The sequence below is a fragment of the Rhodococcus sp. 11-3 genome, assembly GCF_023704055.1.
Lineage (GTDB): Bacteria > Actinomycetota > Actinomycetes > Mycobacteriales > Mycobacteriaceae > Rhodococcus > Rhodococcus aetherivorans.
In genome coordinates, this window is the sequence record NZ_CP080406.1 from 401569 (window position 1) to 516911 (window position 115343).

92 protein-coding genes, 1 tRNA gene, 1 other RNA gene and 3 pseudogenes are annotated in these 115343 nt (G+C 68.7%); 49 read left to right on the plus strand and 48 right to left on the minus strand.

Annotation, left to right across the window (positions count from 1 at the left end; genetic code table 11):
• Positions 1–13: 13 nt before the first annotated feature.
• From KZJ41_RS01825 to KZJ41_RS01845, 5 genes are all read right to left on the minus strand, one after another.
• Entirely contained in the window at positions 14–13843 is a 13830-nt protein-coding gene (locus KZJ41_RS01825) for an amino acid adenylation domain-containing protein (protein WP_373566460.1), read from the minus strand.
• Positions 13844–14663: 820 nt separating this feature from the next.
• Positions 14664–16976: a glycoside hydrolase family 3 C-terminal domain-containing protein gene (locus KZJ41_RS01830; protein WP_251550056.1), complete on the minus strand. Its 2313-nt coding sequence runs from the start codon at positions 16974–16976 to the stop codon at positions 14664–14666.
• Entirely contained in the window at positions 16973–18205 is a 1233-nt protein-coding gene (locus KZJ41_RS01835) for an MFS transporter (RefSeq protein WP_065923167.1), read from the minus strand. The genes KZJ41_RS01830 and KZJ41_RS01835 overlap by 4 nt, the downstream gene beginning before the upstream one ends.
• Before the next feature lie 232 nt (positions 18206–18437).
• Positions 18438–19355, minus strand: coding sequence for an alpha/beta hydrolase (locus KZJ41_RS01840; protein ID WP_168578934.1), 918 nt, complete (start codon positions 19353–19355; stop codon positions 18438–18440).
• Between the two features lie 16 nt (positions 19356–19371).
• On the minus strand, positions 19372–20889 hold the full coding sequence (locus tag KZJ41_RS01845; protein ID WP_251550058.1) for an NAD(P)/FAD-dependent oxidoreductase: 1518 nt from the start codon (positions 20887–20889) through the stop codon (positions 19372–19374).
• A 185-nt stretch (positions 20890–21074) separates the two neighbouring features.
• Between KZJ41_RS01845 and KZJ41_RS01850 the strand changes: the two genes are divergently transcribed.
• Positions 21075–22262 (plus strand): CdaR family transcriptional regulator, encoded by a 1188-nt coding sequence (locus tag KZJ41_RS01850; protein ID WP_051359284.1) that lies wholly within the window; start codon positions 21075–21077, stop codon positions 22260–22262.
• A 163-nt stretch (positions 22263–22425) separates the two neighbouring features.
• Here the strand turns inward: KZJ41_RS01850 and KZJ41_RS01855 are convergent, their stop codons facing one another.
• The gene (locus tag KZJ41_RS01855) at positions 22426–23307 is read right to left on the minus strand and encodes a LysR family transcriptional regulator ArgP (protein WP_185713997.1); all 882 of its coding nucleotides are present in this window, start codon (positions 23305–23307) and stop codon (positions 22426–22428) included.
• A 72-nt stretch (positions 23308–23379) separates the two neighbouring features.
• Between KZJ41_RS01855 and KZJ41_RS01860 the strand changes: the two genes are divergently transcribed.
• A complete protein-coding gene (locus tag KZJ41_RS01860) occupies positions 23380–23979 on the plus strand; it encodes a LysE/ArgO family amino acid transporter (protein ID WP_029547076.1) in 600 nt (199 codons plus the stop codon).
• Positions 23980–23992: 13 nt separating this feature from the next.
• Here KZJ41_RS01860 and KZJ41_RS01865 read toward each other — a convergent pair whose 3' ends face one another.
• Complete coding sequence (locus KZJ41_RS01865; RefSeq protein ID WP_006946406.1) at positions 23993–24409, minus strand: pyridoxamine 5'-phosphate oxidase family protein; 417 nt, start codon at positions 24407–24409, stop codon at positions 23993–23995.
• A gap of 158 nt (positions 24410–24567) precedes the next feature.
• On the opposite strand from KZJ41_RS01865, the gene KZJ41_RS01870 reads away from it, so the two are divergent.
• The gene (locus KZJ41_RS01870) at positions 24568–27291 is read left to right on the plus strand and encodes a cation-translocating P-type ATPase (RefSeq protein WP_185713996.1); all 2724 of its coding nucleotides are present in this window, start codon (positions 24568–24570) and stop codon (positions 27289–27291) included.
• Between the two features lie 215 nt (positions 27292–27506).
• On the opposite strand, the gene KZJ41_RS01875 is transcribed toward KZJ41_RS01870, so the two are convergent.
• Both KZJ41_RS01875 and KZJ41_RS01880 read right to left on the minus strand, forming a co-directional pair.
• Complete coding sequence (locus KZJ41_RS01875) at positions 27507–28031, minus strand: DUF6448 family protein (RefSeq protein ID WP_006946403.1); 525 nt, start codon at positions 28029–28031, stop codon at positions 27507–27509.
• 160 nt (positions 28032–28191) lie between these two features.
• Entirely contained in the window at positions 28192–29421 is a 1230-nt protein-coding gene (locus KZJ41_RS01880; protein WP_251549569.1) for a transposase family protein, read from the minus strand.
• 164 nt (positions 29422–29585) lie between these two features.
• Here KZJ41_RS01880 and KZJ41_RS01885 point away from each other — a divergent pair, with 164 nt between their 5' ends.
• The 4 genes from KZJ41_RS01885 to tgt all read left to right on the plus strand — a co-directional run bounded on the left by KZJ41_RS01885 (position 29586) and on the right by tgt (position 33984).
• Positions 29586–30488, plus strand: coding sequence for an amidohydrolase family protein (locus KZJ41_RS01885; protein WP_251550060.1), 903 nt, complete (start codon positions 29586–29588; stop codon positions 30486–30488).
• Positions 30489–30667: 179 nt separating this feature from the next.
• Complete coding sequence (locus tag KZJ41_RS01890; RefSeq protein ID WP_102799324.1) at positions 30668–31165, plus strand: cysteine dioxygenase family protein; 498 nt, start codon at positions 30668–30670, stop codon at positions 31163–31165.
• A 295-nt stretch (positions 31166–31460) separates the two neighbouring features.
• Positions 31461–32693, plus strand: coding sequence for an MFS transporter (locus KZJ41_RS01895; protein WP_044476513.1), 1233 nt, complete (start codon positions 31461–31463; stop codon positions 32691–32693).
• A 25-nt stretch (positions 32694–32718) separates the two neighbouring features.
• Positions 32719–33984 carry a tRNA guanosine(34) transglycosylase Tgt gene (gene tgt / locus KZJ41_RS01900; protein WP_006946397.1) on the plus strand — a complete coding sequence of 422 codons (1266 nt, stop codon included), beginning with the start codon at positions 32719–32721 and terminating at the stop codon, positions 33982–33984.
• 67 nt (positions 33985–34051) lie between these two features.
• On the opposite strand, the gene KZJ41_RS01905 is transcribed toward tgt, so the two are convergent.
• The 5 genes from KZJ41_RS01905 to KZJ41_RS01925 form a co-directional block, all read right to left on the minus strand.
• Positions 34052–34777 (minus strand): queuosine precursor transporter, encoded by a 726-nt coding sequence (locus KZJ41_RS01905; protein ID WP_006946396.1) that lies wholly within the window; start codon positions 34775–34777, stop codon positions 34052–34054.
• 117 nt (positions 34778–34894) lie between these two features.
• A complete protein-coding gene (locus KZJ41_RS01910; protein WP_065923164.1) occupies positions 34895–35929 on the minus strand; it encodes a hypothetical protein in 1035 nt (344 codons plus the stop codon).
• A gap of 49 nt (positions 35930–35978) precedes the next feature.
• Positions 35979–36893 carry a membrane protein gene (locus KZJ41_RS01915; protein ID WP_029547082.1) on the minus strand — a complete coding sequence of 305 codons (915 nt, stop codon included), beginning with the start codon at positions 36891–36893 and terminating at the stop codon, positions 35979–35981.
• A 181-nt stretch (positions 36894–37074) separates the two neighbouring features.
• A complete protein-coding gene (gluQRS, locus tag KZJ41_RS01920) occupies positions 37075–37998 on the minus strand; it encodes a tRNA glutamyl-Q(34) synthetase GluQRS (protein WP_065923163.1) in 924 nt (307 codons plus the stop codon).
• A 53-nt stretch (positions 37999–38051) separates the two neighbouring features.
• Positions 38052–38954, minus strand: a complete 903-nt coding sequence (locus KZJ41_RS01925) for a LysR family transcriptional regulator (RefSeq protein WP_006943063.1) — start codon at positions 38952–38954, stop codon at positions 38052–38054.
• A 123-nt stretch (positions 38955–39077) separates the two neighbouring features.
• On the opposite strand from KZJ41_RS01925, the gene KZJ41_RS01930 reads away from it, so the two are divergent.
• Together KZJ41_RS01930 and KZJ41_RS01935 are read left to right on the plus strand one after the other, a co-directional pair.
• On the plus strand, positions 39078–40463 hold the full coding sequence (locus KZJ41_RS01930; RefSeq protein ID WP_006943064.1) for an MFS transporter: 1386 nt from the start codon (positions 39078–39080) through the stop codon (positions 40461–40463).
• The gene (locus KZJ41_RS01935; protein ID WP_065923162.1) at positions 40460–41197 is read left to right on the plus strand and encodes a 3-hydroxybutyrate dehydrogenase; all 738 of its coding nucleotides are present in this window, start codon (positions 40460–40462) and stop codon (positions 41195–41197) included. Before KZJ41_RS01930 ends, KZJ41_RS01935 begins: the two co-directional genes overlap by 4 nt.
• An 89-nt stretch (positions 41198–41286) precedes the next feature.
• On the opposite strand, the gene KZJ41_RS01940 is transcribed toward KZJ41_RS01935, so the two are convergent.
• The 3 genes from KZJ41_RS01940 to KZJ41_RS01950 all read right to left on the minus strand — a co-directional run bounded on the left by KZJ41_RS01940 (position 41287) and on the right by KZJ41_RS01950 (position 43184).
• Positions 41287–41871 carry a TetR/AcrR family transcriptional regulator gene (locus KZJ41_RS01940; protein WP_006943066.1) on the minus strand — a complete coding sequence of 195 codons (585 nt, stop codon included), beginning with the start codon at positions 41869–41871 and terminating at the stop codon, positions 41287–41289.
• Between the two features lie 138 nt (positions 41872–42009).
• Positions 42010–42663 carry a superoxide dismutase family protein gene (locus KZJ41_RS01945; protein WP_006943067.1) on the minus strand — a complete coding sequence of 218 codons (654 nt, stop codon included), beginning with the start codon at positions 42661–42663 and terminating at the stop codon, positions 42010–42012.
• A gap of 113 nt (positions 42664–42776) precedes the next feature.
• Complete coding sequence (locus KZJ41_RS01950) at positions 42777–43184, minus strand: hypothetical protein (RefSeq protein ID WP_006943069.1); 408 nt, start codon at positions 43182–43184, stop codon at positions 42777–42779.
• A 124-nt stretch (positions 43185–43308) separates the two neighbouring features.
• On the opposite strand from KZJ41_RS01950, the gene KZJ41_RS01955 reads away from it, so the two are divergent.
• The gene (locus tag KZJ41_RS01955) at positions 43309–44196 is read left to right on the plus strand and encodes an LLM class flavin-dependent oxidoreductase (protein ID WP_065923565.1); all 888 of its coding nucleotides are present in this window, start codon (positions 43309–43311) and stop codon (positions 44194–44196) included.
• 7 nt (positions 44197–44203) lie between these two features.
• Here KZJ41_RS01955 and KZJ41_RS01960 read toward each other — a convergent pair whose 3' ends face one another.
• From KZJ41_RS01960 to KZJ41_RS01975, 4 genes are all read right to left on the minus strand, one after another.
• Complete coding sequence (locus KZJ41_RS01960; protein ID WP_251550062.1) at positions 44204–45736, minus strand: metallophosphoesterase; 1533 nt, start codon at positions 45734–45736, stop codon at positions 44204–44206.
• A gap of 107 nt (positions 45737–45843) precedes the next feature.
• Positions 45844–46401, minus strand: a complete 558-nt coding sequence (locus tag KZJ41_RS01965; RefSeq protein ID WP_065923161.1) for a TIGR03086 family metal-binding protein — start codon at positions 46399–46401, stop codon at positions 45844–45846.
• Positions 46398–47210: a helix-turn-helix domain-containing protein gene (locus KZJ41_RS01970; protein WP_174824754.1), complete on the minus strand. Its 813-nt coding sequence runs from the start codon at positions 47208–47210 to the stop codon at positions 46398–46400. The genes KZJ41_RS01965 and KZJ41_RS01970 overlap by 4 nt, the downstream gene beginning before the upstream one ends.
• A gap of 60 nt (positions 47211–47270) precedes the next feature.
• A complete protein-coding gene (locus KZJ41_RS01975; protein ID WP_029547091.1) occupies positions 47271–47921 on the minus strand; it encodes a YoaK family protein in 651 nt (216 codons plus the stop codon).
• Between the two features lie 134 nt (positions 47922–48055).
• On the opposite strand from KZJ41_RS01975, the gene KZJ41_RS01980 reads away from it, so the two are divergent.
• Positions 48056–49048: a DUF1524 domain-containing protein gene (locus KZJ41_RS01980; RefSeq protein ID WP_065923160.1), complete on the plus strand. Its 993-nt coding sequence runs from the start codon at positions 48056–48058 to the stop codon at positions 49046–49048.
• Between the two features lie 13 nt (positions 49049–49061).
• On the opposite strand, the gene KZJ41_RS01985 is transcribed toward KZJ41_RS01980, so the two are convergent.
• Together KZJ41_RS01985 and KZJ41_RS01990 are read right to left on the minus strand one after the other, a co-directional pair.
• A complete protein-coding gene (locus KZJ41_RS01985; RefSeq protein ID WP_065923159.1) occupies positions 49062–49328 on the minus strand; it encodes a DUF1905 domain-containing protein in 267 nt (88 codons plus the stop codon).
• Positions 49329–49417: 89 nt separating this feature from the next.
• Positions 49418–49505: transfer RNA gene (locus tag KZJ41_RS01990), tRNA-Ser, on the minus strand.
• 117 nt (positions 49506–49622) lie between these two features.
• Here KZJ41_RS01990 and ffs point away from each other — a divergent pair.
• Positions 49623–49717, plus strand: an RNA gene (gene ffs, locus KZJ41_RS01995) — signal recognition particle sRNA small type.
• 49 nt (positions 49718–49766) lie between these two features.
• Positions 49767–51056 (plus strand): aminotransferase class I/II-fold pyridoxal phosphate-dependent enzyme, encoded by a 1290-nt coding sequence (locus KZJ41_RS02000; protein WP_006943089.1) that lies wholly within the window; start codon positions 49767–49769, stop codon positions 51054–51056.
• Between the two features lie 196 nt (positions 51057–51252).
• Here KZJ41_RS02000 and KZJ41_RS02005 read toward each other — a convergent pair whose 3' ends face one another.
• On the minus strand, positions 51253–51411 hold the full coding sequence (locus tag KZJ41_RS02005; RefSeq protein ID WP_157127600.1) for a hypothetical protein: 159 nt from the start codon (positions 51409–51411) through the stop codon (positions 51253–51255).
• A 408-nt stretch (positions 51412–51819) separates the two neighbouring features.
• Here KZJ41_RS02005 and KZJ41_RS02010 point away from each other — a divergent pair, with 408 nt between their 5' ends.
• On the plus strand, positions 51820–52275 hold the full coding sequence (locus tag KZJ41_RS02010) for a DUF6098 family protein (protein WP_065923158.1): 456 nt from the start codon (positions 51820–51822) through the stop codon (positions 52273–52275).
• Positions 52276–52320: 45 nt separating this feature from the next.
• Here KZJ41_RS02010 and KZJ41_RS02015 read toward each other — a convergent pair whose 3' ends face one another.
• Together KZJ41_RS02015 and KZJ41_RS02020 are read right to left on the minus strand one after the other, a co-directional pair.
• On the minus strand, positions 52321–53199 hold the full coding sequence (locus KZJ41_RS02015) for a M48 family metalloprotease (RefSeq protein ID WP_084648682.1): 879 nt from the start codon (positions 53197–53199) through the stop codon (positions 52321–52323).
• Between the two features lie 2 nt (positions 53200–53201).
• Positions 53202–53594: a BlaI/MecI/CopY family transcriptional regulator gene (locus KZJ41_RS02020; RefSeq protein WP_029547104.1), complete on the minus strand. Its 393-nt coding sequence runs from the start codon at positions 53592–53594 to the stop codon at positions 53202–53204.
• A gap of 80 nt (positions 53595–53674) precedes the next feature.
• Between KZJ41_RS02020 and KZJ41_RS02025 the strand changes: the two genes are divergently transcribed.
• The 4 genes from KZJ41_RS02025 to KZJ41_RS02040 all read left to right on the plus strand — a co-directional run bounded on the left by KZJ41_RS02025 (position 53675) and on the right by KZJ41_RS02040 (position 57218).
• Positions 53675–54166, plus strand: a complete 492-nt coding sequence (locus KZJ41_RS02025) for a DUF2231 domain-containing protein (protein WP_029547105.1) — start codon at positions 53675–53677, stop codon at positions 54164–54166.
• 420 nt (positions 54167–54586) lie between these two features.
• On the plus strand, positions 54587–56203 hold the full coding sequence (locus tag KZJ41_RS02030) for an MFS transporter (RefSeq protein ID WP_065923157.1): 1617 nt from the start codon (positions 54587–54589) through the stop codon (positions 56201–56203).
• Positions 56204–56315: 112 nt separating this feature from the next.
• On the plus strand, positions 56316–57005 hold the full coding sequence (locus KZJ41_RS02035) for a ZIP family metal transporter (protein ID WP_065923156.1): 690 nt from the start codon (positions 56316–56318) through the stop codon (positions 57003–57005).
• 60 nt (positions 57006–57065) lie between these two features.
• Complete coding sequence (locus KZJ41_RS02040; RefSeq protein WP_157127598.1) at positions 57066–57218, plus strand: hypothetical protein; 153 nt, start codon at positions 57066–57068, stop codon at positions 57216–57218.
• A 24-nt stretch (positions 57219–57242) separates the two neighbouring features.
• Here the strand turns inward: KZJ41_RS02040 and KZJ41_RS02045 are convergent, their stop codons facing one another.
• On the minus strand, positions 57243–58469 hold the full coding sequence (locus KZJ41_RS02045) for a carboxymuconolactone decarboxylase family protein (protein ID WP_157127597.1): 1227 nt from the start codon (positions 58467–58469) through the stop codon (positions 57243–57245).
• A gap of 192 nt (positions 58470–58661) precedes the next feature.
• On the opposite strand from KZJ41_RS02045, the gene KZJ41_RS02050 reads away from it, so the two are divergent.
• The 6 genes from KZJ41_RS02050 (at position 58662) to KZJ41_RS02075 (ending at position 67310) form a co-directional block, all read left to right on the plus strand.
• Positions 58662–59237, plus strand: a complete 576-nt coding sequence (locus KZJ41_RS02050) for an HhH-GPD-type base excision DNA repair protein (protein WP_050036244.1) — start codon at positions 58662–58664, stop codon at positions 59235–59237.
• Between the two features lie 379 nt (positions 59238–59616).
• Positions 59617–59799: a hypothetical protein gene (locus KZJ41_RS02055; protein WP_065923154.1), complete on the plus strand. Its 183-nt coding sequence runs from the start codon at positions 59617–59619 to the stop codon at positions 59797–59799.
• A gap of 201 nt (positions 59800–60000) precedes the next feature.
• The gene (locus KZJ41_RS02060; protein ID WP_065923153.1) at positions 60001–63285 is read left to right on the plus strand and encodes a protein kinase; all 3285 of its coding nucleotides are present in this window, start codon (positions 60001–60003) and stop codon (positions 63283–63285) included.
• 758 nt (positions 63286–64043) lie between these two features.
• A complete protein-coding gene (locus tag KZJ41_RS02065; protein ID WP_251550064.1) occupies positions 64044–64883 on the plus strand; it encodes an alpha/beta fold hydrolase in 840 nt (279 codons plus the stop codon).
• A 199-nt stretch (positions 64884–65082) separates the two neighbouring features.
• The gene (locus KZJ41_RS02070; protein WP_251550940.1) at positions 65083–65262 is read left to right on the plus strand and encodes an OB-fold domain-containing protein; all 180 of its coding nucleotides are present in this window, start codon (positions 65083–65085) and stop codon (positions 65260–65262) included.
• A gap of 851 nt (positions 65263–66113) precedes the next feature.
• A complete protein-coding gene (locus KZJ41_RS02075; RefSeq protein WP_065923151.1) occupies positions 66114–67310 on the plus strand; it encodes a TetR/AcrR family transcriptional regulator in 1197 nt (398 codons plus the stop codon).
• A 358-nt stretch (positions 67311–67668) separates the two neighbouring features.
• On the opposite strand, the gene KZJ41_RS02080 is transcribed toward KZJ41_RS02075, so the two are convergent.
• The 4 genes from KZJ41_RS02080 to KZJ41_RS02095 all read right to left on the minus strand — a co-directional run bounded on the left by KZJ41_RS02080 (position 67669) and on the right by KZJ41_RS02095 (position 72338).
• On the minus strand, positions 67669–69309 hold the full coding sequence (locus tag KZJ41_RS02080; RefSeq protein ID WP_065923150.1) for a thiamine pyrophosphate-binding protein: 1641 nt from the start codon (positions 69307–69309) through the stop codon (positions 67669–67671).
• A gap of 470 nt (positions 69310–69779) precedes the next feature.
• On the minus strand, positions 69780–70748 hold the full coding sequence (locus KZJ41_RS02085) for an ABC transporter substrate-binding protein (RefSeq protein WP_050034423.1): 969 nt from the start codon (positions 70746–70748) through the stop codon (positions 69780–69782).
• Between the two features lie 41 nt (positions 70749–70789).
• Entirely contained in the window at positions 70790–71587 is a 798-nt protein-coding gene (locus KZJ41_RS02090; RefSeq protein WP_065923564.1) for an ABC transporter ATP-binding protein, read from the minus strand.
• A 19-nt stretch (positions 71588–71606) separates the two neighbouring features.
• Positions 71607–72338, minus strand: coding sequence for an ABC transporter permease (locus tag KZJ41_RS02095; protein ID WP_232334128.1), 732 nt, complete (start codon positions 72336–72338; stop codon positions 71607–71609).
• A gap of 525 nt (positions 72339–72863) precedes the next feature.
• Here KZJ41_RS02095 and KZJ41_RS28560 point away from each other — a divergent pair.
• Positions 72864–73019, plus strand: a pseudogene (locus KZJ41_RS28560) (TetR/AcrR family transcriptional regulator); the annotation flags it as partial.
• A 32-nt stretch (positions 73020–73051) separates the two neighbouring features.
• Positions 73052–73633, plus strand: coding sequence for a hypothetical protein (locus KZJ41_RS02100; RefSeq protein WP_065923148.1), 582 nt, complete (start codon positions 73052–73054; stop codon positions 73631–73633).
• 148 nt (positions 73634–73781) lie between these two features.
• On the opposite strand, the gene KZJ41_RS02105 is transcribed toward KZJ41_RS02100, so the two are convergent.
• The 6 genes from KZJ41_RS02105 to KZJ41_RS02130 are packed head-to-tail and all read right to left on the minus strand — an operon-like array spanning position 73782 to position 78658.
• Positions 73782–74579, minus strand: a complete 798-nt coding sequence (locus KZJ41_RS02105; RefSeq protein WP_050034426.1) for an enoyl-CoA hydratase/isomerase family protein — start codon at positions 74577–74579, stop codon at positions 73782–73784.
• A 26-nt stretch (positions 74580–74605) separates the two neighbouring features.
• Complete coding sequence (locus KZJ41_RS02110) at positions 74606–75772, minus strand: thiolase family protein (protein ID WP_050036245.1); 1167 nt, start codon at positions 75770–75772, stop codon at positions 74606–74608.
• The gene (locus KZJ41_RS02115; protein ID WP_050034427.1) at positions 75772–76575 is read right to left on the minus strand and encodes an SDR family NAD(P)-dependent oxidoreductase; all 804 of its coding nucleotides are present in this window, start codon (positions 76573–76575) and stop codon (positions 75772–75774) included. Before KZJ41_RS02115 ends, KZJ41_RS02110 begins: the two co-directional genes overlap by 1 nt.
• A 37-nt stretch (positions 76576–76612) precedes the next feature.
• Positions 76613–77014: a MaoC/PaaZ C-terminal domain-containing protein gene (locus KZJ41_RS02120; protein WP_050034428.1), complete on the minus strand. Its 402-nt coding sequence runs from the start codon at positions 77012–77014 to the stop codon at positions 76613–76615.
• A complete protein-coding gene (locus KZJ41_RS02125) occupies positions 77011–77469 on the minus strand; it encodes a MaoC family dehydratase N-terminal domain-containing protein (protein ID WP_050034429.1) in 459 nt (152 codons plus the stop codon). The genes KZJ41_RS02120 and KZJ41_RS02125 overlap by 4 nt, the downstream gene beginning before the upstream one ends.
• A gap of 1 nt (position 77470) precedes the next feature.
• Entirely contained in the window at positions 77471–78658 is a 1188-nt protein-coding gene (locus KZJ41_RS02130; protein WP_065923147.1) for a lipid-transfer protein, read from the minus strand.
• Between the two features lie 216 nt (positions 78659–78874).
• On the opposite strand from KZJ41_RS02130, the gene KZJ41_RS02135 reads away from it, so the two are divergent.
• The 8 genes from KZJ41_RS02135 to KZJ41_RS02170 all read left to right on the plus strand — a co-directional run bounded on the left by KZJ41_RS02135 (position 78875) and on the right by KZJ41_RS02170 (position 86460).
• Positions 78875–79828 (plus strand): acyl-CoA thioesterase II, encoded by a 954-nt coding sequence (locus tag KZJ41_RS02135; protein ID WP_198163329.1) that lies wholly within the window; start codon positions 78875–78877, stop codon positions 79826–79828.
• An 8-nt stretch (positions 79829–79836) separates the two neighbouring features.
• Positions 79837–80721: an SDR family NAD(P)-dependent oxidoreductase gene (locus KZJ41_RS02140; protein ID WP_050034432.1), complete on the plus strand. Its 885-nt coding sequence runs from the start codon at positions 79837–79839 to the stop codon at positions 80719–80721.
• Positions 80722–80734: 13 nt separating this feature from the next.
• Positions 80735–82261, plus strand: coding sequence for a long-chain fatty acid--CoA ligase (locus KZJ41_RS02145; protein ID WP_050034433.1), 1527 nt, complete (start codon positions 80735–80737; stop codon positions 82259–82261).
• A 25-nt stretch (positions 82262–82286) separates the two neighbouring features.
• Entirely contained in the window at positions 82287–83444 is a 1158-nt protein-coding gene (locus KZJ41_RS02150) for an acyl-CoA dehydrogenase family protein (RefSeq protein WP_050034434.1), read from the plus strand.
• Positions 83445–83460: 16 nt separating this feature from the next.
• Positions 83461–84249 carry an enoyl-CoA hydratase/isomerase family protein gene (locus KZJ41_RS02155; protein WP_050034435.1) on the plus strand — a complete coding sequence of 263 codons (789 nt, stop codon included), beginning with the start codon at positions 83461–83463 and terminating at the stop codon, positions 84247–84249.
• Positions 84250–84253: 4 nt separating this feature from the next.
• Positions 84254–85408 carry a CaiB/BaiF CoA-transferase family protein gene (locus tag KZJ41_RS02160; RefSeq protein ID WP_050034436.1) on the plus strand — a complete coding sequence of 385 codons (1155 nt, stop codon included), beginning with the start codon at positions 84254–84256 and terminating at the stop codon, positions 85406–85408.
• The gene (locus KZJ41_RS02165; protein WP_065923146.1) at positions 85395–85853 is read left to right on the plus strand and encodes a thioesterase family protein; all 459 of its coding nucleotides are present in this window, start codon (positions 85395–85397) and stop codon (positions 85851–85853) included. The genes KZJ41_RS02160 and KZJ41_RS02165 overlap by 14 nt, the downstream gene beginning before the upstream one ends.
• A 394-nt stretch (positions 85854–86247) precedes the next feature.
• Positions 86248–86460 (plus strand): hypothetical protein, encoded by a 213-nt coding sequence (locus KZJ41_RS02170; protein ID WP_168578952.1) that lies wholly within the window; start codon positions 86248–86250, stop codon positions 86458–86460.
• On the opposite strand, the gene KZJ41_RS02175 is transcribed toward KZJ41_RS02170, so the two are convergent.
• Genes KZJ41_RS02175 through KZJ41_RS02185 form a run of 3 tightly spaced genes read right to left on the minus strand, consistent with a single transcriptional unit; the run spans position 86410 to position 89023 of the window.
• Positions 86410–87582: an NAD(P)/FAD-dependent oxidoreductase gene (locus KZJ41_RS02175; RefSeq protein WP_065923145.1), complete on the minus strand. Its 1173-nt coding sequence runs from the start codon at positions 87580–87582 to the stop codon at positions 86410–86412. The two genes, KZJ41_RS02170 and KZJ41_RS02175, sit on opposite strands and share 51 nt — an antisense overlap.
• Positions 87579–87773, minus strand: coding sequence for a ferredoxin (locus KZJ41_RS02180; RefSeq protein WP_050034438.1), 195 nt, complete (start codon positions 87771–87773; stop codon positions 87579–87581). The genes KZJ41_RS02175 and KZJ41_RS02180 overlap by 4 nt, the downstream gene beginning before the upstream one ends.
• 17 nt (positions 87774–87790) lie before the next feature.
• Positions 87791–89023, minus strand: coding sequence for a cytochrome P450 (locus tag KZJ41_RS02185; RefSeq protein WP_065923144.1), 1233 nt, complete (start codon positions 89021–89023; stop codon positions 87791–87793).
• A gap of 194 nt (positions 89024–89217) precedes the next feature.
• On the opposite strand from KZJ41_RS02185, the gene KZJ41_RS02190 reads away from it, so the two are divergent.
• The 6 genes and pseudogenes from KZJ41_RS02190 to KZJ41_RS28565 form a co-directional block, all read left to right on the plus strand.
• Positions 89218–89982 carry an SDR family NAD(P)-dependent oxidoreductase gene (locus KZJ41_RS02190; RefSeq protein ID WP_050034440.1) on the plus strand — a complete coding sequence of 255 codons (765 nt, stop codon included), beginning with the start codon at positions 89218–89220 and terminating at the stop codon, positions 89980–89982.
• A 31-nt stretch (positions 89983–90013) separates the two neighbouring features.
• Positions 90014–91816 carry a long-chain fatty acid--CoA ligase gene (locus KZJ41_RS02195; protein WP_306430607.1) on the plus strand — a complete coding sequence of 601 codons (1803 nt, stop codon included), beginning with the start codon at positions 90014–90016 and terminating at the stop codon, positions 91814–91816.
• A 63-nt stretch (positions 91817–91879) separates the two neighbouring features.
• The gene (locus KZJ41_RS02200; protein WP_050034441.1) at positions 91880–92074 is read left to right on the plus strand and encodes a hypothetical protein; all 195 of its coding nucleotides are present in this window, start codon (positions 91880–91882) and stop codon (positions 92072–92074) included.
• A gap of 85 nt (positions 92075–92159) precedes the next feature.
• Positions 92160–92330, plus strand: coding sequence for a hypothetical protein (locus tag KZJ41_RS02205; RefSeq protein ID WP_157127596.1), 171 nt, complete (start codon positions 92160–92162; stop codon positions 92328–92330).
• A 1022-nt stretch (positions 92331–93352) separates the two neighbouring features.
• Entirely contained in the window at positions 93353–94714 is a 1362-nt protein-coding gene (locus KZJ41_RS02210; RefSeq protein WP_231772096.1) for an MFS transporter, read from the plus strand.
• Positions 94715–94997: 283 nt separating this feature from the next.
• Positions 94998–95423, plus strand: a pseudogene (locus KZJ41_RS28565) (enoyl-CoA hydratase-related protein); the annotation flags it as partial.
• A 359-nt stretch (positions 95424–95782) separates the two neighbouring features.
• On the opposite strand, the gene KZJ41_RS02220 reads toward KZJ41_RS28565, so the two are convergent.
• The gene (locus KZJ41_RS02220; protein ID WP_231772095.1) at positions 95783–96064 is read right to left on the minus strand and encodes a hypothetical protein; all 282 of its coding nucleotides are present in this window, start codon (positions 96062–96064) and stop codon (positions 95783–95785) included.
• 772 nt (positions 96065–96836) lie between these two features.
• Positions 96837–97970: an acetyl-CoA C-acyltransferase gene (locus tag KZJ41_RS02225; protein WP_050034446.1), complete on the minus strand. Its 1134-nt coding sequence runs from the start codon at positions 97968–97970 to the stop codon at positions 96837–96839.
• A 590-nt stretch (positions 97971–98560) separates the two neighbouring features.
• On the opposite strand from KZJ41_RS02225, the gene KZJ41_RS02230 reads away from it, so the two are divergent.
• The 7 genes from KZJ41_RS02230 to KZJ41_RS02260 all read left to right on the plus strand — a co-directional run bounded on the left by KZJ41_RS02230 (position 98561) and on the right by KZJ41_RS02260 (position 106660).
• The gene (locus tag KZJ41_RS02230; protein ID WP_050034447.1) at positions 98561–99424 is read left to right on the plus strand and encodes an acyl-CoA thioesterase II; all 864 of its coding nucleotides are present in this window, start codon (positions 98561–98563) and stop codon (positions 99422–99424) included.
• 861 nt (positions 99425–100285) lie between these two features.
• Entirely contained in the window at positions 100286–101026 is a 741-nt protein-coding gene (locus KZJ41_RS02235) for an SDR family NAD(P)-dependent oxidoreductase (RefSeq protein WP_065923143.1), read from the plus strand.
• A 239-nt stretch (positions 101027–101265) separates the two neighbouring features.
• Positions 101266–102420: an acyl-CoA dehydrogenase family protein gene (locus KZJ41_RS02240; protein WP_231772094.1), complete on the plus strand. Its 1155-nt coding sequence runs from the start codon at positions 101266–101268 to the stop codon at positions 102418–102420.
• Positions 102421–102550: 130 nt separating this feature from the next.
• Positions 102551–103726, plus strand: coding sequence for an acyl-CoA dehydrogenase family protein (locus KZJ41_RS02245; RefSeq protein ID WP_050034450.1), 1176 nt, complete (start codon positions 102551–102553; stop codon positions 103724–103726).
• A complete protein-coding gene (locus tag KZJ41_RS02250; protein ID WP_065923142.1) occupies positions 103726–104574 on the plus strand; it encodes a crotonase/enoyl-CoA hydratase family protein in 849 nt (282 codons plus the stop codon). Before KZJ41_RS02245 ends, KZJ41_RS02250 begins: the two co-directional genes overlap by 1 nt.
• Before the next feature lie 72 nt (positions 104575–104646).
• Positions 104647–105645 (plus strand): nitronate monooxygenase family protein, encoded by a 999-nt coding sequence (locus tag KZJ41_RS02255; protein WP_065923141.1) that lies wholly within the window; start codon positions 104647–104649, stop codon positions 105643–105645.
• Positions 105646–106252: 607 nt separating this feature from the next.
• Positions 106253–106660, plus strand: coding sequence for a hypothetical protein (locus tag KZJ41_RS02260; protein ID WP_232334127.1), 408 nt, complete (start codon positions 106253–106255; stop codon positions 106658–106660).
• Positions 106661–106830: 170 nt separating this feature from the next.
• Here KZJ41_RS02260 and KZJ41_RS02265 read toward each other — a convergent pair whose 3' ends face one another.
• Positions 106831–107745: a LysR family transcriptional regulator gene (locus KZJ41_RS02265; RefSeq protein ID WP_050034452.1), complete on the minus strand. Its 915-nt coding sequence runs from the start codon at positions 107743–107745 to the stop codon at positions 106831–106833.
• A 132-nt stretch (positions 107746–107877) separates the two neighbouring features.
• On the opposite strand from KZJ41_RS02265, the gene KZJ41_RS02270 reads away from it, so the two are divergent.
• Positions 107878–108765 (plus strand): LysR family transcriptional regulator, encoded by an 888-nt coding sequence (locus KZJ41_RS02270; protein ID WP_065923140.1) that lies wholly within the window; start codon positions 107878–107880, stop codon positions 108763–108765.
• 738 nt (positions 108766–109503) lie between these two features.
• Here KZJ41_RS02270 and KZJ41_RS02275 read toward each other — a convergent pair.
• From KZJ41_RS02275 to KZJ41_RS02285, 3 genes are all read right to left on the minus strand, one after another.
• Entirely contained in the window at positions 109504–110106 is a 603-nt protein-coding gene (locus KZJ41_RS02275; protein WP_168578956.1) for a C40 family peptidase, read from the minus strand.
• Between the two features lie 279 nt (positions 110107–110385).
• The gene (locus KZJ41_RS02280; protein WP_251550066.1) at positions 110386–111471 is read right to left on the minus strand and encodes an alpha/beta hydrolase; all 1086 of its coding nucleotides are present in this window, start codon (positions 111469–111471) and stop codon (positions 110386–110388) included.
• Between the two features lie 330 nt (positions 111472–111801).
• Entirely contained in the window at positions 111802–112134 is a 333-nt protein-coding gene (locus KZJ41_RS02285; RefSeq protein ID WP_006943112.1) for a hypothetical protein, read from the minus strand.
• Positions 112135–112609: 475 nt separating this feature from the next.
• Here KZJ41_RS02285 and KZJ41_RS02290 point away from each other — a divergent pair.
• Positions 112610–113543, plus strand: a pseudogene (locus tag KZJ41_RS02290) (IS5 family transposase).
• Between the two features lie 8 nt (positions 113544–113551).
• On the opposite strand, the gene KZJ41_RS02295 reads toward KZJ41_RS02290, so the two are convergent.
• Positions 113552–114877, minus strand: coding sequence for an ammonium transporter (locus tag KZJ41_RS02295; protein ID WP_006943115.1), 1326 nt, complete (start codon positions 114875–114877; stop codon positions 113552–113554).
• A gap of 222 nt (positions 114878–115099) precedes the next feature.
• A complete protein-coding gene (locus tag KZJ41_RS02300) occupies positions 115100–115282 on the minus strand; it encodes a hypothetical protein (RefSeq protein ID WP_006943116.1) in 183 nt (60 codons plus the stop codon).
• Positions 115283–115343 lie beyond the last annotated feature (61 nt).

Genomic DNA, 115343 nt, shown 5'->3' on the forward strand with positions numbered 1-115343 from the left:
CAGTATCGACCCGTCACCGGGGAGATCGGCGGCGCTCATCGATTCGACCGAGATGGTCCGCCAGAATCGGGCCGATGACCGAGGTCGCTTCGGGATTCATCATATGCAGGTGATCACCCGCGACGACGTGCTCGACGATCGAGCCCGTCACGGTCTTCCGCCACAGCCCCGGTGATGTCTCGCCCGAGTCGTCCAACGAGTTCGCGGCAGCGAAGAACAGCATGTCGCCGTCGAATACCTCCACCCCGAGTTCCGGTCCGGTGCGGTGCACCTCGGCGTACGCCCCCAGTATGCGCTCGAGATCGCTTGGTGTGAGACCTGTTTCGTGCCCGAGCATACGGTTCACCTGAGTGAGCGCGGTGTCGAACGAAATGTCCGTAGGCTCGGCGCTGTCGGCGTCGATACCCAAGCTGACGAGAACCTCCGCGAGAGTCAGCTCTTTTCGAGCGCGCTCGATCGGGTAGTAGTCGAGCATCACGAGATCGACGGCCTCTCCCGCGCTTCGCAGTTGGACCGCCATGTGGTGCGCGATCAGGCCGCCCTGCGACCAGCCGAGCAGGTGGTAGGGGCCGTGCGGTCGCACCGCCCGCAGCTCCTCGACGTAGCGATGGGCGAGGGCGTGGTGGGACGCATAGGCCGGCCCGCCGGAGAGGAGGGGGAGCTGAAGGCCGTACACGGCACGGTCGGGAAGGTACCGCAACAGTCCGGCGTACACCCAGGAGATGCCGATCGCGGGGTGCACGCAGAACAGTGGAGTACGGCTGCCCCCCGCCCGGAGCGGGATCAGCACTTCGAGCGCCTCGATCGTCGACGGCGTGCCCCCACCGGGACGGGTATCCAGGCGATGTGCCAGGCCTGCCGGTGTGGGTGCGAGGAAGATCAGCGGTAACGGGACGTCCCCGGAGAGTGTCGATTTCAGGATGGCGGCGACACGAACGGCGCTGAGAGAGTTTCCTCCGAGGTCGAAGAAGTTGTCGTCGATCCCGACGCGTTCCAGGTCGAGCCCAGACGCGAAGGCCTCCGCAACGATGCGCTCGGTGTCGGTGCGCGGGGACCGATACTCCGACCGGCTGAACTCCGGGGCCGGTAGCGCCGCCCGATCCACTTTCCCGGTGGGTGTCACCGGCATCGCCGGGAGCACTGTCAATGCCACCGGCACCATGTACGACGGCAGCACGGCTGCCAGGGAACGGAGGATCTCCGCCGGGTCGGCCGGTGCGTGTGCGGGCACGATGTAGGCGACCAATTGCTCGCCCCGCCCACCGTCGCGGACCACGGCCACGGCCTGGGCAACCGCGGGGTGCCGCACCAGCGCCGCCTCTACCTCTTCCAGTTCGATGCGCAATCCCCGCACCTTCACCTGGAAGTCGGAACGCCCCACATATTCCGGTTCGAGTCGCCCGGTCGTGTCCGTCCACCGCACCAGGTCACCGGTGCGGTACATCCGTCGTCCCGGCGCTCCGAACGGGTCGGCCACGAATCGGGTTGCCGTCGTTCCCGGTTGCCGGTGGTATCCGCGGGCCAGTCCCGGACCCGCCACGTACAGTTCCCCGCTCACCCCGACCGGCACCGGCTGTATCCGCCGATCCGTCACCACCTCGGCGAATCCGGGCATCGGTACGCCGAGCGTGATCGGTTCGTCCGCCGCCAATGGGTCGCGGACATTCGACATCACCGTCGTCTCGGTGGGTCCGTACCCGTTGACCATGCGTCTGCCGGTCGCCCATCGCTCGACGAGCCACGGTGGACACGTCTCACCGCCGACGCACACGAATGCGAGTTCGTCCAGCCCCGACGGATCGATGGTGGCCAGCACGGTGGGGGTGATGTACAGATGCGTGATCCGCGCGGTACGCAGAAGTGCCTTCATCTCGGCGCCTCCGTACACCGTGGGTGGCGCCACCACCAGCTGTCCGCCGGCCGCGACGGCCGTGAGGTACTCCAGCAGCGATGCGTCGAAACTGGGTGAGATTGCGTGCAGAACCCGGGATTCGGAGTCGGCGACACCCGCACACCACTGCGCCGGAGTTGTCAGCCCCCGGTGGGTCACCGTCACTCCCTTGGGGGTGCCCGTCGAGCCCGACGTGAAGATCACGTACGCGGTGTTGTCCGGCCGTACCGGCGCGAGCCGGTCGGTATCGGTGACGGGAGACGCAGGAAATCCGGACAGATCGAGGGCGTCCGTGCGTATCACAGGCACTGTTCCCGGCAGCTCGATCCCTTCCGAGGCCAGCACGCACATCGGCTGTGCAGTTTCGAGGACGTGTGCGATACGTTCAGCTGGGTGATCAGGGTCGATCGGCACGTACACGCCTCCGGCTTCGAGGATTGCGAGCGTCGCCACCAGCTGGTCGACGGATCGACGCATCGCCACGATCACGGGCGCCTCGGGACGGACGCCCCGGGAGATCAACCATCGCGCCAGCCGGCTGATCCGGGCTCCGAAGTCTGCATAGGTCAGTTGTTCTCCGTTCCCGACGACTGCGATCGCGTCCCGATGGCGGGCTACCTGTCCTGCGAGCATCTCGGTCCACGTCGCCTCGGATACCGGGACCGCCGGGGAACTCCCGACCGGAGCCAGACGCCGACGTTCGGCTTCGTCGAGCAGGTTCAACCGACCGAGCGTCGTCTCGGGTTCGTCGACGACGGCGTCGAGCACTCGGACGACCCGCCTCAGGGTCTGCTCGGCACTTCCGCGGTCGTACAGGTCGGGTCGGTAGCTGATACGCAGGTGCAGCAGGGGGTCGGTGTGTGCGATCAGTGCAACGGGGTAGTGACCGGAGTCGCGGGCGGTCACATGAGTCACTCGCATGCCGGCGACATCGGTGGCCCGACTCAACGCGGCCCGGTCGACGGGATACGACTCGAACACCGTCAGCGTGTCGAAGACGGCGGCCGGCCCGGCTGCCCGTTGGATGTCCGCCAGCCCGACGTGGTGACTGTCGAGCAACTCGGTCTGTTCGGCGCGGACCCGTTCGAGCAACTCCGTGAGGGTCCTGTTCGGATCGACGCTGATGCGTACCGGCACGGTATTGATGAACAGCCCGACCATCTCCTCGATGCCGGGCACCGTCGCCTGTCGGCCGGAGACGGTGCTGCCGAACACGACGTCGCGAAGCGAGGTGAGCGTGGCCAGCACAATCCCCCACGCGACCTGCACGAGGGTGTTGAGCGTCAGGGAATGCGTGCGTGCGAATGCCTCGAGCTGTCGTGTCCGGTCCTCGCCGAGCGTCCGGGACGTTTCCTCGGAGACGGCACCCACCGGCTCACCTCGCCGGCCCGGGACGAGCAGAGTCGGGCCGTCGACTCCCCTCAGATAGCGGGACCATGCCGAACATGCGGCGTCGGAATCCTGGCGGCCGAGCCAGATCAGATAGTCCCGGTAGGCGTGGGGTGGGGGCAGGACCGATGTGTCACCCGCACCGGCGTAGAGGACGAGCAGTTCCTTCAGTAGCAGCGGCGCAGACCACCCGTCGAGCAGGAGGTGGTGATTGGTGAACAGCAGCCGGAAGTCGTCGGGTCCCATCCGGATCAGGGTCAGTCGCAGCAGTGGCGCGACGGCGGTGTCGAAGCGCGCGAGCCGGTCCTCGGTCAGGATCCGGTCCAGCTCGGTGTCGCGGACGGCGACGTCGACGGCCGTCAGATCGATCTCGCGGAGCGGGAGTTCGATCCCGCGCTGGACGACCTGGACCGGGTTGCCCTCGTCGAGTACGAAGGCGACCCGCAGGTTCGGGTGTCGGACCACGACGGCCGCAGCCGCATCCCGCAGGCGCCGCGGGTCGATCCGCCCCTGCAGATGCAGGGTGAGTTGCACCGTGTAGGCGTCGACGGAGTCCGCCTGGATGGCGTGGAACAGCAGGCCGCTCTGCAGGGGAGTCAACGGCCAGACGTCCTCGAGCCCCGGACAGCGGTGCTCGAGATCGTCGATCGCGCGCTGGGACAGCGGCACCAAGGACAGATCCGACGGTGTGTGGCCGCCGGCGCCGGGCACCGTGGTGTCGAGGGCCAGCGCGATCAGGGCCTGCCGCCACCGTTGTGCCAGATCGGTTACCTCGTCCGTCGCCAGCACGCCGGTCGGGAACGTGAACGATGTGCGCAGCATCGGCCCGGTGTCCGTGTCGACGACGACGGCGTTGACCGCCACCGCGGCGGCCGCCGGCTGAGCCGGATCTGTGCCGGGCCCGAGATCGATGTCGGCGATCGGTATCCATCCGGCCTCTCGGGCGCTTCCCGACGAGGTGGTCGCGACCCGGCCGAGATAGTTGAAGACGATCTGCGGTTCGGGACGGGACTCGAGCGTCGTGCGGTACTCGTCGTCGATCCAGCGCAGCATGCCGTACCCGATGCCGTGGTCGGGAACGGCGAGGAGTTGTTCCTTGACCACTTTGACCGCATCGATACCTCTTCCGGTGCCCGTCGCGAACACCTCGGACGAATCGATTCCGGACAGATCGAGCCGCACCGGGAACATGGTGGTGAACCACCCGACCGTCCGGGACAGGTCGGCGCCGGGTACCACCTGTTCTTCCCGACCGTGGCCTTCGAGCCCGACCAGGACCCGATCGGTGTCCTGTCCGCGAGCGCGGCACCACGTGATCACCGCTGCGCCGAGGGCTGTGAGGAGGCCGTCGTTCACGCCGCCGTGGACGGCGGCCGGCAGTGCGGTGAGGAGGATCTCGGTGGTGACGGTCGGCACGTCGACGGTGATCGTGTCGAGGGTGGCACCGACATCCTTCGCAGTGTCGAGGAACCGCGAGCCCAGGGGAGGCTCCTCGACCGAGAGCATGTCCTGCCACAGATCCATTTCTGCGCGCCGGTTTTCGCTGCGGGATTCCTCGCGCAGCCCGTGGGCCCATCGGCGCATCGAGGTGTGCTCGGCTTCGAGTTCGGGCTCGAGTCCTGCGACGGTCCTTCCCCACGCGGTGGCGAGGTCCGGCACCAGGATGCGCCACGACACGCCGTCGATCACCAGGTGATGGGCCACCAGCAGCAACCTGCCGATCGGTCCCGCATCGAACCACACCGCTTGCAGCACGATCCCGGACGTGGGGTCGAGCCGCCCGGTCGCGGCATCGAGTGCCGCCCCGACGGTGGAGGTGAAGTCCGGGCCGGTGACCGAGTCGACCGGTATCCGAAGGAACCGCTTGTCCGCGTGTACCGTTCCGGCCGGCCGTGTTTCGAGGCCCCATCCGGATGCGGACTCCGAGGGGAGGTGCAGTCGTGCGCGGAGCATGTCGTGCGCATCCACGACCGCCTGCAGAGCGGCCGTCAGATTCGCCTCGTCCGCCTCGGCGGGGAGGGTGAGCAACACGGATTGGGAGAATCGGTCGAAGCCACCGCCGCGTTCGAACAGCCATCGGTGGATCGGGAGCGGGGTGATGTCGCCGATTCCTCCTCCGGGCAGTTCCGGAAGCGCCTCGTGGCCCTGTGCGAGGGAGGTGGCCACGGCGGCCAACGCCGAAACGGTCTTGTGTTCGAACACGTCTCGTGGCGAGATGAGCACACCCGCCGCCTTCGCCCGTGCGACGAGCTGGATCGACATGATCGAGTCCCCGCCGAGCGCGAAGAAGGAATCGTGCGCTCCGACCCGCCCGAGTCCCAGCACTTCGGCGAAGACGGCGGCCAGTGTCTCCTCGGTGGGTGTCGACGGCGCCTGGACGTCAGCGCCCGGGATCGCGAACTCCGGTGCCGGCAGGGCCCGATGGTCGAGCTTTCCGTGCGCGGTCAAGGGGAGAGCGGCCATGTGCACGAGTGCGGACGGAACCATGAAGTCCGGAAGTCGCTCGGAGACGAAGCGGCGGATCTCGTCGATGCGGGTACTCGCGGCGGGGTCGTTGACGTATCGAGCGAGTGGACCGATCGGTCCCGCCGGGAGATACACATCCGTGACGGCGGCGGGATAGGTGTCGCTCGTCTCCCCGGCGATGAAGACGGCGTCCATCCCGCCCGGCGTGGGGGACCAGGTCACCGCGACCGAGTATCCGAGTTCCTTTCCGACGGAATCCAAGTCGTGCGGCATCCAGCCGTCTTGCGTCGGAGCTCCGTCGAGCAGGTTCTGCACCGGCACGTCATCGGGTGCCTCGTCGAGCCGGTCGGCCAGCGCGACGGCACGCACCAGCCCGGCGTGCGGTACCCCGTCGACACGCAACATGTCCGGCCGATGTGCGCGGAGGTGGTTGCACAGGGCCGCCATCGTTCCCCACCGGTGCCACGGTTGCCTCGGGGCGTCTCCGAGGGAGCGGACCGGCGCCGGATCGGTACGCAGGATCACCTGATAGCGGTGGCAGCTGAGTTCGTTGACCGCGTGCATCCGGCCGAGCTGGGTCTCTGTCCCCGTGATGCCGGTCAGGTGCTGCGGCAGTGAGGTGAAGAATTCGGGAGCGAGCAGCAATTCCCGCTCGGTGAGCATCGCTCGGCGGACCCGTTCCCGAACGACCGATGCGGTGTCTGTCACGCCGGCACGCGCGAGTTCCACTCCGGCCGCGAACTGTGGCAACGATGCCGGGTTCCGAACGTCGCCGAGGTACAGCGCCCCGCCGGGCGTGAGCAGTCGCAGTGCCTTTCCGAGTACCTCGAGCAGATACGCGGCGTCGGGGAAGTACTGGACCACCGAGTTGAGCACCACGGTGTCGAAGTGGCCTTCGGGAAGACCGTCGGTCACGTGAGCGGGCTGCGTCCGCAGCCGCACCCGCTGCGCCCACGGTTGTCCGGCCACCTTGACACGCAGCGACGCGATCGCCGATGCGGCGAAGTCCGTCGCCCAGTACTCGCCGCATTCGGGGGCGAGTTCGGCGAGCAGCAATCCCGAGCCCGCGCCGAGTTCGAGCAGCCGGTGCGGTCGCAGCGTCCGGATCGACTGCACGGCCGCGTCCCGCCACTGCCGCATCTCGTCGAGGGGCAGTGGTCGACCGGTGGCGCTGGCGTTCCAGCCGCCGAAGTCCTCGTCGAGCGACAATGCCGGTGAGGCGGGGACGGCCGCCGCCGCGTCCGAGTACACGTCGTCGTACAGAGCCTGCCAGCGCTCGACCGCTTCCGACTCCCGGGCTGCCTCCGCCCGCAGGGTCAGGTCCCGGTCGAGGACGACATATCCGACCAGCTGCGTGCTCGCGATGTCACCCGGTACCGCGCGCGGGACCACCGCCGCCTGTGCGACTGCGGGATGGGAAGTCAGGACCGCCTCGACCTCACCGGGCTCGACCCGGAATCCACGGATCTCGAGCTGGTCGTCGACGCGGCCGACGAATTCGAGGTCTGCGGCTCTCACCCGCCCGGTTTCCGTGCGTTCGCGGGACCGCCACGCCACGAGATCCCCCGACCGGTACATCCGCTGCCCGGGCGCCCCGAACGGGCATGCGACGAACCGGCCCGCCGTCATCGCCGGCCGGCCGTGGTAGCCGCGTCCGACGCCCGCGCCGGCCAGGTACAGCTCCCCGGGCACCCCGACCGGTACCGGTTGCAGGCCGGCATCGAGCACGAACACCTGCACGCCCTCGATGGGTGTTCCGATCGGCACCGAGCTGCTGCCCGGTTCGTGGGTGGTCGGCACCGGATACAGGGTGGCGCAGACGGTGGTCTCCGTCGGTCCGTATGCGTTGACCACGAGGGGGCCGGGATGCGCGGCGCGGAAGCGGTCGACGGCCGCCGGGAACAGCGCCGCACCAGCCGTGACCACCTGGTCCACGTGATCCCATACCCCGTCCGTGGCGATGCCGGGATCGGCAAGCAGATGGAACATCGGAGTCGAGACGAACACGGCTGTGACACCGTGGTCGAGCACCGTCTGCGCGATATCCATCGGATCTGCCGGCCCGGGCGGGGCGAGCACGAGCTCGGCGCCGGTGAGCAGGGCCGGCCAGATTTCGTACACGGACGCATCGAATCCCGGCGAGGACGTCATCGACATCCGCTCCCGCGGCCGGTTCGCGGGCCAGCCGTGCGAGACCAGGTGGACGAGATTGCGGTGGGTGATCGTCACGCCCTTCGGCACGCCGGTCGAGCCCGAGGTGTAGATGAGATATGCCGGATGCTCGGGACGCAGTGGCATTCGCCGATCGGAATCGGTGACGGGACCGACTCGCGTCGTCGGGTCGCCGACCGATGCTCCGCCGGGGTCGAGGAGCAGCACGGGGCATGCCGGGGACCGCAATCGACCGGCGACGACAGCGTCGCTCAGCACCAGGAGCGGGGCGGCGTCCTCGAGGATGAACCTGGTGCGTTCACCGGGATAGCCCGGGTCGATCGGCAGATACGCGCCGCCGGCCGTCGACACCGCCAGCAGGGCCACGATCGATGCCGCCGAACGATCCAGGGCGACCGCCACGACCGACTCCGGGCCCACCCCGAGGTCGATCAACCGGTGGGCCAATCGGGTCGCGCGAGCCGCCAACTCCCGGTACGTCCACTGTTCGGTACCGGACGTGAGCGCCACCGCATCCGGGTCGGCGGACACCTGCCGGGCGAACAGCATCGGTACCGTTGTGTCCGGGACGGTCACCGTCGTGCCGTTCCACTCCTGCAACACCTGCACGCGCTCGTGCGGTTCGAGCAGGTCCACCAGGCCGAAGCGGCGTTGCGGACACGTCACCATCGACGTGAGAACCCGGACGAAGCGCGCCGCGATCTGCTGCACGGTGCTGCGATCGAACAGATCGCTCGCGTACTCGATCGTTCCCCGCATCCCTCCGGGCGAATGCGGTGTCGCCGGCACATCGGACAGGCTGAAGAACAGGTCGAATCGGGCCACGCCGGCCGTCACCGGCTCCATCGCGACCTGGAGCCCGGGATAGTCGAGCACAGGAAGCGGGTTGTTCTGCAACGCCATCGCGACCTGGAACAATGCGTGATGCGCGGTGGACCGGACCGGATTGAGCAGTTCGACGAGGCGTTCGAACGGCGCGTCCTGATTCTCGTACGCGGCCAGCGCCTTTGCCCGCACCTGGTCGAGAACCGCTGTGAAATCGTCGAGTCCGGACAGATCCACGCGCAGCACCCAGGAGTTGACGAAGAACCCCACCAGGTCGGCCAGCAGCTCATCGGTACGGCCCGCTACCGGACCGCCGATGAGGATGTCGGTTCCGGCGCCGAGCTTGTGCAGTAGCACGGCCAGTGCCGACTGCATCACCATCGATGTGGTCGCTCCGCGTGAGCGGGCCAGCTCGTCGACTGCTTCCCGCAGCGACGCATCGACGGTGAACTCGACCGTTCCGCCCTCGAACGACTGCACCGGAGGCCGGATTCGATCCGTCGGCAAGCGGAGCTGCTCCGGCGCATCCGCCAATTCTGCTTGCCAGTACTCGAACTGGCGATAGAGCATACTGTCCGGATCGGTCTCCGTACCGAGCATCTCCCGCTGCCACAGCGCGTAGTCCGCATACTGCACCGGCAGCGGATCCCAGTTCGGCGCCGATCCTGCGGCCCGGGCCGCGTATGCGGTCATGACGTCGCGCACCAGGGGGACCATGGAGGCGCCGTCGCCGGCGATGTGGTGGAGCACGAGCACCAGAACGTGCTCGTCGGGAGATTGCCGAAGCAGCGCCGCGCGTATGGGGATTTCGGTGGAGAGATCGAAGCGGTACGCGACCTCCGCCCCGACCGCGTCGGCCATGAGTTCGCCGGACACCGTTGTCACGGGGAGCGACAGCGTGACCTCGTCGACCGGCAGGATCTGTTGGAAGGGAATGCCCTCTTCCTCCCCGAACACCGTGCGCAGGCTCTCGTGGCGGGTGACCACATCGGTGAAGGCCGCCACCATGGCCGCGACGTCCACTTCCCCGCGGAGCCGCGCCGCCATCGGAAGGTTGTACGTCGTCGACGGCCCCTCGTATCGGTGGATGAACCACAGTCGACTCTGGGCGTAGGACAACGGAATCCGCTTCGGCCGCCGCTGCGGGACGAGCGGCGGCCGCGCAACACCGCACTCCGCGAGCCGCGGTACCAGTCCGGCGACGGTCGGGGCCTCGAAGACGGTCCTGATCGGTACCTCGGCCCGTAGGGTCGCGCGGATCCGGGCGACGAGTCCCGTGGCCAGCAGCGAGTCCCCGCCGAGGTCGAAGAAGCCGTCGTCGAGGCCTACCCGGTCGGGAGCGACGCCGAGTACCTGGGCGAAGGCCCCAACCAGGGTCCGTTCCAGCGCCGTGCGCGGCGGCCGGTACGCCGATCCTCCGAACGTCGGGACCGGCAGTGCATTCCGGTCGATCTTGCCGTTGGCGGTGACGGGCATCGCGGCCAGCACCACCACTACCGCGGGCACCAGGAAGTCGGGCAGCGCGGTCGCCACCGACTTCTGTACCTCTGCCCCGTCGACGACCTCGCCCGGGCGGGGCACCACGTAGCCCACGAGATGCTCGATTCCACCGTCGACCCGGAGCACCGCCACTGCCTGACCCACCCGGTCGTGGCGGAGCAACGCCGCCTCCACCTCGCCGAGCTCGATTCGCCGGCCTCGCAGCTTCACCTGAAGATCCGCGCGTCCGACGTACTCGAGCCGCAGCAGCGAGGTTCCGCCGACCGGTGCGCTCGTCCCGGTCGACCAGCGCATCAGGTCTCCGGTGCGGTACATCCGCAGCCCCGGTGCCCCGAACGGATCCGCCACGAACCGCGTCGCGGTGGTCCCGGACCGGCGGTGGTACCCCCGCGCCAGAGCCGGTCCCGACAGGTAGAGTTCCCCGACGACGCCGACGGGTACGGGATGCAGGCGTGCGTCGAGCACGATCGCTTCGAATCCCGGCCCCGGATTCCCGAGTCCGACGCCGTCGCCGGGCAGAAGATCGTCGGTCGTCGCCTGCACCGTGGCCTCGCTGGGACCGTACCCGTTGACCATGCGCCGGCCCGGTGCCCACCGCTCCACGAGGCCCGGGGGACACGATTCGCCGCCGACGATCACGAAGACCAGGTCGTCCAGACTTCTCGGGTCGAGGGTGGACAGGACCGCCGGGGTGGTACACCAGTGCGTGACGTGCTCGGCGGCGAGCAGTCGTGCGAGTTCGGTGCCGCCGTACACCCCGGAGGGTGCTACGACCAGCTGAGCCCCGACACCGAACGCGAGGAGCATCTCGAGCACTGCCAGATCGAAACTGGGCGACGCGCCGTGCCATACGCGCGCCCCCGGCTCGGCCGATGCCGCCGCAAAGGCCACGAGGTTCGCCAGTCCGCGATGCGTGATCACGACACCTTTCGGCGTCCCCGTCGACCCCGAGGTGTAGATCAGGTACGCCGGATGATCCGCCCTCAGCGGCATCACGCGGTCCGTATCGGCCACCGTCGTCCCGCGCCGGGCCGGCGGGTCGGCCATCCGGGGATCGTCGAGCACCACCCACCGCACGCGTTCCGGCATCCGAGCACGCTGGGAGACCGTCGTCAGTCCCAGGACCGCGCCGCAGTCGTCCAGCATGAACTCGATCCGCTCGGCCGGGTAGGTCGGATCCACCGGCACGAACGCCGCGCCCGTCTTGGTTACCGCCCATACCGCCACCACCGAGTCGGCCGACCGCTCGATCCCGATCGCGACGAAGCGTTCCGGACCCGCACCGAGGTCGATCAGGCGCCGTGCCAGTCGGTTCGTCTGCTCGTCGAGTGTTCGGTAGGAGATCCGGACCGTCCCACACGACACCGCAACGGCCTCCGGGTCCGCGGACGCCGCAGCCGCGAGGATGTCCGGCAGACGTCGCACCGGGACTCCGGCCGGACCGCGCGCCGGTACCAGAGTCTCCCGTTCCTCCGGGCCGAGCAGATCGATGTCGCCGATCCGCACGGACGCATCCGCCGCGATCGCCGTCAGAATCCGCGTGAACCGGCTCGCGAACCCGCAGACGGTCCCCTCGGCGATCGGCTCGGTCGCATACCGCATGCTCACGCTCATGCCGGTGGTGATGCGGTTCCGCCGCTCGGTCACGGAGATCTGCAGGTCCGCCGTGCCGAAGCACATGCTGTCGTAGGTCGTTGCCGTGCCCGTAACCGGCTCGCCGGCGGAAGACTGTGCCTTGACGTGATGTTCGAGCGTCACCCGATACAACGGTGACCGAGTCCCGTCCTGACTCGGACCCAGTGCCTCGGCCAGGCGTCGCGGGGACACGTCGGCATGTTCGAAGGCATCCCGGTCGGTTCGGCCGAGCTGCGCAACCAGGTCGTCGAATCTCGTCGCGGAACCGGCACGAGCACGCAGGACGAGGATGCCGATGGCATCGTCCACCTCGGCGTCGGATACTCCGGTGCGCGGAACCGGAGTGCCGATCGCGACGTCGTCGACACCGCCGAGGCGTGCCAACAGTACCGACACCGCGGCATGCAGCACGACGAACGAATCGACGTGCTGCTCGGCGGCCAGCGCGACCACGGCGCGGCACGAGTCGTCGTCGATCGGGAACCGAACTGTCGCAGGATCTTTCGTGCGGCGGATCGGCGAGGGGCCGATCGGCAGCTCCGGCGGCGTGGGCAGCCCCGCCAGCGTCGATGCCCAGTAGTCCACGAGCGATGCGTCCCGGAAGCGGCGTTCCGCCTCACGCGCGCTCGTGCGATGGATGGAGCCGAGGGGGGTCCCCGGATCCGCAGCGACGAATTCTTCGAGAAGTTCCGCGATCTGGGTGCACTGCCGGCGTATCTCGTCTTCTCGATACCGATTCGGATTGGCGCGGAATTCGATCGTGGTCGCCGCCGGTGAACCGGCGGGACAGACACTGATCATTCGATCGCCGACCGGTCCCCGGGACAGGACATGGACGGTACCGGGGACCGCGCCCAGTCCCAGCTCCTGCTCGAAGAGCATCACATTGACGAGGGGCACCGAGAAGCGGGACACCGCGTTCCCCGTGGAGCGCCGGATGTCCTCGATCCCGCAGCCCTGATGGCGTAACGCTCCCAGCAGTTCGAGCTGCATCCGCCCGACCAGCTCACCGAGCGTGTCCTCGGCGTGAACCGCGATCCGCAGCGGGACGACGTTGACCAACATGCCGGCCGAATGTCGTAGCTGTGCGGTTGTGCGAGCGGAGACAGGGATGTTGACGAGTACGTCGCCGCTGCCGGACAGCCGCGAGAAGAAGCATGCGAAAGCCGCGAGAACGACCGCCGTCGGCGTTGCGTTCATCGTCTTGGCGGACCCCTGCAGGTGATCGGAGGCGGCTGGGGACAACTCCGCAGTCTCGACGAGGGACGTGACGGCCGGAGGCACTGCGGTGTCTCCGGTTCCGTTGGGCGCGGCCAGCATCCGCTGCGACCAGTAGTCACGATCGGCGGCGAACCTGCGCGATGCTCGATACTTCCGGTCCCGTTCGTACAGGGTGCGGAGGTCTGTCGACGGTCCGGCGTCCGCCGCGCGGCCCTCGAGTGCGGCGGCGTACAACTCCGCGCCCCGATTCATAAGGATCATTGCCCCGTAACCGTCCAGCACGATGTGATGGGCTTTGACGTAGACCAGGAAGTCGGAGTCGTCGATGCACAGGACCGCGATCTTGCACATCCGGTCGGCGAGCAGGTCGACGGGGCGTTCGACGTCTCGCCGGAGCCACTCCTCGGCGGCGGCCCTCGGCTCACGCCGGTCGCGGAAGTCCAGAATCTCCGTCCGGAAGTCGAGCTCCCGATCGACGATCTGGAACGGGCGCCCGTCGATCTCGATCAGGCGCAGGAAGACGGTCTCGAACTCGCGACCGGCGGTTTCGGACACGGCACGCAACAGATCGAGATCCAACGGCCCAGGAAATTCCACGTACTGGGCGATGACGAAGGGGACCTGGGGGGCGAGCTGCTGCGCCAACCAGATCCCGTACTGAGCCGGTGACAAGGGGAACGCTTCGGGGGGGATCCGACCATCGGGGAATGGATGTGCGTGGTGGCGTAGGGATGGGGCGGCCATATCGGTCCCTTGTGTCCTGGAAAAGACGGTGGCGCATCCGATGCGGAACGCTGTGCGCGACGAACGAACGGGCGCACTGTCTCGGCCGGCGCTCGTGGGAGGTTTCAGGAACGGGCACAGCCCTTCACGGAATTGCCACCGACAATCGGTGGCAATTCAGGCGGGCGGGCTGATATCGGTGCAAGAGAAGATGCCGATGCGCAACCTTCTTTCCGCGTGCGCCCCGGTCCGGGCCGTCGCACCGGAAGCGGGGTGGCCCGCTCCCTGCGACGGCCGGGGTGATTCCCGCGGCTGTGTGAGCCGGCGTGCTTGCACAGCATAGGCTCCCGCCTGCTCGCGTCGCAATATTCGGGATTCCATATCGGCAAGGTGGGAAGAGTCCGGACCGTTCTGTCGTGATCGGTGCGCAGCCCGCCCTGCCTCTTTTGATACTCAGGGCACAACGTTGAGGAACGTATGGGAATTGTCGGACCCGGAGTGTGTGATTCCGGAAGTTACGCCAATTCGACTCCGTGATTCCGGGCGTACAACCGTCTTCCGGTCTGCTCTGCGTCGGTGCTCGGGTGCACGGGCGCGGAAAGGATTTTCGACCGAGTGGGGGCACGCGATTTCCTCACCGAATTCGATTCCGGAAGGTGAATGCAGAATTTCGCGAATCGGCGGAACAACTTCGATCGTCTCTTCGATTCGGGTCACACGGTTTCTCGCATTCGATTCCCCGGAAATCGGGGCCGTGAGAAATCGGCGATTCGAGGAATCGGCGCGCACCCCTCGGAATTCGGAGAAAAACGACGAACGACGATCGGCGGGCGGTGACGTCTCACGGTCCGCCCGGCTGCCCGGGCGGCGTCGGAGCCGGGTGGTCCCGGTTGCCCGCGGCCGCGTCGGTGGCCGAGTTCGCGACCGTGCCACCGAGCGCGAGGAGTTCGTCGAGTTTCTCCTGAGGGACCGGGATCGGCAGGAACGTCAGGAACTGGGCCATGCGCATCGATTCGACCATGCGCAGCAGCCCGGCGTGTTCCTGCGGATCCGGGGTGGGAGCGGAACCCGTCGCCCCGGCGAGGACCTCGAGGAACGCCGGTCCCACCGTCGGATGCGAGAACCATTCACCCACCGTCGATTCCATCGAGAGAGGGCGCGAGACCACATCGCCCGCGAGCGTGACGGTGCGCGCCTCGAGCACCGTGGCGGCGTCGGCGCACACCTGGATCGCGTATTCACCGGGCGCCACGACCCAGTCGTCGAGCTCGACGTCCCAGTACGCGAAAGCCCTTCGTTCCAAGGTCAACTCGACGTCGCGCGCCTCGCCGGGCGCCAGCTCGATCTTCTCGAACGCCCGCAGTTCGCGCACCGGGCGTCGCACCGGACCGGCGTCGGTGGCGACGTACATCTGCACCACGTGCTTGCCGGCACGGTCGCCGGCGTTGCGCACGCGCACGCGCACCGCGACGGTGCCGTCGCCCCCCAGCGCGACGTCGAGGGACTCGGTGACGAACGTCGTGTAGCTCAGGCCGTGTCCGAACGGGTAGCGGACGGCGCGGCGCAGGGTTTCGTAGCCGCGGTAGCCCACCATGACGCCCTCGCCGTAGCGGACGTGCCCCTGCTCGCCGGGGAAGTTGAGGTACGAGGGGGTGTCCTCGAGTCGCAGCGGGACGGTCTCGGCGAGGTGTCCGGACGGGGTGGCGACACCGAGCAGCAGATCCGCGATCGCCGACCCGCCGGCCTGCCCGAGCAGCCAGCCGTCGAGGATCGCATCGACCTCGTCGTGCCAGCCCTCGAGCGAGACCACGCCGCCGTGGGCGAGGACGACGACCGTGCGCGGTGCCGCCTGCGCGACGGCCCGCACGAGGGCGACCTGCACCGGCGGCAGGTCGAGCGTGTCGCGGTCGAAGCCCTCGGATTCCTCACGTTCGGTGAGGCCGGCGAACACGACGGCCACGTCGGCGGCGGCCGCCACGCGCACCGCCTCGTCGAGCAGGGCCCGGGCATCGCCGTCCGCTCCGAGCGGGAAGCCGTCGGCCGCGGACACCGTCAGGCCGTGGGCCGCGGCGAGCGCGCGGACGGCGTCGAGCGCCGGATCGACCCGGGTCGGCGCGATGTGCGAGCTTCCGCCGCCCTGGAATCGGGGGGTGGTGGCGAACGATCCCAGCACCGCGACGTGCTGCCCGCGGCGCAGCGGGAGGACGCCGTCGTCGTTCTTCAGCAACACCGCGCAGTCGGCGGCGAGCCGGCGCACAAGCGCGTGCTGGCCGTCGAGGTCGAGGTCGCCGGTGGCGGGCCGCACGAGGTCCGACAGGGCCAGGACCCGGTGGGCGCTCGCCTCGACGAGGCGCGGGTCGAGGCGGCCGTTGCGCACGGCGTCGACCACCTGCCGGTCGGTGCCGCCGCCGCTGCCCGGCATCTCGAGGTCGAGCCCGGCCGTGACCCCGGCTACCCGGTCGGCGACGGCGCCCCAGTCGGAGACGACGACCCCGGCGAATCCCCACTGCTCGCGGAGCACCTCGGTGAGCAGCCATCGGTTCTCGGCCGCAGATACGCCGTTGACCTTGTTGTAGGAGCACATGACCGCCGCGGGCCGGGCCTCGGCGACGACTCGTTCGAAGGCGGGCAGGTAGATCTCCCGCAGGGTCCGGTCGTCGACGTCCGCGCTGACCCGCATCCGGTCCGTTTCCTGGTTGTTGGCGGCGAAGTGCTTGACGCACGCCCCGACCCCCACGGACTGGAGACCCCGCACGTGCGCCGCACCGAGGACGCCGGAGAGCAGCGGGTCCTCCGAGTAGTACTCGAAGTTGCGTCCGCACAGCGGTGAGCGCTTGATGTTGACGCCCGGCCCGAGGACCACGTGCACGCCGAGGGCGCGCGCCTCCCGTCCCACGGCGCGGCCCACCTCCTCGGCGACGCTCCGGTCCCAGCTCGAGCCGACGGCGACGGCGAGCGGGAAGCACGTCGCGGGCAGGCTGGCGTGCAGGCCGAGGTGGTCGCTGTCGCCGGACTGATAGCGCACGCCGTGCGGGCCGTCGGTCAGGACGACACTCGGAATCCCGGCCTCCTCGATGGCCTCGGTGCTCCAGAAGTCGTGGCCGGACAGCAGGGCGGCCTGCTGTTCGAGGGTCAGGTCGGGGCGCGTGGTCATCGCCGGTGTCCTTCCGTCCGCGACGATTCGCCGGGGCTGCGCGGCGCGTCGACGGCGCGGGGGTGCTCGGCGACGGCCAGCCGGCGGGCCCGTACCAGCGCGACCGCGAACGCCGGGACGGCGAGCACGAACAGCGGCAGGCTCGCGCCGGTGGTGGGCTCGAACAGCACGAGCAGCAGCGGCAGCGCGAAGCCCAGGTAGGTGCCGACGTAGAAGACGCCGGTCAGCGTCCCGCGCGAGGTCTTCGGCGCGAGCGACTCCAGGTCGAGCAGGCCCTCGCGCAGGCACAGCCCGTAGGCCACCCCGAGCACGGGTGCCGCGACGGGCAGCAGCCACAGCGGCGGGTGCGCCCCGCCGGCGCCGACGAGGAGGAACCCGAGTCCGGCGAGGACGGCGCCGGCCGTCCCGGCCTGCGGGCCCCACTCCCGCCGACGGGCCACGGCCTGCACGACGATCCCGGAGCCCAGGGCGAGCAGCGCCGCGGCCCCGGTCAGCGCCGGTCCCGCGTACGCGCTCGCGACCCGGGCCGGAAACGTCACGAAAGCGACTGTGACGCAGGCGAACACCCAGGGTGCCAGCGGCAGCGACCAGGACAGCGCACCGGCCACCGACCGGCCGTGTCCCGGCACGACCGGCTGCAGGTCCGCCGCCGCGTAGTGGGCCGGCCGGCTCCACACCGTCGCGGCGGTGACGGCCGCGGCCGACAACGCGGCCGAGAGCACGAACGGCAGGGACAGCGGCCGGGGGCCGAACTCGGCGAGCAGACCGGACACGAAAGGCCCCAGGGCGAATCCGGAGCTGAGCGCGACGCCGGCGAGCACCGTGCCGACCTTCCCGCGCAGGTCGGTGGCCCAGGCCGTGCCCGCACCGATGGCCAGGCCCGCGCCGATGCCCACGACGAGGCGGCCCGCGACGAGTCCGGCGGCGTCGTGCCGGACGAGCAGCAGCACGGTGCCGACGAGGGCGATCGTCGCACCGGGGAGGACGACCGCCGCACGGCCGGTCCGGTCCGAGAGTGCGCCGCCGCCGACGAGACCGGGCAGCAGCCCGAGCGCATAGATGCCGAACACCCCGTCGAGCAGCGCGCGCGAGAGGCCTTCGTGCTCGCGCAGGACGGGGATCATCGCGGCGAAGTGGTTCGCCGCCCACCCGGTGGTGACGAGGACGGCCAGCACGCCGGCCAGGGCCCGGCTCAGCTGTCGTGCCGGTGCAGGTGCTGCTGTGGTCATCGTTCGTCCTCTCGCCGGGGCCGGACCCGTCACGCTAACCGACCGGCCGCTCGGGACGCACCGGCGGATGCTCCGAGGGATGTCGAGCGGCTGCGGTCGGGGCCCGATGCTCGAACGTGTGAACGTGTGCACTGCACAGGACGTGGTAGATCTCGACTCTCCGCCGAGCGAGTCGCGCACCATCGGAATGTCATGGGCGTCGAGCGCGAGCAGCTCGGGGGAACGGTGACGATCAGCAGGGCCGCGCCGGATCGAGGGCGCGGATCAGGAAGCTGAGCTGGTCACGCAGCATCCGTTGTTGCCAAGGACCGTCGTAGACGTCGAAGTGATCGACGGGGTACTCGCACAACAGTGCAGTGGCCCCTGCCCTCTTCGCGGTCCTGCGCGCGGCGACGGGCGGTGCGACACGGTCGTGTGTGCCCACCTGCACAAGGATTGGGCAGCCAAGGCGGCCGGCAGCGGTGATGGGCCGGTTCACGGCCACCTCCAGTGCTGTGCGCGCGCAGATTTCGTTGCGCCACGTCGGTCCGGCGATCGAGGTGTAGGCCTCCTCGGCGCCGGAGGCGCTGATGATCGCCACCTTTCCCGGCCGCGCCACCACCGGGATGTGGTGCGGCCGGCGTCCGGTAATCCGGCGAGCGAGGTCGCGCAACCCGTGGCCGGTGGTGCGCACCAGTTGACCGGCTCCGGCGTAGCGCGCGATCTGCATCGCGGCTGCCAGTCCGTCGGTCGCGGGGGTCATCGATACGATTGCCGCGACGCGCCTGTCCTGCGCGGCGACTGCGACGACATGACCACCGGAGTACGACGTTCCCCACAACGCGATTCGATCGGCGTCCACGCCGGGCAGGTGACGGGCGGCGGCGATCGCCGCGTGATAGTCCTGGCGCTGACGCCGGAAGGAAACATCCTGGCGCGGTGTTCCTTCCGAGTCGCCGAAGCCGCGGTAGTCGAAGACCAATACGTCGATGCCGTTGTCGGCGAACCCGTCGGCATAGCCGATCAGGCCGGTGTCTCGGGTGCCGCCGAAGCCGTGTGCCATCACCACACACGGCCGGCCGGCCGTGCCGGCCAGCACGTCGGAGGTAGCCGGAACATGCCAGGCGGCGCAGGCGACGCCGTGGCTGGGGAAGGTCAGGTCCTTCTTCATCTCGGTCGCTCCGTTCCTACGACGCGACGGCAGCCGTGCGGCTGGGCGCGAACTCGAGCGCCGGATCCTCGACCGGCCCGCGACGCAGCCGCTCGACGTCCTTCTCGTAGGCCATCTGTACCGTCCACGGGCCGCTGGTGCCGCCGCGCGGGAACTTCGCAACGGCCCGCTGGACATATCCCGAGCTCATCTCGACCACGGGGACACGGTCCATGTGCGGATCGTCGAGCACTGGTTCGACGGTGCCGTAGCCGTGGCTGTCCATGTAGTCGAGCAGTCGGCAGAAGTGCTCGCACACCAAGTCCACCTTGAGGGTCCAGGAGATGTTCGTGTAGCCCAGCGCGAACACGAGATTCGGCACACCGGACAACATCATCGCCTTGTAGACCGTGGTGTCGGGCAGGTTCACGCGCCGCCCGTCCACGCTCAGTGCGATCTTGCCGAACGGTGTCATGTTGAGTCCGGTCGCCGTGACGACGATGTCGGCGGCCAACTCCTGACCCGATTCCAGCAGAATCCCCTCCTCGGTGAACCGCTTGATCCGGTCGGTCACCACCGAGGCCTGCCCGGCGGATATCGCCTTGAACAGATCCCCGTCGGGGACCATGCACAGGCGCTGGTCCCATGGGTTGTAACGCGGGGTGAAGTGGGTGTCTACGTCGAAGCTCTTGGGCAGCTGCCGGCGCACATCGGCGACCAACAGCTTGCGCATGAGCTTGGGCGCGCGCTGGCAGGCCTTGTAGATCCCGCGGTTGAGCATGATGTTCTTGCGCCGGACGATCCGGTGCGCGCGTGTGGGACCGACCACCTTGTTCAGGGTGTTCGCGATCGCGTCCTCGGCCGGTATCGAGAACACGTAGCTCGGCGAGCGCTGCAGCATCGTGACATGACCGGCCTTGCCGGCCATCGACGGGATCAGCGTCACGGCGGTCGCGCCGGAGCCGATGACCACCACGCGCTTGCCGGCGTAGTCGAGGTCCTCGGGCCAGTGCTGCGGGTGGATCAGCCGGCCCGCGAACTCCTCCACACCCTCGATGTCGGGCGTGAAGCCTTCCTCGTAGTCGTAGTAGCCGGTGCCCAGGAACAGGAATCGCGCGGTGAAGTGCACGTGCTCGGCGCTGCCGGACGATTGCGCGGTGACGGTCCAGTATCCGTCCGCCGAGGAGAACTCTGCGCCGATAACCCGGTAGCCGAAACGAATGTGCTGGTCGAGACGGTTCTCGGTGACGGTCTGCCTCAGGTAATCCATGATGATGTGCCCGTCTGCGATCGACTTCCGATGCGTCCACGGCTTGAACCCGTAGCCGAAACTCGGCATGTCCGAGTCCGAGCGAATGCCCGGGTAGCGGAACAGGCTCCACGTGCCGCCGATCGAATCCCGGCCCTCTAGGACTGCGAACGTCGTACCGGGACGGCGTGTCTGGAGGTGATACGCCGCGCCGATGCCGGAAATGCCGGCGCCGACGATCAAGACGTCGAAATGCGTGCTTGCCGTATGGCGACCGGTCGGCTCGGTGGTCGTCGGGATGCTCATGGTCGGTCTCCTCGAGCGGTGCGCTGGGGCGTGACGGCGTTCACAGTAGGACCGCAACGGCACCCGTTGACATGTATGCCGGCACACCATTCACACCCATATGTGTGCTGTGGCACACTTGGTACGTGCTCCGTGAGCCAGTGGCGCCCGAAGTTGTTTCCCTCGTCGGTGACGTCGCCGAATTGATGCTGCGTGAACTCGATCAGCTCGTCGCCGAGATGGACGCCGCCGAGGTGGCGGTGGCCCCGATGCTGGGCGCAGACGCGGCGATCGTCGCGGAGATGTCGGCGAGCAACCGCGCCAATGCCGCGCGCCTGCTGACCACCCTCGCTCGGCGTGACGTCGGAGGCGCGCCGATCGACGTGCCGCCCGAAGCCCTCGACGTCGTCCGCACCGTCGTGCGCCGCGGCATCGACCTCGAGGTGATCTACCAGGCCTACCGCCGGGGCCAGAACGTCGCCTGGCAGCGGTTTCTGGCTCATGCCGGACGGATCGTCCCGCCGGGGCCACAGTTCGTGGAGTTGTTGGAGGTCACCTCGCAGCTGATGTTCGATTACGTCGACCATGTCGTGAGCCGTGTCATCGCCGACGCCCAGCGGGAACGCGAGGAGGTGCTCGGCGGCGCGCTGGCCCGCCGCGCCGAGACCGTGCACCTGATCCTCGACGGCGCCCCGATCGACCCCCGCCGAGCCGGCGAACGCCTCGGATACCAGCTCGCTCGCCGCCACACCGCACTCGTCCTGTGGGCCGAACCGGCGGGCGGGACGCAGGGGGCACTGGAGTCTGCCGCGACGCTGCTGGCCCAGGCCGCCGGCGCCCGCACACCCCTCACACTGCCCGCGGGCACCTCGACGCTGTGGGCGTGGTTGGGCACCGAATCCGAACCCGCGCTCGGCACACTGCGCGGAGAAATCACCAAGGCGCAGTCGAACATTCGGGTCGCCGTCGGCCCCACCCGAGCGGGCATCACCGGCTTCCGCCGATCACACGACGCCGCGCTGGCCATTCAGCGCCTGGTCAGCGGGCAACGCGACGGCGACCGCGTCGCGCTCTACCGCGAGCTCGAGGTCGCCACGTTGGCCGCTCGCGACCTGGACCGGGCGGCCGAATTCGTCGCCACAACACTGGGCCCGCTCGCTGCGGACACACCCAGCGCGGCTCGTCTCCGCCAGACATTGCGGGTGTTCCTCGAGGAAGCCGAGAACGCCCCTCGCGCCGCCGCACGCCTGCACACCCACCGCAACACCATCCTGCAGCGTGTCGGCCGCGCAACCGAACTGCTCGGCCACCGCCCCGGCGAGCGCAGGCTTCCCGTCGAGCTCGCGCTGGAGTTGGCTCACCACATCGGGCCGCGAGTCCTGGCCCGTGACTGAGGGACAACGCCCGCGGTCGGTGGGCAGGGACCGGTCTTGACGCCCGGCGGGTTCCCGCCTCCGTCCGCAGTGCTCGCGTCGGGCCGGTAGGGGCGCAGCGTCACGTCGCACTCGCCCGTATCGGGTGCTGGCAGCCAGTTGGATCACTCGCCCATCCTCACTGTCAGCGCAGCACCTCCCGGGCGGTCCGCCGGACGGCGTCGGTGAGCGCGTCGAGCACCGGCGACTCGAGCCGCCACCGCTGCCAGTACAGCGGTACGTCGAGCGGATCGTCCGAGTCGAGGAAGACGAGTCCTTCGGTGTCGGTGAGCATCGGTTCCGGCAGCATGCCCCAGCCGAGGCCGAGCCGTGCGGCCTCGACGAACTCGGCGGCGCCGGGCACGTAGTGCCGGGGCGGGTCGAGCCGGCGTCGGGTGCGGCGCCGCAGGAACCGGTCCTGCAGGTCGTCCTTGCGGTCGAAGCTCAGCATCGGGGCCTGCCGCAGCGACTCGGCGCCCGCGCCGCCGGGAAACCAGCGGTCCGCGAAGTCGACGCTCGCCATCGCGTGATACCGCATGGCGCCGAGCTTTTCGGAGACGCACCCCTGCACCGGCTCGGGCACCGACGTCACGGCGGCCATCGCGGTGCCGTCCCGCAGGCGCGCGGGGGCGTGGTACTCGTCCTCGCGGTGCAGTTCGAACAGCGCGCGATGACGCTCGGGCATGCGGGCCAGGGCGCGCAGCATCCACGTCGACATCGAGTCGGCGTTGACGACGAGGGGAACCGACACGTACTCGTCCCGGCCGGCGGTCAGCCCGAGCGCCTCGGCGGTGTCCTGCTCGAGCCGCGCCACCTGCCGTGCCAGCCGCATCACCGCCTCGCCCGCGGCGGTCGCGGACACCGGACGGGTGCGCCGCACCAGGACCCGGCCGGCCTGCTGCTCGAGGGCCTTGATCCGCTGGCTCACCGCGGAGGGGGTGACGCGCAGGACGGCGGCCGCGCCGTCGAAGGTGCCCTCGTCCAGCACCGCGGCGAAGGTCCGCAGCTGCGCGAAGTCCAGATTCATATGAAGCAACTCTAACGGTACTGAAGAAAAATCAACTGTTCTTCATCGAGGGCGGTTCCTAGCGTGGGTGGCATGCACCTCGTCGCCGTCGGATTCCTCACCGGACTGTCGCTCATCGTCGCGATCGGCGCGCAGAACGCCTTCGTGCTGCGCCTGGCGATCGCGCGACGCCACGTGCTGCCGGTGATCGCGGTGTGCGCGCTCTCCGACGCGGTTCTCATCGCCGCCGGCATCGCCGGCATCGCCACCGTGCTCGACCGGGTGCCCGGCGCGCTCGGGGTGATCCGCTGGGCGGGGGCGGCGTTCCTCGTGGGCTACGGCGTGCTCGCGGCGAGGCGGGCGCTGCGCCCGTCGGCCCTGACCGCCGCGGCGGGCGGCTCCCTCACCGTCGGCGCAGCCCTGGCCACCTGCCTGGCGTTGACCTGGCTCAACCCGCACGTCTACCTCGACACCGTGCTCATGCTCGGCTCCGTCGCCAACCACCACGGTGACCCGGGGCGCTGGTGGTTCGGCGCCGGCGCGGTCCTGGCCAGCGTCGTGTGGTTCCTCGGGCTCGGCTACGGGGCCCGCCTGCTGCGCGGAGTATTCGCGAAACCCGCGTCGTGGCGCGTGCTCGACGGCGGCATCGCCGTGCTCATGGTCGGGCTCGGCGTCGGCATGGTGGCGGGCTGACGCCGAGCCCGCGTCAGCCCTTGACCAGGGCGAACCGGCGGCCGCTGATCTCGCTCGCGGTGACCTCGACGAAGTTGTACTTCGGGGTGGGCACCCAGGCCTGCAGCCCCAGCTCCTCGGCCTCCTGGATCTCGTTGTAGTGCACGAGATTCCGGGCCCGTCCGTGCAGCACCACGCTCCAGGCCCGGTCCTGCTCCACGTGGTCGGCCTCGAAGGCGACCTCCGCGTGCACCGTCAGCTCGACCAGCTTGCTGCCCTCGGCGGTACGGAAGTACAGCTTCCTGTCCCGCACGGCGTAGTTGATCGGGAAGACGTCCGGCCGCCCGCCCGAGACCACCACGAGCCGGCCGATCCGCTCGGTGCCGAGCAGCTCCCAGCTCTCGTCGTCGTTCAGGACGACGACGGGGTTGTCGACGTTCGGCTCACTCATGGTTCCTCCGATCCGGCGGCGTCCGCCTCGATATCACCGCCTCCAGCACATCACGAATCCGCGCCCGGCACAGGCGGATCGTCCATCGAATCGCGCGGTGTCCGTCACATCGATAGCGTGGGAGCCGCCCGACCTCACCCCACCGAGGAGCGTGCGAGATGACGCTGGCCACCACGTGGCACACCCGCGACGCCGACGACGTCGCGGCGGCACTCGACGTCGACCCCGCGGCCGGGCTGCCCTCCGACGTCGTCGAGGAGCGCCGGCGTGAGCACGGGCCCAACGCCCTCGCCGAAACGGCAGCCGTCCCCGGCTGGCGCAAGGTGCTCGCCCTGCTCGCCGACCGGATGACCCTCGTCCTCGTCGTCGCCGCCGTGGTCAGCGCCGTGGTCTCGCGCGAATGGGAGACCCCCGTCGTCATCCTCGCCGTCATCACCCTCAACACCGTCCTGAACTACGTGCAGGAGCGCCGGGCCGAGAACAGCCTGCAGGCGCTGCGACAGATGGCGGTCGACACCGCCCGCGTCCGCCGCGACGGCCGTGAACAGCACCTGCCGCGCACCGAACTCGTGCCCGGCGATGTCGTGCTGCTCGAGGCCGGCGACTCCGTGCCCGCCGACGGCCGGGTCGTCGGGGCGGCGCGGCTGCAGGTCGCCGAGTCCGCGCTCACCGGCGAGTCCCAGCCCGTCGACAAGACCGTCGAACCCGTCGTCGACGAGCAGGCCCCGCTGGGCGACCGTGCCGACATGCTGTTCATGAACACCGACGTCACCCGCGGGCGGGGCACGATGGTGGTCACGGCCACCGGGATGCAGACCGAGATCGGCGCGATCGCCACCCTGCTCGGTGCCGCCGGGGTGGAGAAGACCCCGCTGCAGCGCCGCATCGACCAGCTCGCCAAGACCCTCACCATCGTTGCGCTCACCGTCGTCGCCGTCGTGTTCGTCCTGGGTCTGCTGCGCGGGCAGTCGTGGTCCGACCTGCTGATCACCGCCGTCTCGCTCGCCGTCGCCACCATTCCCGAGGGGCTGACCGCGGTCGTCGCCTTCACCCTCGCGATGGGCGCGTCGCGGCTCGCCGCGCGCGGCGCCATCGTCAAACGGCTCGCCGCCGTCGAGACCCTCGGCAGCACCACCCACATCGCCACCGACAAGACCGGCACCCTCACCCTCAACCAGATGACGGTGCAGCGGCTGCTGGCCCGTGGCCGCAGCTTCCGCGTCACCGGCACCGGATACGAAACGACCGGCAAGATCCTCGTCGGCGACGGGCTGCCGGCCCCGGACCTGACCGTGCCGCTGCTCGGGATGGCCCTGTGCAACGATGCCGTCGTCCGCGACGGGGTGCTCGTCGGCGATCCCACCGAGGGCGCGCTGGTGGTGCTCGCCGAGAAGGGCGGCATCGACGTCGAGGGGGCGCGTCTCGCGGTGCCGCGGCTGGCGGAGGTGCCGTTCGACTCCGCCTACAAGTACATGGCGACCTTCCACGCCCTGCCCGACGGCGGCTACCGGTGCTTCGCCAAGGGCGCGCCCGGTGCGCTGCTCGACCGCGCCACGGCGATGCTCGACGGGGACGGCCCCGTCCCGCTCGACGACCGCCGCCGCGAGCGCCTCCGCTCGGCGGTGCAGTCGCTCGCCGCCGAGGGGCTGCGCACCCTGATGATCGCCGGCCGGGACCTGCACGCGGTGCCGCGGGGCGACGGGGAGGCGCTGCAGCGCGTGGTGTCCGACCTGACCCTCTACGCCGTGGTCGGCATCGTCGATCCGCCGCGGACGGAGGCCAAGCGGGCCATCGAGGTGGCCCACGCCGCCGGCATCGAGGTGCACATGATCACCGGCGACCACCTCGTGACCGCGTCGGCGATCGCCGCGGAACTGGGCATCGGCGGCGCCGCGGCCACCGGCGCCGACCTGGACGCCCTGGACGACGACGAGCTACGTTCCCGGGCGGCAGGTTTCGGTGTGCTGGCCCGCGTCGCGCCGGAGCACAAGATCCGGGTCGTCAAGGCGCTGCAGGCGAACGGCGAGGTGGTCGCCATGACCGGCGACGGCGTCAACGACGCGCCCGCCCTCGAACAGGCCGACATCGGTGTCGCCATGGGCATCACCGGCACCGACGTGTCCAAGAGCGCGGCCGAAATGATCCTCACCGACGATAACTTCGCGACCATCGTCGCCGCGGTCGAGGAAGGCCGCGGCATCTACGCCAACATCGTCAAGTTCGTGAAGTTCCAGCTGACCACGGCGTGGGGGTTTGTGCTGATCTTCCTCGTCGCCGGGGCCCTCGGGCTCGCCGGCGGTGCGCCGTTCACGGCGCTGCAGATCCTGTGGGTCAACATCATCATGGACGGCCCGCCGGCCCTCGCCCTCGGCGTCGACCCCACCGAGCCGGGCACCATGTCCCGGCCGCCGCGGCCGGCCCACGAGCGCCTGCTCAGCCGCGATCGGCTCCGCCGCATCCTCGGCCTGGGCATCGTCATGACCGCCGGAACCGTCGCAGTGCTGCACTACGCGCCGCAGTGGTTCCCCGAGAGCGCCGGCGACCCGCTGTTCGCCACCACCCTCGCGTTCACCACGTTCGTCTTCTTCCAGGTGTTCAATCTGCTCAACGTCCGCTCCGAACTCGGCTCGGTGTTCTCGTTGCAGACCCTCACCAACCACAGCATCTGGATCGCGCTCGTCGTGGTGGTCGTCCTGCAGGTGTGCGTGGTGCAGACGACTTTCCTGCAGGGCTTCTTCGACACCACCGCGCTCACCTCGCAGCAGTGGGCGCTCGCCGTCGGCGTCGGATCCTCGGTGCTGTGGGTGGACGAACTCGTCAAGGCCACCGGACGGAGCGTGCGGCGTCGGCGTGGTGACACGCCTGCTCGGGCGGGCGCATAGTGGAGGTGGTGTCGCCCTCCGACGAACACCGCAGGACGCGGAGGTGGGAACGATGGACATGGGCTTGATGCACATGCTGCACATGTTGATGATGCAGATGCACCACATGCTGATGCCGGGTATGCCGATGCATCACATGATGCCGATGTGACTGCATCACATGATGCCGATGTGACTGCATCACATGATGCCGATGTGACCGTCGGTGCCCCGGATCAGCCGTGCGAGTGCCCGCCCTCGTGCGGGTCCCTGTGCATGCTCTTGTAGAGGTGATGGCTGTACACCTGCAGGCCGAGCATCGCCTCGGTGTACTCCCGCCGTTCGGCGGTCGTCACGGCGTCGGTCAGAGCGACGATCCGATCCAGCCGGGACTGCAGCTGCCGGTGCAGCTCGGCGGACAGGAACGCGTGGAGCTTCTCGACCGAGCCCGTTTCGATCGCGTCCTCGGCGAGCGGGATCACGGGCCCGACGTCGCCGCCGGCCGGCTTCACACCGGTGAACGGGGCGCCCTCGCCCGCGCGGTGCAGCCGGACCACCGTGTCGAAGAAGTAGAGATCGGCCACCTCGTGGGCGATCGGGCCCTCCGCCCGCGCCGCCGTCGCCCGCTCGAACGCCGTGCGCACCTCGTCCTCGGCGTCGGCGGGCACGAACGGCAGGATCAGCTCGACGTTGTCGTCGCCCAGCGCCGCCTCGGCGGCCTTGACGACGGGACCGTCCATGGAATCGCAGTGGGGAGGCACGGGGTGCTCCTTCCGGCGGTCGGCGGACACGCTCGGTCCCAGGCTAGTGCCGGGGTGCGTCCGGCGTCGAGCGAGCGCAGGGCGGATCGGTCGCGCCGGGGCCGCGTCGCTCGACGGCCCGGTTCGTCGCCTGGATGCGAGGACGGCCTATTGCCTCATGTCAAGATGCGCGCGAGGTGCGCTTCGTTGACTCATTCAAGGATGCGCGCGTGGAGGAGGGCTCGACGATGGGGCTACGCCCCGGGCCGGCCTTGGCGGTGGTGAGCGTGAGCAGCTCGGCGGTCAGGGCCTGAATCTGCCGCTGGATCGCTGCCGGGTTGAGCGTGACGTAGGTGCCGGCGAGGATCGCCTTGTCCTCGGCCGCGACGGCATCGTGCCGCTCGACGCGACGATGCGGAGTGGTCGCGGTGTCGTACTTCTTGGTCACCTTCGCCCCGTCACGGACCTTCGAGATCAGCTTCTGCTGCGGGCAGAAGAAGTTCGACAGACTCGACTGCAGAACCCAAATACTGTTGAGCAACAACAACTCTGCCGATGTGTCGTAGCGGTGGTAGCCGACCACGGTCCGTACGATCGCCCAGTTCTTCTGCTCGACGTGCGCGCCGTCGTTGGAGTTGCCGGGCCGGGACCGTGTGAAGGTGATCTGCCGCTGCGCGCACCAGGCGAGCAGGTGATGGTTGATGAACTCACTGCCGTTGTCGGAGTCGACCCCGCGGATCGGGAACGGCAGGATGCCGGCGATCTCCTCGAGGGCGGCGAGCACCCACTTGCGCGCCTTGTTCGGCACGCTCCGGTTCTCCGTCCACCCGGTGGCGATGTCGGTGACCGTCAACGTGTAGGCATGGTCGCCGACCGCGTTGCCGCCCTCGTGCCCGACCAGGTCGATCTCCACGAACCCGGGCACCGCGTCGTCCCACTGCGCCCACGTGCGGATCGGGATCTGCGACTTGAGCAGCGACCCCGGCTTGGTGTGCGCTCTGCCCTTCGGATCGAGCCTGCGCCGGTCCTCGGCCAGCCGACGGTCGATGGTCGCCGCCGACATCGACACCAACAACGCTGCGGTGGCGTCGTCGATGCTCAACTCGCCGAACCGACGCAGGATCGGCACCAGGTCCGGCAGCACCGCCGCGAGGCGTTTACCCGCCGGCGCACCGAGCACCGCCCAGCAGAACCGCAGCGCCGCAACCACCTCCGAGCCGTACTTCGGCGATCTCGGGGTGCGTCCCCTGACCGTCGTGGGGTGCAACGCCTGCGTCAACGCCTTGCGGGCGTGGTTGCGGTGCCAGCCGGTCGTCGCACACAACTCGTCGAGGATCACACCCTTGGTGGCCTTGTCGGCCCGGGCGTACCGCGTCGCAATCGTCTTGGTCACGGCCTTGCGTTGACTCATCGACAGCCCCATCGTCCGGGCCTACAGCCCGGCCCAGGCCGGACACGGCAGGCGCTCCGTACGCGCGCATTCTCATTTGAGGCAACGACTACCTCTACGCGCGCATTTTGGATGAGTCAACGCGGACGGTTGACACGGCGGGCCGCGGCGGCGAACGTGGACGCATGAGGCGACGTCCCCGCGTCGACGTGCATCAACATGTGTGGCCGGCGTCCTTCGTCGACGCCCTCCGGGCGCGCAGCGCCGCGCCCCGGCTCGACGGCTGGACGCTGCACCTGCCCGGGGAACCGCCGTACCGGGTGGACCCCGCCGACCATTCGATCCCCGCGCGGACGGCCCTGGCGGTCCGGGACGGAATCGATCTGGCGCTGGTGTCGCTGTCGAGCCCCCTCGGGATCGAGGAACTGCCCGCCGAGGAGGCCCGGCCGCTGCTCGACGCCTATCACGAGGGGGCGCTGGGCCTGCCCGACCGGTTCGGCGTGTGGGCCGCCGCCGGCGTCACCGAGCCCGATCCGGAGACGCTGCGCGACGTCCTCGCGGCCGGGTGCGTGGGCCTGCAATTGCCGGCGACCGCCCTGGCCGACCCGGCGGGCTTCGACCGGTGTGCGCCGCTGCTGTCGGAACTCAAGCGGGCGCGCAAGCCGCTGTTCGTGCATCCCGGCCCGGCGTCGGCGCCCGGCGCTCCGGCATGGTGGCCGGCGATGGTGTCGTACGTGACCCAGATGCACACCGCCTGGTTCGCCTGGCACGAGTTCGGGGCGCGTCGGTTCCCGGCGTTGCGGGTGTTGTTCGCGATGCTCGCCGGCCTGGCTCCGCTGCACGCCGATCGGATGGCGGTGCGCGGCGGGCCCGGCGATGTTCCCGGGCCGGGGGTCTACGTGGAGACGTCGTCGTACGGGCGGGAGGTCGTCGCGGCGGTGACCGCATGCCTGGGCGAGGACCGGGTGCTGCTCGGCTCCGATCGTCCCTACGCGCGGCCGCTGGTGCTCGGCGGTTCCGCCGGCATGCGCCTGCGGACGGACAATCCGGCCCGCTTCTTCGCGAAAGTGCCTGCGCAGAACCCTTGACACGCGGACCCGGCCGGGGTGGCATGGTCGTCGTGACATTCTCGGTGAGCGCGCGGCAGCGCGGACTGTGCACGGCGTCGGTCCGTGCCGCCGAGTCGTGTCCCGGCTGTCGTCGCTGAATCCGTCTCCGCCCAGCCCGGCCCGGGCACGCCCGTGCCTCCTCATTCCAGGACTCTTCGATGCTCTCCACGTATGCCCTGCCGACGCGCGCCGACCTCACCTCCCTCGCCCTGCGGATCGCGAACGATCCCGGCCGCTGGATGCCGATCGTTCGATTCGACGAGCAGCAGCGCTGGTACACGCGACTGGCCGTTGCCGACAACCACGAAGTGTGGCTACTTTCGTGGCTGCCCGGGCAGCGAACCGAAATCCACGATCACGGCGACAGCGCGGGCGCCTTCGCGGTGGCGCAGGGTGTGCTGACGGAGACCACCGTCTGCACCCCGGCGGTCGGGGGTCTCGATGGAGTCGAAGTAGCGTTGTCACGCAAGAGGATTCGTGCGGGTATGGCCCGCGGCTTCGACGCCGACCACGTCCACGAGGTGACGAACGACACGAATTCTCCGGCCGTCAGCATCCACGTGTACGCACCCGCCCTGACGACGATGAATCGGTACCGGATCGACGACGGGGTGCTCCGGCTGCGCGCATCCGAACGGGCCGGCGCGGACTGGTGAACTCCGCCGCGGCTGCGCCGGTCGTAGCGGTATCCGAAACCTTTGTCGCAGAACGATATTGGATAACGTCGCTGCAGGTGCGGTAGCCGGCCCGCGGCGCGCGATCTGCTCACGCCGTCTCGGGCGCGGCGGGTCGTGGACCGATCCTTCGCAAGGCGCGACTCGTGCCGGGGGTGGCCGAACTCACGTCCGCTCGATTCGAGGTCGGGTCGGCGTGTGCAAGACAATGGAGACTCGGCTGGTTCGCACGCCGACAAGATCCAGCGCATCCCGCACTATTCGAAGGTTCCCGCTCATGACGACGACGGCATCCGCATGCCCACCCGACTCCGCAGTACCGGCGGACGCCCCCGCGGCCGCGCCGGCAGCAGACGCCCGGCCGGGGCGCGCCCGGGCGATGTGGGCGCTCGCCCTCGGCGGGTTCGGCATCGGCACCACCGAGTTCGTGGCGATGGGCCTGCTGCCCGACATCGCGACCGGTCTCGGAGTCTCCGAGCCCACCGCCGGGCACGTGGTGTCGGCGTACGCCGCCGGGGTCGTGGTCGGTGCGCCGCTGATCGCGGCGCTGACGGCCCGGCTCCCGCGCAAGACGTTGCTGATCGCCCTGATGATCGCGTTCACCGTCGGCAACGCGGCGACGGTGCTCGCGCCGAACTACGGACTGCTCGTCGCGTCCCGGTTCGTCGCCGGTCTGCCGCACGGCGCCTACTTCGGGGTCGCCGCGCTGGTGGCCGCGCATCTGGCCGGTCGCGGGCAGCGCGCCCGGGCGGTGGCGCTGGTGATGATGGGCCTGTCCGTCGCGAACGTGGTGGGGGTGCCCGTCGCGTCGTGGCTCGGCATGGCGCTGGGCTGGCGCTCCGCGTTCGCGCTGGTGGCGGTGATCGGCACGGTCACCGTCGCCGCGATCGCCGCCTGGGTGCCCGCCCTGGCGATCCGCACCACCAGCGTGAGCACCGAACTCGGTGCCCTGCGGCGCAAGCAGGTGTGGATGACGCTCGCGGTCGCGATGATCGGCTTCGGCGGCGTGTTCGCCGTGTACACCTACATCAGCACCACCCTGACCGACGTCGCCGGCGTCTCGAAGGGGCTGGTTCCGGTCGCCCTGATGCTCTTCGGCATCGGCATGGTCGTCGGCAACGTGGTCGGCGGCCGCGTCGCCGACCGGGCCCTGGTACCGGGCATCTTCACGACCATGACGACGCTGGCGGTGCTGCTGGCCGTGTTCGTCGCGGCGGCGCACAACCCGTACACGGCCCTGGCGATGGTGTTCCTGCTGGGAGCCGGGTGCGCCGCGGTCGGCCCGGGACTGCAGATCCGGCTCATGGACGTCGCCGAGGACGCACAGACCCTGGCCGCGTCCCTCAACCACGCGGCGTTCAACCTCGCCAACGCGTTCGGCGCCTGGATCGGGGGCGCGGTGATCGCCGCCGGCTTCGGCTACACCGCGCCGGCCGCCGTCGGCACGGTGCTCGCGCTGGCAGGTGTCGCCGTCTTCGCGCTCGCCGTGCGGCTGCCGTCGGCGCCCTGATCGGACATCGTGATTGGATACCGACGTGACCGACCCCAGTGCCACCGCTTCCGCCGTGCCCACCCCGCCCGACCCGTTCTTCACCGTCGGCACCCGGCTCGCCAACGGACTCGGACGCACCGGCACGATCCACACCCCGCACGGCGACATCCACACCCCGGCGTTCGTCGGCGTGGGCACCAAGGCGACGGTCAAGGCGGTCCTGCCCGAGGCGATGAAGGAACTCGGGGTGCAGGCCCTGCTTGCCAACGCGTACCACCTGTACCTGCAGCCCGGGTCGGACATCGTCGACGAGGCGGGCGGGCTCGGTAAGTTCATGAACTGGGACGGGCCCACCTTCACCGACAGCGGCGGATTCCAGGTGATGTCCCTCGGGGTCGGCTTCAAGAAGGTCCTGGCGATGGATGCCGTGGGCGTGCGGTCCGACGACGTCATCGCCGAAGGCAAGGAGCGGCTCGCGCACGTCGACGACGACGGGGTCACCTTCAAATCCCACCTCGACGGCTCCCGGCACCGGTTCACCCCGGAGGTGTCGATGCGCATCCAGCATCAGCTCGGCGCCGACATCATGTTCGCGTTCGACGAGCTGACCACCCTGATGAACACCCGCGGCTACCAGGAACAGTCCGTCGAACGGACTCAGGCGTGGGCGGTGCGGTGCATCGCCGAACACGAGAAGCTCACGGCGCAGCGCGCCCACCGTCCGTACCAGGCGCTGTTCGGGGTGGTGCAGGGCGCGCAGTACGAGGACCTGCGCCGGCAGGCGTGCCGCGGGCTCGAATCGATCGTCGGCGAGTCGGGCCGCGGCTTCGACGGCTACGGCATCGGCGGGGCGCTCGAGAAGCAGAACCTCGGCACCATCGTCCGCTGGTGCACCGAGGAACTGCCCGAGCACAAGCCCCGGCACCTGCTCGGCATCAGCGAGCCCGACGACATGTTCGTCGCGATCGAGCACGGCGTCGACACGTTCGACTGCGTGAACCCGTCGCGGGTGGCGCGCAACGCGGCGATCTACCACCCGGACGGGCGTTTCAACATCAACACCAGCCGGTTCCGCCGCGACTTCACCCCGATCGACGAGGACTGCGACTGCTACACCTGCCGGCACTACACGCGCGCGTACATCCACCACCTGTTCAAGGCGAAGGAGATGCTGGCGTCCACGTTGTGCACCATCCACAACGAGCGGTTCACGGTGCGCCTCGTCGACGAGATCCGCGCCGCCATCGACGGCGGGTACCTCGAGGAACACAAGGCCGAGACCCTGGGCCGGTTCTACGCGCGGCGGTGAGTGAGCGTCCGCGAACTCCACCGTCGTCCACGACGGCTGCCGCGGACGACCGGACCGGTCGCGGCGCTCACTCGGCGTAGGTCGGCTCGCGCCGCTTCACGTGCGCGATGACCGCGTAGGTGACCGGCATGACGGCGACCTCGACCAGCGTCTTCCACAGGAACCCGACCACCACGTAGTTCACGAAGTCCGCCCACGTGGTGATGCCGATGACGCCGGCGGCGATCGCACAGAAGATGAGCGTGTCGGCGAACTCGCCGACGACGGTGGAGCCGATCAGCCGCGCCCACAGGTGCTTCTCCTTGGTGACCTCCTTGATGCGCACCAGCACGTAGGAGTTGAGCAGCTGCCCGACGAGGTAGCCGGCGAGGCCGGCCAGCAGCAGCCGCGGCACCACCCCGAGGACCGCCTCGAATGCGGCCTGATTCTCGTAGAAGTCGGCGGGCGGCAGCTGCTGGGCGATCCAGAAGCACAACGCGGCCAGCGCCACCGCACCGAAGCCGTAGTAGACCGCGCGACGGGTCGCGGCGAAGCCGTACACCTCGCTCAGGACGTCACCGACGATGTAGGCGAGCGGGAACAGGAAGAACGCGCCGTCGGTGATGATCGGCAGGACCTGCAGCGGGCCGAGCGCCCACTCGGCGTCGCCGAAGAAGGCCACGCCCTTGCTGGCGGCGACGTTGGAGATGATGAGCACCGCCGTGAACAGGGCCACCAGCCCGGGGTAGTAGCTGCGGACCACGCGGGCGAAGTGCGCATGGTCGGATTGCTGGGTCTGCACGTGCTCTGTCACCCGGCCATCCAAGCACTCGGACCGGAGGAAGGCGAAGAACGGACGAAAAGGACGCGGGCCCCGACCCGGTTGGATCGGGGCCCGCGACGTGCCGTCAGGGGGCTCCGCGACGTGCCGTCAGGGGGCTACCCGTCCGCCCGTGACGACCCGGTACGCGTATGCGTAGGCGATGGTGGTGACGGGCACCGTGACCAGCAGGCCGACGTAGCACAGCAGCGCGCCGACGAAGTTGATCGCGGACAGCACCAGCCACAGCAGGATCAGCTGCCCCACGTTGGCCGCGGCGGCGGACGCGCTCGACTTGATCGCCGTGACCGCGTCCTGCCGCTGGTCGATGACGAAATGCAGCGCCCACACGGTCAGGAAGGCGACGATGATGCCGCCGACGATGACGAGCGAGCCGAGCAGCGTGCCGACCGCGATGAGCAGGGAGACGAGCAGGATCGGACCGAGGCTGCCGACGCGGAAGAAGTCCTTCAGCGCCGGCTTGTGCCCGTCCAGCTCGTACAGGGCCCCGCGCACCGCGGCGGCCTGGACGACGAGCATGCCGATGACGAACGCGACGATCAGCACGATCATCACGACGATCCCGACGCCCGACATGCCCGTGCTGTAGCCGTAGCGGTCCGTCGTGGTCGAGGCCATCACGACGCCGAACATCAGGGCACCGAACACGAGGGCGGCCACGACGATCACACCGGCCAGGCTCAGCCAGCCGCCGACGTTCTCACTGAACTTGCGCCACCCGTAGTTCAGCGCGTCGCCGATGTTGATCTGCGCGCGGGGAGGGCCGAAGCCGGGTGGAGGCGGGTAGCCGCCGGGGGCGCCGTATCCGGGCGGCGGTCCGTACCCGGCCGGATTCCCGTACTGCGGCGGCCCGTACTGCGGGCCGGGCTGTTGCGGTGCGCCACCGTACTGGGCGCCACCGTACTGCGGAGCGCCGTACTGGGGAGCGCCGTACTGGGGAGCGCCGTACTGCGGCGGCGGGCCCTGCGGCGGGGCATAGCCGGGCGGAGGCCCGCCGTAGTTCGGTCCCTGCGGCGGGTAACCCTGGGGCGGACCGTACCCGGGCGGTGGGCCGTACGGCTGCGCGCCCGGGTACTTGTTCGGATCCTGCGGATCGGGATTGGACTCGTAGCCCCCGGTGGTCATCTTGTTCCTCTTGTTCGTAACGTGCCGCGTCGTGGAACGCCCGGGTCCGTCAGGGCGCGACGCCGCGGCCGGTGGTCACCCGGTAGGCGTAGGTGGAGGCGATGATCGTCAGCGGAATCGTGACGAGCAGACCCAGGCCGCACGGGATGGCGCCGAGGATGTTGATGCCGACCAGAGCCAGCGCCAGCAGCAGCAGCGGTCCCACGTTGGACGAGATGGCCCGGAAGCTGGACTTGATCGCGTCCACCGGCTGCTGGTTCTGGTCGATGACGAACTGCAGCGTCCACCAGGTCAGGAAGATGACGATGAAGCCGGGGATGATCAGCAGGATGAAACCGACCACGGTCATGAGCGAGACGAGCAGGCTCGCGACCACCACGGCGCCGATGTTCTCGAACTGGAAGAACGAGCCGAACGACGGACGATTGCCGTCGGTTTCGTGCAGCGCGCCGCGCACGTAGGCGGCCTGGATCAGGATGCTGACGAACACGCTGACGATCGCGCCGATGATGCTGAGCGCCGTCAGTTCGTTCGTGTCGAAGCCGCCGAAGATCACGTTGATCACGAACTGGATCAGCGCCGCCGCGACGACGAACGCGATCCAGACGCCCGCGTTCTGGCTGAACTTCTTCCAGCCGTAGCCGATCGCGTCACCCACGTTGAGCTGCGTGGGGGCGCCGAATCCGCCGTACTGGCTACCGCCCGAGGGGTAGTTGCCGGGCGGGGGCGGGTAGCTGCCGGGTGGGGGCGGGTAGCCGCCCTGAGGCGGGTAGTTGCCCGGCGGGGGCGGGTAGCCACCCTGAGGCGGGTAGTTGCCGGGCGGGGGCGGATAGTTCCCGGGCGGGGGATAGTTGCCGGGGGGTGGGTAGTTGCCGGGAGGCGGGGGGTAGCCGCCCTGCGGGGGGTTGGGTTCGCCGCCCTGGTTGTTGGGCTCTTTGCTGGGGTCGTAACCGCCGGTCGTCATCGGATCCTTCTCGGTGGGAGGGTGGAGCCAATCGCGTTGTCGACTGCGCACACTACGTCCGACGCGCCCGAATTGCACGATCACCGGAACTTCCGCGAGCCGGACGACCGGCGCGAACCGGACTACGCGGCGGTGCCGGCCGCGCGGACCCCGCAGGGCTGTCGCGCTGCACCGATACCGGTCACCAGCTGCCGTCGTACACCCACGGCTCCCGCGGGAGCCGGGCCGGATTCCATCGTTCGAGCAGCAGCTCCGGCGTGACGGGCTCGTCCTTGTCCGCCAGGTCGAGCGAGACCGCGATCCGGCTCAGGACGTCGGCCGCGGTGTGGCCCAGCGCCGCCTGGTCGGTGAGCGTGACGGCACCGTCGCGCTTGGCGAGGCGTTTGCCGTGCACGTTCAGCGCCAGCGGCACGTGCGCGTAGGTGGGTACCGGAAGCCCGAGCAGCGCCGCGAGATAGGCCTGCCGCGGTGCCGAGGTGAGCAGGTCGTCGCCGCGTACCACCTGGTCGATGCCCTGCGCCGCGTCGTCGACGACGACGGCCAGGTTGTAGGCGGGGATGCCGTCGCCGCGGCGCAGCACGAGGTCGTCGACGACACCGGTGAAGCTGCCGTGCACCACGTCCGCCACGGTGAAGGTGGCGGCGCCGGACCGCAGGCGCAGCGCGGCGGGCCGCCCCGACGCCCGTTTCGCCTCCCGTTCGGCCTCGGTGAGGTTCCGGCACGTTCCCGGATAGGCGCCCTGCGGGGCGTGCGGCGCGGACGCCGCATGCTGGATCTCGCGTCTCGTGCAGAAGCACTCGTAGGTCAGGCCCGCGCGGGTGAGGCGGGCGATCGCGGCGTCGTAGAGGGGCAGCCGCCGCGACTGGTGGACCACCTCGTCGTCCCAGTTCAGGCCCAGCGCGGCGAGGTCGGCGAGCTGACGTTCCTGCGCGCCGGGCCGGACCCGGTCCAGATCCTCGACGCGGATCAGGAACCGCCGCCCGGTGCTCCGGGCGAACAGCCACGCGAGGACCGCCGTGCGCAGGTTTCCGAGGTGCAGGTCGCCCGACGGGCTCGGGGCGAACCGGCCGGCCCCAACCCGCGCGTCCCCGGCCGAATGTGACATTTGGTCAGACTATCGAGCGTGATGTCACATTCGGTCACCTGCACGCCGGTGGGTCACGCGACGGGCCGGCCGAGCAGGACGGAGCGCTGGGCGTGCACGGTCTCGCGGATCGCCGCGACGACGGCGGCGACCTCCGGCCGGCGCAGCGTCTCCGACCGCGCCACCATCCAGTAGTTCAGCCGCGCCTCCACCTCCCCGGGGAGGATCCGCACCAGGTCGGCGTGCCGGTCGGCCATGAAGCACGGCAGCAGCCCGAGCCCGGCCGCGGCGCGGGTCGCCTCGACGTGGACGAACACGTTGGTCGAGCTCACCGACTCGTGCATGTCCGGGGCGATGCGACGGGCCAGGTCCAGGTCGTCGACCTGCAGCATCGAGTCGATGAAGTACACCAGGGGATGACGGCTCAGCTCACGCACCGTCGTCGGGGCACCGTGTTCGGCGACGTAGTCCCGCGCCGCGTACAGGCCGAGGGTGTAGTCGGCCAGCCGGTGCGCCTCGGCGCGGTGCACCTGGGGGCGTCCCACCACCACCTCGAGGTCGAGGCCGGACCGCTGCTGCGACGCGCGACGCGTGGCCGCGACGATCTCCACCGCCACGCCCGGGTGCCGTCGCCGCACCAGCGCACCGGCCGGGGCCGCGATGTAGGCGCTGAAGCCGTCGGTCGCCGAGACCCGGACGACGCCCTCGAGCCCGCGGTCCCCGTCGGGTCCGGCCAGCCCGGCGACGGCGGCCTCGATCCGCTCGGCCGCGGCGAGGGCCGAGCGGCCGAGCTCGGTGAGCTCCCATCCGCCCGACGCGCGGGCCAGCACGCGCCCGCCGAGGCTCTTCTCCAGCGCCGCGATACGACGGGCGATGGTGGTGTGGTTGACGCCGAGGTCGTCGGCGGCGGTCGTGAAGCGGCCCGTGCGGCCGACGGCCAGCAGAACCAGCAGGTCATCGGCCGACGGCGCGCTCATGTGTGCATTCTTGCAGATCTGCTCTGCGGATCGCGTCATTGTGCATGCAGATCTGTGCATCAATACTCGGCACATGCGTTCAGAAGTGTTGCCCGTCACAGTCGAACCGAGGAGGACGAACCCATGAGCGTCGAACAGGCACGGCCCGACGGCCGTACACCGGACGAGACCCCCGCCTCGGGCCTGCGCAAGGTCGTCGGCGCGTCGATGGCCGGCACCGTCGTCGAGTGGTACGAGTTCTTCCTCTACGGCACCGCCGCCACCCTGGTGTTCTCCAAGGTCTTCTTCCCCGACAACGGCAACGAGCTCGACGCCATCATCGCCGCGTTCGTCACCTACGCCGTCGGCTTCGTCGCGCGGCCCCTCGGCGGCGTCGTGTTCGGCCACTTCGGCGACAAGTTCGGCCGCAAGAAGCTGCTGCAGACCAGCCTCGTGCTCGTCGGCGTCGCCACCTTCCTCATGGGCTGTCTGCCCACTTTCGGTGCCATCGGCTACTGGGCGCCCGCGCTGCTCGTCACGCTGCGTTTCGTCCAGGGCTTCGCCGTGGGCGGCGAGTGGGGCGGCGCGGTGCTGCTCGTCGCCGAGCACAGCCCCAACCGTTCGCGCGGCTTCTGGGCGTCGTGGCCGCAGGCCGGCGTGCCGATGGGCAATCTCGTCGCCACCGTCGTCCTGCTGATCCTGACCACCACGCTGTCCGACGCGGCGTTCCTCTCGTGGGGCTGGCGTATCGCGTTCTGGCTGTCGGCCGTCATCGTGCTGGTCGGCTACTACATCCGCACCAAGGTCACCGACGCGCCGATCTTCCTCGAGGCCCAGCGTGAGGCCGAGCAGATCAAGTCCAGCTCGTACAGCGTCGTCGAGGTCGTCAAGCGATACCCGCGCGGCGTGTTCACCGCCATGGGTCTGCGCTTCGCCGAGAACGTCATGTACTACCTCGTCGTCACGTTCTCGATCACCTATCTCAAGGTGGTCGTCGGTGCGAACACCTCCACCATCCTGTGGTGGATGCTCGCCGCGCACGCCGTGCACTTCGCGATCATCCCCGTCGTCGGGCGCCTGTCCGACACCTTCGGCCGCCGCCCGGTGTACATGGTCGGTGCCGTCACCGCCGGCACGTGGGGCTTCTTCGCCTTCCCGATGATGGACAGCGGGCACAACGCCCTCGTCATGTCCGCCATCGTCATCGGACTGGTGTTCCACGCCTTCATGTACGCCGGCCAGCCCGCGATCATGGCCGAGATGTTCCCGACCCGCATGCGCTACGCGGGTGTCTCGCTCGGCTACCAGGTGACCTCCATCGTCGCCGGCTCGCTCGCGCCGATCATCGCGACCGCGCTGCTCAGCCGCTACGGCAGCGCTGTGCCCATCGCGATCTACCTGGCCGTGGCGTCCGTGGTGACGATCATCGCCGTCGTCGCCGCCCGCGAAACCAAGGGCATCAGCCTGCGCGACATCGATGCCGCGGATGCCCGCGCCGTCGGCGCCGAGAAGACGGCGGTGTCCGCATGAGTGCCCGCACCGCGCTGATCACCGGCGGCGCCGGCGGCATCGGGGCGGCGTGCGCCCGGGAACTGGGCGCCCGCGGCGTGCAGGTCACCGTCGCCGACGTCGACGAGGTCGCCGCCAAGACCCTCGCCCACGAGATCGGCGGGCAGGCGTGGGCGGTGGACCTGCTCGACACCGACCAGCTCGACGGGCTCCGGCTCGAGGTCGACATCCTCGTCAACAACGCCGGCATCCAGGTCGTCCGCCCGATCGAGGAGTTCGCCCTCACCGACTTCCGCCGGATCCAGACCCTGATGGTGGAGGTGCCCTTCCTCCTCGTGAAGGCGGCCCTGCCGCACATGTACGACCGGGCATTCGGGCGCATCGTCAACGTGTCGTCGGTGCACGGCCTGCGGGCGTCGGCCTTCAAGTCCGCGTACGTCACCGCCAAGCACGGCCTCGAGGGGCTGTCGAAGGTCACGGCCCTCGAGGGCGGTCCGCACGGCGTCACCAGCAACTGCGTCAACCCGGGCTATGTGCGAACGCCGTTGGTGGAGAAGCAGATCAGCGACCAGGCCCGGCTGCACGGCATCGACGAGGAGCGAGTGCTCGCCGACGTGCTGCTCACCGAGCCGGCGATCAAGCGGCTCGTCGAACCCGGGGAGGTGGCCTCCCTCGTCGCGTGGCTGGCCTCGGACGACGCCGGCATGGTCACCGGCGCCTCCTACACGATGGACGGCGGCTGGACCGCCCGCTGACCCACCCCCTGTGTGTGTGGCCGAATGTCACATCGCGTCGATCAGATCGAACGCGTGTGACATTCGGCCACAGGCATTTTCGAAGGCGATCAGTGGGCGTCGGCGCCGTCGAGCGACAGCTGGATCTGGGTGTGCAGCGCGTGGGTGAGGTACTCCGGCGGATACAGCTCCGGGCTGGCGACGGCGTCGAGGGCCAGGCCGTTGACCGCGGCCAGCAGGAGCGCCGCCCGGGTCTCGGGCTCCGCGGTGCCCATCCGGATCAGGACGGCGGAGACCGCGGTGCGCATCGTGAACAGCGTCGTGTGCCGGATCGTGCTCAACGACGGCGACGTCGCGGCCCGCACGGTGAACGCCGCCATCACGTGCGCCTCGGCGGTGCGCTGGTCGTCGAGCGGCAGCAGCTGGCTCAGCGCCGCGAACAGGGTGCGCGCCGGATCGATGTCGGGGTCGACGGTGCTCAGCCGCGTCAGCACCCGTTCGGCGAGCGCGCGGAACGAGTAGGCGAGCATCTCGTCCTTGGTAGGGAAGTGGTGCTGCACGGCGCCGATCGATACACCTGCATGGCTGGCCACCTCGCGCACGCTGGCGCCGTCGAGCCCGATCCGCGCCGCGACCTCGAGCAGGGCCGCGGCGAGACGCGTGGGGCTGGTGGTGGCATAGGGGCGCGCGCGCATGGATGCACCGTACCTGCGCGCATCTCCATACGTCGGTATGGGGCATCGACCCCGCACCTCGGGGCGGTGTCGGCGACCGTCGCTGCACCACCTGCGGTGCCGCGTGCGGCCGGGCGGTTCCAGGACCGCCGGCGTTCGTCAGAAGTTCTCGTCGATGCAGGCCAGGCGATCACCGGCCATGCCGGCCTCGCCGGGACCGGTCCTGGTGCGCTGCGCGTGGAGTACCACGGATGCGGCCTCACCGTCGCGGACCGCCCAGTCGACCGTCGTCGACGTCTGGGCGTTGCCGTCGCCGTCGGTGGTGATGTCGAGCCAGATCTCGTTCCGGGGGTTCGCGTAGGCCGGATCCGTCGACGGAGATTGCGGGGTGGCCGCGGGGTCCACGTTGTTCTGATAGTGCGGCCCCGCATCCGACGGTTGTGGCCCGCACGGCTGCGTGTGTACGTGCACGCCGAAGTCGCGGGTGGGCGCAAGACCGGTTGCGTTGAGCGTGACCGTCGTGCGGCCGTCTTCCTCTTCGGATTCGACGGTCACGGTCGACCCCACCGGGACGGCGGCTTCGTCGTAGGTGTAGGCGTTGTCGTCGCCACCACCTTCCCCGGGCAGCTGGAAGGCCACTCCATCCGTGCCGGGCAGGGGGGTGGGCATGCCGGTGGTCGTCGTTTCCGAAGACGCGGGAGGCGTCTCGACGGTGGCCTGGTTGTCCGTCGAGGCGTCGTCGCCGCCGCATCCGGCGGCGACGAGTGCGGTCAGGGACACGCCTGCGATCAAGGTTGTACGTCGTGTGTTCATGATTCGGCGTTACCCCCTGGTGCGCCGCGTTGAACCTCCGGCGGAGCGCTCACCCGTGGCACGGTGAGACAGGGGCACACCTGCCGGACCTGCACCGCCGCGGTCCCGCTCGGTCAGGTCCTGCTCACCCCGCTGATGATCAGGGACAGGCCCGCCCCGAGGAGCCAGACGTCCTTGGCGATCGGCGTGCCCTGCTGGGTCGGGCGGAACGATCCGCCCTCGTGCATGCCGGGCATCCGCCAGTACATCGCGAGCAGACCCGAACTGAACGCGGTCAGCGCGGCGCCGGCCACGACGGGGGAGACGACGGGCGCCAGCAGCAGGGTGCCGACGCCGATCTCAGCGGTCGACAGGGCCTGGCCGAACGTCTCCGGCCGCATCTTCCCGAGCCGGGGGAGCGCCTTGCTCGCCATGTCCTGCAGCCCTGCGGCGGCCTCGGGCGGGAGATCGCGCTTGCCCAGCCCGGAATTGAGGATGAAAGCACCGGTGGCCAGCCGGAGCGGAACGTTGCTCAGTCGCACGGGAACCTCCGGAGGATCGAATGTGACCGATTATCCCGCATTCCCCGTGACGGTGGCGGCAAACTTCCCACGGCCGTCCGGATGCAGCACGATGAAGCGGTCGGCTCACCACCGGGAGGACGCCATGCCCGAGTACGGCCGGAAGCTCCTCTTCGGCAGCTTCCTCACGCCGGCCGCCGAGAACCCTGCCGCGGTCGTCGACCTCGCGGTCGCCTCCGAACGCGCCGGCCTGGACCTGGTCACCTTCCAGGACCACCCGTACCAGGCCCGTTTCCTCGACGCCTGGACCCTGCTGACCTGGGTCGCCGCGCGGACGACGCGGGTACTCGTGGCGCCGAACGTGGCGAACCTGCCGCTGCGCGGCCCGGCGATCCTCGCGCGCAGCGCGGCCTCCCTCGACCGCCTCAGCGGCGGACGCGTGGAGCTGGGCCTCGGCGCGGGCGCCTACTGGGACGCGATCGCCGCGAACGGCGGACCGCACCGCACCACGGGCGAAGCCGTCGACGCGCTGGAGGAGGCGATCACCGTCATCCGGGAGCTGTGGGCCGACCGCCGGGGTGGCGCCCGCGTCGACGGCACCCACTACCGTCTCGCCGGCGCCAAGCGCGGCCCGGCGCCCGCCCACGACATCGGAATCTGGCTCGGCGCCTACGGTCCTCGCATGCTCGCCCTCACCGGACGCGCCGCCGACGGGTGGCTGCCCAGCGCGTTCGCCGCTTCGCCGGACCGGCTCGCCGAGATGTCGAGGAGGGTCGACGAGGCGGCTGTGGACGCCGGCCGGGACCCGCGCGAGATCCGCCGGCTCTACAACATCAGCGGCCGATTCGACGGCGGTGCGGACGGCGGGTTCCTCGCCGGGCCGCCCGCCGTGTGGGCGGAGCAGCTCGCGGAGCTGACCCTGCGCCACGGCATCAGCGGCTTCGTGCTCGGCACCGATGCCCGCCCCGACATCGAGCGATTCGCGCAGGAGGTCGCGCCGCGCGTCCGCGAACTCGTCTCGGCGGCAAGGTGATCCGGACTCAGCCGGGGAGTACCGCACGCGGCACGGCGGCGCGCAGTTGCACGTCCACCACGAAGTCGCCGTCCTCCGGCGTGTAGCGGCGCCGCGGGTCGTGGTCCTCCACCCGGAAGCTGTCGAGCGCGGGGGAGTGGGTGGTGACGGCGACCGTGCCGTCGTCGAGATCGAACTGCAGCAACCGCTGGAACGCCGTCGCGCGTCGACCGTCGACGAGGAAGTACTGATAGTCGGCGAGCATCTCGACCACGCGCCGGTCGCTGCCGGGGATCGGGCGGTCGGTCACGGTCGTCTGCCCGTCCACGTGCCCGGACAGCACCATGAACACCGACTCGTGCGGCACGACGAGCCGGTTCCAGATCTGCTGGCCCGAACTGCCGCCGATGTCGCCGAATCCGCTCATCCGTAGGCGCCCGTCCTCGTCCAGGTAGTAGTGCGCGGCGACGATCGTGTTGCGGTCCGGATGGGCGGCCAGCACCTGCTCGGCCCAGCGCATCACGTGCTCCGCCGGGTTGTAGCCGATGTAGAGGACGAGGAACCGGGCGCCGGCGATCTCGAACAGGTCGTAGTGCGCCGAGTTGTCGGTGTCGGTCACCGAGTCGCCCCACTGCGGCCGGTCCCGGAACCGCTGCGGCCCGAAGTACTCGTTGTACAGCGCGTGGTTGCGTTCGTGCTCGCCCGGCACGAGCCGGCCCGCGACGTTCCACAGGTTGTCGTGGTTGCCGGGCAGGACCCCGTAGGGCATCCCGGCCGCCTCGAGGATTCCCATCGCCTCCGACGCGACCTCGAACTCCGCGCGGGCGCGGGCGTCCGGGGCGCCCGGCCGGATCCACGACTGGATCAGGTCCCCGGTGTGCACGGTGTACGCGATCTTCCGGTCGCGGGCCTGCTGCGCCGTCCAGGTCGTCATGGCCCGGAAGGCGGCGGTGTCGTCGCGGGCGAGGTACTGGGTGTCGGTGAGGTGCTGGATAGCGAAGTCGTAGTCCGCCGGATCGGCGAACGCCTGGTCCGGTACGGCGTTGGCGTCGCGGAAACCCCGGTCGCGACGGGGCCCGTCGATCACCAGGATCTCCACGCGGCCGGCGATGCCGGTGATCCGGGCCTCGAGCACGATCGGTCCGCCGGGCGCTGCGGGCCGGGCCACGGCGCGCGGCTCGCCCCACGATCGGCCCGTGCGCACGTGCAGGGCGAGGTCGTCGAGGTTGACGCTGCGGCCCTGCCACCGGAGCGTCACCGCCTCGGTTCCGGCGGGGAATTCGAGTTCGTAACGGACATAGGGATATTCGTCGAACTTGTCGCCGACGGACACCGGGGCACCGCTCTCGGCGACGTCGCGCGGGAGCGGTGGGTCCGCCGAGTCGGTCACGCCCGCGTACATCGTCGCGGACGTCGCCGGGACGTCGGTGGTCAGTCCCGTCGCCGGGATGCCGACGGACGTGACGGGCGCGGGCACCGACGGTGCCGCCCCGGCGGGGCCGGACAGGAGGGCGGCCACAGCCAGCAACGACACCGGAAGCCAGGAGCCCGGGGCGCGCATCCCCCGACGCTACCGCTGATCAGGCGCAACGCCACCGCCGATCAGGCGCAACGCCACCGCCGATCAGGCGCAACGCCACCGCCGATCAGGCGCGGCGCTACCGCCGATCAGGCGCGACGGCCCAGGTGCGCGAGCACCCGGGTCCGCCGGTCGGCGTCCGCGGGCACCTCGACGGCGGGCCCGCAGACCCCCTCCATACGGATCGAGTCGCCCAGGGCCTGCGCCGTCGCCTCCACGAAGTCGAGATCCTCGTCGTCGACGGAGTCGTCCAGGCCGGCGGCGCGGGCGATGTCCCAGCCGTGCACGACGAGGTCGAAGTTGTAGAACCGCGCGACGGTCGCGGCGAGGGTGGTGCGGCCGAAGTGGCCGTCGTACTCGAGGCCGGCGCGCTGCGGATCGTCGAGGATCGCCTGCATGCCGTCGCGGGTGGCGGCCCACGCGCCGGCCGGGTCGGTGTCCGGCGAGGGGCAGGCGGGCAGTTCCAGGCCGACGACGGTGACGATCTGCCGCTGCGTGTCGACGACGTGCCGCAGCACGTCGCGGGCGGTCCAGCCCTCGCAGGGCGACGGCGCGTCCCACCGGTCGGCCGGCACGGCCTCGACGCGTGTGGTGAACTTCGCCGCGAGTTCGCGGTAGTGACGGGCGGGGGAGAGGGTCTCGGTCATGCCGCGAATTCTTCCGCCCCGAGGTCGCCGAGGGATTGGATACTTCGGACATCGAGTGCCGAGCCCGGGCCGTGCCACCGTGGTGCCTCGCCGGCGAGCAGGGCGGTGGGCGTCAGGGTGGAGATCCTGCGGGCCTCACGGTTCAGGTGCGACTGGTCGCTGTAGCCGGCGACCGATGCGAGTTCGGCCAGTCCGCGCCCGGGACCGGCGTCGGCGAGGGCCATGAACCGTTGCAGGCGAAGAATCGATCGCAACGTGGCCGGGCCGTACCCGAACGCCTCGTTGCAGCGGCGCTGCAGCTGACGCTCGGTGAGTGCGGCGGTGTCGGCGAGCGTGCCGACGCTCCACGAGTGCCCGGACAGTGCCTGCCGGAGGTGCCCGATCAGCGGGTCGGGGGCAAGGCCGTGCGCGAGCCAGCGCCGCACCGCGGATTGGAACACCTCGAGCCGTTCGGGGGCGGTCCGGGCGTTGTCGAGCCGGTCGGCGAGTGGTCTGGCCCCGGCCGAGCCGATCAGGTCGTCCAACCCGACGCGGGTATCGCGGAGTTGCGCGGCCGACGCGCGCAGGGCGAACGAGGCGAGACCGGGGCGGAACCGAACGCCGGCGGAGACGACGCCGGGCGGCAGGGTGAACGACCACGCGGAGGTTTCCGGACCGCACACGCGGATGCCGACGCCGGCGATCCACAGGACGTCGACGCATCCGTCCGGAACGAGGAGGTGACTCTGCCCGTCGGAGACCGCCGACCACACGCACACCAGGTGCTCGGCGAGGTCCGCGCTGGGAGTGCTCGGCACATACCACCTCATGGCCCACGAGCGTAGGCGCAGGCTCCGACAATCGCTGCCTGCGTGGGGAACCGGCTTCCGTCACGGCCGGTACGGCAGGTGCCGCACCGCGACGGTGAGTGCGACGGCGACCGCGGTGGCGACCCACAGGGCGTGCAGTCCGAACGCCCGATGCGCGAGGGCACCGCCGACGGCGCCGGTCACCAGGCCCAGCCACAGGCCCAGGTACGGCAGCCAGCTCCAGCGGGGCCCGCCGAACAGCGCGGCCGCGAGCCGCTGCCCGATCTTGACGAGCGCCCCGGTCATGTACGTCAGGGCCACGCTCACCTCGCCGTCGCGCTGGAACACCGAGTTCTCCGCGCCCATGGCGAGGGTCATCGCCACCACCGCGACGGGCGTCCACCCCGCCGTGTGGGCGAGCGCACCGAGTAGCAGCAGCGCGGATACCGCGGCGAGGACGGCGGTCTTGCGGGCGCGCCGGCTGCGGTCGGACAGTTGCGCCACCACCCCGCCGAGGACGACACCGACGAGGAAGAGCCCGATGATGCCGGCGGTGAGGGCCGCCTGGCCCCAGGCGCCGTCGGCCAGGCCGACGCTCATGCGCGTGGAGTTGCCGCTCATGAACGACACGAACACGCCCCCGAGGGTGATGAAGCCGAGCGCGTCGACGAATCCGGCGAGGCCGGACAGCGCGATGGCGAGGGCCGTGAGTTGTCTGCCGTATCCGACCACGGACAAATCGTAATCACCTTGTGCTGTTACCTCTGGTAACGAAAGGGATGTCCGGTACGACCTCCGGGAGACGCCCTTTCGTTCCCCCGCGGAGGGTGCCGCCGTACCGCATCCCGCCCCCAGGAGTACCCAGCGTGTTCGCCTCACCGTCCCGCCAGTCCCCGAACCACCGCAGGCGGGGATGGAGCGCCGGACTCGCCGCGGCGGCCCTGCTGCTGACCGGATGCGCCGCAGCAACGGACACCGCCACCCCGGCGCACGCGCCCACCGTCGCCGCGACCCCGACGGTGACGACCACCCCGCCCCCGGCCCCCGCACCGGCGCCGACCCACGTTCCCGCGGACGCATCCGCCTCGTCGGCGCTGGCCACGCTCGCGACGCTGCCGGTCAAGGGGCGAGCGCCCAAGACCGGTTACGACCGCGAACTCTTCGGCCCGGCGTGGAGCGACGACGTCGACGTCGACGGCGGCCGCAACGGCTGCGACACCCGCAACGAAATCCTGCGGCGCGACCTCGTCGACATCACCTACAAGACCGCCACCCGGGACTGCGTGGTCCTCTTCGGCACCCTCCACGACGCCTACACCGGCACGACCATCGAGTTCCGCCGTGGCCAGGACACCTCCGCCGACGTGCAGATCGACCATGTCGTCGCGCTGTCCGACGCGTGGCAGAAGGGTGCCCAGCAGCTCGACCAGCAGACCCGCGCGAACTTCGCCAACGATCCCCGCAACCTGCAGGCCGTCGACGGCGACGCCAACCAGCAGAAGGGCGACGGCGACGCCGCGACCTGGCTGCCGCCGAACCGGTCCTACCGGTGCACGTACGTCGCGCGGCAGATCGAGGTCAAGGCCCTCTATCAGCTGTGGGTGACCCAGGCCGAGCACGACGCGATGGTCCGCGTCCTCACCGAGTGCGGCGCCGCCGCTCCGGCGCCCGTGCCCGCCGCGCCTGCCGCGACCGTGGCGCCGGAACCGGCCCCGTCGGTGGCATCGCCGCCGGCCGCCGCCGCGACCTACCGCAACTGCGCCGAGGCGCGGGCCGCCGGCGCCGCGCCGCTGTACGCCGGTCAGCCCGGGTACAGCGAGGAGATGGACGGTGACCGGGACGGTGTCGCCTGCGAGTGAGCCGCCCGGCGCGTCAGCGCTCCGCGACCGTGATCGTCACCGTGTCGCCCACCTCGACCGACTCGGCGGCGCGCACCGACCTCTTCAACGCGAGGAAATGCCGGCCGTCGCCCCGCGGCTGCAGGGACGTGTCCCACTCGGTGCCGCCCATGCGGGCGCGTACCGGGATCAGTCCGCGTACGGCGACGCTCGTCACGGCCTCGACGATCCGGGCCGGCACGTCGAGGTAGTGCCAGCCGCCCGGGCCGGGAAAGACCTCGACGATGCCGGAGAAGCGCATGCCGCGAGGCTAGAGGGTGGGGCCGACACGACAGGGAAGCGAAAAAGCCCCTGTGATCCGCGAAGCTGCGGATCACAGGGGCTTCCCCGTGGCGGAGGATAGGGGATTTGAACCCCTGAGGGCGTTAACCCAACCCGCGTTCCAGGCGAGCGCCATAGGCCACTAGGCGAATCCTCCGTGGGGAAGCATACCGAATATGACCTGGTGGTTGCCAAACGGGGAGGTCGCCGCGGGTTTCGGCGGGGTGTGGCGGTGCCGATTCACGGTTCGGAGCGATGTTTGTCTACACTGGCCGATGGATCCCGCGCGGCGCGCATCCTGTGAACTCCCCCAGGGCCGGAAGGCAGCAAGGGTCAACGGGCTCTGCCGGGTGCGCGGGGTCCCCTAGCTTCCGATGCCGATGCCCGTGCCGTTGGGCGCGGTGAAAGGTCCTTCCGCATGCCTACCCAAACCCAGATTGGGTTGATGAGCCATGAGGAACTCGTCGCAGAGCACGAGCGCCAGTCCCACAACTACGCGCGACTCGAAGCCGAGAAGCTGACGCTGGACCTGACTCGCGGCAAGCCGTCCCCCGAGCAGCTGGACCTCTCCGCGGAGTTGCTGTCGCTGCCCGGGGTCGACGACTACCGCGACGCGTCCGGCACGGACTGCCGTAACTACGGCGGCCTGCGCGGACTGCCCGAGCTGCGCGCCATCTTCGGGGAGCTCCTGGGCATCCCCACCGAGAACCTGATCGCCGGCAACAACGCCAGCCTCGAGATCATGCACGACCTGGTCGTGGCGTCGTTGCTGCACGGCACGGTGGATTCACCGCGCCCGTGGTCCCAGGAACCCGTCGTCAGGTTCCTGTGCCCCGCGCCCGGCTACGACCGGCACTTCGCGATCACCGAGTCGTACGGGATCGAGATGATCCCGGTGCCCATGCACGACGACGGGCCGGACCTGGCGAAGATCGCCGCGCTCGTCGGCTCGGACCCGCAGATCAAGGGCATGTGGGCGGTGCCCACCTACTCGAACCCGACCGGCGCCGTGTACTCCGAGCGCGCCGCCCGCGAACTGGCGTCGATGCCGACCGCCGCGCCGGACTTCCGGATCTTCTGGGACAACGCGTACGCCGTGCATCCCCTGGTCGAGGAGGCCGCCCCCGCCCTGGACATCCTGGGCATGGCGGCCGAGGCCGGGCACCCGAACCGCGTGTTCGTCCTCGCCTCGACATCCAAGATCACCTTTGCCGGCGCCGGCGTCAGCTTCTTCGGCAGCTCGGCCGAGAACCTGGCGTGGTACGAGAAGTTCCTGGGTATCAAGACCATCGGCCCGGACAAGGTCAACCAGCTGCGTCATCTGCGCTTCTTCGGTGATGCCGACGGGGTGCGGGCCCACATGGCCAAGCATCGCGAGCTCCTCGCACCGAAGTTCGCGCTCGTGCTGAAGATCCTCGAGGACCGGCTCGGGCCGTCGAAGGTGGCGTCCTGGACCGAGCCGAAGGGCGGCTACTTCATCAGCCTCGACGTGGTGGAGGGCACCGCCAAGCGGGTCATCTCCCTCGCGAAGAACGCGGGGATCGCGCTGACCGCGGCCGGGTCGGCGTTCCCGTACAAGAACGACCCCGAGGACAAGAACATCCGGCTCGCCCCGAGCTTCCCGTCGCTGAACGAACTCGCCACCGCCATGGACGGCGTCGCGACGTGCGTGCTGCTCGCGGCGACCGAGAAGGCCCTGGGCAAGTAGCTCCTCCCCGTAGGCCCCGGTCGTCACGCGGCGACCGGGGCCTACGGGTGTTTCCCCCACCTGTGGACAACTCTGTGGACAAGCGGTGGACAACTCGGCTCGGCGTCCGTCGGGCCGCGGGCAATTCTCGCCGTCACGGCCCGGTCGTCCTGGCCGAATGTCACATCGCTTCGGTCACATCGAACGCGTGTGACATTCAGCCGGTGGCCGCGTCCTCGACGTAGCGGTCGATCTGCTCGCGCCAGAACTCCCGGACGCTGTCGGCCGAGTTCCCGGCACCGATCGCGTGTGCGACGAGGGCCTGAACGTCCTCGAGAACGCGGGTGTACTCGGATTCGTCACCGTGCAGTGCCATAGGCGAACGATACGCGCGCACATGGTGCGTCCGGCCTGCGTTCTGTGCCCGCCCACACCCTTCAAGGGTTCCGCCGGTGGCGCGGATCCCACCGCTGCTCGATCACAGAGACCATCCCAACCGGAGATCGGGTACCGAAGGATCGCCGAGGCGCTCGAGTCGGCGTTCGCGTCACCGGATCCCACCCCAGGCGCACTGGTCGGGGGAGCCCCTGTCGACCGCGGACCGGGAGTAGCGCGCCGGGTACCGGGTATCCGGACGGCGTCCGTGAAGGACCGTCGACGGAGGGAGCCACCATCGCTAGGTCGCAGGACTCGGAACGCGCGAAGTGCCGGCACGAATTTCTCGCGCAGGTCGCCGGCTCCTCGCCGACGAATCCTGCGGTCGCCTGACGAACCGAGGACCTCGATGGCGCCACGTGAGGAGATGTATCCGGATCCCGACGACATGCAGGTCATCGCGAGCCTCGATCAGCTCGCCGCTCTCGTCGCGGGGGATCCGCTCATCTATCTGCGCTGTTCACCGGGACCGGCCGCGGACGCCGCGGACGGCCCCACGCGGGATGTCGAAGGCAATGTCACCCTGCCTGGTTGGTCTGTCGTGCCGGTCGCGCCGGAGCCGTGGTGGCGTCGGCCCGTCGAGGACTGGGTGGCACGGCGGGTCCACCGGTACGCCACGCGGCATACGCCCGACGGATGCTTCCTCTGGCTGCTCAAGGGGACGATGGTCGGCCGCGGACCCGACCAGGAACCGTTGGTGATCGACATCCAGCCGCACGCGCGGCTCAGTCCCAGGGTGCTACGGGAGGCGGAGCAGCGGTATCACGAGCGGTTCGACGTGCAGGCGGAATCCCCAGGGCGGTGAGTCCACAAGGCGGTGAGGCGGGCGGCCGGCGTCGTCCGCTCGGCTTCACCGCTGCAGGACGAGGTGGGGCGTCTCGTGTTCCGGAAGAAGCACGTCCTGGACGATATCCGTTGTCCGCAGAGCCGAGAACGACACCAGCGCGATCGCCACGATCAGCGTCGCGGCGACCGTGCGAGCCCACGGAAGCCGAGGCGGATCGACCAGCGCGTGCACGCGTTCGACTACGTCACCGCCCGCCACCGAGAGCGTGGTCGACGAATGAGCCTCGAGGGAGCGGCTTCTCGCGACGGCTGCGGCGGCGACGGCCTGGGCGGCCGCGCGACGGCCACCGGCGGCGGCTTCCTCGTCGGCCCACCGCTCCGCGGCCCGGCGAACGACGTCGGGAACCGGCCGCAGCAGCGGGTGGAGTGCGGCCGCCGTCTCGGCGATCTGGATCCACCGGGAATGATGGTGCCGCAGGTGGGCGTGCTCGTGTGCGAGCAATACGGTCAGTTCGTCCTCGGTGAGAGCCGACTTCATGGCGGTCGTCACGACGATCCCGCCCCCTCGCCCGGGGACGGAGTAGGCGTCGGCGACCGGGCTCCGGGCGAGGAGGTAGCCCTCCGTCCGGGGGAGGATTCGGCAGAATCGAGTTGCTGCGCAAAGGTTCTGCCGGACGTGCCAGAGGTGCCGCAGGCCCCCGGCTGTGGCACACAGAGCGGCGGTGAGGAGGATCGCCGCGACTGCGACGGATGTCGTGCCGGGCCGGTGGTGGATGAGCGTGAGGGCCACGGCAGTCGCCGACGAGAGCAATGTCAGGGCGCACAGAGCGGAGAGAACAGGTAGGAGCCGGACCGTTGTCGCCGGCCGGGCCTGTACCGCGATGCGCTCGGCTCCGATACCGAGCGCTGCTCCCACCGCGAGTGGAGCGAGGACAGCAGGCATTATCACGGCTCTCTCCCTTCGTCCGGCTCGCCGTCCTCGCGCCCGAGCAGCCTCAGCAGCATCCGCTCGTCGTCGGGTGTCAATTCCGCGACGAACCGGGCCAGCACGTCCGCGCGGCGGCCGTACTTGTCGAGAAGCCGATGCATGTCCCGGGCGGCCTGCGCAGCCGGGAGCGTCTCGATCGGTGCCGCGAGCCGATACGCGTAACCACGACCGGATGGCGTCCGGTCCAGAATTCCCTTGCCGTGCATGCGGGCCAGCGTCGTCATCACGGTGGTGTGGGCGAGTGCTCCTGGCAGCAACTCGTTCACCCTTGCCACGGTGAGCGGCTCTTCCGCGCCGGCAAGGACGTCGACGATCTCCTGCTCCAGGGTGCCGCGTAGGCGCCGCGCCATCGGTTTCAGGCTCCTCTCAGGACATCTACTACTATCGAGAAAGTAGTAGATGTCCGGTCATCCCTCTCCCGAGGAGCAGCATGTCCCAGATCAACGGACTCCCGGCGCACATACTGTTCGTGCACGCCATCGTAGTGTTGGTGCCGCTCGTGGCGGTCGGAGTCGTCCTTTCGGCCCTCTGGCCCGCCGCCCGTGTGCGGCTCGTGTGGCCCACTGCGGCGCTGGCCACCGCACTGCTCGTCCTGACCCCGCTGACCGCCGAGGCCGGTGAGTCGCTGGAGCATCAGGTCGACAGCACCGCACTGCTGCACACCCATACCGAGCTCGGTGACACCATGCCGTTCGTCGCCGCTGGGCTGTTCGCCGCGGCGATGCTGGTCGGGGCCCTGCACGTGCTGGATTCGCGTGGGTCGATGCCGGCCGCACGAGTGCGGCTCCTGACCGTGGTCACCGCCCTCGTCGCGGTCCTCGTCGGGGTCGGCGCGACGGTTCAGGTGTATCGGGTGGGCGACTCCGGCGCGCAGGCCACCTGGCAGGACCGGGTGGGCGTCGCCGCGGGGGAGTCGCCGTGACCTGTTCAATGCCACCCGCGTGCGCCCCGCACCGGCCGCGGCCCGCTTACGACACCGAACGCGCCTCGGCGGAGATCGATCCGATGGAACCGCGCGAGCCCATGGGGCGTGTTTCCCCGGAGACCGCCGTCGCATGGCCGGCTCGTGCGCTCTGGATAGGTCGCCTCGCACGTGAGACACTCGTGTCACGGGATTGACGTCGTGCTCCCGGCCATCCCCTCCCGTGCCGGGCCGAGGAGCTGAAGATGGGCGGGCGTACACCCAGGAGGTGGCCGTGATGTCAGAGGCTGCCCGCCGCCGATCGCCCACCCGGGCTGATGCCGCGGGTATCCGCGGGCGAGCGATCGGCCGGTCGACACACTCCCGTGCCGAAACGGACGGCCGGGGGAACGTCACCACTGCCGGGACGATGGGTGTCCGGTGATCGAGAGACCAACGGCCAGCGATCCCTCCGAGAAGGCAGCGGGCCCGCAGCGCCTGCTCGCCCTACTGCTGGCGATGGCGATGTTCGTGCTCGTCGTCGACACATCGCTGATGAACGTCTCGATCTCATCGGTGGTTCGCGACCTCGGCACGACGGTCAGCGGCGTGCAGGCTGCGATCGCGCTCGAGGCGTTGGTTTCTGCGGCATTCATCCTGATCGGTGGCAAGGTCGGTGATCTCATCGGACGCAAGCGTGCGTACGTGCTCGGCCTGCTCGGTTACGCAGTCGGTGCGTCGGCGATGGCGTTCGCGCAGAGCCTGACCGTGATCGTCGTCTTCTGGGCCGTACTCGGTGGGATCGGCGCGTCACTCCTGTTGCCCGCCATGCAGTCTCTCATCCACGGCAATTTCGAGGGGGAGGCGCAGAAGAAGGTCTACGCGCTGGTCGGGGCGGCGGCTGCGATTGCCGCTGCCGTCGGACCGCTGCTGGGAGGCTTCATCACCACCTACCTGTCGTGGCGCGTCGGGTTTGTGCTCGAGGTCGTCATCATCGGGGTCGTGCTGTCCGGTATCAGGCTCGTCCACGATGTGCCGTACACCGGACCTCGGGGCGTTGACCTGATTGGTGCGGTACTTTCCGTTCTGGGCATGGGCGGGATCGTGCTGGGAATCCTGGTGTGGCAGGAGGGCGGCGAAGCCGTTGGTGCGCTCCTGGTGGTCGGTGCGATTGCGCTGGCTGTGCTGGCCTACTGGCTCGTGCGGCGCAAACGTCGAGGCGAGCCGGCGCTGCTGGACCCGGATTTGTTCCGCTCCAAGATCTTCAAGCTGGGGATCTCCGGGCAGATGCTCCAGCAGATTGCGCTCGGCGGCACGATGATCGCGCTGCCGATCTACCTGCAGATGGTGCTCGAGTACAACGCGCTGCAGGCGGGCCTGTCCCTCGCACCGCTGTCGCTCAGCATGTTCGCAGTGGCGTTGCTCGCAGGGAAGAAGGCGAGTGATCGCCGCCCGAGCGGCATCATCCGGTGGGGATTCGTTCTCCTCACGATCGGGATCGTGGCGCTGATCCCGATCGTGCCGCGGGCGGAGTTCGGCTGGGGCCTCGTGATCCCCCTGGTGATTGCCGGATCGGGATTGGGGTTGTTGGTCTCTCAACTCAACAACTACACACTCGCCCCGATCGAGGAGGAGCGGATCAGCGAAGCCGCCGGCGTCAATTCTGCGGCAGGATCGTTCGGGTTGTCGTTCGGGCTGGCGTTCGCCGGCGCCATCATGCTGGCAACGCTGTCCCTCACCTTCACCGCAATGGCGGAATCGAGCACCGTGCTCCCGCAGGCAGAGCAACAGCAGGTGGCGCAGGTCCTCGAGGACGACGCCGAAGTCATGAGCAACACCCAGCTCGAACAGCTGCTCGCCGGCGAACCCCCGGAGTTTCAAGACGAGATCATCCGTATCAACACCGACGCACGACCGCTCGCCCTACAGGTGGCACTGCTCATTCCCCTCCTCGCCGGTCTCATCGGGGTGTTCAACTCGTTCCGCATGATGCGCATACCGGAACCCACACCGAAGAGCCCCGGCGAAGGGCCTGATGGGGCAGAATACGCGCCGTAGTCGGGTTTCCGGCGAAATGGTACGTAACCGTTGGTGTTCAACGGTTTTCGTGTCGGACGCGCCCACCCGGCGCCGGCCGGGCGGACGCCACGTTCTGCCGTAGAGTGGCACGGTGCTGACAGCTTTCTGGTACGGCCTGGGTACCGCGGTGCCGCTGTTCGCCGGTGCCCTGATGGGGCTCCGGTACGACCTGCCCCGTCCGCTGCTTGCGGCCCTGATGGCGTTCGGTGCCGGAGCCATGGTCTCCGCGGTGTCCACCGAATTGTTCGCGCCCGCCTTCGCGGACCAGGGCCTGTGGTCCGCAGGCGGCGCGCTGCTGCTCGGTGCCGTGGTGTACGTCGTCGCCGACCGGTTGATCGAGCGCCGGCTCGGCGCCGCTGCATTGGGGTGGGCGCTGATGCTCGGGGCGTTGCTCGACGGGATCCCGGAGAACGCCGCCCTCGGGGTGACACTCGGCGGTGCCGGTGCCGGCGGGATGGTACTGCTGGTCGCCATCGCCGTCGGCAACGTGCCCGAGGCGGTCGCCGGTGCCGCGTCGATGCGCTCGAACTTCGACCGGCGGAAGGCCGTGCTCATCTGGGGCATCACGGCGGCGCTGCTGGTGGTCGTGGTGGTCGTCGCGACGGCGTATGCCGACTCGCTGCCCCCCGCGGGGATCTCGCTCATCCAGGCCTTCGCCGGTGGCGCGACGATCGCGGTCCTCGCCGATTCCCTGATGCCGGAGGCATACCGGGAAGGTGGCTGGTGGGTGGGAATATCCACCGCCCTCGGATTCCTCGTCGCGTCCGCTCTGGGCGGGTGACGTCGACGCCGGCATCCGAACCCGTCCGTTTCACCGCCGGCGAGCAAGGTAGAGGAACGTGTGGCACGACGTCGGCGGTGGCCGTTGCGCGACGGCACGCACCTCGCGGCGGGCGGGCCGCCGGTCGCCGGGCTCACCGGCTGCCGCCGCACGCTGCCCGCCCCGACCCCGATGCTCGACTACCTCGACGCCGAACACGAGAGCATGCGTTGAGCCGCGGCGCGGAAGTGGAAGAACTCACTCGTAGAAGGCGTGCAGCCGGTGCAGGAGCTGCATCACGGAAATCCACACCGTCAGTTCGATAATCTCCGGCGGCGCAAGTTCCTTCGTGGCAGCGGCGACGACCTCCGGGGTGATCTGCGCGGGGCTGCTCGATGCGGCCTCGGCGTAGGCGAGGGCCGTGTCGGTGTGCACGTCGAGCCCGGCGCGGCTCCCGGCGAGCTGTGAAGTGGTTGCGCCGGCATATTCGGCCAGATTGCGCGCCGATTTCGCGAGCGCCTCGTCTTCGACTGCGTTCGCGTACACGAGACCGGCCAGGTGCTTCGCGCGCAACCCGAGCCGGCTCTGCTTCGGGTCGGTGTTGGCACCGAGGACGGCGGCGAGTGCGCGAATCGCCCGGCCGTGTGACAGGTGCGCCAGGATCGGGAAGTCGTGGCCCGTCCGCTGGCGGAGATGAATCCCGACTGCCGGCCAACTGTGTGGCACACCGGACGTCCAGTGCTTGTCGGCGCGGATCACCGACGGCAAGACCGGCAACAAGGCGAGCAGGTCCACAAACCTGTCCGGTTGCGGCTTGGTCGGCGTTACGGTGGCTGCCGGTATCGGCAGGTGTTTTCCGGCCGTCCAGCCCGTCGGACCGATCACCTCGTCGGCGAGGGCCAGCATGCTCTCTTCGAGCGGAATGCCCACAGTGTCATTGAATTTGTTCAAGAAGCCCATCACCGCGACTGCGAGCACCAACCACTCCGCGTCCGCCGGAGAAAAGGAATCGCGCAGCGCATCCCGCTGCGCCGGGGTCAGCGACCCGGGAACGCGTCCGAGTCCCTCCGCGACGTCGAGCGCGGACCGCTCGGCACTGCTGTAGCCACCCGACGCCGGCCCCCGGCCCACGATCCGCACAAGATCACCCTCGTCGGCCCCACGCCGGAGCGCGAACGCGCAGCAGTGTGATGCGCAGTATGCGCACCCCGCTGCGCGGCTGGCCGTGTACATGGCGAGGCCGACCGTCGCCTTGGGGGGTCCGAAACCGAACAGCAGGAAGGGCAGGTTGAGGAAGTTGGGTACGAGCACGTTGTACGTGCGCATCCCGATCGGCCAGATCTCCAAATACGCGGCGGCATTCGGCGCTACGCCGAGAACCTTCCGGACCATTGCAAACTGCGCACCGTATCGGCGTTGCAGGGTCACCATGTCCACGGACGATCCGTGCAGCGCCTGAGCGATTGTCCCGGGCGAGGACGTCACGAGGCGAATCGTACCGCCGACACCGACCGCGGTACCAGGTCCGCGCACGCCGGCGAAGGTCGAGGAGTTCGTCGGCCCGGCGTTACGCCGCCGAACACGCCCTCCGCCCCAGGCTGCGGCCTGACTCACATGACCGACCGAAGCGGAGTGCCTCCTCGGCCCATGCCCGCCGCGGATGCCATGATCGTGGCCATGGCACCGACGTTGAACCTCGTGGGTGATGCCGACGCCGATGCGTTGCTCGCCGCCGATCCGCTCGCCCTGCTCATCGGGATGCTCCTCGATCAGCAGGTTCCGATGGAGACCGCGTTCGCGGGACCGAAGAAGCTCGCCGACCGCCTCGGTGGTCTGGACGTGCACCGCATTGCCGACGCCGATCCGGACGAGTTCGCCGCGATCTGCGCCCGGCCGCCGGCCGTGCACCGGTTTCCCGGATCGATGGCCGAGCGGATCCAGGCGCTGTGCGCCGAGGTCACGGACCGCTACGACGGCGACGCGGCAGCACTGTGGACGAGCGGCGACCCCGACGGCAAGGAGGTGCTGAAGCGCCTGAAGGCCCTGCCCGGCTACGGCGACCAGAAGGCCCGGATCTTCCTGGCTCTGCTGGGCAAGCAGATCGGGGTGCGGCCGGAGGGCTGGCGGGAGGCCGCGGGGGAGTACGGCGAGGACGGGTCGCGGCGGTCCATCGCCGACGTCGTCGACGCGCAGACCCTGCAGGAGGTCCGGGAGTTCAAGAAGGCGTCGAAGGCGGCCGCGAAGAAGAAGTGAGCCGCGCTAGAGCGCGATCGGCGTCTATGGGGAGCGGCACCCACATGGACACCCACCATGTCGCGGCAACAACGAATGTGAGTGGCCGATTGGTAATGGCGGGTTCGGCGCACCGGCGCCGGTTACCGGAAGATCCGATTGTCTCCGTGGATTCCGCTTCGTCATCGCCGTGCCGGCCGTCCCAGCCTGCGGGACGAGTTCGCCGGATGTCTCCGTGCGTGGGCTCAACTACGGATAAGTCTCCACTTCTGCTGTCTCCGAGGAACGTCGGACATTGGAGTATCGCCGGAGCTGCGCCACCGTCCGCGACTACCTACGGCCACGGCGTAAGGTCGGAGCCGCCCCGCTCGGAAGGTCGGCGCCGAAGGTCCGGCGGATCGTGTTTTCGAGGCTGCGCTCCGATGGCCTGACCGCCGACGAGCAGAGCGGGCTCGAGCAGGTCCTCGCCGGCTGCCGGCATCTCGAGGTCACCGTCGCCCAGGTCACCGCCGCCGCCGAGATGCTCACCGAAGGCCTCGGCGAGAACCTGGTGCACTTGGAGGGCGTCGGTCGAAGCGGATGACTGCCGCAGCTGCACCGGGTGTCCGCAACGGGCTGAGCCTCGTCTTGCAGTTCCGGAGCGGTCGAAGGCCACGTCGACCGCATACGGCGATATCCTGAGGCCACGCCTCACCAGGTGGGGTCATGGAGGAACGTGCGCTGGTCGTGCCGTCGGGACCGGTGCACGGGAGTAGCGAGTCGACGGAGTGAGTAGCTCGTACCGATGGGTGACCGGGATCGGTTCGATACGCAGCGGTACCCGCCGGCCCCCGCCGCGGAGTTGGCCGACGCCGGGTTCGACGAGGTCGGAGAGATCGGCCGCGGCGGGTTCGGCGTGGTCTACCTCTGCACCCAGGCGGACCTGGATCGCACGGTGGCGGTGAAGGTACTCACCGTCGACCTCGACGAGGAGAACCGGGCACGGTTCCTCCGGGAGCAGCGGGCGATGGGGCGGCTGACCGGGCACCCGAACATCGTCCCCATTCTGCAGGTCGGCACCACCGACAGCGGCCGGCCCTACCTGGTGATGCCGTACCACCCGCAGGGTTCCCTCGATGCGCGAATCCACCGGCACGGGCCGCTGCCGCTGGATCAGGCCCTGCGGCTCGGGGTGAAGATGGCCGGGGCGCTCGAGACCGCGCACCGGCTCGGCATCGTGCACCGCGACGTCAAACCGGCGAACATCCTGCTCACCGAGTACGGCGAACCGCAACTGGCCGACTTCGGCATCGCGCACATCGCCGGGGGTTTCGAGACCGCCACCGGTGCCGTCACCGGATCGCCCGCCTACACCGCGCCGGAGGTGCTGGCCGGGGATCCACCGAGTCCGGCCGCCGACGTCTACGGTCTGGGCGCCACCGTGTTCAGTGCGCTGACCGGCCACGCCGCGTTCGAACGCCGCAGCGGGGAGCAGGTGGTCGCGCAGTTCCTGCGGATCACCACGCAACCGGTGCCGGATCTGCGCGAGCACGGGATCCCCGACGACGTGGCCGACACGATCGCCCGGGCGATGGCCCGCCAGCCCGGTCGGCGTCCGGCCACCGCCGCCGCCTTCGGGACCCAATTGCAGCAGCTGCAACGCAACCACGACCTCCCGGTCGACGACATGGCCCTACGCGCCGAACCCGACGCAGAGGCCGAGGTCGACTCGGAGGCCGGGGACCCCGGGCCGGTGCCGAGCGGCCGACGCCGGACCACGGCACCCGCCATACCGGGCACCACCGGCAGTCTGCCCTTGGAGCGGACCAGTTTCGTCGGCCGCCGGCACGAGCTCACCGAGGCGAAGAACCTGCTGGCCGGCTCCCGGCTGGTGACGTTGACCGGAATCGGCGGAGTCGGCAAGACCCGCCTGGCGATGCGCGTCGCCGCGGCGGTGCAGCGCGACTACGCCCAAGGGGTGCGCCTGGTCGAACTCGGGGAGCTGCACGACCGCGCGTCGCTGCTCGACGCGGTGGCCGCCGCAGTGGGGCTGCGGGACCAGTCGGCGCGGCCGATGCAGGAGGTGCTGCTCGAATTCCTCGCCCCGCGGCAGGTGCTGGTGGTGCTCGACAACTGCGAGCACCTGATCGACGCGGTCGCCGACCTCGCCGACCTGCTGCTGCGAACGTGTCCTCGGCTGCGGATCCTGGCCACCAGCCGCGAACCCCTGGTCCTCGGCGGAGAGGCGGTGCTCGCCGTCCCCCCGCTGACGGTCCCGGATCCACAGCAGCCGCCCTCGATGCGGACGTTGCCCCGATACGAGGCGGTGAAAATGTTCACCGAACGCGCCGCGGCCGCCGTGCCCGGTTTCGCGCTCACCGAGGACAACGCGGCGACGGTGGCACGGATCTGCCACCGGCTCGACGGGTTGCCCCTGCCGATCGAGCTGGCCGCGGCCCGGCTGCGGGCGCTCTCCCCCGAGCAGATCCTCGAGCGGCTCACCGACCGCTACACCCTGCTCACCCGCGGCAGCCGGGGTGCGCCGACGCGGCAACAGACGCTGCGGTGGTGTATCGACTGGAGTTTCGAGTTGTGCACCGCCGTCGAGCAACGGGTGTGGGGTCGGGTGGCGGTGTTCGCGGGCAGCTTCGACCTCGACGCCGCGGAGCAGGTGTGCGGTGCAGATATGGCCGCGGGCGAGGTGCTCGACACCCTGACCGCCCTGGTGGACAAGTCGATCCTGATCCGGGAGGAGGCCGGGTCGGTGGTGCGGTTCCGGATGCTCGAGACGCTGCGCGACTACGGCGTCGAGAAGCTCGAGCAGTCCGGCGAGGACATTACCGTGCGTCGCCGGCACCGGGACTGGTACGAGGCGTTGGCGTGCGCCGCGGAGGCCGAGTGGATCAGCGCCCGCCAGCTCGACTGGATCGCCCGCCTGAAGCGGGAACAACCGAACATTCGCGAGGCACTGGACTTCTGCGTCAAGGACGATCCCGTCGCCGGACTGCGCATCGCTGCCGCACTGTTCTCGTTCTGGAGCTCTCAGAGCCTCTACAACGAGGGGCGGCGCTGGTACGACCAACTGCTCGCCCGCCAGGACGGCCCACCCATCCTCGAACGGGCCAGGGCGCTCTACTGTGCCAGCGTAATGGCCAACGTCCAGGGCGACTTCCACGCCGGGACCACACTCGTCGAGCACGCGCGCACGCTCGCCGCGCAGACCACCGACCCCCTGGTGCGCGCGTTGGTTTCCTTCGCCGACGGAAGGCTCGGACTCCTCAGCGGTGATTTCGAACATGCCCGTTCTCACCTCGAATCCGCACTTGCACAGTTCAGTGAACGCGGCGATCGGACGCTCGAGGTGACTGCGCTGACGGCACTCGGGACGGCCTATGGGCTGTCCGGCCTGAGAGAGGAGGCACTCGAATGCCATGAGCGGGTCCTCGCGATCACGACAACGCACGGCGAGACGGTGCATCGATCGTATGCGCTGTGGGCCTTGGGAATTATCCTGTGGCAGCAGGGTAATACAAGTCGTTCGGCGCAGTTTCTCGAGGAATCACTGGAGCTGTCCCGGCAGGTGCGTAGTCCCCACATCGTTGCAGCCTCCCTCGAGGCGCTGGCCTGGATCAGCGTCGACCAACGCGATGCACGTCGGGCTGCGGTTCTGATGGGAGCTGCGGACGGGTTGGCGCAGGCGATCGGCAGTTCCCCGATCATTCACTCCCATCTGGTTGCTTACCACGAAGAATGTGCCCGCAAGACCCGGCAGAAGCTCGGGGGCGACGCCTTCAGCGCGGCCTACCGCCAAGGTGAGCAATTCGGCTTCGACGCGGCCATCGCCTACGCCTTGCGCGAGCACCCGCCAGTCGACTCCCCGCCCGGCACCGAGGCGTCGGCGCGACTGACCAAGAGGGAACGCCAAGTCGCCGACCTGATCGGCGAAGGCCTGACGAATCAGGCCATCGCCCGTCGCCTGGTGATCTCCCCTCGCACGGCACAAGGCCATGTGGAGCACATCCTGGCCAAACTCGGATTCACCTCCCGGGCCCAGGTCGCGGCTTGGGTTACCGAGCAGACGCACGACTAAGGAGAGCGCCACTGGCGCTGGTAGGAATCCTCGGCCTTCAGGCCGGGGAGGATGTCAAACGGTCCAGGATCGTTGGGGCGGGACAATTCGTCTTCAGATCGGCGCGGGGTTTCGCCAGCGTGTAGGAGCGATGGCGGCGTGTGGTCCGCATGGCCTCGGTGAACAGGTCCGTCCAGCGCGAAGGAGCGCGGAGCCTCACACTGAAGTCGTTGATCACCACATACAACTTCTTTCCGGGTCGGAGTACTCGCCCAGTCTCGAGGAAGTCGCGGAACTCGCAGGTGCGTTGCGTGGGCGGCCCGGTAGTACCTGACAGTCCCGGACACCCCGCTTCCCGGCTTTTGTAAGGACCGATCGGTATGCACCGGCCTGTGCCGCGGAAGGGATGTGTGAGCGGCAACTTCTGCAGCATTCGACGGTGAACTTTGCACCCCCACTGTCGTGAATGATTGCAATCGACACAGAATAGTGCTGTGAAATAATCGCTTTCGGTGTTGGTCATGTCGCGACAATCGTCACTTTGGCGGACACGGAGTCCGATGACTCCGCCCCTAGTGACGATCGGGCGGTGCGAAAAGGTATGTCGGGGTGCGGCCGTCGGCCTTCGTTTCGTACCGACCAGTTTCCTTCCTCTGAAAAAATAGGTATGTCGCTAGGTATTACGGCCGTCGCCTGGCCGCGACAGGCGGGCCATGGTGTGACATGTCTCACCAGCTCGACCGAAGGTCCATCCGATGCCCTACCGACACCGATCTCCGGTGACCCGAGCCCACGGTCACCACACAGCGATCCACTGGTCCACTGTTCGCGTCGACGACCGGGCGGAGGTGTGCGGCGTTCTCGGGCGGGGATCGCCGGTGGTCTTCGTTCCCGGATGGGGATTGACGCCCTGGATCTACCGTCACGCCTTGGCCCAGCTGGCCCGGAGCTGTCGGGTCTACGCCCCGGCGATCCCCGGGTTTGCCGGAGTGCCGGACCGTCCACTCGACAAGCGGACCGTGGCGGACTGCGCCGCCTGGCTCGGACGGTTTCTCGGCGCTGCCGGACTCGGTCCGGTGACCTTGGTCGGGCACTCGTTCGGCGGGGCGCTGGCGATCCGGGCCGCCCATGATCTGCCGGATCGGATAGTGCGACTGGTTCTCGTCAATTCCGTCGGGGCAGGAGCGTGGCCGGACGTCAATGGTGCGACGCCCCCGCTCGGTGACGGACCCCTGTGGGAGCGGGGCGCTGAGGCTCTGGGGGACGCGCTGTCGCTGCGGATGCTCGCCTCGACCACACGGACTCGTCCCACCACTACCAGTCGCCACGACGTCGGTGATCCGGGAAGCGTGGGGAGCACGGACCCCACCGCCCGGGGTGGGGACCTGACCGCTGAGCTGCACCGGCTCGCGCAACGACGTCTACCGGTAGCGCTGGTGTGGAGCCGGGGCGACCGCCTGGTCCCGTGGGCGAGCGTCGAATCGCTCCGCGCGGGCCTGGGGGGACCGCCGGTGTTCACCGTCGCGGGCGGACACGGGTGGCCGATCACCGACCCGGAGTGTTTCGGGCACACGATGCGCACCGCCTTGGACCGGCTCCACACCGAGGTGGCGTCGTGAGCGCCGGTCTCGCCCGTCGCGGGCGCGAGACCACCCGATTCGGCAAACTCGTCATCTGAAGTGCCAGGGCTGCGCCGCGGTGCTCGCACCCCTGACCGGGTGCTGTCCCTCGTGCGGCGCCCGCACTCTCGAACCCATCTCCTCGGCCGGCGCGGGAGTGATCGTCTCGTGCCGGGTCGTCGATCGCACCCCCGACCCGGTGTGCGGCGCGCCCTGCCCGTCGATCATCGCCATCGTCGCACTCGACGAGGGTCCCTGGGTCTATTCGTGGATCGACGGCGACGTTCCGGTCTCTTCCGATCGGCCGGTGCGGGTGCGGTTCCGGTACACGCAGCCAGGCGAGAGATTCCCGGTCTTCGCACCCCGCGATTGCTTGTGACGGCCGCTTCCGGCTCAGCCTGAAAACACTGCTGGAAAACAACAATGGGAGCAGGACCAAAGGTGGACATTTTTCGCCGAAGCCCGTGTCGTTGCTTCCCCTTTCCTGACTGGTGGTCGACCCGGATCGGACACGCATCGCCTCGGCCGTTGGTCGCAGCAATTCCCTTTCCGGAGCGAAAAGCACACGCGGGTATGAAGGTACGGGCGCCGTGGGCGTGGTGCCGACAGTCCGGACATGGCGGCCGACCGATATTCGTTCTCATCGCCATCGTGAATGTTCCGGTGGAGTGGCCCTGCTCTGGAACCGAGATCCGGACTTGCCGAGCAGGTACGCCAACTACGCGAGATCCGAGCAATCGAACGAATCCGGCCCCGCGGTATCCCAGACGTACGGCGACCTCATCGTCAACTCTGCCGCGGCGAGAGTCCGTGCCGCGGCCGCGGAAGGCCCGTCAGGAATGTCGGTGACGCTCTGAACGGACTTCCGCGGGGCATTCGCCGGGTCTGCGAGGCATCCTCTGCGTGTCCTCCGTCTCGTTGACCCGATCTCGTCGCTCGAGCCGGCCGCAGTCCGCGTCGGCTTCATCGAGCGGCCCGTCGAAGCCGACCCTGGGGTGGCACAGCGATGCCGCATGGTGCTGGTTCATACGTCGATCTCGGGACGACGTACCTGGAGGCTCCCGGCTGGCGCGGTCCTGGCATCCGGAATAGTCCCGAACAGCTGCTAACATGACGGTGAAAGACGACGGTTTCGGTTGCTGGAGGGTCGGCGGAGCTGGGGGCAAGTACCCGGGGTGCACGGCGCCGTGGGATTCCTCGAGTGCAGCGCCTGGATGAGAGGAGCGGAGCATGACCGAGGTTGCCGTACAGCGTCGGCCACGAAACCGCAAGCAACTCATCGTTGCGGCTGCGGCGAAGCAGTTCGAGCGGCGGGGCTTTCATGATGCCGCGATTGCGGAAATCGCGGCCGATGTCGGTATTACCGGCCCGGCGTTGTATCGCCATTTCCGAGGTAAGCAGGATCTTCTTGCTGCTGCGGTGGAATTCGAGATCGAGGGACTCGAGGCGGCCTATGGTGCACCACAACCGGGGCTCCAGGAGTTGCTGGAGTACGCCGCGGGTAAGTCGCTGGCACAGAATCGCCCAAGCGCGCTGTGGGAACGAAATCAGGCGTACCTCGAACCGTCAGTGAGCGCTGAACTACGCGACCGCTACCAGAAGGCGATCGCCCCGCTGCACGAGGCGATACAGACGGCCAGGCCCGGTCTCGCCGGACCTGCGGTAGAGCTGCTGGTAGCGGGCGCTCATGCCGTACTGAGCAGCAATCGGTTGTTCAGCCGAAACAAACTCGATTCTGGTCGAGCACGAATGCTGATGACCAAGGCCGCTTCGGCGGTGTGCGAGATGACGGACCTAGGCGTTGTCGAACGAGCAACCGCGCGTGGTGGTGCGCGCGGTCGGATCATGCCGGCATCGCGCCGGGAAGCGATCCTCGAGGCGGCGGTGACCTTGTTCGCCGAACGTGGTTATCAGGCCGTGGGGATGGACGACATCGGCGCTGCGGCAGGGATTACCGGACCGACTCTCTACCATCATTTTTCCGGGAAGTCGGCGATCCTCGTCACGGTGATCACCCGTTGTCTCGACGCGCTGTACTTCGATGTCTCCGGGGCGTTGTCGGCTACGGATGATCCCGCCCGCGCCCTCGACTCTGCGCTGACGTCCTTCGTTCGGATCAACGTCGAACACGGAGACGCGTTGAGTGCATTGCTCACCGAAGTCGTCAACGTACCGGCGGACGAGCGTGCCGCTATCCGGCGCCTTCAGCACGACTACGCCAGCGAATGGGTTGCGCTGTTGATCCGGGTTCGCCCCGATCTCGCGGCGGCGGAGGCCGAGGCTCTGGCACGGACCGCTCAGTCCGTCATCAACCGGATGCGGAGACAGCTTCGTGGGGAACCCGGGGATGTGGGGAACCAGCTGAACCGTGTGGGCCGGGCCGTCCTGGGGCTTGCCGGTCCGGCGGTTCCGTCGGGACACCAGTAGGCGACCCGCACCCACATGGTCGTTGGACAGATCAGTTGTCATAGGCCCTCACTCTGCGCACTGGGTTGACCGGCATCGCACCGGAACGACGAAACCGCTGACGGCACCGAGGTGACCCATCGTCACGGACTACATCGCACTCGAGTTCTGCGGGCCGGCGGACGAGCTCACCAGTCCGAGTCGGGGACATGATCGAACAGGTGAACAACCGTCGGCGTCATTCGAGCCGGGGGACGATCAGCCCACTGGAGTTCGAGCGTCAATTCACACAGGAGGCAGAAGCTGCCGGATGCCGGGCTCCTCCGATGAGTTCGACCCACGGGCACTCAGTCTGCGTCCCGTATGGAACCGTCCCGTATCAATGCGCACGTCCTGCGGCGGCCGTGGCCACGTGGGGGCGACGCCGCGCGGGGTCTGCCTTGACCTCGACAACCAGCGGATAGTTCCCCTTCTCGATCAGCGCCGCGACCTGTGCGAACTCGTCGATTTCGCGCACCGTCACCGCGCGGGCGCCGAGTGCGCGCGCCGTCTCCGCGAACCCCGGCCATTCGACCTCCGAGTGCGCGGGCTTCAAGCCGAGACCCGCGAGCTTGAGGTACTCGGCGCCGTAGCAATGATCGTCGAGCACGACGAGTACAACAGGCAGGTGATGCCGGACCGCAGTGCTCAACTCCGTCAGTCCCATCATCGCGCCGCCATCCCCGACCACGCAGACCGTCGGCGCATCGCGGTGACTCGCCGCAGCGCCCACCGCAGTCGCGATACCCAGCCCGATCGAGCCGAACGCACCAGGAACGGTGAACCGCCCCGGCTCGACCGGCAGGTACTTCCACGCCGCGGTCGAGAAGCGTCCGATATCGGTGACGACCTGCGACCCTGGCGGGAGTAGCGCGGCGAGTCGGGCCATCGCATCTCGCATGTCGACGGTGCCGCCCCCGGAGATGCTGTGGTAGCCCTTCTGCTCGAGGGCGCGCACGGCTTCGGCGAGCTGCGTGACGCGGCGACCGGACGGTGCCGGAGCGTCGGCCTCGGCCAGCCGCTTGCACAGTGCGTGCATCACCTTCGCGGCGTCACCCGTAATCGGCAGATCCACCGGCGCGAACCGCCCGAACGCATCGGACCGGTCGTCGATCTGGATGACGAATTTGCCGGCCAGCAGCGCCGTGTTGTCGGTCGTGAACGACGAGAGGGCGGCGCCGACGACAAGCACGCAGTCGATCCGGCCGAGCTCCTCGATCGCCACCGCGTGCGACAGCGAACCGTGTATACCGAGGTTCTCGGGTTCGCCGGCGAACAGGTCCTTCGCGAGTAGCGTTGTCATCACCGGCGCGTCGAGGGCCCGCGCCAGGCGCAGGATGTCGTCGCGGGCGCCGGAGCCGACCGCGCCGCGGCCCGCGAGGATGAGCGGGCGTGCGCTGCCGAGCAACGCGGCGAGCGCGTCGTCGACGAGGTCGGCGGCGGGCGCTCCGGGTACCGGCGGTGAGGGCACCGCGCGCGGCGACTCACCGGTTGCCGCGACCTCGAGCAGGTCGTAGGGCAGGTCGAGCACGAGGGGAGTCCGGGTGGTAGCGACGCGCGAAAGCGCTTCGGCGATATCCGCCCCGACCGCGGCGGCCTGGCGCACCCGGCGGTACTCGGCACCGGCGAGCCGGGCGAACCCTTCGAGGTCGAAGTCCTGGAAGTGGTCGCGCACGTCCGGGGTGCTGCCGGTCAGCAGCAGCACTGCGCTGCGCGAGCGCACCGCCTCGACCAGGGCGGTCGTGCAGTTCGTGACGGCCGGGCCGTGCGTGACCGACGCGACGCCGACACCACCGGTCATGCGGGCGTAGCCGTCTGCCATCGACACGGCACCACCTTCGGCCACGGCTGCGACGAACTCGCCGCCGTGGTTCTCCACGAAGTCACCGAGATACGCGAGGTTGGCGTCGCCCATGAGTCCGAAGACGGTGCCGACCCCGAGCTCGGACAGGGCCAGGGCCGCAAGTTGATAGGTCTTCATGGGGTTTCCTCCGAGATCGGTGTGTACTGGTCAGATGACGGGACGGAAGCCGTCGTCGATATGAACGGCCGTGCCCGTGAGGTCTCCGCGCTGTGCGACGTGGTTCGTGGAGGATCCCGAGGTGCAGTTGTCGACGTTGCGCGCTGGCCTCGGGGCCATGCCGACGCGATCGTCCGCTAGTCGATCTAATCCCCGTGCGGCGCGCCCAGTGCCGCCGGTCCGGCGGCTGCATGGGAGTACGCGGCACCGTACTCGCGTCAGATCAGGGGCGCACTGGGGTCCCGGCTGTGAAACGTGACCCCGGTCAGGAACCGCCGTGGCGATCTGAACGAGGGGGCGCAGGCGCGACAGATCGCCGTTGTCGGTGGGTGCCGGCTTCATGAGTGAAATAGGGAGATGTGGTTGGGGGCTGACGCCGGGCGGGCCGGCCACGAGTGGTCCGGCCCGCCCGGGCAGGGCAGGGTGTGGCCTCAGGGGCAGCCGTTGGTGACGATGGCGCCGTAATTCGGGTCGATCGTCGGGTCGACGTAGGCGACGTTGGCGTCCCAGAGCTCCTTGCTCAGGTCCATAGACCAGGTGTCGCGTTCGCTCTCCCAGACGGCGCGGGCGGCGTCCTCGGGCAGACCGGTCCAGTCGACGAGGATCTTGGTCGCCTCGTCGGCATTCTCCTCGTCGACGATCCACTCGATCGAGGACTTCATCGCCCGGCAGAACTTGCCGATCGTGTCGGGGTTCTCGCTCCAGAACTGCTTCGTAGTGGCGAACATGCCGGTCACGTCGTTCCTGCCGCGTTCGCCCATCGTGCCCTCGGCGGAATCGGCGATGATGCGGAGCTTGGAACCCTTGGCGAGTAGCGACTCGTAGGTCGTCAGGCCGAGGACGCTCGCGTCGGCCTGGCCGTTGGCAATGGCTGCGGCGGTTGTGGCCGGCGTACCGGTGCCGATGAAGGTGACTTCCTTGCCGTCGATGCCGTACTCCGCGAGCACGCTCAAGGTCCGTTGCTCGTTGGAGTCGCCGCGCTGCGGGACCGCGAATCTCTTGCCGGGAAGGTCGTTGAGCGAGGTGATGCCGGACTCCTCGGTCGCCACCATGACGACTCGGCCGCGCGAATAGGGGCCGAGGATCCTGAGCTCCTGGCCCTCGGCGCCGGCCGGGACGATGGCGCCGGGCTGGCCGAAGATGACTTGTGTGCTGCCGCCGATCATCGCGGACAAGATCTCCGGCCCGGACTTGCCCTCGATCAGTTTCACGTTCAGATCCTGGTCCGTGAAGAAACTCTTCTTCTCGGCGACGGAAAGTGGGTAGGTATAGATCGTGCCGGGGAACGAACCGACATTGATCACGTTCGGGTTGGCGCCCGCGGTCTCGTTCGAGCCGCACGCTGCGGCTCCGGCGAGCAGTGCGAGTGCGCCGCACAGAGACAGGAACTTCTTCTTCATCGGTGTGTAGATCTCCTGAATTCGCGGGGTCTGGAGGTGATTCAGAGGGATTTGCGGAATCGTTCGTACAGTTCCTGGTAGCGCGGGTGTGCAGCTACGCTCTCCAGGTCCCGCGGCCGTTCGATGCCGACCTCGACGTCGTCGAGGATCCGGCCCTCGCCGAGGAGAACGACGCGGTCGGCGAGGGCGATCGCCTCACCCAGGTCGTGGGTGACGAAGACGACCGTGCGCTGGGGTCCTGACTGCCACAGCTCGAGGAACTCCTGCTGGACCGCGATCCGGGTCCGGGCGTCGAGCGCTGCGAAGGGTTCGTCCATCAGTAGGACGTCGGGGTCGAGCGCCCATGTACGGGCGAGGGCGACGCGTTGGCGCATGCCCTGGGAGAGCTGCCACGGCCACAGCCGTTCGGAGCCGCCGAGGTGGACCCGGCTCAGCCAGTCGTGGGCGACCCGGCGGCGGGTGGCGCGGTCGACACCGCGCAGTTCGAGACCGTATTCGACGTTGCCCTGGGCGGAGCGCCACGGGAGCAGCGCGTCGCGGGCGAGCATGAAGCCCAGGTGGGGGCGGGCCTCGCGGGGGCTGGTGCCGTGGACCTCGATCTTGCCGGATGACGGCTCGACCAAGGCGGCGATCATGTTGAGCAGAGTGGTCTTGCCGCAGCCGCTGCGTCCGACCAGGGCGACGAACTGGCCGGGGGTGACGTCGAGGTCGATGTCGTGCAGGACCGTTCGCGTCCCGCCCTCCGGCTTGGTGAAGGTGACCTGTGCCCGGCGGAGACGGATCATCGTGTCGAAGGGCGGGACGTTCGCGGCGTCGGCGCTGAGAGTGGAGTGGGTCATGGCGGTCATCTCCTCGGGATCAGTGGTCGGCTGGGGGCTGCCAGCGGAGGAGTCGCCTCTCGGTGGCTCCCATGACTTGGTTCAGGACGACGGCGATGACGGCGAGCAGGATCAAGATCGCGTAAACCGCCTCTAGTTGGAACAGCGACGAGTACTGGGCGATCAGCTGGCCGAGGCCGTTTTCGGCGGCGATGAGTTCGGAGCCGACGACGCCCAGTAGCGCGTAGATCAGGCCGAGTCGGAGCGAGGCGATGATCGCGGGGGTTGCAACCGGCAGCATGACCTTCCAGAACAGGTGGCGCTTCTTTGCGCCGAGAACCGCCGACAGGCGCAGCCATTCGGCGTCGGCCGATCGGACACCGGCCCGAGAGGCCGACAGCACGATGAAGAACACGAGTGTGCTGGCCAGTGCCACCTTGGCCTGGGTGCCGATGCCGAAGGCGACGATGAAGAAGGGTGCGAGGGCGATGCGGGGCATCGCGTTGGCTGCGTCGAGGAACGGGGCGAGAATGCGCTCGAAAGTGGGCAGGAGGCCCAGCGTGATGCCGACGACGACGCCGACGCCGCTGGCGAGGGCCCAGGCGATGACGACGGCGAGCATCGTGGCTTGACCGTTGGACCAGAGCTCGCCGTTCTCGACGGCGTTGACGAAGTAGTCCCACGACTGTTTCGGCGACTTGGCAAGGACAGGGGTGATCCACTGGTTGCGCGCGGTCAGGTCCCACGCGCCGAGCCAGAGGACGACGAGCACGAGTTGTGCTCCTCGGACGAGCAGCATCGTCCTTGATGTACGTGCGCGTGGTCGCCGGCCTTTCATCGTTATGGGGGCGTCCGCGACCGGGGGCATGTCGTCCCGGCGATGTGTCGGCTGCTCGCTAGCAGTGATCTGCGACAAGACGGTCTCCTCAGCTATGGCGGGCCGGCGCTTCTGCGCCGGAGTGAGAATTCACTGGTGATCAAGTCGTCACTTACTTTGCCTGGGTGTGACGAAGTCGTCAATACTGGTTATGAGTACCGTGACTTGTGTACAGTCAGGTCACTTTTGCTGTCCTACAGGTAACTTTGTGGGATTTCCGTTGCGAACTTCAGTGGCTACGGGCAATGCATGCGTAGCCGACAACGTCATCGCATTTCGAACGATTGGTAACAATGTCGCTGCGCCGACCGGCGTTCCGTCAGGAGAGGGTCAGCAATGTCCGAAGGCGCTGCGCAGCGTCGCCCGCGCAATCGCAAGCAGCTGATCGTCGCGGCGGCCGCGCGATAGTTCGAGCACAAGGGCTTCCACGACACCTCGGTCACCGACATCGCGGCCGAAGTGAGCATTACCGGTCCGGCTCCCTACCGCCACTTCCGCGGAAAGTTGGAACTGCTGGTGCCGTCATCGAGCTCGAGATCGATCAGCGCGAATGGGTCTCCGGGGCGACGGAGCTGACGACGCTGCTCGACGGGGCGGCCAGGGCACTCTTGCGCCCCGGTCGTGTCGACCCCCTGTGGCAGCGCAGCAGTTCCTTCGTCGATCCGGAGACGCGGGCGAAGCTCACCGATCGCCATCTCGCCGCGCGTCCGCCGTTGTGGTCCGCCCTGGCCAGGACTCGCAGCGACCCGACCGAAGCCGAGGCCGACGCCCTGACCGGGGCTGTCCAGGCGGTGCTGCCCAGCGCCCGCGCCTTCGAGCGGGCCAAGCTGGACCGCGAGCACGGCCGGCAGCTCCTTGTCGCTGCAGACCTCACGGTGGCCGAGATTTCCCGCTTGTTCCCCGCGGCGTCGGCGTCGGTGCACCCGGCATCTGGCGGGCTGAGCGCTGTGTCACGGCGCGCGGCACCGCTGGCCGCCGCCGTACGTCTGCTCGCCGAGCGGGGCTGCCCGGCGTTGACGACCGAGATTGTCAACGTGCCGGGGGAGGAGGGAGCGCCGATCCGACGGGCGCCGCAGGACTACGTCAACGAGTGGACGGTGCTGCTTGTCGCCGGCCGGGACGACTTGAGCCCGGCCGATGTGGAGGCCCTGGACCGCTCGGCGACACCGCCTACCGGTGGCGAACACTGAGCAGCGCGAACCGCTCCGGCGGCTCGGGCACGGCGTCCTGGGCATTCCGAAGCGGATCGATGCCGCGCACTTGCCGGTCTGAGCAGATGAGCGCCCGGAGCCTGGAAGAGCGCGAGCTCCCCGGCCTTTCGGCTTTTTCACCCGCGGCTCAGGCACCCTTCTTTGCCGTGTCGCGCTGGGCGAAGAACTGCTCGACCGCGCGGGCGTGGTCACCCGAGGCGAAGCACTCCTTTTCCACCGACAGCGCCAGGTCGAGCACAGTATGGGCGGTGTCGCGCAGGACCGCGTTGAGGACCTGCTTGGTGCCCTGGATGGCCCGAGTGTGCCCATTGGCCACCCGCTGCGCGAATGCGTGCGCGGCGTCGAGAAGTTCCTCGGGGTCGACGACGTGGTTGACCAGGCCGATCCGCTCGGCCTCGACGGCGTCGATCTTGTCGCCGGTGAGGAAGTACTCCTTGGTCCTGGCCATGCCGACCAGCCAGGGCCAGACGATCGCACCGCCGTCGCCGGCGACGACGCCCACGTTGACGTGGGGATCGGCGATGACGGCGGTGCGCGAGGCATAGGTGACGTCGCAGAGCAGGGCAATGGTTGCGCCCAGACCGATCGCCGGACCGTTGATGGCGGCGATGATCGGCTGCGGCACCTCGAGCAGGTCTACGACGATCGAGCGTGCGTCGAGGAAGAAGTCGTCGAGCTCCTGGCCCGCCGACATCCGCGGCCCCTTGAGGTTGCCGCCGGCGGAGAAGGCCTTCCCGTTGCCCGTCAGGACAACGGCACGTACCGAGGTGTCGCGACGCAGCTCGCGCCACAGCCGGATCAGGTCGCGATGGGTGGCGTGGTTGATCGCGTTGAAGTCGTCGGGCCGGTTGATGCGGACCTCGAGGACCGCGCCGTGCCGGGTGGCGACAAGGTTGTCGAACGCGTAGTGGTGAAGCTTGTCCATGGCAGTGTTCTCCTTGTCGGTCGGGTTCAGAGGCGCTCGAGGATCGTGGCGTTGGCCATGCCGCCGCCCTCGCACATCGACTGGAGCCCGTAGCGGATGTTGTGGTCGACCATGTGGTGCACCATCGTGGTCATGAGCCGGGCGCCGGAGCCGCCGATCGGGTGACCGATGGCCATCGCGCCGCCGTTCGGGTTCATCAGCTCGTACGACGCCCCGGTCTCGCGCTGCCACGCGAGGGTGACGGGCGCGAAGGCCTCGTTGATCTCGAAGACACCGATGTCGTCGATGCTCAGGCCGGCCTTTGCCAGCGCACGACGGGTGGCGGGAATCGGGCCCTTGAGCATGGTGATCGGATCGGTGCCCGCGACCACAGCGGTGTGGATGCGCACGAGCGGACGCCAGCCGCGCTGCTTCGCGATCTCGCTGGTCGTGATGAGCAGCGCCGCCGAGCCGTCGGAGATCTGCGAAGCGTTGCCGGCGGTGATGACGCCGTCCTCCCCGAAGGCGGGCCTGAGTGCAGCGAGCTTCTCGAGCGTGGAGCCGCGGCGGACGCCCTCGTCGGTGTCGAAGAGCCGCGTCGTGCCGTCCTCGTCGAGGACCTCGACCGGAGCGATCTGGTTCTTGAATCGTCCCTCGTCGATCGCTCGCGCGGCCCGAGCGTGGGAGTCGAGCGCGTGCTGGTCGAGGTCGGTGCGGGTGAGGCCGTATTCGTCGGCGATCATCTGCGCCCCGACGCCCTGGTGGAAGCGGACGCCGTTGTAGCGCTTCAGCACCGAGGGGCCGAACGGCTCGCCGAACGAGCCGTCGCCGAGCGCCGCCTGTGCCGGCACGGCGCTCATGATCTCGACGCCACCGGCCACCGCGATGTCGTACTGTCCCGCGATGACGCCGGCCGCGGCTTGGTGCACGGCCTGTTGCGACGAGCCGCACTGGCGCTCGACCGTCACGGCCGGGACCGACTCGGGCCACCCTGCCGCGAGCACCGAGGCGCGGCCGATGCCTCCGCTCTGCATGCCGATCGGGATCGCACAACCCCAGACCACGTCGTCCACGAGTTCGGGCTCGAGCCCTGTGCGCTCGGTCAGCGCGTCGAGGACATGGGCGGACAGATCCGCCGCGTGCTGTCGGGAGAGCGAGCCGTTGCGCCTCCCGACCGGCGTCCGGACGGCCTCGACGATGACCGCGTCGCGCATCATCGGGCACCCGCATCGACGGTGACGCACTGACCGGAGACGTAGTTCATCTCCTGCAGGCACAGGGCGTAGATCGCACCGGCCGCCTCTTCGGGCGTGCCCGGGCGGCCGAGCGGACTGGTCTTCTTCACAGAGTCCATCGCGGCCTGGCTGACGCCGACCCGCATCTTGCGGCCCTCGATCTCGACCACCGTGTCCTCACTGGCGACGGCCTCGGTCATCCGGGTCAGGATGAATCCGAAGGCGACGGCGTTGACGTTGACCTTGTAGCGGCCCCACTCCTTGGCAAGGGTCTTGGTCAAGCCGATGACGCCGGACTTGGCGGCGGCGTAGTTGGCCTGGCCCACGTTGCCGAAGACCCCGGAGACCGACGAGACATTGACGACCTTGCGGTGGTAGTCGGTCGGGTTCGACTTGATGTACGGCGCGGCCGCCCGCAGGATCTTGAACGGCGCAGTCAGGTGCATCTCGATGACGCCGTCCCACTGTTCGTCGGTCATCCGCTGGATGACGTTGTCCCTGATATAGCCAGCGTTGTTGACGATGATGTCGAGTCCGCCGAAGCTCTCGATCGCCGTGTCGACGAAGCGCTGGGCGAAGTCGGGCGCGGTAACCGAGCCGACGCATGCGACGGCCTGGCCGCCCGCGCCGATGATGTCTTCGACGGTCTCCTTGGCGGGCGCCTCGTCCAGGTCGTTGACGACGATCTTCGCACCCTCGGCGGCAAGCTTGAGTGCGACGGCGCGACCGATACCGCGACCGGAGCCGGTGACGAGCGCGACCTTGTCCTGCAGTGTGGGCATGTCAGTTCTTCCTTGCGGGGAGTGGTATCTGGGGAATTCAGGCGAGCCGCACAACGGCCGCGCCGCGCAGCGTGACGGTCCCGTCGGGCAGGGCCACCGTGAGATGGAGGTGGGCCACGCCGTCCTCGACCTTGGTGATCGTGCCGGTGCACGTCGGCTCGCTGTTGACCGGGGTGATCGCGCTGAAGCGGACTTCGAAGGAGACGATCTGCTCCTGGGGCCAGTGGTCGGTGAGCAGCCGGCCGAGATAGGCCATCGACAGCATCCCGTGGGCGAAGACGTCGTCGATGCCGACGGCGCGGCAGGCGTCGATGTCGATGTGCACCGGGTTGTGGTCTCCGGACGCGCCTGCGTAGAGGGCGAGCGTGGTGCGGGTGATCCGCGGGCACGCGAGGGTCAGTTCCTGGCCGGGGGCGAGGTGGGTGGTCGGGGAGGTCATGACGCCGCCTTGGGGTCACGCACGACGATCGTGCTGGTGAGCGTTGCGACCGGTTCGCCGGCGCGGCTGACGTGGGTGTTGCGGACGATGAACTGCAGCGCACCGCCCTTCTTGCTCGACACGTCGGCGACCTCGGTCCAATAGGTCAGCACGTCGCCGGCGTGAGCGGGAGCGTGGTAGGTGAACTTCTGGCCGCCGTGGAGGATCGTGCGCACGTCGACGCCGAGGTTCGCGAGGAAGACGTGTCTGTTCGGGTTGTCCATCTCCAGGCAGAAGAAGAACGTCGGTGGGATCGGGAGATCCGGGTGGCCTGCTGCCTTCGCGGCGCTCAGGTCTGTGTAGACCGGGTCGCTCTGGGCCGTCGCTTCGGCGAAGAAGCGGAGCCGTCCACGCTCGGCGGACGTGGTGAACTCCTCGGTGCGGGAGCCGACGATGGAGCGGTCGATGATCTTCATGTCAGGAGAGCCTTTCGAGGATCGTCACGACGCCGGCCGTGCCGAGGCCCAGATTGTGCTGCAGGCCGAGTCGGGCACCCGGCACCTGCCGGTCGCCGGCGGAACCGCGCAACTGCCAAGTGATCTCGGCGATCTGGGCCAGGCCGGTCGCGCCGAGGGGATGGCCCTTGGAGAGCAGCCCACCGGACGGGTTGGTGACCACCCGGCCGCCGTAGGTGTTGTCACCGTCCGCAATGAACTTCGCGGCACCACCGGGCTCGCAGAGGCCGAGCCCCTCATAGGTGAGTATCTCGTTGATGGTGAAGCAGTCGTGCAGCTCCACGACGTCGATGTCGGCGGGGTCGACACCGGCCTCGGCGTAGACGCGGTCGGCGGTACGGCGGGTCACGCCCGACCCCACGAGAGCGATCGCGCTCGGACTGTCGAAGAGGCCCTCGTCGTCGGACTCCAGCGCCTGCGCTGTGATCGCGACCCGAGCATCGAGCCCGTGCTTGCGGGCGAACTCCTCGGTGCACACGACCGCGGCAGCCGCGCCGGAGGTGGGCGGGCAGCACTGCAACCGCGTCAGCGTGCCGGCGACCGTGGGGGAGGAGAGCACGTCCTCGGGGGTGATCGGGTCACGGAAGACGGCGCGGGGGTTGGTGCGTGCGTGCGTGCGTGCCTTGACGGCGACGGCGGCCAGGGTCTCGACGGTGGAGTCGGTGGTGTCGAGGTACTCCTGTGCTGCGGCCGCGAAGTACTGCGGTGTCATCGGCAGCGCGGGGTCGACAGGGTAGACGTCCTCGAGGGCGGACATGAACGCCGACAGCGGAGCAGGCCGATCGTTCCACTTGGCGGTGAGCGCGCCCGGGGGCATCTGCTCGAAGCCGATTGTGAGCGCACACTCGGTTGCGCCGTTGGCGACCGCCTGGCGGGCGAGCCACAGCGCCGAGGATCCGGACGCGCAGTTGTTGTTGACGTTGAGCACTGGGATTCGGGTCATGCCGAGCTGGTAGACGACTCGCTGACCAGAAGTCGAGTCGCCGTACACATATCCGGCGTAGACCTGGCCGACCTGGTCGTAACTCAGCCCCGCGTCTTCGAGGGCCGCAGCTGCAGCAGCGGCGCCTATTTCGTCGTATTTGGCGCCAGCGCTGGGTTTGGTGAAAGGAACCATGCCCACGCCGGCGATGAGGACTCGAGAGTTCATCAGTCTCCTTCTCTAACGTAGATTCACTTTCCAGTACGGTTCGCATACTGTCAAGCGAGGTCGGGGATGGGTCGGGCGACGTGGCTCCCGAGTCCGGCCGGCCGAGTTTCGATTTCGAGGGGCGGTCTTGACATTGACACCATGAAGTGAACTATCGTTTGACTAGACATGGGAGATGACGACGGCGGGTCGTCAGTGACGAGAAGAGGGGGTGCCGTGACCGAACAGGTTGTCCGGACGAAGGTGGTCGCGTCGGCTCCGATAGACAGCCCCGATGCGAACGAAGTCGTCGCGGTCGGTACGCCGCTGGCCGACCTCGTCGCGGTTCGGCCGCATGGCACGGACATCTTCCACGGCTTCGGTCACGCGGGTGCTCCCCAGCGGGTGATGGGGGGACAGGTTGCCGCCCAGGCGCTTGCGGCCGCGGGCGCGACCGTCGACGCTGGTCGTGTCGCCCACTCGCTGCACGGCTACTTCCTGCGCGAGGGCCGGCCGGACCGGGTCATCGAGTACCACGTCGGCCGCAGCCGCGACGGCCGCAGCTACAGCGCGCGCCAGGTTGCCGCAGTCCAGGACGGCGCCGAGATCTTCGTGCTGACCGCCTCGTTCGTCCGGCCTGGAGCCGGCCCCGAGCGGCAACTGGTCGCACCCGTCGTACCCGCGCCCGACACCGCCCCCGACGTGTACGACGTGTGGAGCGCGCTGCACCCCGAGGCGCACGCCCAGGCGGTGTACGCCGGCGCGGTCGAGGTACGGATCGTGCCGCGACCGGCCGGGCCCACCGCGCCGGAGGCCGACGGCACCGTCCGCCAGGACGTCTGGCTGCGGTCGCGTGGCCCCCTCCCGGACGACCCACTCGTCCACGCCTGCGCGCTGACGTACCTCGCCGATGCCACGCTCGCGCAGTCTTCGGCGATCGAGCACGAGGTGATGTACCCCCTGCGTCGCGAGCACGGCCGGGTGGGATTGGCGTCGATCGACCACGCGGTCTGGTTCCACCGGCCGCTGCGTGCCGACGACTGGCTGCTGCTGCGTCAGACGAGCACCAGCATCGCGTCTTGTCGGGGGTTCAACCAGGGCACGTTCTGGAGTCCGGACGGGACCATGGTCGCCAGTGCTACTCAGGAGTCGGTGGTCAGGCTTCTTCCCGACAGTAATGACGAAAGGTGAATCAACGCATGGGACAACTCGACGGCCGAGTCGCAATCGTGACCGGCGCAGGTGGCGGCATCGGCCGTGAGCACGCGCTCCTCATGGCGCAGGAGGGGGCGCGGATCGTCGTCAACGACCTGTCCGACCCGGCCGACGTCGTGGCGGAGATCATCGCCGCCGGAGGCGAGGCGGTCGGCGTTGCCGGCAGCGTGGCAGAGATGGCGACCGGGGAGCGGCTGGTCGAGGCCGCGGTCCACGCATTCGGAGACCTGCACGCGATTGTGAACAATGCGGGTATCGTCCGCGACGCGATGGTCTGGAACATGTCCGAGGAGGACTTCGACCTCGTCGTCGACGTCCACCTCAAGGGCGCATTCTCGGTGACCCGGGCGGCGGCACGGCACTGGCGCGCGGAGGGCAAGGCGGGCCGTTCGGCCGACCGCTCGATCGTCAACACCACGTCGGCCGCGGGTCTGCACGGCAACGTCGGCCAGTGGAACTACGCTGCGGCCAAGGCGGGTCTCGCTGCGCAAGTGTTGCTCGCGGTCGCCGAGCTCGGCCGGTACGGCGTTCGCGCCAACGCGATCTCGCCCGCTGCCCGGACCGCGATGGTCACCTCCTCGCCCGGCCTCGCCGCGGCGGTCGCCGCACCCGAGGACGAGGACGCGTTCGACAAGTTCCACCCGCGCAACACCTCTTCGCTGGTCGCCTACCTCACGAAGGCCGACTGTCCCTTCACCGGGCAGATCTTCTCCGTCACCGGCGGGCATGTCGGTCTCTACCAAGGTTTCTCGCTCGGGCACGTTGTCAACGCTGACCACGGCTGGAGCGTCGCCGAGCTCGCCGAGGTGATGGAGAATCCTTCGTTCCCGCGCGCGTTGGACGTCGAACGACCGAAGATCATGAGCTGAAGGGACTGACCCCATGTACCTCACCCACGCCCTGCACCGCGCGGTCCGCTACTGGGGCGATGACATTCTGACCGTCGACGCCGACCGTGCGTTCACCTCGACGCAGTCGGCCAAGAGGGTCGCCCGGCTCGCGGGCGCGCTGCGAACACTCGGCGTCGGTGACAACGACCGGGTCTCGATTGTCGCGCTCAACTCCGACCGGCACCACGAGGTGTTCTTCGCGAGCTGGTGGGCGGGTGCGGTACCGAGCCCGCTCAACACGCGCTGGTCCGCCACCGAGATCACCTACGCGCTCAACGACTCGGGCACCAAGGTCGTCTTCGTCGACGAGGCGTTCGCCGCTATGGTCCCGGTGCTGCGCGAGCAGGTGCCCGGCCTCGAAGCGATCGTGTACGTCGGCCGCGGCGAGGCGCCTCAGGGCACGCTGGTCCACGACGAGCTGATCGAGGGGGCCGAGCCGATTGCGGACGCGCACCGGTCGGGCGACGACCTCGCGTTCATCCTTTACACCGGCGGCACTACGGGCCACGCCAAGGGCGTGATGATCACCCATCGCTCGTTTCTCACCGGTCTGCTCAGCTACCAGATGTCCGGGGCGGCGGTCCGTGCGGGGGGCGTCACCATGCTGACCGGTCCGCTCTTCCACATCGGGGCTCTGCTGGGGTGGTACTCGCAGCAGCTGCTCGGTGGCAAGCTCGTCTTTGTGCCGACGTTCTCGCCCGAGAACGCGATGCGCACGATCCAGGAGCACCGGGTCACCGGCTGTGCGCTGGTGCCGACGATGATCCAGCGGATCTGCGAGCATCCCGACTTCGCGTCGTACGACCTCAGCAGCCTGGAGTTCATCGGGTACGGCGCCTCCGGGACCCCCGACAGCCTGCTCGAACTGGTCATGAAGAACCTTCCGCAGACCCAGCTCGTCCACGTCTACGGCATGACCGAGGCCGGGTGCCTCACCATGCTCAACGGGCCCGACCACCGGGCCGGCCGCAAGCTCGGGTCGGTCGGACGAGCGACCCCGATCGTCGAGCTCGACGTCGTGGACCCGGACGGGAACCCGGTGCCGCCGGGCACGGTCGGCCAGATCGTCACCCGGGGCGGACACCTGATGATCGGTTACTGGAACAAGCCCGACGAAACCGCCGCCGCGTTCAAGGACGGCTGGTTCCAAACCGGCGACGGCGGCTATCTCGACGAGGACGGCTATCTCTGGATCGCGGACCGGCTCAAGGACATGATCATCACCGGCGGCGAGAACGTGTACTCCGCCGAGGTCGAGAACGTGCTCGCCGACCATCCCGCCGTCGCTTCGTGCGCCGTGATCGGAATCCCCGACCCGGACTGGGGCGAGCGGGTGCACGCCGTCCTGGTGCTGCGCCCTGGGCACACGACCTCGATCGAGGAGGTCCGGGCCTTCGTCAAGGAGCGGATCGCCAGCTACAAGGCGCCACGCAGCATGTCGATCATCGGCGAGATGCCGATGAGCGGCGTCGGCAAGATCCTCAAGCGCGAGCTGCGCGCCACCATCGCGGCCGACTGAGCCGAACGACCCAGGAGAACTTCAGGTGCAACGCAAGATCTACGACGCCGACCACGAGGCGTTTCGTGTCATGATCCGCGACTTCATCGCGGCCGAGTTGTCGCCCTACTACATGGAGTGGGAACACGATCACATCGTGCCGCGGGACTTCTTCCGCAAACTGGGCGCGATCGGGGTCACCGGCTTCGGCATCCCCGAGGTGTACGGCGGCCCGGGGGAGGTGAGCTTCAAGTATCAGGCGATCATTTCCGAGGAGAATGCCCGCGCGAGCGTGCACATGGGCCACTACGGACTGAGCACCGGCATGGTGTTGCCGTACCTGCTGACCCTCGCCACCGACGAGCAGAAGCAGCGGTGGTTGCCGGGCATCGCGTCGGGCGACATCCTGCTGTGCATCGCCATGACCGAGCCGGGCACAGGCTCCGATCTCGCCGGCATCCGCACATCCGCACGGCTCTCCGACGACGGGCGCCACTACGTGCTCAATGGCGCGAAGACGTTCATCTCCGGCGCCCGCAACTCCGAATTGTGCGTCGTCGTGGCCCGCACCGCGGCGCCGAGCGAGACCGACCGCCGCAACGGACTGAGTCTGCTCGTGGTGCCCACCGACAGCGAGGGCTTCGAGTTCGGCCGCAACCTCGACAAGATCGGGCTCAAGTCCAGTGACACCAACGAGCTGTCGTTCGCCGACGTGCACGTCCCGGTCGAGAACCTCCTCGGTGAGGAGGGCATGGCCTTCAGTTACCTGGGGCAGAACCTGCCGCGGGAGAGGCTCATCGTCGGGGTCGACGCCGTGTCTCGCGCGCGCGCCGCCGTGGAGATGACGCGCGCCTACGTCCAGGAACGCAAGGTGTTCGGCAAGCCGGTGGCGGCCTTCCAGAACACCAAGTTCGTGCTCGCCGAGTGCGACGTCGAGGTCGAGACGAGCCAGGCGTTGGTCGACCGCGGCATCGAACTCGAGGACGCGCACGAGCTCACCCCTGCCGATGCGGCACGCATCAAGCTGCAGACCACGGAGATGGCCGGTCGGGTGGTCGACAAGTGTCTCCAGCTTCACGGCGGTTACGGCTACATGCGGGAGTACGCCATCGCCCGTATGTTCACCGACCTGCGGGTCAACCGCATCTACGGCGGATCCACCGAGGTCATGAAGACCATCATCGCGAAGGACATGGGCCTCTAGGCCCGGAGGGAAACCCATGACCGACACCGTTCTGTTCACGATCGAGGGCGGCATCGCCACTATCGCGATGAACCGTCCCGAGCGCCGCAATTCCTTCACCATCGAGATGGCCGACGGGCTGCTCGACGCCCTCGAGCGCTCCGAGGTGGACCCGTCCGTCCGGGTCGTCGTGCTCACCAGCGCTGGGGACCACTTCTGCGTGGGTCGTGACAACTCCGACACCGACCCGGCGCCGTACCCCCCAGGAGATCACCTCTTCGGCCGGGCCGGCCTGATGCGCTATACCCGCCTGATCACCCAGCTACACGACATGAACACTCCCGTGATCGCGGAGGTCAAAGGCGGCTGCGCCGGCGCGGGTATGTCGCTCGCCCTCAACGCCGACCTGCGGTACGTCGCGACCACGACCGTGATGAGCACGGCCTTCGTCAACGTCGCCTTCGGCGGCGACCTCGGCGGGCCGTGGCAGCTCTCCCGGCTGCTCGGCTCCGCCAAGGCCGCCGAGCTGCTGCTGCTGTCGCCGAAGATCCGCGGCGCGGAGATCGTCGAGTGGGGACTGGCCAACGAAGTGCTCCCGCCTGAACACCTTTCGGCACGGGTGCGCGAGATCGCCGCCCAGATCGCCGCGAAGTCGCCGCGCGGGCTGACCGCCGTACGGCGGAACCTCAAGGCCGCCGCGACCATGTCGCTCGGCGACTACCTGCCGCTCGAGGCGGAGCAGTTCGCGACCTGCCTGGCGTCTCCGGACGCCGAGGAGGCACGGCTGGCGTTCGTCGAGAAGCGCGCTCCGAAGTTCGCGAGCTGAGCCGATGAACTGCGATCCCGCCGCCTCCCGCGGCCCGCTCACCGGCGTCCGGGTCCTCGAACTGGGCGGCATCGGTCCCGCGCCCTTCGCCGGCATGCTGCTCGGCGACATGGGGGCCGAGGTGATCCGCGTCGACCGTCCCGGCGAGGCCGGCCGGAACAACCCGTTCCCGGTGCTGCACCGTAATCGGCGTTCGATCACGGTCGACCTCAAGGACCGGCGCGGCGCCGGACTCGTGCTGGATCTCGCCCGCGGCGTCGATGCGGTCATCGAGGGCTTTCGCCCCGGGGTGGCCGAGCGGCTGGGTCTCGGGCCGGACAACCTGTTCGCCTGCAACCCCGCGCTCGTCTACGGCCGCATGACAGGCTGGGGGCAGGACGGACCGCTGGCCCAGGAGCCCGGTCACGACATCAACTTCATCGCGCTCACCGGCGTGCTCGAGGCGATCGGGACCCACGAGGAGCCGTTGCCGCCGCTCAACCTGGTCGGCGACATGGGTGGTGGGATGTTCCTGGCGCTCGGCGTGCTCGGCGCCGTGATGAACGCCCGCGCCGGCGGCTGCGGCCAGGTCGTCGACGCCGCCATGTGCGACGGCAGCGCCACGATGATGGCGATGGTGTACGACTTCTGGAACGCGGGCCGGTGGAACGTCGAGCGCGGTACCAACGGCATCGACGGCGGCAGCCCCTGCTACGGCGTCTACCGCTGTGTCGACGACCGCCACGTCGCCCTCGGCATCGGGGACGAGCGCTCCTACGCCGCGTTGCTCGACGTCCTCGGCCTCGCCGAGGACCCGACCTTCGCCGACCGGCAGGACAGTGCCGAGTGGCCGCGGATGCGCAAGACCCTCGCCGCCCTGTTCGCCCAGCGCGAGCGCGACACGTGGGCGCAGCTGTTCGCTGGTCGCGGCGCAAGCTTCTCGCCCGTCCTCGACCTGGTCGAGGCGCCCCACCACCCGCACAATCAGGCGCGCCAGACCTTCCTCGTAGGTCCTGGAGGGACCATCGAGCCGGCGCCGACGCCGCGGTTCTCCGGCACGCCGTTGCCGCGCCCGATCGCTGCCCCGGTCCTCGGTGCCGACACCGACGCGGTGCTTGTGGCCGCGGGTGTCCTACCGGAGCGGATCGACGAACTGCGGGCCGCCGGTGTCGTCGCCTGAGCTCACCGCGGTACGGGGGACGTCCGTCCCCGTCGCAGTCCGGTACGACGATCTGGGTTCGACCGGCCATGTCGACAACGTCGCGTCGATGCGGATCATCGAAGAGGCGCGGCACACGTTCCTCGGACACCCGGTGACGCCGCACGCCCCAGGCGGGCTGCTCGACCTGGTGCCGAGCCACATTCAGCACCTGGTGCGCCGGCAGGACATCGAGTACCGCGACGAACTCTGGTACCAAGCCGAGCCGTTCCTCGTCGACGTGTGGGTGTCCGCGGTCGGCACGACGTCCTTCCGCCTCGGTAGCGCGATCCGCACCTCGGCCGACGCCGAGCCGGCGGTGACCGCCGAGGCGGTCATCGTGCTCGTCGACCTGGAGACCGGCAAACCGTGGCCGATCCCGTGTGAAATCGGCGGACAATTCACAGGTAGCGTCATTCCCCAGTAGCGACCGCCGTTGGCCTGGGGAGTGTTTCGAGAATGGCGCCGCAGCGAAGATGGAGTCTTGTCGGCGTGTGGTGACAATTGAAATGAGTGTGGTCTCCGGTACTCGCGTGAGCGATCAAGCAAACCTCGGGTACCGGAGACCTCGTAGGTCGTGAACCGGACCCTTCCGACCGGCGAGCGGCTCTATGGGTGCTCACTGAATTCGGCGAGGGTGTCGGGGAAGAGTTGCGTTGTCGTCTGGTGACTTGTATCGCGGACGCTCTCAGCACCGGGGTTCCGGGCGAAGCCCCGGACAGTCGCCGGTTGCCTGCACCGTTTCACCGAGGAACTGCTGTCGGAGCAGTAGGACCGCGATACGGCCGGCATGTTCATTGCTGCGAGGCAGGAGCTACGCCGTGACCGTCGACCACGCCTGTGACGTGGTCGACGGCCAAGGGTGTATGACTTTGTGCACGGTCGTCGACGGATCCGCCCGAACTCGCTACCTCGACACGTGGGCCGATGAGAAGGGTGTTGCTGCCGTGGTTTTCGTCAGCAGCGCGCCTCCGGGGCCGCAGTCAGCACCGGACAGCCTGCTGCTCGACGAGTTCCTGGCGCAGCGCGCGTAGCTGGCGCGGCATGTTCCATCCGGCGACAGCGGTGGTACGCCCGGACGCGTCGCGTTGCACGGCGGCAAAGGGTCCCTCGTCGAGCGAGCCCTCGACGGCGGTGAAGTCCGCGGCCGTGGGGCGGCCGTAAACCTGGATCCGCACGTCGTACTGGTCGCTCCAGAAGTATGGCACCGGTGCGAACGGTGTCCGCTTCCCCAGCAGGGTCCTCGCGGCCGCCATGCCCTGCTCGGTGGCGTTCATCCGGTGCTCGAGACGAAGCCGTCCGAGCGTCGGGTGAAGCCACGAGGCGACATCACCGGCGGCGACGACCCCCGGTGCGGCCTGGCAGAATTCGTCGCACTGGACTCCGTCGTCGATGGTGAGTCCGCTGCCGCGCAGCCAGTCGGTGACCGGCTCGGCGCCGATCGCGACGAGCAGTACGTCTGCGGCGACCTCCGCGCCGTCGTCCAGGACGACGCCGCTCACCCGGCCGTCGGTCTCCCGGACATCGGCGACGCCGCGTCCACAGAGCAGCTGCACACCGTGGTCACGGTGCAGTCGCGCGACCCGCTGGCCGATCCGCGGACCGAGTTGGCGCTGCAGCGGCAGCTCCAGCGGGTCGATGACGGTGACCCGGCAGCCGAGTTCGGCGGCCACCGAGGCTGCTTCCGTGCCGAGGAAGCCTGCGCCGACGACGACGACGGCTGCGCCGGGTACAACCTCCCGACGCAGCGCGAGGGCGTCCTCGATCGTGCGGAGCATGTGCACCCCGGGGCGGCCGACTGCGAAGGGCAGGGCCCGGGGACGCACGCCCGTCGCGACGACCAGTCCGTCGAAGGCGATGTCGGAACCGTCCGCGAGCGCGAGCCGGCCCGCCGCGAGGTCGAGCCGCTCGGCCCGTACTCCCAGCCGCCATTCGGCGTCGAGCCCTTCGAGCGCGGCGGGCGGGCGCAGGGTGAGTTTCTCCTCTTCCCACTCTCCGCGAAGCAGCTGCTTCGACAGTGGCGGTCGGTCGTACGGGGGCCGCTGGTCTCCGTCGACCAGGACCAGTCTGGCGGTGTACCCCTCGCGGCGCAGTGTCTCGGCCGCGGTCAGACCCGCGGCCGAGACACCGACGACCACGACCTGGTCGAGGCTCATTCCTCGACCACGATCGCGAGGGCCGGGCAGAGCAGCGCGGCCTCGTGCACTTGGGGGGCGAGGTCGGCCGGGGGTGAGTCTTCGAGCAGGATGACGATGCCGTCCTCGTCCCGCTGGTCGAACACCTCGGGCGCGGCAAGCACGCATTGCCCGCCGCCGACGCACTTGTCCTCGTCGATGTGGATCCTCATCAGGTCTGTCCTTTCGGTCACCAGGTCACAGGCAGGCGATGCAAGCCGTAGATGGACATGTCGGTCTTGTATTGGAGTTCCGTCACCGGCTCCGCCAGAGCGAGAGTGGGGATCCGCTTGAGGAGAGTCGAGTAGACGACCTGCAGCTCGACCCTGGCCAGCTGCTGCCCCAGGCACTGGTGGACCCCGAAGCTGAACGCGAGGTGGTGCCGTGCGGGCCGGGTGATGTCGAGGACGTCGGGTTCGGCGTGGCCCTCGCTGGCGAAGGCGGCCTTGTCGCGGTTGGCGGAGGGAAAGTCGAGGATCAGGCCGTCGCCGGCGCGGATCTGCGTGCCCGCAACCTCGAAGTCGCCGATGGCCACGCGCCGGGCACCGCTGTGGACGATCGTGAGGTAACGCAGCAGCTCCTCGACCGCACCTGCGGCCACCGCCGGGTCGTCGGCGTCACGGATCAGCGCGGCCTGCTCCGGGTTGGTCAGTAGTGCGGCGGTGCCGAGGGCGATCATGTTGGCGGAGGTCTCATGGCCGGCGGTCAGGAGCAGCAAGCCCATCCGGGCAACCTCTTCGCGGGTCATGAGACCGGGGTTGAGCTGTTCGACGACGAGGCGGCTCAGAGTGTCGTCAGTCGGTTTCTCGATCTTGGCGTCGATGACGTTTCCGATCATCGCGAGCATCTCCTCGGCCGCTGCCACGGTGTCCGCGGGTGTGGAGGTTGCCGCGGTGAATACCTTGGTGAGCTCCTGGAAGCGGTCGTGCTCGGAGTAGGGAACGCCCAGCAGCTCGCAGATCATGACCGACGGCACCGGCAGGGCGAGCGACTCGACGAGATCGACAGGCTTGGGGCCGGCGAGCATCTCGTCGATGCACCGGTCGGTGACGGCCTGGACGACGTCCCGCATGCTCTGCATGCGCTTGGCGGTGAAGTCCCGGGCCAGCGCGCGGCGCGGCTCGTCGTGGGCCGGGCCGTCCTCGGTGAAGAAGGTTTTCGCCCGCGCCCGGCGCGCCTTGATCGCGGCTGAGCTGTGCGGGTATGCCGGATTGTCGGTGTCCGCGCTGACCAGTGGACTCGCCATCACCGCGCGGATGTCGGTGTGCCGGGTCACCAGCCAGGGCTCACTGCCGTCCCAGATCCGCACCCGGCGCAAACCCTCTTCCTGCTGAATCTCGGCTAGGTCGCCCGCCGGGTCGAACGGGCATCGTGCGGTGTCACGCGGCATGGGGTACAGGGGGACATCGGCGGTGTGCAGCATGCGACCTCCAGAAGCGGAAGGGAGAGATGGAATACTCTAAGTTGTATTCACTTACTCCTGGTAGTATCCACCTATTCTGCGTAAGGTCAAGATCTGCACCCAAACAGTCAATTACATGCTGTGCCGGCTGGGCTCTTGACAGAGCTCTCGCGGGCATCTAGAAGTGAATAATCGTTCGACTCAAGGAGGTATCTGTGCACCCCACAGCCCTGGTCACCGGCGCAGCTCGCGGCATCGGCCGGCAGATCGCCGTCTCCCTCGCCCGTGAGGGGTACGCCATCGCTGTCGTCGACACCGACTTCGACGGCTACCGTGAGTTCGACGAGGCCGCCGGCTCGGTTGTCGACGAGCTGCGCGAGATCGGCGTGCCGACCATCGCCGTCGAGGCCAGCACCACCGACGTCGAGGCCATGCAAGAGCTGGGCGCTCGGATCCACCAGGACTGGTCGCGGCTCGATGCGTTGGTCTGCAATGCAGGCGGCGGCAGCGGCGGCTTCGCCGACAACACGGCCGCCACCATCGATCTGAGCGCGTTGGACGACGTACTGCGCCGCAACCTGCACGGCACGATCACGACCGTGCAGGCCGCCCTCCCGGCCCTGCGGCAGGCGACCAATCCGGCGATCGTGACCATGGGTTCACTCACCGGCGTGGTCGCCAACCCGCAGGGCGGCTACGCCCACTACGGGATCACCAAGGCGGCCGTCATGCACTACACCCGCTACCTCGCCAACGAGCTGACACCCGAGGGCATCCGCGTCAATTGCGTGGCGCCGGGCCTGATCTCGACCGGCAGGCTGCGCGTGCGCCTCAGCGAGCAGCCGGAGCGCGAGAAGGAAATCGCGGACCGCCTCGGGACGCCGGACGAAGTCGCAGCGGCCGTGCGCTACCTCCTCTCTCCCGCCACCACGCACATGTCGGGCCAGGTGCTACAGCTCTGGCCGCCGGATGTCCGCTGAGTCCCGCTCCCCGAACCCCAGGAAGGCCAACGTGCCCACCCATCTGACGATGCAGCAGGTCGCCGAAGCTCAGAGCCTGTGCCACGTGTTCCAGTCCACCGTCGCCGCGCGCCCCGACCAGGTCGCGCTCCGTGCCTGGGAGGACGGTCGAACCTTCACCTGGCGCGAGTACGACCACCGAGTTCGCCGCATCGCCGCCGGCCTGGCGGGACTAGGCGTCCGACCCGGCGACACGGTTGCGATCATGCTGACGAACCGACCGGAGTTCCACATCGTCGACACCGCGGTGATGCACCTCGGCGCGACGTCGTACTCGATCTACAACACGTTCACCGCCGACCAGGTGTCGTCGCTGCTCGGTAGTGCCGGCAGCCGGGTGGTGATCTGCGAGGCGCGGTTCGGTGAGGTCATCCGCACAGCCGCACTGCAGCACCCGGACACCCGCGTGGTCTGCATCGACGATGCCGCCGACGACCAGCTCTCCCTGGACGCGCTCGTCGCGCTCGGTGACCCGGACTTCGACTTCGACGCGTCGTGGCGCGCGGTCGGGCGCGACGACCTGGTCGCCCTGATCTACACTTCGGGCACGACCGGTGAACCCAAGGGTGTCGAAATCACCCACGCCAACCTGCTCTACTCTTCGTCGGTCAGGGCGCGACAGCAGGCGGAGTTCACGACGCGCGATGCGGAAGAACGGGTGCTGTCGTACCTACCCGACGCCAACCTCGCCAACAGATTCGCCGCGCACTACCTGCCGATGGTGACCGGAGCCACGGTGACCGACGTGGTCGACGGCCGGTCGGTGCTGACGGCATTCCAGGAGGTCCACCCGTCGACCTTCATGGGCGTGCCGATGATCTGGTACAAGCTCGAGGCGCTGATCGAGAACGCAATTGCCGCCGAGCCGCCCGCCGAGCGGGCCGCGATCGAGCAAGCCCTCGCCGTCGGGCTGGAGAAGGTGCGCAGAGAACTTGCCGGCGACCCGGTTCCCGAAACGCTCGCCACCCAGCACGCCACAGTGGACGCGGCGGTCCTGCACGCCTGGCGGCGTCGGTTCGGCTTGGACGGTCTGTACTACGCGACCTCGGGCGGTGCGCCGATCGCGCCGGAGACGCTGGAGTTCTTCTTGGCGCTCGGCGTGCCGGTCTGCGAGGTCTACGGGCTCACCGAGAGCGCTGCCTCGGGCATCGCCAACCACCCCCACCGGATCCGGGTGGGCACCGTGGGCCAGGCGCGTAACGGAGTCGAGGTGAGGCTCGCCGACGACGGTGAGCTGCTGCTCCGCAGCCCGGGCGTGATGCGCGGCTACCGCAACGACCCCGCGAAGACGGCGGAGGCCGTCGACTCGGAGGGCTGGCTCCACACCGGCGACATCGCCACCGTGGATGAGGACGGCTACGTCCGGATCGTCGACCGCAAGAAGGACATGATCATCAACTCGTCGGGCAAGAACCTCGCACCGGCGAACATCGAGAACGCAGTCCGTCTCGCCTGCCCCCTCGCCGGCTCGGTCGTCGCCGTCGGTGACGGGCGGCCGCACGTCGCGGCGCTCGTCGTCCTCGACCGCGAGCAGGCCGCGGCGTTCGCGGCCGCCCACGGCATCACCGACCTCCGCGCCGAGACGCTGTCCCAGGACCCGCGCGTGGTGCGGGAGGTGGCCGAAGGTATCGCGCGCGGCAACGAGCGGCTCTCGCGGGTGGAGCAGGTGCGTGCGCACACGGTGCTGCCGTCGTACTGGGATGTCAACAGTGACGAGCTCACCGCCACCACGAAGGTGCGTCGCAAGCTCGTGCACGAGAAGTACGCCGCCGAAATCGCCGCGCTCTATGCCTGACCTGACCGGGAATGTTCCTGCGCATGAGTGCGTGTAATCGGCGTCGATCTCGGCGGTGTCCAGGTGACCGCCGACCTCGGGACGCCGGTCGGCCGTGCCGCACTGGTCGAAACCGTTCGTGACCCGGCTCCGGAAGGAATCGCCGGCATCCTCGCCAACGGCGGTGTCCAGACCCTGATCGTCGACGGCGGTGGCGCGACTCTCATGGGCCACAAGGATGTTTGGTCGGGCGTCGCGCGTTGGCGACCTGAACTGTGAGCACGAGATGGATGGTCTCGGCGCGCGCCCATCGTCGCGACCACAGCACCCTCGATGGGCCCGGCGGGGCGTGGGGGCTGAAAGCATGGACGTCACCGTGGTCTCGGTGGCCGAACTCGCCGCCGGGCTCATCCCGTGGATTGCCGAGGCGATCCGCATGCGTGAGCACATGAACTGGTGTCGGGTGCGCCCGCTATGCGCGGGCAGGATCCTGGGGGCGTGGTCGGGGAGCGTGTGGGGCGCTCATCTGCCCTAGCGCCTGCTCGAACCGGTCGCCGGGGTGACGGTCTGTTGTGCGGAATCCGGTTGGCGATTCCGGATCGCACCGACTCGGGGGGACCGACACGCGACACATGCAGTCACCGGGATCTGGGCGGTTTCATGGCGGCCAAGACCTCGCTCGGCGGGCTGCCGCCGGTACTCCTTTTCGATGTAGCGAGCCGAGGCCCCACTGACCTTCATTGCCGATCTTGTGGAGTATGTCGTTGTGGCTAGCACTTTTACGCCGGCATCCCTCTGTCGAGGGTGATGTCCGCAGGACATGGTGTGGGCACTCGTACCACTGGGTGTCATTGCTGCTCCAGTCGGCAATGCCGTCGGGCTGGAAGCGGCACGGCGCGTACCCACGACCGTCTTTCGGTCTGCGGTCATCGGCCTGGTGATCGTTGCCGGCACCGCAACCTTGATCTCATCCTGAATGTCTCGGGTGTCCATACCGGCCAGGTTCGCAGAACGCAGAACACAGCGTCGAGCGGGTCGTCGATCAGATCGGTGAGGTGTTGGCGCGCCTGGGCCCTCGTCGACAATGCCGCGGTCCGCGGAGGCTCGCTACTCGACGTCGAACTGCGGGTGTGGCATGGGGTGTTTGACGTCGATTGCGCCGGATGTCCACTGTGCACCTGGGCGTTCGGGCGGCGGATGCGTGAGTCGCGAGGGATCGATCGTCCCCGTCGCCTCGATCGGTTGTCGGTTGCCCGGACGGGCGGCAGGCCGGTCTGCTCGATCCGCAGCGTTCCCGGCACATGCACCGTACGCCGCCCCTCGATTGTGACTCAATATTCGGAGTGCCTGGGTTCGTATGCAGGGTAATCGGCCTTAAAGTTAATCGCTGATAGTGACCGGGGGGCTTGTGCGACGGTGTCGAAAGTGGTTCACTTCACTCTATAGCGGGGTCTGTGATGTGCTTCTCGCAGCCGGGCCGGGCCGGGCCGGATTCCGAGCGGTGAGCCGATCGTCGATCACCTCCGCGAGACTCAACGACGTAGAGAAAGGCCACCCATGGCTGTCGATCACACATTTTCGGCAACGGTTTCGGCCGGGCCACACCGTTCGCCGACCAGGCGTCAGGCCTGGGTCACCGCGGCGATGCTCTTCGTGTTCATGCTCATCAACTTCGCCGACAAGGCCGTGCTCGGCCTCGTCGGCGTGGACCTTATCGACGACCTGGGCATCACCCCGAGCCAGTTCGGTCTCGTGCAGAGCGGCTTCTTCTGGTTCTTTGCAATCGGCGCCATCGTCGGCGGCATGCTGATCGGTCGAATTCCAGGCCGGTGGCTTCTCGCCGGCGTTGCACTGATATGGGCGCTGTGCCTTCTCCCGATGGTGTGGAGCACCAGTTTCACCGTGCTGCTGATCACGCGCATGATCCTCGGTTTCGCGGAGGGCCCGACGGCCGCCCTGGCCTTCGGAGTGACGCATAGCTGGTTCCGGGCCGAGAAGCGGGCTCTGCCCACATCCATTGTCGCGTCGGGAACATCGGTCGGTCCGCTCGTCGCCGCACCGATCATCACCGCACTCGTCATCCACTACTCGTGGCATGCGGCCTTCGCCGCCATGGCGATCGTGGGCCTGGTGTGGGTGGTCGGCTGGTTGATTGTCGGTCGCGACGGCCCCGAGGTCACAGGGCACGCGGTGTCGTCGTTTCCGATGCTTCCGGAGCGGGTCCCCTACCGTCGCCTGTTGACGTCCGGCACCATCGTCGGCATTACCCTGCTCTTCTTTGCCACCTACTGCAGCGTGGCGCTCAAGATCAGCTGGCTGCCGTTGGCGTTGCGTCAGGGGCTGGGTTACGACAAGGTCGCCACCGGCTGGCTGGTGTCCCTGCCGTACCTCTGCGGCGCGATCTTGATGATCGTCTTCGCGGCAGTGTCCCGCGCCATGACCCGGCGAGGGGCAAGCGTCCGCGCTGCTAGGGGACTGCTGCCCTGCGCGCTGGTGGCACTAGGCGGTTTGAGCACCATCGCATGGCCTCTCCTGGATCGCGGTGTGCTGCAAATTGTCCTGCTCGCGGTCGGAGCGTCCCTGGTGGTCGGCGCCCAGGGTATCGCCTGGACGCTGGTCTCGGACGTCGTCCCGGTCAAACAGCGCGGCACCGTCATGGGCGTGATGATCACCTGCTACAGCATGGGTGGCGTGATCGCGCCTTTGCTGCTGGGCAACCTGGTGAACGACGCTTCGAACCCGCTCCATGGTTACCAGCTCGGGTTCGCCGCCTTCGGTGTCGTCCTGGTGGGCGGAGCGCTGATCGCCGCTGCGCTCATCAACCCCGAACGCAACGTTGCGTGTTTCGTCGAGGCGCAGGAATTGTCGGCTGTGCGCGCGGACGATGCGGCATCGGCGGGGCAGATCGGACCGCGCTGAGTGCGCCTGCGGTCCTGTCGTGTCGATGACGGAGAAAGTCAACTACTACCGTGTCCGACTGTGGCTCACGCTAGGACCTGTTGCGTGCCTGAAGTGCAGTCAAGTCTGCACACACTCGAACGGTGGGCCGATTTGTCCGGCCGGCACATCTTCCTGGAAGAGGGGCATACACGGGGGAGAACAAGCACTACTCGGACTGCCGGCCCTGACATTTCACCGTGGCGGGCACGTGCTGGCGGTCGAGTTCAGCCGCCCCGAATTGTACAACGCGATCCGCCGTCCGATGCATGAGGAGCTCGCCCGGAAATCTGCCCAGATCCGGAAGGACGACACGATACGAGCCGTCGTGCTGACCGGTCAGGGCAAGGCATTCGCCACGGCGGGAAACCCTGGGGCGAGCAGCCGGAAGCCGGCCCAGTGCTCGACGCGCTCTTCCAGGAAGCCCGGAAGATCACTATGGACATCCTCGCATCGCCCCAGGCCATCATCTCGCCGGTCAACGCCTGCAGTCGATCTCGGCGCCACCATCGCGCTGCTGTGCGACATCATGCTCATCTCGAGCACGGCGATCATCTCCGATCCGCACGTGACCGTCACCGTCACCGCCGGCGACGACGGTGCTATTACCTGGTCATGGCTGGTCGGGATGACCCGCCCGAAAAAGTCCCTGATGACCGGCGACAAGGTCACCGCGTCGGAGTCGGAGCGGATCGGCCTGATGAACCGTGTCGTCGAGCGCGAGCATCTGCTCGACCAGGCCGCACGCGCTCACGGAATGATCTGCCGTCGGCCCGGTGAAGGCGGTGCAGGGCAAGGCCGTGCTCAACCAGATCCTGCGCGATACTGCCGATCTGGTGCTCGACGACGTGTTCACCACCGAAAAGGAGCGCTTCGGCTGCGGAAAACACCGCCGGGTAGGCGAGTTGTTTCCCCGGTCGCGAGTCGAACGCCACCGCAGGGAGCGGCTCAGCGCACCACGACACGCGGCCGAATTGCCGCTCCCCCTGGATCGCCGTACCCGCCACGAGCCGAACGGCTGGGCCTCGTTCTACAACACCTTACCGCCGATCAGCCGCCTACCTCGTCGACAGCATCGACAAGCGGGTTGTGTTGTACGAGAAGCAATCTCTCGACAAGATTCGTATGGGGGCCGCGGACACCGGGGTCCGTACCGTCGTCTGTGTCGACAGCTACGCAGACGGGACCGTCGGCCTCGACGACCTCGAGTCGCGTGACGTCCCGGATTTCGACTTCGACCGCGTCTGGCGTTCGGTGTCCCGCGACGGCCTGCTCGCACTGATCTTCCCTTCTCGAACCACCGGTGCACCCCAGGGCGTGAAGCTCACTCACGGCGACATTCTTTTCTCGGTTGCCACGAACGTGGCCATCCAGGCCGAGTGCGCGCGGGCCGACGCGCAAGCGGGACCCCGAACCTTCCCGACACCAACCTCGCGAACCGCTGGTCGGGCCACAACGTGCCGATGCCGTCACGAGCGACGATCACCACCGTCCTCGTCGACCAGCACGACAAGTCGATCGAGGCCGCAGGTCACTGCGGGGTCCGTTCACCTGACTCGAGGGCTCGAAGCGTCTCGCTGATGACCGCCATCGTGCTGTGTGGGGCGTGACGTCGATGCCACCGCGTGGAGTGCGTCGCACTGCCTGCCCCCTTCCTCCCGCGAGTGTCACATCGGCACGTGGAGCGGCTACGTCGAATGCGACCAGTTCGACGGCCAGAGCACAGACGCCGCCGGCGAGCCCGGGGGAGGGGTAGGGGCTGGTCGAGTGGAGGGCTCGTTCTTGGCGCCGCCATGACCGCACGGCTGCCACCGCGAGTACGCTGCCGGTACCGCAGGCGACGAACGCGACCTTGTCCCGAGATAGATCGTGGTCTGTGACAGACCCGTCAGGGTGGTCATCGGGGTGGCCTCACCGGCGACCGGGGTCGGACTGTTCGGACGCAGGCTCGTGCGGTGCATTCATTGGCGAGCGAGAAGCGGGTGTCCGGCTGCTCGCCCACCGAGTACACCGCCACGGGAGGCCGGTGCTGCTGGTCATCCTCTTTCGTCTGTGGCTTCACCCCTGATCTGTACCCCGACGGATCTTCGACAGAAGTAGGTTGTCAGAGCAGCTCGAGAATCGTGGCGTTGGCCATGCCGCCGCCCTCGCACATCGTCTGCAGGCCGTACCGGATCTTTCGGTCTCGCATGTGATGCACCAGCCGGGTCGCCAGGATCGCGCCGGAACCGCCGAGTGGGTGCCCGACCGCAATCGCGCCGCCCAGCGGATTCACCAGGGTCGGGTCGGCTCCGGTCTCGCCGAGCCATGCGAGCGGAACCGAGGCAAACGCCTCGTTGACCTCGAATGCGCCGATATCGGCGATCGAGAGGCCGGATCGTTCGAGCGCCTTTGCGGTTGCCGGGATGGGCCCCGTCAGCATCATTACCGGATCGTCGCCTGCCATCACGGCGGTATGGACTCGTGCGATCGGGGTCAGACCGAGTTGGTGTGCCTTTTCGCTGGTAGTGACCAGCAGTGCTCCGGCACCGTCGGAGATTTGGGAGGCGTTGCCGGCGTGGATGACGCCGTCCTTCTTGAACGAGGTTTTCAGTTCGGCGAGCTTGTCGACAGTGGTGCCCCGGCGAATACCCTCGTCCATGTCCAACACACCGGGAAGAGGGGCGATCTGGCCCACCAGTGCTTCTGAATCGACTGCCGCGGCCGCCTTCTCATGTGACATCACCGCGAAGTGATCGAGCTGGCGACGGGTGAGCCCCCACTTCGCGGCGATCATTTCGGCGCCGACTCCCTGGTTGAAGGTCTCGACCCCGAATCGGTCCAGAACAGTCTGCCCGAACGGTTGTCCGGATTGGCGGCTGGAACCCATCGGGACCCGAGACATCGACTCCACACCGCCGGCAACGGCAACGTCATAGTGGCCGGCGATCACCCCGGCGGCGGCGAAGTGCAGCGCCTGCTGGCTCGAACCACACTGCCGGTCTACCGTGGTGGCCGGAACCGACTCGGGCCAGCCCGCCGCGAGGACGCCGCTCCGGCCGATGTTGTTCGCCTGGTCTCCGATCTGGCCGACACAACCCCACACAACGTCGTCGACGACCGCGGGATCGATACCAGTCCGCGCCGCCAGAGCGGTCAATACGTGGGCCGACAGGTCTGCGGGATGGATCCCGGCCAGTGATCCATTGCGCTTGCCGACCGGGGTTCGTACCGCGTCGACTATGACTGCATCTCGCATGATGTGCTCCTGGTGTCCTCGGTTCGATGCACCCTCGAATCAATCAGGGCAGCGCATCGGGCACAAAGAGGCGAATGCGAACACGGCGATTCGATCCACCTATGAATGACCATCGCGACGAATCGATGCAGATCGGGTAGCGACTTCTGTTCGGGCGGTTGCTCGCTGGTGAATGACACCGGAGGAGATGAGAGTCTCGAACTTCGCAGCCCGACCCGGCGCGCAGAGCACTGCCTCCGTGTCCTCACCCAGCTCCGGCGCCGAGGCAGTGAGCGAGACGCCCCACTCGTCGATCGTGACAATCAGTTCGATGCCGCGTTTTCCCCCGTCGCGACGAACTATGGGGAAGATAGCGACTTACGATTGAGCAGTTCCGTATTCGCTATTGGACTTCGCTCGCGGAACTGGTTTAGGTGGGAAGCGAGTTGTTGCTCGGATGTCCGGCGGTCACATGCCCTCCTCGACGAATGTGGTCGACTCGCGCCGTGACCGGCATGACAGTCGGTCCTGAGCGCATCCGTAGAAACCGCCGGACGAAGTGATGAGGACCGTCATCCCGAACCCTGTGGGGTGTGAAGTGAAGGAACGAGATGCCCGAGTTGTTGGACGTGGACATGGTCGGTCCAGACGAGTTTCGCGGCCTGTGCTGTGAGGGTTCGCCCGGTCGGGCATTCGGTGGGCACATCGCTGCACAGGCATTGGCTGCGGTGCAGCGCACGATCCGGGAGGACCGGTCGGTGCACTCTCTGCACGGCTACTTCCCGAGCCGTGGCTGCCCGGACCGTGAGGTCCGATACGTCGTGCAGCGACTCAAGGACGGGAACTCCTACGATCTTCGTGCGGTCACTGCCTGGCAGGGGTCGGGTGCCATCTTCACGATGACCGCATCGTTCAAAGTTCCCGAGAGCGATTCGTCCCGGCACACGGTGATGCCGGACGTGCCCGCGCCGGAGCTGCTCGAAGAGCTCGGAGGCGAGTGGGATCGAACATGGGCAAACCTGGACAGGACTTCACCGGTCGGACGGGCCGTCGAGATACGACCCGTTCGTGCGAAACCCCATCAGGGGGGCGAACCCGGCGAGTCCCGTCGCTCGTTGTGGATCCGTTTCGCGGGGCATCTGCCCGCTTCTCCCGCCCGCCACGATTGCGCGCTCACCTTCTTGTCGGACCTGGCGCTCGCCCGGACAGCGGTAGTCGGCCATTCCCCGTCGACCGCGCAGGACCCGTCGACCGTCTTCACCACGTCGCTCGATCACTCGATCTGGTTTCACCAGCAGTGTCACGCCGACCGGTGGATGCTCTACACCCAGCGCAGTCGGGTCTCCGGGGACGGGCGCGGACATACCTTCGGCGAAATCTGGAGCCGACGGGGAGAATTGATCGCAACAACCACACAGGAGGTGGTCCTCCGCTCGCTACGTGAATCGACACCGGTTCCCGCCGGGCCGGGCTGAGCGAGTCCAGTTCGGCAGACGTGACGGCTTCCCGCCCCGCTGCGGACCCGGGGGCAGTGTGTCGGTTCGGCGGTTCCGACGGCGTGTGCGCGGTCCGAGAGTATTGCCACGACCGCAAGTGCGAATGTCGATACGCCCAAGCAAATACATCCGGCAGTGGAAGCGACCTGCACCGCTCGCCGGGATCATATGGGTGACCGGTGCGGCGACCACCACGATTGAACCTCGACGATCGCGGATGCTACGCCATATTTGAACGGTGTTTCCCGGTATGTCGGGATATCTGCCACCCTCGCCGCGCCGAGACGGACACGGACATCTCCGAAACCAACGCACTCAGGTCGCCCGCTGAGGGCACCGTCTGGTGGAGGGAATTCGGGCGCATGCACATCGTGATCCCGGCCGGTCCTCTTGCGCAGAAGTGCCAGTCGCGCGTGACATGGTGACGTCCCCTAGCAGTTCGCTTGCGGCTGTGACGCTTTGCGGCGCACGTATCACCGACCGGCACCACGGTGTGCATCTGCGGCGATCCGATTACGAGGGTGCAATGTCGGCGGTACGTCCTGCGCGTGCCGAACATGCGAGGTATGTCACGGAAAGGCTGGAGGCGAAAAACGATCCCGTGAGGTGGTGAGCCGGCCACGCCCTCTTGGTCCGCCTCCTCACCTCGCCTCTCGATCGAGACAACAGCAGCAGCGCGTCCGGATCACATCGCCGATTCACCTCCGCCCGATGGTCGGGACCGATGGGTATTTCCTATGGGTTGTGTCGAAATCCGCTCTTGGACAGCCACCCCCGAAGACGGTTGCATCGACCTCGGCGCGGATTCCCCGCGCCGACGTCGAGGAAGGACGCACATCGATGACACCGTCGTTGGAGGGACTTACCTGCCTGGTGACCGGTGGGGGCCGAGGTATTGGGCGCGCCGGTGCGCTCTCGTTGGCACGTGCCGGTGCCGCCGTTGCCGTGGCTGCCCGCACGGCCGACCAGGTCGAATCCGTGGCCCGAGCGATTCGGAACGAGGGCGGTCGCGCGATCGCGATATCGGCCGACGTCACTGTTGCCGACCAGGTGGCCGCGATGGTTGCCCGTACCGTCGACGAATTCGGTGGCCTGCACGTGCTGCTCTGCAACGCGGGCGGTGGCCTGACCTCGGGCCGGCTGGTCGACAGCGCACCGGACGACTGGGAACGGACCATCGCCCTGAACCTCACCAGTGTCTTCCATTGCGCACAGGCTGCACTACCGCAGATGGCCGCTCAAGGAATGGGCAAGATCATCGTCATCGGATCGGGTACCGGTCACGTCGCCGGTGCCGGTGGATCGGCGTACGCCGCTGCAAAAGCAGGGGTCGCACATCTGGTGCGGGTCCTGGCCAAGGAGGTGTGGCGCCACGGCGTCGACGTCAACGAGATCGTACCGGGGCCGGTCGCGACTGATTTGACCCGGGACGATTTTCGCCTTGGCGAGGTTCCTGCGTTGTCCAAGACGGAGCGGGTGAAGCACCCGGACGAGGTGGCCGAATTGATTGTCTGGCTCGCTGGCCGGCCCGTCGAGGGGCCGACCGGCCAGACATTCAGCCTCGCGCGTAGGCCGCTGTGACAGGGCGGGACGTGGAAAGCGCTCCCGATCACATCGATCGGCCCAGCCTATCCGTCACATCACCGAGACAGTCTTGCTCGTCTCGACTGTCCGAGGTCTGATTCATAGGGCAGTAAGCTCTCGGCGCTCTCGAGCGTCGGCGGTCGGCCCGCCGCCGGACCGGTTGGAGATCGGATCGCCGCGCCACCGCATTCCCCGAAACACCACCGATCATTGGAGAACGAAGTATGGACTTTTCGTTGACAGTCGAAGAGCGCGACATCCAGATGTGGGTTCGCACCTTCGTCGACCGTGAGATCAAGCCGCTGGAGGAGCAAGCACTACGCAACGAACGCGCAGGCCAGGTCGGTGTCGAGCCCGACACCATCCGGTCCCTGCAGCTCAAGGCCCGAGAAGCCGGATTCTGGGGCGTGCAGACACCGGAGGAGCTCGGCGGCATGGGCCTGAGCGCGGTGATGGCAGCGGTGATCGAGATGGAACTGGGGCGCAGCTTCATCCGATTCAGGTTCGGCGGCAGCGCCGACAACATTCTGTACGGATGCAACGACGATCAGCGTGCGCGGTACCTGCTTCCCACCATCGAAGGCGATCGGATCTCGTGCTTCGCGCTTACGGAACCGGGAGCGGGATCCGATGCGACGGCGATCCGCACATCAGCTCGCCGGGACGGCGACGACTGGGTGATCAATGGTGAGAAGGTGTTTATCACGCAGGGCAACGAGGCCGATTTCGCGATGGTCTTCGCGGTCACCGACCGGGACCGCGGTGCAAACGGCGGCATCACCTGCTTCCTGGTCGACCGGGACATGGGATGGAAGTCCGAGCCCATTCACACTATGGGCCAGTGGGGTCCGGCCTCCCTGGTGTTCGAGGATGTCCGCGTCCCTGCCAAAAATGTCCTCGGGCAACCGGGTTTCGGATTCGCTCTGGCGATGGAGTGGATCGGAAAGGCCCGATGGGGAGTACCGGCGCGGGCGATCGGCGCCTGCGATCGGCTGATCCAGATGGGTGTGGACTACGCCAACACAAGGCAGACCTTCGGAAAGCCGATCGGTGAGCGGCAGGCGATCCAGTGGATGCTCGCCGATTCGGCGGTGGAGGTCGATGCGGCCCGGCTGCTGACGCTGCGTGCAGCGTGGGTCGGCGATCAGGGCGGGGATGCACGGCATGCCAATTCACAGGCCAAGCTCTACGGAGCCACCATTGCAAACGAGGTCGTCGACCGCATTCTGCAAATTCACGGCGGCATGGGCTACACCCGCGAGTTGCCGATCGAGCGGTGGTACCGGGAACTGCGTCTGGCCCGGATCTACGACGGCACCGACGAGATCCAGCGCAAGACGATCGCACGGAACCTTCTTCGTGGGCACGTGATCATGGGCGAGCTTGACTGAACGGTATGACGACCCCCGGACCCCCGCTACGCGGACGAATCGAACACATTCCGCGGGCCGCGCTCGAGGACGGCGCACCCGCAAACCCTGCGCGAAGGGGAAGCGCGATCTTCCCCGGTGAGGAGTTGGCATGATCGCGGCACCCGTCTACGAGCTGTCCTTCGACGATTACCTCGACCGGATCCGCCGGTTCACCGACGAGGAGCTGATCATCCGCGAGGCGGAGATGGTGTCCAAGGGCGAGGTGCCGCCGGACCTCGTTGAGAAGATGGCGTCGCTCGGACTGTTCGGGATCACCCTGCCCAGACGCTGGGAGGGCCTGGAATGGTCGGTCGAGCAGCAGGTGCTGCTCACGTTCGAGTTCACCCGGGCATCGTGCGTGTACCGGTCGCGGTTCTCGACCACCATCGGACTGTCGTCACAAATCTTGCTCGACTATGGCACCGACGCGCAACGTGAACTCTATCTGCCGCCGATGGCACGGGGCGAATGCGTCACTGCGTTCGCACTCACTGAGCGGGGTGCAGGCTCGGACGCCGCAGCGATATGCACGACCGCCGTGCGCGAGGGCGACCATTTCGTCATCAATGGCAGCAAGCGGTACATCACCAACGGCGCATGGGCCGATCTGCTGGTGGTTTTCGCCCGCACCGGCGGTGCCGGCGCTGAGGGGGTGTCCGCTTTCCTGGTGCGGGCGGACACGCCCGGAGTCAGCGCGAGCCTGCCCGATCGGATGAATGGGCATGCCGAGGCGCCGGTCGCCGAGCTGCGGTTCGACCAGGTGGTCGTGCCGGCCACCGCGTTGATCGGCGGGCTCGAGGGGGCGGGTCTGCGGTTGGCGATGCGCGGGATCAACCATGCCCGGATCCACGTCGCCGCGACTGCGGTCGGGCAGGCGACGCGGATCCTGGACGAGGCGGCACGCCATGCTGCTACCCGAACCCAGTTCGGTCGCCCTATCGGCGAATTCGGCAGCATCGAGGCGATGCTCGGATCGAGCTACGCGGAGTTGGAGGCCGGCCGAGCTCTCGTACTCGACTGCGCCCGTCAGTTTCACGGACAGTCCATTCCCCGGCACCGCATCGCGGCCGCCAAGTATTTCTGCACGGAGATGGCCAGCCGGGTGGCCGACCGGGCGGTGCAGATCCTGGGCGGCGAGGGGATCGTCGGAGACAGTCCGGTGCCCCGGATGTGGCGCGACGTCCGGGCACTCCGGATCTATGAGGGAGCATCCCAAATTCACGAGCGCAACCTGGGCCGCCATGTCCGCGCCGCGGCGGGCACCGACACCGAACGGAAACTGTGATGGAATTCCACACGATTCGACTCGAGATCGCAGATGGCATCGCCGTCATCACCTTGCATCGCCCGGACAAACTCAACGCCTTCACCCGGCAAATGAGCGCCGAGATCGTCGCGGCCTTCGCCAGGACAGACGCCGATGACGGCGTCAAGGTCGTCATCGTCACCGGCTCGGGCCGTGCGTTCTGTGCCGGTGCCGACCTCTCCGGCGGCGGTGCACGATTCGACTACGGCGATTTCGGGGACGACGTCCCACGTGACGGCGGCGGCGTAGCTACCCTGCGAATTTTCGACTCCGTGAAGCCGGTGATCGCCGCGATCAACGGCGCCGCGGTGGGCGTCGGTACCACGATCACGCTGCCAATGGACATTCGACTGGCATCTGAGGACGCGCGATTTGCGATGCCTTTCACCCGCCGGGGTGTCATCCCGGAGAGCTGCTCGAGCTGGTTCCTGCCGCGCTTGGTCGGGGTACAGCGCTCACTCGAGTGGTTGTACACCGGACGGATGTTCTCGGCAGGGGAGGCACTGGAGGCGGGGCTGGTCTCGGCGGTCCACCCGAGAGATCGGCTGCTCGATGAGGCGCGCGCAATCGCCGCCGAGATCATCGACAACACCGCCCCGGTGTCGGTTGCGCTGACGCGGCAGCTGATCTGGCGGATGCTCGGAGCCGCACACCCGATGGAGGCACACATTGCCGAATCGCGGGGCATGGCCGTGCAGGGCGGGAGCAGCGACGCCCACGAGGGCATCACCTCATTTCTCGAGAAGCGGCCGGCCAAGTTCGTGCGGACGGTCGAAGCCGACCTGCCCGCCATCTTCCCGCATTGGCGCGAGCCGGAGTTCAGGTGAATAAGGCCGGACAAGGTCGACCGGAGCGGTCCCAAAGCAGCCTCCGGACCAACACAGAGAGCGGGAATAGCCATGCTGAGCACTAGATTCACCGACCTGTTCGGAATCGAACACCCGATTGTGCAGGGCGGGATGCAGTGGGTGGGACGAGCCGAACTCGTGGCTGCCACTGCGAACGCGGGTGCACTGGCGTTTCTCACGGCATTGACGCAGCCGACCCCGGAGGCGTTGGCCGCGGAAATCGCCCGCTGCCGGGAGATGACCGATCGTCCCTTCGGGGTCAATCTCACCATTCTCCCAGCGATCACTCCGCCCCCGTACGCAGAGTACCGGCAGGTGATCATCGAATCCGGGGTACGCATCGTCGAGACGGCGGGCAACAACCCGGCCGAGCACATGCCAGCGTTCAAGGCGGCCGGAGTCAAGGTGCTCCACAAGTGCACGAGTGTGCGACACGCTCTCAAGGCGGAGGCATTGGGTGTCGACGCGCTGAGCATCGACGGCTTCGAATGCGCGGGCCATCCCGGCGAGGACGACGTTCCGGGTCTGATCCTGATCCCGGCCGCGGCCCGAGCGCTGCGGATCCCGTTCATCGCGTCGGGTGGGTTCGCGGACGGGCGTGGGCTCGTTGCCGCCCTCGCCCTGGGCGCGGACGGTATCAATATGGGCACCCGTTTCATGTGCACGGTCGAGTCGCCGGTGCATGAGCGGGTCAAGCAGTGGGTGGTCGACGCCTCCGAGCTCGACACCGAACTGATCTTTCGGCCGCTGCGCAACACCTCGCGGGTGGCAGGCAATGCAGTCAGCCGACGGGTTGTCCAAATCCTGGCAGAGGGAGGGAATTTCGACGACGTACGCGAGCTCGTGGCAGGAGCGCGAGGGCGACTGGTGCACGAAGAGGGCGATCTCGATCTCGGTATCTGGGCGAGCGGCCTGTCCCAGGGCCTGATCCACGACATTCCCACGGTTGTGGAGATGGTCACGCGGATCGTTTGCGAGGCGGAGGAACTCGTTCGCGGTCGCCTGGCTCGACTGTGTGTCAACCCGGTCGGTGCGCACGCCAGCTTCTGATCGGCGTCAGCCCCCACCAGGTTCGTCCCGGGTGGTGAGGTCCCGGATCTTCAAGTGAGACGGGTGTATCGTGAGCGCTGAATGAGCGAGGTCTCCGGTCAAGGGGTTTGACGGCGAAGAAAACCCTGAAGACCTTCGGGCGTCGTGCCCAGCGTTGCGGTGACGGGCCGGACGGACCTGACCGACTCGCAGTGGGCGGTACTCGAAGCACTGCTCCCCACCCCCGGCCAGGTCCGGATGGCCCTGCGTGGACGGAACACCCAGCTCATCGACGGTATCCGCTGGCGTACCCGCATCGCGCACTCTGGCGCGAAGTCACCGACCCGGTACGGACCCCTGGCAGAGGCGTGGACGGACTGTTCCGTCGCTGACAACCGGCCGCCAGGGTGCGGGCACAGATTTGACCGCGTTGCACGCGTTGGCCGACGCCGCGGGCCGGATCGTGTGAGACGTCGGCGTCGACTCGACCATCGTGCGGGCCCACCGGCACGCTACCGGTGCCTGCCGATTGCTGCAGCTCGCATCACGCGGCGGGATCGACGCGAGCCCGACGTCGTCGCCCTGGGGGGTTCTCCCGGCGGGTGGACCACCAAGCTGCACCTCGGCGGTGGGCAGAACCGGCGGCCCGCCGGCGGTGTTGCTCACCCCGGGTCAGGACGGCGGCAGTCCGCAGTTCACCGCGGTGTTCGAGCGGCTCTTCGGTACCGCGCCCTGGTCGTGGCCAGGTGCGTACCCGGTCGGTGCGGGCTGGCGGACGAGGGCGTACAGTTCCCGCGCCAATCGCGTCCAACTGCTCGAGGCGGCATCCGAGCGACGATCACGATCCCGTCCGATCAACTCGCACACCGCCGCACACGAGGCAAATGACCGTCGGCCCTCGACCATCGGATATGCCAGCAGCGGCACGCGGTCGAGTGGCATCAGCCGACTCGAGCCGCACCGGGCGGTGGCCATCCGCTTCGACAAGCTCGCCGTGTGTCGTCTGACCACCGTCCACGTCGCCACCATCAACTAGCGGCTCTGAACGAGCCGATATGGGGCGCGGCATAACGCCGCCGTGCTCCCGCCCCCGGAGGTGGGCCGGCCGCAGTAGCAGTGCTCCAGGCTGCACAACTGTTGACGTCGGTCGCACGTGGTGTTCGGTCCCCGGGCCTGAGCCATCGGCCAAGCGACGCGGCCGGATGGTCAGTCGCTGCTCCGGTCGCGGAAGTGCTCAACCGCCATCTCGAAAAACGCGGCGGCCGAAGGCGATAGGTGACCGGCCCGGCGCACCAGACCGTAGGGGAGGAGGATGGGTGGGTCGAGGTCGCGCACCACGGCGCCGGTGCGTACTGCCTGGTTCACCTGTCCCTCGGGACTGAACGCCATGCCTATGCCGCGCAGGACGAGTGAGCAATGCGTTGACCTGTGCGCCGTGACGACTCCGAGCCGCGTGTGCAATCCGGCGCGGCGAAGGGCCTTCTCGACCGCATCCCTGCCCTGCGCGCCGAAAGGAGCCGCCGTGGTCGGAAGATCGGGTAGCTGCCCGATCGGTAAGGGGTCAGGCAAGGCGGTGCCGATTCCGGGGGGCATCACCAGCTTCATCCGCTCGACGCCGAGCTGGACAAGCTCGAGCCGCCCCCGAACTGCCTCGCTGTGGATGTCCGCTTCGTCTTGGAACGGTAGAAAGCCCAACTCGCTCCTGCCTTCCCGGACCTGGTGCAGGATGTCGGACTCCATCGCTGGCGTCTCGATACTGATGAACACGTCGGGGTGACGGCGACGGAACGCTCCGACGGCCGGAAGAATGAACTCGAGTGGGCTGCCCATTGCGGCGATGTCGAGGCGACCGGTGCGTATCCCTGCGACCTCTGCGACCGACGCGCGCGCCGTCGCCACGTCCCGGATCAACTGGCGCGCTGGACCGATGAGTGCCTCACCGGCCGCCGTCAGAACGACTCCGTGACCGACCCGGTGAAATAGCGGAGTCTTGAGTTCACGTTCGAGCGCGCGGATGGTCTGCGACAGTGAGGGCTGCGAAATGTGGAGTGCGGTTGCGGCGCGTACGAGGCCGCCGTGCTCGACGACCGCGAGAAATTGGGCCAGCTGCCTGAACTCCACCGCGCCTCCCGGGCACCTGATGACGTCGCAATCGATTCACTGCATTCTGCCTGTTCCGACAATGATCGGGAGCGGGGGCTCGTCGATGGGTCAAAGCGAACTACCCCGGTGCGCCTGCGATATCGTCGGAGCATGGATGCCCGGCAGCTACGCTATTTCCTCAGCGTAGTAGATCACGGCGGCATGACTCGAGCCGCGGAGGCGCTGTACATCGCCCAGCCGTCGTTGTCGCAGGCGATCCGGGCCCTCGAACGGGAACTGGACGTCGAACTTTTCCATCGACTCGGCCGCGGGCTCGAGTTGTCGGCCGCCGGCAGGGCGCTGGTCGGTCCCGCCCGGCAGGTCCTCGGTGGAGTTCTGGAGACGTCGGACGCGGTGCGGCGCATCCAGCAGTTGGAAGAAGGGCGGCTCGATGTCGCCGTGACCAGCGACCTCGCCGTCGAACCCCTGGCCGACTTTATCCGCGTCTTCCGTGACCTCCACCCCGGGGTGTGGATCAATGTGCTGCGAGCGTCCGATTCCGACGAAGCCGTGGAACTGGTCAAACGGGCGACCTGCGAGATCGCGTTGTGCTCCCTGCCCGTGCGCGTCGCCACCGGAACGCAGGCCCTCCCGTTGGGGCAGCACATGTTGGTCCTCGCGGTGCCGCCCGGGCATCGGCTGGCCTGCCACGATTTAGTCCCGTTGTCGGAACTCGAGGAGGTCGATCTGGTCGCGGGGCCACTCGGGGACGTTGTTCGAGATTTGCTCGAGGAAGCCTGCCGGACCGCCCACGTGCAGGCGCGAGTGGCGGTCGAAATAGGGATGTTGCCCGTCCACCCGCGTCTGGTCGCCAGCGGTGCGGGCGCCGCGATCCTGCCGCCGGCCCAGGCTCGGGAAGCGGCCGATCTCGGCGCTCACCTGTGCCGCATCGACCCCCCGATGGTCCAAAAATTTGGTTTCGTCCACAGGAACGACAGCCTCGACGCGGCTTCACAAGCCTTCATGATGATCGCGCGACGGTTCGTTGGGCAATCGTAGCCGCACCGCCTGCCTTGGTGGCTGTCGACGACAGGAAGTTTCAAGGATTCTGCGCAGACTGTCGATGGCAGGTGAAGGCTCGTTCTGGCCCCATTTTCCTTGACCACCTACCGGTCGGCGCGTCACTGTGGAAAGACGCCAGGTGTGCACCACGCGGACGGCGGCCACCCTCGTCGAGGATGCCGGCAGGCCTCCGGGCTGTGCCGGGTGGTCTCGGCCGTGACCGGACGCGGTATCGGCATCGGCCGGGGCGCGCGGAACCGACGATCGGGAGGGGCATCGCGATCGGAGGTGAACGCATGCACAAAATGACGAAAAATATTAGCAGTCAGGGTATGTCAGTTTCGGTGGGGATGTTCCCGACGGGCACGCGCGTGCTCCTGGTGGTGGATCCCGTCGAGTGCGACTTCCCACCGAACGAGCGCAGTACCGATATCCCTGAGCGCCCCGCAGGGAGGGAAGGTCCGGCGCAAGGCGCGGATCGACGCGTTGTCCCGCCGGATCGTGGACTGGGGGGCCGGCTCACCCCAGGTCTCATCGCTGGTTCTCGATGCGCCACCGATCGCCACCGCGGCCGCACGCCGACCCACCACGGCGTTCGGGCACACCCGACGATCACCTCTGCACCCTGTGAGCATGGCTCACGGACCGTGCACCGGATCGGAGTTTCGTCGGGCCCCGGGGCCCGTTCACCCCTCGTACCGGCTGATTCTCGACAGGCACCCGATGCGGCCGAGCCTAGTACCGGCGGGCCGCGTAGAACGGCATCGAGTCCAGTGGTGCCTGTTTCACCGACTGCCCGGCGGTGGGGGCGTGGACGACCGTGCCGTTCCCGGCGTAGAGCCCGACATGCTGCGCTCCGTTGAACAAGACGAGATCGCCAGGCTGCAGGTGTGCCCGATCCACCGGTTGTCCCCCGTCGAGCTGGTCGTAGGTGGTGCGCGGCACGACGACCCCGACCTGCTGGTACGCCCACTGGACCAGACCCGAGCAATCGAATGCATCCGGCCCCGCCGCAGCCCAGACGTACGGTGCGCCGATTTTCGACTCGGCCGCGGCGAGCGCCCGCGCACCGTGGGTCGACGGCGACGGCGGCAGTGAGGGTGCCGTGTCGGGCAGGGGCGCAGGGTGGGGAACCGGGAGGGGTGCAGGGGTAGGCGCCGGAGGAAGCGTCGGCGTGTGGGGGAGGTCGAACGTTCCGATCCCGGGAATCGTGATCGGCTCCGCTGCGGCAGGAGACGCCGGAAGCAGGCATGCTGCCATCGTCACACCCCCGGCGATCAGCAGTCCTGTGGTCGAGACCTGCAGGCGGTTGCCCCGACGCACTCTGTGCTTGGCCATGAAATGGAGTCCTTCGTGTCATACGGTGTCCGAGGGATCCAGGTGCCGCTCGGACGGAACACTCCATAACATTCCGGTCACGAACGAGGCGGACAACGGCCGATCGGCCCATACACCTACCTGGTTCGGTGATGCGGGTAGATCACAAGCGGGCCTACCTCCCGGCACCGGCGGCCGGGTCACCCACGCGGAGGCGTGTCGCCGCCCCGGAACTCGTCACGCCGGAATCGGTCGGCGAGTCGGCGGGCGCGGGTCCCACTCCGGTCCCGAAACCGCATGCTATGCGGGGCATCCCGGTGTCTTCTGGGGGCGTACCGCGCCGGGTGCCCGGGCCGGGACCATGGACCGGATGAAGTGGCCGATCTCGGCGATGGCCCGCCGGGATTCGGGCAGCAGATCGGCCGCGGCCTGGAACACGTGCACCTGGCGGTCCCAGATCTGCAGCTCGCAGTAGCTGCCGGCGTCGGTGAGCCGGTGGGCCATGGTTTCGGCGTCCGGCAGCAGCAGCTCGTCCGACCCCACCTGGATCAGCGTCGGGGGCATGCCGCGCAGATCGTGCTCGATCGGGCACAGCCGGGCCCGGGTGTAGGGGCTGGTCGCCCGGTGGGCTTCGAGGCGTCGGGCGAGTCGGGACAGTTCCGCCGCGGCGGTGGCGGGTAGGAGGGCGCACCGGTCCGCGTTGGGGTGTGCCAGTTTGCGGGCCGGATCCAACTCGGTCAGCGGGGAGAGCGCCACAACGGCTGCGGGGGCGGGCAGGCCCTCGTCACGGAGCCGCAGCGGCACCATGAACGACAGGTACCCGCCGGCGGAGTCGCCGGCGATCACGATCTGCTCGGGCCGGTAGCCGGTGGCCAGGAGCAGCCGGTACCCGTCGATGCTGTCGTCGATGGCGTCGTCGATCGTATGGGTGGGCAGCATCCGGTAGTCGACCATCAGCACCGGTGCCTGTGCCTCGGCGGAGATGCGCGAGACGAGGCGCCGGTGCGTGCGCAGGCCACAGCACAGAAACGCGCCGCCGTGCAGGTAGAGGACGACGCGGTCGGCACCGACGTCGCGGGCCTGGACCCAGAGCGCGCCGCAGTGCGGGAGCGTCGCGGGTCGGCACCGGGTGCCCTCGATCGGCGGCAGCAGGTTTCCGACGGATTCGATCAGGTTGGTCGGCCACGGCAGCCCGGACGCGCGCGCCCACAGTGAGAGCACAGGGCGCAGGGTCAGCTGGAGCGATCGCGCCAGCAGTTGCGCCTGCACGCTGGCTCCGGGGAAGTGCCGCCCACGCACCTGGGTGGGGCGAAGGGGGACTCCTGGCCCGTGCGGTGCGGCGCATCCGTCGAGATCGCCGGGTTCCGACGGTGGGGTGGTCGTCACGATGGTCCTCACATCAGTTCGTTCTTGCGCCCCCGGACGGGTCGGGCACGCGTGGGCCGGGGGACTATGCACGCTGCCGAGGTGGAGTCCGAGTCGGCGTGCACATATCTCCTGAGGCGTCGGCACACCGGCGGTGCCGACGTCGGGGTCTGGACACGGTGCCGGTCCGGGGGCGCACGCACCGACAAAGACTGCCGGGGCGATCGCGGCAGCTGCCCGATCGGCGCCCAGCGAGACCGGACGTACTGTTTCGGAGCATGGCGGTCTCGCCGGCCGGTGGGTCCGCTCGCGGCGTGGGCGTGCTGCAGACCGCTCGACCGCCGGAAGCGCTCATGCATACCGGGCAGCGGCCCGGACGGAGCCGTCGTGTGCAGCAGTTCGGTCCAGTGCGTTCCACGCGGTCCGGTAGCGCTTGTCGGTCATCTCGTCCGCGTCCGCGAGCAGGGCGTCCAACAGGGAGGAGGGATTGTTCTGCCAGCAGCGCACCGCCTCGGCGACGGCGCGGTTGGTGAACAGACCTGAGCGGGCCAGCGCAACCCGCCACTCGTCGAAGACGCCGCGATGGATCTGTTCGACGGTGTCGTAGTCGAATCCCTCGGCGACGAAATCGCGGGAGAACGCCGCCGTGACATAGTCCCCCCAGCCGGACGATTCTGCCGTCATCGGTGCGGGCCCCTTTCGTGCAGTCCACGCGACGGGTCCATTTCCGAAGGGCGACGACGAACGGTGTCGGCGCCACCAGGGAACCCGGCCTGCGCAGTGTGTGTCAGGGCGTATCGTTGCCCGCCGTGGGGCCCGAGGGCATCGGCCGAACGACCCGGAGGGATACCTGTTTCTCGCCGACGGAACTCTCGACCGGGGTGGGCGGCGGATCGTTCGCCCGCCCGAGGCCGGTTGGGTGCGCCCGCGGACCCGGAGGGAGCAGACAGGTGACACCGCCATCGACGGCCTGGGGGCGACAGCTGTCCCTGCCCCCCGTTCATCACCATGGGCGGTCGCGATGAGGTGGGTGCTCCCGGCATTCCGCGGTGTGCACGTGCCGAAACCTCTCGAGGACCACCGGTTTCGGCTCGACGCCAGGCTTGCGCCACGCGGACGGCGGCCACCCTCGTCGAGGATGCCGGCAGGCCTCCGGGCGGTGCCCGGTGGTCTCGGCCGTGACCGGACACGGTATCGGCATCGGCCGGGGCGAGCAGACCTGACCGACGCGCAGTGGTCGTGGTTGGCCCGCTGCTGCCCCGGGGGAGAAGGCGGGCCGCCCGCCGAAATGGACGAAACGCCAGCCCATCGACGGCATCCGGTGGCGGACCCACACGGGTACCCCCTGGCGGGACGTCCCGGCCCGGTACGGACCGTGGCAGACGGTGTACGGGCTGTTCCGGCGCCGGCAGCGCGGCGGAGTGTGGGCACAGATCCTGACGGCGTTGCAGGCACTCGCCGACGCTGCCGGCGCGATCGTGTGGGACGTCGGCGTCGACTCGACCATCGCGCGGGCGCACCAGCATGCGGCCGGGGCCCGCGGGGACGGCGATCAGCAGATCGAGAGCCACCCGGCGGGGTGGTGACCGAACCGGAGGATCACGCGTGGGGACGGTCGCGTGGTGGGTGGCCCACCAAGACCCATCTGGCCTGCGAGCAGGGCCGCAAACCGTTGTCGAGCGTGGTCACCGCCGGTCAGCGGGGGCAGTTCGCAGTTCACCGCGGTTCTCGACGGGATCGGTGTGCCGCGGACCGGCCGCGGTCGGCCGCGTACCCGGCCGGATCGTGTGCTGGCCGACAAGGCATACAGCAGCACCGGAAATCGCGCCTACCTGCGTAAACGCGGTATCCGCGCGACCATTCCGGTCAAGTCCGATCAGGCTGCCCACCGGACGCGGAAGGGGTCGTCCGGTGGACGTCCGACGGGGTTCGACACCGAGCACTACAAGCAGCGTCATGCTGTCGAGTGCGGTATCAACAAGCTCGAGCAGAACCGCGCGGTGGCAACCAGATTCGACAAACTTGCGGTCCGCTATACCGCCACCGTCCGAATCGCCGCCATCAATCAGTGGCTCCGGCCCGACCGCGGATGAAACACACCCTAGCGCTCGTCGTCGCCGGGCACGGCGTCTTCCCGTGCCTGGGACGGGAAGACCGAGTGCAGCGGATTGACCCCGCCCATCGCCCCGTGCCCGGGCACGCCGTGTTCGTAGGCGGATTCGGCGTGCAGGGCCAGGTCGATACCGGACGCCTCGTCCTCCTTGCTGACCCGGAAGCCGAAGGTGCGGTCGATCAGCTTGCCGAGGCCGAAGGTCACGCCGAAGGCGTAGAACCCCACCACCAGTACCGCGAGGACCTGCTTGCCGAGCTGCGCGAAGCCGCCGCCGTACAGCAATCCTTCCGGACCCTCGGTCATCACGGCGGTAGCGAGCACGCCGACGAGAACGGTGCCGACGATGCCGCCCATCAGGTGCACGCCGACGACGTCGAGCGAATCGTCGTAGCCCAGGCGGAACTTCCAGCCCACGGCGTACGAACAGACGATGCCGGCCACCGCGCCGACGACGAGCGCACCGAGAACATCGACGGTGCCGCACGCGGGGGTGATCGCCACCAGGCCGGCGACCACGCCCGAGGCGGCGCCGAACGTGGTGGGGTGCCCGTCGCGGCGCTGTTCGACGAACAGCCACCCGAGCATGCCGGTGCACCCGGCGACGAGCGTGTTGAGGAAGACCGCGGCGGCCTTGCCGTCGGCGGCCAGGGCGGAGCCGGCGTTGAATCCGAACCAGCCGAACCACAGCAGGCCCACGCCGAGCAGGACGATCGGGAGGTTGTGCGGCCGCATGGACTCGGAACGGAATCCCAGCCTTGGTCCGAGCACCAGTGCCAGGGCCAGACCGGACGCTCCGGAGACGGTTTCGACGACGAGTCCACCCGCGTAGTCGAGCACGCCGAGCCGTGCGATCCAGCCGTCGGGTCCCCAGACCCAGTGGGCGACAGGGACGTACACGAGCAGTGCCCAGACAGGCACGAACAGCATCCAGGCGGAGAACTTGGCCCGGTCGGCGATCGCCCCGCTGACGAGGGCGGCGGTGATGATCGCGAAGGTCAATTGGAAGGTGGCGAACAGGAGTTCCGGTACCTGGCCGTGGACGGTGTCGGGCCCGATACCGCTCATCCCCAGGTGTGCGAATCCGCCGAGCACTCCGCCGCCGAGATCGTCGTCGAAGCTGAGCGTGTAGCCCGCGACGAGCCACGTGACCGTGACGAGCGGGATCGACACGAAGCTCATCATGATCATGTTGAGGACGCCGGTGGAGCGGACCATCCCGCCGTAGAACAGGGCGAGACCCGGGGTCATCAGCAGGACGAGGGCGGTGCTCGCCAGCAGCCACGCGGTGGCCCCGGCGTCGATCGTGGGTGACACGGCAGATTCTCCTCACGCGCACGGTTCTCGGTGCGCCGGGTATCCACGATGTGCCGGTCCGGTTTCTGCCACGCGGCGCGGGTGTTGCGAGCGAGTTACGGAAACGGTCATTTCGGACAAGTGGCCGCGAGGGTCTCCCGGTAGCCGCGCACGGGCGGTGCCGCGGAGCGGTGTTCGCGAGGTTCGCCCGCTACGGGACCGACGAGGTCGGCGGCCGGGGGCTCAGGTCTTCTTGCGGGGCGATCGGCGTCGTTTCGGGGCCGGCTCGGACTCCGGGATGTCTGCCGGACGGCCGGTCAGCGCCTCCACGACGGCGGCGAGATCCTCCGAGGACAGCTCGGGGGTCTCCTGCGGGGTGCGGCTCGCCGTGGCGGAGCGTGCCCTCGTTGCTGCGGTGTCGTCCATCGGTGTCCCTCTCGTCGCTCGGCGGCGTTCCCCGGATGACCGCCACGCTCACCGCACGCGC

What these genes read in the sequence shown, in the direction of transcription:
- KZJ41_RS02110 (WP_050036245.1), bottom strand. Translation starts at nt 75,772, where the DNA reads ATGCGCGACGCGGTCATCGTCGAGGCCGTCCGGACGCCGGTCGGGAGG.
- KZJ41_RS02300 (WP_006943116.1), bottom strand. Translation starts at nt 115,282, where the DNA reads ATGGACGACACCGCAGCAACGAGGGCACGCTCCGCCACGGCGAGCCGC.
- KZJ41_RS02060 (WP_065923153.1), top strand. Translation starts at nt 60,001, where the DNA reads ATGGGTGACCGGGATCGGTTCGATACGCAGCGGTACCCGCCGGCCCCC.
- KZJ41_RS02160 (WP_050034436.1), top strand. Translation starts at nt 84,254, where the DNA reads ATGAACTGCGATCCCGCCGCCTCCCGCGGCCCGCTCACCGGCGTCCGG.
- KZJ41_RS01855 (WP_185713997.1), bottom strand. Translation starts at nt 23,307, where the DNA reads ATGAATCTGGACTTCGCGCAGCTGCGGACCTTCGCCGCGGTGCTGGAC.
- KZJ41_RS01915 (WP_029547082.1), bottom strand. Translation starts at nt 36,893, where the DNA reads ATGACGACCGGCGGTTACGACCCCAGCAAAGAGCCCAACAACCAGGGC.
- KZJ41_RS02245 (WP_050034450.1), top strand. Translation starts at nt 102,551, where the DNA reads ATGATCGCGGCACCCGTCTACGAGCTGTCCTTCGACGATTACCTCGAC.
- KZJ41_RS02085 (WP_050034423.1), bottom strand. Translation starts at nt 70,748, where the DNA reads ATGAAGAAGAAGTTCCTGTCTCTGTGCGGCGCACTCGCACTGCTCGCC.
- KZJ41_RS02185 (WP_065923144.1), bottom strand. Translation starts at nt 89,023, where the DNA reads ATGCTGCACACCGCCGATGTCCCCCTGTACCCCATGCCGCGTGACACC.
- KZJ41_RS02105 (WP_050034426.1), bottom strand. Translation starts at nt 74,579, where the DNA reads ATGGACAAGCTTCACCACTACGCGTTCGACAACCTTGTCGCCACCCGG.
- KZJ41_RS02230 (WP_050034447.1), top strand. Translation starts at nt 98,561, where the DNA reads ATGCCCGAGTTGTTGGACGTGGACATGGTCGGTCCAGACGAGTTTCGC.
- KZJ41_RS02020 (WP_029547104.1), bottom strand. Translation starts at nt 53,594, where the DNA reads ATGGCGCGGCGCCTACGCGGCACCCTGGAGCAGGAGATCGTCGACGTC.
- KZJ41_RS01870 (WP_185713996.1), top strand. Translation starts at nt 24,568, where the DNA reads ATGACGCTGGCCACCACGTGGCACACCCGCGACGCCGACGACGTCGCG.
- KZJ41_RS01985 (WP_065923159.1), bottom strand. Translation starts at nt 49,328, where the DNA reads ATGCGCTTCTCCGGCATCGTCGAGGTCTTTCCCGGCCCGGGCGGCTGG.
- KZJ41_RS02075 (WP_065923151.1), top strand. Translation starts at nt 66,114, where the DNA reads ATGACCGAGGTTGCCGTACAGCGTCGGCCACGAAACCGCAAGCAACTC.
- KZJ41_RS01930 (WP_006943064.1), top strand. Translation starts at nt 39,078, where the DNA reads ATGAGCGTCGAACAGGCACGGCCCGACGGCCGTACACCGGACGAGACC.
- KZJ41_RS02140 (WP_050034432.1), top strand. Translation starts at nt 79,837, where the DNA reads ATGGGACAACTCGACGGCCGAGTCGCAATCGTGACCGGCGCAGGTGGC.
- KZJ41_RS01835 (WP_065923167.1), bottom strand. Translation starts at nt 18,205, where the DNA reads ATGACCACAGCAGCACCTGCACCGGCACGACAGCTGAGCCGGGCCCTG.
- KZJ41_RS01945 (WP_006943067.1), bottom strand. Translation starts at nt 42,663, where the DNA reads ATGAACACACGACGTACAACCTTGATCGCAGGCGTGTCCCTGACCGCA.
- KZJ41_RS01925 (WP_006943063.1), bottom strand. Translation starts at nt 38,954, where the DNA reads ATGAGCGCGCCGTCGGCCGATGACCTGCTGGTTCTGCTGGCCGTCGGC.
- gluQRS (WP_065923163.1), bottom strand. Translation starts at nt 37,998, where the DNA reads ATGTCACATTCGGCCGGGGACGCGCGGGTTGGGGCCGGCCGGTTCGCC.
- KZJ41_RS02000 (WP_006943089.1), top strand. Translation starts at nt 49,767, where the DNA reads ATGCCTACCCAAACCCAGATTGGGTTGATGAGCCATGAGGAACTCGTC.
- KZJ41_RS02025 (WP_029547105.1), top strand. Translation starts at nt 53,675, where the DNA reads ATGTCCCAGATCAACGGACTCCCGGCGCACATACTGTTCGTGCACGCC.
- KZJ41_RS01880 (WP_251549569.1), bottom strand. Translation starts at nt 29,421, where the DNA reads ATGAGTCAACGCAAGGCCGTGACCAAGACGATTGCGACGCGGTACGCC.
- KZJ41_RS02125 (WP_050034429.1), bottom strand. Translation starts at nt 77,469, where the DNA reads ATGAAGATCATCGACCGCTCCATCGTCGGCTCCCGCACCGAGGAGTTC.
- KZJ41_RS01850 (WP_051359284.1), top strand. Translation starts at nt 21,075, where the DNA reads ATGCTGCGTGAACTCGATCAGCTCGTCGCCGAGATGGACGCCGCCGAG.
- KZJ41_RS01830 (WP_251550056.1), bottom strand. Translation starts at nt 16,976, where the DNA reads ATGACCACGCGCCCCGACCTGACCCTCGAACAGCAGGCCGCCCTGCTG.
- KZJ41_RS02275 (WP_168578956.1), bottom strand. Translation starts at nt 110,106, where the DNA reads ATGGCCAAGCACAGAGTGCGTCGGGGCAACCGCCTGCAGGTCTCGACC.
- KZJ41_RS02120 (WP_050034428.1), bottom strand. Translation starts at nt 77,014, where the DNA reads ATGACCTCCCCGACCACCCACCTCGCCCCCGGCCAGGAACTGACCCTC.
- KZJ41_RS01845 (WP_251550058.1), bottom strand. Translation starts at nt 20,889, where the DNA reads ATGAGCATCCCGACGACCACCGAGCCGACCGGTCGCCATACGGCAAGC.
- KZJ41_RS02155 (WP_050034435.1), top strand. Translation starts at nt 83,461, where the DNA reads ATGACCGACACCGTTCTGTTCACGATCGAGGGCGGCATCGCCACTATC.
- KZJ41_RS01865 (WP_006946406.1), bottom strand. Translation starts at nt 24,409, where the DNA reads ATGAGTGAGCCGAACGTCGACAACCCCGTCGTCGTCCTGAACGACGAC.
- KZJ41_RS02050 (WP_050036244.1), top strand. Translation starts at nt 58,662, where the DNA reads ATGGCACCGACGTTGAACCTCGTGGGTGATGCCGACGCCGATGCGTTG.
- KZJ41_RS01890 (WP_102799324.1), top strand. Translation starts at nt 30,668, where the DNA reads ATGCTCTCCACGTATGCCCTGCCGACGCGCGCCGACCTCACCTCCCTC.
- KZJ41_RS01940 (WP_006943066.1), bottom strand. Translation starts at nt 41,871, where the DNA reads ATGCGCGCGCGCCCCTATGCCACCACCAGCCCCACGCGTCTCGCCGCG.
- KZJ41_RS01910 (WP_065923164.1), bottom strand. Translation starts at nt 35,929, where the DNA reads ATGACCACCGGGGGCTACGAGTCCAATCCCGATCCGCAGGATCCGAAC.
- KZJ41_RS01960 (WP_251550062.1), bottom strand. Translation starts at nt 45,736, where the DNA reads ATGCGCGCCCCGGGCTCCTGGCTTCCGGTGTCGTTGCTGGCTGTGGCC.
- KZJ41_RS01825 (WP_373566460.1), bottom strand. Translation starts at nt 13,843, where the DNA reads ATGGCCGCCCCATCCCTACGCCACCACGCACATCCATTCCCCGATGGT.
- KZJ41_RS02130 (WP_065923147.1), bottom strand. Translation starts at nt 78,658, where the DNA reads ATGAACTCTCGAGTCCTCATCGCCGGCGTGGGCATGGTTCCTTTCACC.
- KZJ41_RS01885 (WP_251550060.1), top strand. Translation starts at nt 29,586, where the DNA reads ATGAGGCGACGTCCCCGCGTCGACGTGCATCAACATGTGTGGCCGGCG.
- KZJ41_RS02205 (WP_157127596.1), top strand. Translation starts at nt 92,160, where the DNA reads ATGGACGTCACCGTGGTCTCGGTGGCCGAACTCGCCGCCGGGCTCATC.
- KZJ41_RS01970 (WP_174824754.1), bottom strand. Translation starts at nt 47,210, where the DNA reads ATGAGGTGGTATGTGCCGAGCACTCCCAGCGCGGACCTCGCCGAGCAC.
- KZJ41_RS01840 (WP_168578934.1), bottom strand. Translation starts at nt 19,355, where the DNA reads ATGAAGAAGGACCTGACCTTCCCCAGCCACGGCGTCGCCTGCGCCGCC.
- KZJ41_RS02285 (WP_006943112.1), bottom strand. Translation starts at nt 112,134, where the DNA reads ATGACGGCAGAATCGTCCGGCTGGGGGGACTATGTCACGGCGGCGTTC.
- KZJ41_RS02090 (WP_065923564.1), bottom strand. Translation starts at nt 71,587, where the DNA reads ATGACCCACTCCACTCTCAGCGCCGACGCCGCGAACGTCCCGCCCTTC.
- KZJ41_RS02145 (WP_050034433.1), top strand. Translation starts at nt 80,735, where the DNA reads ATGTACCTCACCCACGCCCTGCACCGCGCGGTCCGCTACTGGGGCGAT.
- KZJ41_RS01895 (WP_044476513.1), top strand. Translation starts at nt 31,461, where the DNA reads ATGACGACGACGGCATCCGCATGCCCACCCGACTCCGCAGTACCGGCG.
- KZJ41_RS02235 (WP_065923143.1), top strand. Translation starts at nt 100,286, where the DNA reads ATGACACCGTCGTTGGAGGGACTTACCTGCCTGGTGACCGGTGGGGGC.
- KZJ41_RS01935 (WP_065923162.1), top strand. Translation starts at nt 40,460, where the DNA reads ATGAGTGCCCGCACCGCGCTGATCACCGGCGGCGCCGGCGGCATCGGG.
- KZJ41_RS02080 (WP_065923150.1), bottom strand. Translation starts at nt 69,309, where the DNA reads ATGAAGACCTATCAACTTGCGGCCCTGGCCCTGTCCGAGCTCGGGGTC.
- KZJ41_RS02015 (WP_084648682.1), bottom strand. Translation starts at nt 53,199, where the DNA reads ATGCCTGCTGTCCTCGCTCCACTCGCGGTGGGAGCAGCGCTCGGTATC.
- KZJ41_RS01860 (WP_029547076.1), top strand. Translation starts at nt 23,380, where the DNA reads ATGCACCTCGTCGCCGTCGGATTCCTCACCGGACTGTCGCTCATCGTC.
- KZJ41_RS02115 (WP_050034427.1), bottom strand. Translation starts at nt 76,575, where the DNA reads ATGCCCACACTGCAGGACAAGGTCGCGCTCGTCACCGGCTCCGGTCGC.
- KZJ41_RS02005 (WP_157127600.1), bottom strand. Translation starts at nt 51,411, where the DNA reads ATGGCACTGCACGGTGACGAATCCGAGTACACCCGCGTTCTCGAGGAC.
- KZJ41_RS01965 (WP_065923161.1), bottom strand. Translation starts at nt 46,401, where the DNA reads ATGACCGAGACCCTCTCCCCCGCCCGTCACTACCGCGAACTCGCGGCG.
- KZJ41_RS02010 (WP_065923158.1), top strand. Translation starts at nt 51,820, where the DNA reads ATGGCGCCACGTGAGGAGATGTATCCGGATCCCGACGACATGCAGGTC.
- KZJ41_RS02175 (WP_065923145.1), bottom strand. Translation starts at nt 87,582, where the DNA reads ATGAGCCTCGACCAGGTCGTGGTCGTCGGTGTCTCGGCCGCGGGTCTG.
- KZJ41_RS02255 (WP_065923141.1), top strand. Translation starts at nt 104,647, where the DNA reads ATGCTGAGCACTAGATTCACCGACCTGTTCGGAATCGAACACCCGATT.
- KZJ41_RS02210 (WP_231772096.1), top strand. Translation starts at nt 93,353, where the DNA reads ATGGCTGTCGATCACACATTTTCGGCAACGGTTTCGGCCGGGCCACAC.
- KZJ41_RS02180 (WP_050034438.1), bottom strand. Translation starts at nt 87,773, where the DNA reads ATGAGGATCCACATCGACGAGGACAAGTGCGTCGGCGGCGGGCAATGC.
- KZJ41_RS02225 (WP_050034446.1), bottom strand. Translation starts at nt 97,970, where the DNA reads ATGCGAGATGCAGTCATAGTCGACGCGGTACGAACCCCGGTCGGCAAG.
- KZJ41_RS02250 (WP_065923142.1), top strand. Translation starts at nt 103,726, where the DNA reads ATGGAATTCCACACGATTCGACTCGAGATCGCAGATGGCATCGCCGTC.
- KZJ41_RS01955 (WP_065923565.1), top strand. Translation starts at nt 43,309, where the DNA reads ATGCCCGAGTACGGCCGGAAGCTCCTCTTCGGCAGCTTCCTCACGCCG.
- KZJ41_RS02270 (WP_065923140.1), top strand. Translation starts at nt 107,878, where the DNA reads ATGGATGCCCGGCAGCTACGCTATTTCCTCAGCGTAGTAGATCACGGC.